We start from the raw sequence: 82,182 nt of genomic DNA, 5'->3' as shown, positions 1-82,182 counted from the left end.
TGGCCCTGCGCCGCTTGCCAGGCATCCATGCCTGGCACCCACCTGCGCAAGGCTTCCACTCGGCCTCCTGACGTCGCATTTGGCGGCGCCTGGGCTGGCGGCGTTTATTCAGTAGGAATGACGGTGACCGTAATCGGGGGGCAAGCCCCCTCCCACAGATAAGCGACACATTTGAAGGCAGCGATGAATCTGTAGGAGTGGCTGTACGGATACCCGACTTGTCCCGCGATGAGGCATTCGTTGGGTTCAGGGCGCTCCGGTCTTCTCTTCCTGCGGCGCCTGGGTAGTGGCCTGCTTGGGCGGCCGCGCATCGCCATCCTGGGCCGTGGACGGGGAAGCGGCCCGGGTCTTGAACAGCGACAAGAGGACCCCGCCCAGCAGCAACCCGAACGTCACGCCCAGCGACAGCAACGCCGGTACCTTGCCGACCATGCCGTGATAGAAGATCTTGCAGCCGATGAAGATCAACACCAGTGCCAGCGCGTACTTGAGGTAGACGAAGCGGTGCATCAGCGCCGCAAGGGCGAAGTACAGCGAACGCAGCCCGAGGATGGCGAAGATGTTCGAGGTGTAGACGATGAACGGGTCCTGGGTGATGGCGAAGATGGCCGGCACGCTGTCCACGGCGAACACCAGGTCCGCCAGCTCGATCAGCACCAGGGCCAGGAACAGCGGCGTGGCATGGCGCAGGGCGGTGCTGTGGCCGGGCGGGGTGAGGCGCACGAAGAAATGTGGGCCGTGGATCTGCTCGGTGACCCGCATGTGCCGGCGTACGAAGCGCAGCACCGGGTTGTTGGCCAGGTCGGGGTGACTGTCTTCCTTCGACAGGGCCATCTTCACCCCGGTGAACAGCAGGAAGGCGCCGAACAGATACAACACCCAGGCGAAGTGCTGCACCAGCGCCGCGCCCACGCCGATCATGATCGCCCGCAGGAACACCACGCCGAGGATGCCCCAGAACAACACCCGATGCTGGTAGCGGCGGGGGATGGCGAAGAAGCCGAAGATCATCGCCATGACGAACACATTGTCCATCGACAGCGACTGTTCCACCAGGAACCCGGTGTAGAACTCCAGCGCCGACTGGGCACCGAGCTCGTACCAGACCCACGCCCCGAACAGTACGCCCACGCTGAAATAGCCTGCATACAGCAGCAGGCTTTCGCGCATTTCGATTTCCCGGTCCTTGCGGTGCAGCACGCCAAGGTCCAGCACCAGCAAGGCGATGACGATGGCGACGAACACCAGCCACAACCAGGCGCTGGTACCGAGGAACGGAGTGGTGAGGAATGTGAGCAGAGCCGTCATGAGCCCCTCCTTGAATGTCGACGTTGCATGGCAACAGTGATCCGACATGGCGGCTCGGCAGCCGTCAGAGGGGCCCGGTATCACATGGGTTTGAGCCTAGACCGGTTTCCCGGCGCTGCCGAATGGCAGGCTGTTACATTTTTTTGCGCCGCTAACCCAGCCTTCAGTACACCCATACTTCGACCCTTTGGTTACGCAAACGTCCCTTTTGTTGATCGTTATCGGCCACCGGCAATTCGTCGCCCAGGCCGGCCACTTCCCTCACCTCGATGCCATGACGGGCCAGTGCGCGGCGCACGGCCATGGCCCGCAGGCGCGAGAGCAGGGCGGCACGCCCGGGGGTTGCCTTGGGGTCGCCAAAGCCGACCAGCACGACCTGATGATCGAGCTTGCCGGCCTGGCGCAGGTAGTCGGCGACCCGCTGGACATCGCGCAACGCCTTGTTGTCGAGGTTGGCACTGCCGGCCTGGAAGCGGAAGCTGACGGTCAGACGCTGGGCCTGGCTGGCCAGGGTGCGGTAGCGCGCCGGCATGTCCGCCTGGCTGGGCACCGGCAGGGCCTGGATCTGCTGGGAAACGAAGCCCTGGCGGGCGACGATCGCCTGGCCTGCCGGGCTCTGGGTGAACTCGGCCAGGGCCCGTGCCAGCGGGGTGGGGTGGGCGGGCAGGTAGAAGAACAGGCGCCGCGACAGCGGGTAGTCTTCACTGGCCACCCGGGCACGGGTCGGCAGCAGGGCCGGGGCATCACCCTCGGCGATGGCCAGGACCTTGGCGCCATGCACGGCCGTCAAGGTACTGAAACCAATGGCCTGGCGGTCGGCCTTGACCCGCTCGGCCAGCGCTTCGCTGGATTCGAAGCGCTGCGCCTGGGGCGCCAGGCCATGATGGCCTGGCTCCAGCACCAGGGCCTTGAAGGTTTCGAAGGTGCCGGAGCGATCATCGCGGGCATACAGGCGGATCGTGCCGCCGGCCACGCCCAACTGCTCCCAGCGCTGTACTTGGCCGGAAAACACCTGCGCCAACTGGGTGATGGTCAGCTGCGACAGGGGGTTGCCTGGGTGGACGATCACGGCCACGCCATCCAGGCCGATGACCTGCTCCGAGGCCTTGTCGCGCAGGTCGCCCAACGCCTGCAGGCGCTGGGCCTCGCTGTCGGTGATGGGCCGGGAGGCGGCGGCCAGGTCGGCCTTGGCGTCGCCCAAAGCGATGAAACCGGTGCTGGAGCCGTGGGCGGCGATATCGATGTGCAGGGGCTGGCCTTGGGCATTCAGGGCGCGGATCTGGGTTTCGTTGGCGTGCTCGCCCGGCGCCTGTTCGATGGCCGTGGCGCCCTGGGCCTCGAGCAGGCCCCGGACCAGGGCCGGAACGAGGGCGGCGCCGATGGTGTTGGAGCCCTGGATGCGCAGCTGCACCGGCTCGGCCAGGGCCGGCAGGGGCAGCAGGCAGCACAACAAGACAAGGAGGCGGAGCATCCTGGGAACCTGTGGCGTGGCGTTGGGCCGCAGATTACGACAGGGCGGTGACTGGAAGATGACAGTGAGGTCGCCTGTGCCGGCCCTCTGGGAGCGGGTTGGCGGTGCCCCAGGCTCAGAACGTAGGTGGCGTGATCACCCAGATCACCACGGCATCCTCGTCCCCGGGGTTGCCATAGCGGTGTGGTTCCTGGCTGGAGAAGCTGAAGCTGTCGCCTTCGTTGAGCTGGAAATACCGCTCGCCCACCCACAACTCGAAACGGCCCGACAGCAGATACCCGGCTTCCTCGCCCTCATGGCTGTAGCTCTCCTGGCTGTAGGTGCCCGGTGGAAAGCGCGAATGGAGGATTTCCAGCTGACGGTTGGGCTGGGGCGTGAGCAGCTGGTCGACGATGCCGTCCTCGTAATGCACGCTCAGGCGGCTGTTGCGGCGCACCACGTAGCCTTGGTCTTCAGGGGCGGTGCTGGCCTCGCTGGCGAAGAACCACTGGATGGTCACGCCCAGGCTGCGGGCGATGTTGAACAGCGCCGGGATCGACGGGTAGGAGAGGTTGCGCTCCAGCTGGCTGATGTAGCCGGCGGTCAGTTCGCTCTGCTTGGCCAGCTCCGCCAGGGTCATGCCGCGGCGCTTGCGCAGGCCGCGGATGCGGGTGCCGAGAAAATGCGGGGCCGCGCCACCTGCTTCGGCGGCGGGCGTCGGCGTCATGGGTTGCTCGCTCATTGGGCGTCGGTCCATCGGGAAAGCGGCAGTATGACCAGCCTCAGAGCGCCCAGGCAACCGTCAGGCCGTCATGGATCGCCTCCTCGACGGTGCGTGGCGCCAGGCAGTCGCCGACGCGCCTGACCTCGACCAGCCCGGCCAGCTCCTCGCCCAAGGTGTCCTGGGGTTGATGGCCCAGGCACAGCACCAGGGTGTCGATGCCTTCGAAGATCATCGGCTCGCCGCTGGCGGTGTGCAGCAGGTAGACGGTGTTGTCGTCGCAGCCGTAGAGGCGGGCATAGGGCGTGATCGCAATGCCCAGGCGGTGCAGCTCGCCGGCCATCTGGTCGCGCACGTACAGCGGCAGGTTTTCGCCGCAGTGGGTGCCGTTGACCGCCAACTGCACCTGGTGCCCGTCGCGCACCAGGCGTTCGGCGATGCCGGGGCCGATCCAGTCGCTGCGCCAGTCCACCACCAGCACCGAGCGCCCCAGGGTGGCCTGGTTGCGCAGCACCTGCCAGGCGTCCACCACCTGCATCTGGCCGTCGCGCTCGAACGTGGGCCAGTAGGGCGTAGCGCCAGTGGCGGCGATCACTAGGTCCGGGCGCTCGCGTTCGACCAGGGCGCGGTCGACCCGGGTGTTGCGCACCACGCGCACCCCGGCCAGTTCCATCTCCCGTTGCAGGTTGGTGCTGGCGCCACCGAATTCGCTGCGCCGGGGCAGCAGCTGGGCCAGCAGTACCTGGCCGCCCAACTGCGGGCCGGCCTCGTACAAGGTCACGTCGTGGCCACGCGCGGCCGCCACGGCGGCGGCCTTCATGCCGGCCGGGCCACCGCCGGCAACCATCACCCGCTTGGGTGCGGTGGTGCGTTGCAGCGTGCCGTATTGCAGCTCCCGGCCGGTTTCCGGGCGCTGGATGCAGGAGATCGGCAGGCCGCGGTGGAAGTGGCCGATACAGGCCTGGTTGCAGGCGATGCAGGCGCGCACGTCCTCGACCTGGCCGCGCTCGGTCTTGGTCGGCATCTGCGGGTCGCAGATCAAGGCGCGGGTCATGCCGCAGACATCGGCCTGGCCACGGGCAAGGATCAGTTCGGCCTCCTGAGGCTGGTTGATGCGGCCGGTGACGAACAGCGGGATGTCCAGGCTCGCCTTGAAGGTGCCGGCTTCGCGGGCCAGGTAGGCCGGCTCGATGGCCATGGGCGGGACGATATGCACCGCGCCGCCGAGCGACGCGGAGGTGCCTGCGACGATATGCAGGTAGTCGATCTCGCCTTGCAGGGCCTGGGCGGCCAGCAACGACTCGTCCTCGGTCAGGCCCTCGGGGTCACGCTCGTCGGCACTGATGCGCAGGCCGACGATGAAGTCCTCGCCGGTCGCCGCGCGTACCGCCGCCAGCACCTCGCGCACGAAGCGCAGGCGCTGCTCCAGGCCGCCGTTGTAGCCGTCGGTGCGGCGATTGACCCGCGGGTTGAGGAACTGGGCCGGCAAGTAGCCGTGGCTGGCCACCACCTCCACGCCATCCAGGCCGGCCTGGTACAGGCGACGGGCGGCCGCGGCGTAGCCCTGGACGATTTCGTCGATCATCGCCTGGTCCAGCGCCCGGGGCATCACCCGGAAGCGTTCGTTGGGCACTGCCGAAGCCGAATAGGCCACCGCCAGCAGGCCGTCGGCCGTTTCCATGATCTCGCGGCCGGGGTGGAACAGCTGCGACAGCACCACCGTGCCGTGCGCGTGGCAGGCCTCGGCCAGGCGCCGGTAGCCCTCGATGCAGGCGTCGTCGGTGGCCATCAACACGTGGGAGGTATAGCGCGCGCTGTCGTGTACGCCGGCCACCTGCAACACGATCAGGCCGGCACCGCCCTCGGCGCGGGCACGGTGGTAGGCGATCAGCTTGTCGTTGACCAGGTTGTCGGTGGGCAGGCAGGTGTCATGCCCGGTGGACATGATGCGGTTCTTCAGGCGTTTGCCACGGATCTGCAACGGCTCGAACAGGTGGGCGAAGGCGGTCGACATGCGCGCAGCTCCGGTGAGTTGTTGTTTTACACCATGAAAGTGTAGCTACAGTAAAAAATCAACTTGTTTTTTTACTTGTCCGCGACTAGCGTTCCCTTCGACCTCTCAAGCAGGGGCGCCTCACAACAACAAGAAAGCGGGCCTTGGCTGTACCGGCCAGGCACCGGCAGGAGGAACCAGCGATGAATGCATTTCCCCGCAGGACCGGCTTTTGCGCACTGCTGTTGGCCTTGGGCCTGGGCAGTGTGCAAGCGGCGCCGCAGATGGTCGTGGTCGGCTATGGTGGTGCAGGCCAGAAAGCCCAGGATGTGGCAATCTTCCAGCCTTTCAGTGCCCAGGACGGCAGCAAGCTGATCCAGAGCGAATACAACGGCGAGATGGCCCGTATTCAGGTGATGGCCGATACCGGGAATGTCGATTGGGATGTGGTGCAGATCGAAGGCCCGGACCTGTTGCGTGGGTGCGACGAGGGCATCTACGAGCGCCTGGACTGGCAGCAGCTGGGCGGTACTTCCGAGCTGATACCTGATGCGGCCCAGGATTGCGGTTCGGCGGCACTGGTGTGGAGCGTGGCGATTGCCTACGACCGGAGCAAGCTGGCCCAGGCCCCGACTTCCTGGGCGGATTTCTGGGACGTGAAGAAATACCCCGGCAAGCGCGGCCTGCGCAAGCGCGCGGTATACAACCTGGAGTTCGCCTTGCTGGCCGACGGCGTCAAGGTCGAGGATGTGTACAAGGTCCTGGCCACCCCGGCAGGCGTCGAGCGCGCTTTCGCCAAGCTGACCGAGCTCAAGCCGTACATCCAGTGGTGGGATGCCGGCGCCCAGCCGCCCCAGTGGCTGGCCGCAGGCGATGTGGTGATGACGTCCACCTATAGTGGCCGCATCGCCGTGGCCGCGCAGCAGGGCAGCCCGCTGGCGGTGGTTTGGCCGGGCAGCCTGTATGGCATGGACTACTGGGCGATCATCAAGGGGTCCAGGCATGCCGATCAGGCGCGGCGGCTGATCGCCTACGCCAACCAGCCCGATACCCAGGTGCGTTACGTCGAGCAGATCCCTTATGGCCCGACCAATACCCAGGCCGCAGCCAAGCTCGCCCCTGGGCTGGCCAGCTGGGTGCCGACCTCGCCCGAGAACCTCAAGGGCGCGCTGGCCATGGATGTGGCGTTCTGGGTCGATCATGGCGAAGAGCTGGAGCAGCGGTTCAACGCCTGGGCCAGCAAGTGATGGGTTGATATCCGGGGCCGCGCAGCGGCCTCATCATTCACAAATCAGGACAATGCCAATGACCCCTACCGAACGGACCCTGCGCCAGGAACTGGCGGCCTGCTACCGCCTGATCGCGCATTTTCGGATGACCGACCTGATCTTCACCCATATCTCCGTACGCCTGCCTGGGCCGGAGCATCACTTCCTGATCAACCCCTACGGCTTGCTGTTCGACGAGATCACTGCCTCGAAGCTGGTGAAGATCGACCTGCAGGGCAACCCGGTCGAGCCCTCGCCCTATCCGGTCAACCCGGCCGGTTTCGTCATTCATGGTGCGATCCACGGCGCCCGCGAAGACGCCCAATGCGTGCTGCACACCCATACCCGCGCCGGCTGTGCGGTCGCTGCGCTCGAGTGTGGGTTGCTGCCGCTCAACCAGATAGCCATGGAGTTCTATGGCCGGGTCGGCTACCACGCCTACGAAGGTATCGCGCTGGACCTGGACGAGCAGCAGCGGCTGGTGGCGGATCTGGGACAACACACGGTGATGATCCTGCGCAACCACGGTTTGTTGACGGTCGGCAGCACCGTGGCCGAGGCGTTCTTGCGCATGTATTACCTGGAGAAGGCTTGCGAGATTCAACTGGCAGCGCTGCAGGCCGGGCAAGTGATCGTGCCGCCGCATGCGGTGTGCGCGCACACCGAGCGGCAGTTCAACGAGCCGGCGCGGCCGTTGAAGGCAGGGGAGTTGGCGGACCCGGATGGCAACACCTTGGCATGGCAGGCGCTGTTGCGGTTGCTGGAGCGGGTGGCGCCAGATTATCGCGATTGAGCCAGGCGCCTGGGGGCCGGCGCTGGCCCAATCGCGGGGCGAGTCGGTGCAGGTGGCCGCCGGGCTTCAGGATACTGACATCTTCGCCGTCAGGTTCTGCTGCATGTAGTCCAGGAAGCGGCGCTGGAACAGCATCGTGTGTTCATGGGCCGCCTTTTCCGCTGCATCGGCATCTCGGGCGGCGATGGCTGCGATCATTTCTTCATGGTCACGCCCCAGGCGGTGGTTGCTGGCAGAGCTGACGATATGGTCGAAGTGCAGGTGCAGCAGACGCTGTCCCTCACCGAGCAGGCGTTCGTAGTAGTTGATGAAATAGGGGTTGCGCCCGGCATGGGCAATGGCCATGTGGAATGCCTTGTTCAGCTCGGACATGTGCTGGTAGTCGCCGTCGGTCACGGCCTTCAGATACGCCGCATCGGCCTTGCGGATCGCCTCGAGGTCTTCATCGCGGTGCTGGGTGGCGGCCAGGCGGGTGACGGCGCGCTGGATCAGGTCCAGGGCCGAGATGTAGTTGGGAAATTCCTCGATCTCGAAGGGCGTCACCAAGGTGGTGCGGTTCGGCAGGATGGTCACCAGGCCTTCGGTGATCAGGCGTGCCAGGGCGTCGCGCACCGGTGAACGGGACAGGCCGAACTGGGCGGCCAGGGACACTTCATCCAATTGCACTCCCGGCTTGAGCTTGAGGGTGAGGATCTGCTTGCGCAGCTCCTCGTAGATGTAGCGACCGCTGTGGCGGCGCGCGCCGCCTTCGGGTTCGTTGTCTTTGGCCATCATTAGGTCTCGGTTGGGCTGGGCGGTATCATACAGGCCGGCCGTGGTGCTTATCATCAAGTGGCCAATACCCTGGGGCTGCAAGGCTGCCGCAGATATCGCGCATGCAGTGCGCCTGAAACCACGACGTCAGGCCTGGCCTGGGCCCCAGGTATCGCTGAGCATGAAGCCTGCCGCCAGTGGGTCGTCGGGGTCCACCCCCAGTTGCTGCAGACCGTACAGCCAGGCGCGGCCGGTAATGCGCGGCAGCACCGCCGGGCGGCCAGCGACCTCGGTGCGGCCCAGCAGGTCGACCTGGAACTGACCGCCGATGGTCGAACGTGACACTAGATGCTCGCCGTCCTGCACCAGGCCCCGGGCGGCGAGGGTGGCGAGGTTGGCCGAGCTGCCGGTGCCACAGGGCGAGCGGTCGACCCGGCCAGGCGGCAGGGTGGTGCAGGTCTGGTAGGTGTGCGCATCCACCCGGTTGCGGAACATCACGTAGGCCACTTCGTTGACCGAGGGCAACAGCGGGTGCTGTATGTCGAGCTGGCGGTTGATGATGTCCTTGAGCGCCACCCCAGCATCGGCCAGGGCGCGGGCGTTTTCCGAGGCGATGGCCAGGCCGACCTGCTCCACGTCGACCAGTGCGTAGTACACCCCGCCAAAGGCTACATCGACCTTCAGGGTGCCGTACGCGTCGGTCTCCACGGCCAGGTCCAAGTGCTCGACGAACGCCGGTACCATGTCCAGCGACACGCCCAGGCAGCGTCCGTCGGCGCATTGCGCGCGGGCGGTGACCAGGCCCGCCGGGGTGTCCAGCACCACGGTGGTTTCCGGTTCGTGCATCGGCAGCATGCCCAGCTCGAGCAGGGCGGTGACCACGCAAATGCAGTTGCTGCCGGACATTGGGTGGGCCTTGTCCGCCTGCAGCACGATGAAGCCGGCATCGGCCTCGGGGCGGGTCGGTGGCAACAACAGGTTGACCGACATCTGCAGGCAGCCGCGGGGCTCCAGGGTCACCAGGCGGCGCAGGCTGTCGTCGACCTCGTTGATATGGTTCATCTTGTCCAGCATGGTCGCGCCGGGAACGCCCAGCACGCCGCCAGTGATGACCTTGCCGATCTCGCCCTCGCAATGCACTTCGGCCAGTTGCAGGGTTTGTTTCCAACGCATGGCGTTACCTCACTTGATGTACCAGCCCCAGGGCTGTTGGCTGTCGTAGCGGGTGATCTGCTTGGTTTCCAGGTAGTTGGCCAGGCCCCATTCGCCCAGTTCGCGGCCGATTCCGCTCTGCTTGTAACCGCCCCAGGGGGCTTCGGTAAAGGTCGGTTGCGAGCAGTTGACCCAGACGATGCCGGCGCGCAACTGCCGGGCTACCCGCTCGCAGCGCTCGATGTCTTGGGACATGACTGCCGCGCCCAGGCCGAAGCGCGACTGGTTGGCCGATTGCACCGCCTGCGCTTCGCTGTCGAACGGCCGCACACAAACCACGGGTCCGAAGACTTCCTCGTTCCAGATCCAGCTGTCCTCGGGCACGTCGGCGAACACCGTGGGCTGCAGGTAGTGGCCTTTGTCCAGGTGCGCCGGACGCTCGCCGCCGTACACCAGGCGGGCACCTTCCTCGTGGCCGCGAGCGATGGCCTGGAGCACCTTGTCGTATTGGCCGCGGTTGACCAGTGGGCCCAGCAGTACGCCATCCTGCAGGCCATTACCGATAGTGATCCGGCGCGCCTGTTCGGCCAGGCGCGCGAGCAAGGGTTCATACAAGGGGCGTTCGACCAGAACTCGGGAGGTGGCTGAGCAGACTTGACCCTGGTTCCAGAAGATGCCGAACAGGATCCACTCCACGGCCGCTTCCAGGTCGCTGTCGGCGAAGATCACGAACGGCGACTTGCCGCCAAGCTCCAGGCTGATGTTCTTGATGTCGCGGGCTGCGGCCTGCATGATCCGGCTGCCGGTGGGCACGCTGCCGGTGAAGGCCAGCTTGTCCACGCCCGGGTGCTCGGCCAGCGGGGCACCGGCATCCGCGCCCAGACCGGTGACCACGTTGAACACCCCAGCCGGCACCCCGGCTTTGTCGGCGATGCGCGCCAGTTCCAGAGCGGTCAGCGGCGTCAGTTCGGAGGGCTTGAGCACCAGGGTGCAGCCGGCAGCCAGGGCCGGCGCGACCTTCCAGGCGGCCATCAGCATCGGGAAGTTCCAGGGGATGATGGCCCCGGCCACGCCGATCGGTTCCTTGCGCGCCAGGGCGCTGAAACGCTCGTCAGGCAAGGCGATGGGCTGCTCGCGTTGTTCGTCGAGCTGTTCGGCAAGGCCTGCGTAGTAGTCGAAGCATCCAGCGGTGTCGCCAATGTCCCACAGCGCTTCGGGCAAGGGCTTGCCGTTGTCGCGCACCTCCAGTTCGGCCAGGGCCTGCTGGCGTTCGCGGATCAGTGCAGCGATGCGGCGCAACACGGCTGCGCGTTCGCGACCCGGCAAGCGTGGCCAGGGGCCTTCGTCGAAGGCGTTGCGGGCAGCCTTGACGGCTGCGTCCACGTCGTCGGCGGTGGCGGCGGCCACCTGGGCGAGCAGGCTTTCGTCGCTGGGGTCGAAGGTGTCAAAGCAGCCGCCCTTGCTGGGCGTGACCCATTGGCCGTTGATATAGAGCTGGTCGTAGCGGTTCATGCATGTCCTCCGATGAAGGCGAAGCGGCGAGCGCTGAAGGGGGTGAGGCCTTGGGCGGGTGTGCGACCGGCGGCAAGGTCCGCGACCAGGCGGCCGGTGGTGGCGCCAAGGGTGAGACCAAGCTGGCCGTGACCGAAGGCCATGAGCACATTGCTCAAGCGCGGCGAGCGGTCGATCACCGGCTTGGTGTCTGGCAGGAAGGGCCGGTAGCCGACACCGAAGGTCATGCCCTCGGTGCGCAGTTGCGGCAGTACCCGGCGGGCTTTTTCCAGGATGATCTCGGCCCGTCGGAAATTGGGTTCGGCATTAGGGCCGGCGAACTCGATGGTACCCCCGATCTGCAGGCCTCGGGTCATCGGGGCGAAGCAGAAGCCGCCGTCGGCGTAGATCACCGAATGGCGGATCTCCACGCCCGGTCGGGGCAGCACGGCCTGGTAGCCGGCGATGCCGGCCAGGGGAATGCTCACGCCCAGAGCATCGAAGAACGGCCGGGTGCCGGTGCCGGCGGCGACTACCACCTGGCTGGCCGGTAGGCGCCGACCGTCGCCGAGGGTTACGCCACAGGCGCGATTGGCCTGTTCGTCGATCTTCGCCACCCGCTCGCGCAGACGGATGCCGCCCTGGGCGACGAAGCTCTCGGTCAGCGCGGCGATGAAACCTTCGGTGTCGTTCACTGCGCGCCAATCGGGGAACAGCAGGCCATGCTGGAACTTGCCCGCCAAGGCCGGCTCCAGGTCGCCGATGGCAGCACCGTCCAGCTCCTCGGAGCGAAAGCCCAACTGCTGGCGCAGCGCCAGGTGCGGGCGCTCGTGGGCGAGGGCGGCGGGGGATTCGAAGACTTCGAGGATCGGGCGCTGGCCGAGCAGGGACTTGTCCGGGCAGGCATCCAGCAAAGGGGCGTAGTCCTCGTATACATGCTGGGTCAGGCGGGCCATGTCCTGGGCGATCTGGGTAATCTTCGCCGGGCGGGCGCACGCCAGGAAACGCAGGAACCACGGCAGGATCCCAGGCAGGGCGCTGGGGCGCAGGGCCAGGGGACCTTTCTGGTCGAGCAGCCAACCGGGGATCTTCATCAGGATGCCCGGCTTGGACAGCGGGATGACTTCGCTCACCGCCATCTGCCCGCAGCTCCACTTGGCAGTACTGTCCCCGGGGGCGGCCGGGTCGATGAGCGTCACCCGGTGGCCGTCGCGTTGCAGGTAGAGCGCGCAGCACACGCCGACGATGCCGCCGCCGATGACCACGGTCTGGTGCGTTAGGGGTTGCGGGTTGTTCATAGGTGCGGTTCTTCTCATCAGGGGGGCGAGGGCTGCGCCCTCGTTCGCGGGTAAACCCGCTCCCACAAGGTCTGTGCCGCTCCCTGGGTGGGAGCGGGTTTACCCGCGATGGGCCGCAAGGCGGCCTCGCCGTTCATTTCATTGCTGCGACGCTTCGTAGACCTTGCGAAACGCCGCCTTCTCCTCGTCGGTCAGCGGCAACAGTGGCGCCCGTGCATTGCCGACCTTGAACCCGGACAGCTCGGCACCGTATTTGACCTTCTGCACGAACTTGCCGCTTTCCAGGTTGGCCATGGCCGGGAACAGGCTGCGCATCACCTGCTGGGCACCCTTGAGGTCGCCGCGGGTGAACGCGCGGTGGAAGGCCACCACCTTCTCCGGGAAAATGTTCGCCGGCCCGCAGATCCAGCTGCTGGCGCCCCACAGGTAGAAGTCCAGGGCCTGGTCGTCGGACCCGCAGGACAGCTGGATCCCCTTGTACTTCTCACCGATCTCGATGGCACGCAACAGGTTACCGCTGCTTTCCTTGATGCCGATCACCCGTGGGTGCTCGTTGAGCGCGGCGATCACGTCCATGCCCACTTCGACATTGGTGCGGATCGGGTAGTTGTAGAGCACCACGTTGATCTCGGGGAAGGTGTCGAGGATGGTCTGGTAATGGGCCAGCAGCTCTTCCTGGGACGGCAGCGCGTAATAGGGCGGGGCGATCAGCAGGTTGCGGTAGCCGGCATCGACGGTCTGCTTTACCTGCTCGAGCACCTCTCGGGTGCAGGAGCCGTTGGCGCCGGCGATCAGGGTGCCGCGATCGCCCACCACCTCCTTGACGGTGGCCAGGATCTGCCGGCGTTCGTCGTTGGTCAGCGCGTAGTATTCGCCGGTCGAGCCCAGGGGCACGAAGCCGCTGACGCCGGCGGCAAGCTGGTGTTCGAGGATCGCGGCGAGGGTGTCGTGGTCGACCTTGCCGGCGGCGTCGAAGGGGGTGACCAGGGCGGGCAGGATGCCGTTCAGTTGCATGGTGGTGTCTCCAAGGGGGTGGGGTGGAAGTCAGTAGGCGTAGCGGCGCAGCAGGCGCGACTCGACCACACCGACCAGGCGGGTCAGCGGGAAGGCCACGAGGAAGTAGATGAGCGCCACCGCCGAGAGGAACTCGACCGGGCGGGCAGTGCTGTTGGAAATGTTCTGGCCGACGAACATCAGGTCGGCGACCCCGACCGAGGAGATCAGCGCGCTTTCCTTGAACAGGCTGACCACGTTCGATAGCAATGGCGGTACGGCGCGCAGCAGGGCCTGGGGGAATACCACGTAGAGCACCTTGGCCCGTGGCGAGAGCCCCAGGGCCGTGCAGGCATCGTGCTGCTCGCTGGCGATGGCCTTGAGCGCGCCGCGGAAGGTCTCGCTGGTGATCGCCGCCATGTACAAGGTCAGGGCGACCAGCACCGAAACGTATGGCGGGATGTCCAGGCCGAACACCACCGGGAAGCAGAAGAACACCCAGAACAATTGGATCAACAGTGGCGTGCCGCGGAAGAACTCCACATAGAGCGCCAGGGGCAGGCGCACCAGCGGCGTGCGCACCTGACGCAGCAGGCTGAGTATGAAGCCTGCCAGGCTGCCGAGCACAGCGCAGGTGGCGGTGAAGGCCAGGGTCAGCGCCAGGCCCTTGAGCAGGACCGGCCAGTAGCCAAGAACGATCGGGAAATCCAGTGGCATGGTGGGCTCCTCAGCGCTGGGTGGCCAGGTCCTGGCGACGCTCGAACCACTGCACCAACTGGGAGACGGGCAGGGACAAGGCGAAGTACACCAGGGCGATCAGGGTGTAGGTTTCCAGCGGTCGGTAGGTTTCGGTGGCCAGGCTCTTGCCCACGTACATCAGGTCGGCGACCGCGACGATGGCCACCAGTGCGCTCTGCTGCAGGGTACCGATGCCGTTGGTGATCAGCACCGGCAGGGCACTGCGCAACGACTGGGGCAACACCACGTACAGGGTGCGTTGCCAGGCCCGTAACCCCAGGGCGACGCTGGCGTCCAGATGTTCGCGCGGCACCGCTTGCACCCCGGCCCGGTAGGCCTCGGCGTTGAACGCGGTGAGGTTCAGTCCCAGGGCCAGGAAGCCCATGGCGATCGGGTCGACGAAGACGTTGAACAGCATCGGCACGCAATAGAAGAACCAGACGATCTGCAGCAGCGCCGGGGTGCAGCGGAAGAACTCGATGAACAGTTGCGCCGGCCAGCGAACGAAGAACCAGCGGCTCAGGGTCATCAGGCACAACACGAAGCCACAGGTCAGGCCGATCAGGTTGGCCACCAGGGCCAACTCCAACGTCACCTTCAGCCCCTCGAACAGTGCCGGCAGGCTGCCGCTCAAGAAATGGAAATCGAATTGGTAGTTCATCGCCTCGCCCTCAATCCAGGTGCAGGACCTTTTCCAGGAATTCGCGGGTACGTGGCTCGCGCGGGCGGGTGAACAGCTGCTCGGGATGTCCCTGTTCGACCACCTTGCCGTTGGCGCAGAACACCACGCGGGTGGCGATGTGGCGGGCGAAGTGCATGTCGTGGGTGACGATGATCATCGCCATCTTCTGCTCGGCCAACTGCATCATCACGTTCTGCACCTCGATGACCATCTCCGGGTCCAGCGCCGAGGTGACCTCGTCGAACAGCATCAGGCGGGGTTCGAGCATCAAGGCGCGGGCGATCGCCACCCGTTGCTTCTGCCCGCCCGAGAGCTGGCTGGGGTAGACGTGCAGCTTGTTCTCCAGGCCCAGCCGTGCCAGGTAGGCGCGGGCCTTGTCGGTGGCCTCGGCCTTGCCCATGCCATGGACCTTGACCGGGGCGAGGATCAGGTTGCCCAGCACCGACAGGTGCGGAAACAGGGTGTAGTGCTGGAAGACCATGCCGATCTGCTTGTGCAGGGCTTCGTCCAAAGGCTTGCCCTGCTTGCGCGTACCGTCGATGTACGGCTTGCCCTGGAAATGGATGCTGCCGCCCTGGACGCCCTCCAGGCCCATGAGCACCCGCAGCAGCGAACTCTTGCCGCTACCCGACGGGCCGATGATCACCAGGCGATCATCGGCGCGCATGTCCAGGTTCATCCGGTCCATCACCACCAGTTGCTCGCCGTAGGCCTTGTACAGCCCGCGCAGCTGGATGAAGTCGCCGCCCTGGGCCGAATCCGGGGTAAGCGAAGCCTGTGGCTGGGCAGCCACCAATTGGGGAGTGTTCATCGGGGTTGTCTCCTCGAAGGCGCATGCGCCTTCGATAGGGGGTTACTGGACGCTCTTGCCTGCGGCGTTGACCTGAGTGGAGGCTTTGTCCACCAGCTTGTCGATTTCACCCGTGTCGCGGCGCTGGGTCAGGTAGATGTTGAGCACGGCCAGGTCGGCGGCGGAGATCTCCCGTGGCACGGCGAAGGACACACCCTGCTTGGCCAGGGCGGGCTTGGGGTAGACCTCCTTGACCCAGTCATTGGCCAGGGCGAACAGGTGGTTGGTGTCGCTGGCATCGGCCAGTACGTCGGCGCGGCGCGACATCAGGGCCATGCGGGTTTCGTCGGACCCCGGCAGGCGCATCAGGGTGGCGCTCTTGAAGACGGCGGAGGCGGCCTTGTCGGCGGCGGTGCCGGAGATGACCGCGACGGTCACGCCGGCCTTGTCATAGTCGGCAAGGCTGCTGCCGGCGGCGCTGAACTTGGGGTTTTCCTTGTTGATCAGCAACGACACCTGGTAGTCGGTAGCCGGCACCGAGAAGCCCACGGCCAGGGCGCGCTCGGGGGTCTGGTTGAGCGCCATGGCCATGTCCCACTTGCCGCTCTGCAGGCCGGCGACTTGGTTGTCCCAGCTGGTGTCGACGAATTGCACCTTGACCTTGAGCACCTTCTCGCCGAAGTCACGGCACAAGTCGACGAAATAGCCGCTGTACTGGCCGGAGGCCGCATCCCGCATCACATAGGGCGCGGCGACGGCTGCACCGCAACGCAGCACGCCGGCTTTCTGGACGTTTTGCCACAGGGAGGCCTCGGCGGCCTGGGCGGTCTGGGCCAGGGCGGCGCAAAGCACGGTAATGCTGGCCAGGGTGGTACGGATGGTAAGGGGGATGCTGTGACTCATTTTTTTGACCTCTCCGTTGAACTTGTTGTTGTAGGCAGAAGGGCAAACCGAATCGCTGTATGTCTGACTGGATGTTGTGTTGTGTGCAGCGATGTATTCAGATTAGATCCGGGCGCGAAAACTTGTCAACGGGGTATTGGCAAAAGAAAGTTTGAAGGCAGTAACCCAACCCTTTGGCTGCGCTATCGCGCAGAGAACAAGGGGCTCGATGGGGTTCGGGCTTGTCCCGCAGTCAAGGGCGGTGATACCGGGCTGGGACCAATGGTGGCAGGCACCCGGTGCGTTTTCGGGATGGGATAGCGAGCGCAGGTAGCGAACGGCGTCCGCTACCTGGAGGGCGGGGAATCAGCGGGCGTCGGGGACGATGATATGAGCCGGCGCCTGTGCGGCGCGGCCGCGGGCGACCCAGTAGTACAGCAGGCTAGGCACCACCAGGCCGATCAACCAGGACACGTCGACGCCGCCCAGGTGGGCGACCATGGGGCCGGTGTACAGCTTGGTATCGATGAACGGCATCTGCACCAGCACGCCAACGGTGTAGACGATGATCCCTGGCCAGTTCCAGCGCCCATAGCGGCCTTCGGGGTCGGCCAGGGCCGGGATGTCGTAGCGCTCCTTGGTGATGAAGTAGTAGTCCACCAGGTTCACCGCGCTCCAAGGCACGAAGAAGGTCAGCAAGAACAGGATGAACGACTTGAACGCACTGAGGAACGAATGCTGGCCGAGCAGGGCGACGAGCGTGGCGGCGCCGACGATGCCGAGCACGAACACCAGGCGTTGCAGGCGGCTGATCTGCAGGTGGCCACGGAACCCGCTGATGATGGTGGCGATGCACATGAAGCTGCCGTAGGAGTTCAGCGTCGAGATGGTCACCTTGCCGAAGGCGATGCTGAAGTACAGCAGGGCGGCCGTGGTTCCAGCGCCCCCCAGGCCGACGATGTACGCCACCTCATGCCCGGAGAACTGCCCACCGGCAATGGCTGCGGCGAACACGCCGAGGATCATCGAGGCCTGGGCGCCGATCACCGACCCCAGCCCGGCGGCAAGGAAGGTTTTGATCGGTGAGGTGCTGCTGGGCAGGTAGCGCGAGTAGTCGGCCACGTAGGGGCCGAAGGCGATCTGCCAGGAGGCGGCCAGCGACACCGCGAGCAGGAACGAGGCCCAGGTGAAGTGGCGGTTGTCGAGCAACTGGCCGATGTCGGCCAGCATCAGGATGCGGCTGAACAGGTACACGAAGGCGATGATGCCGAGCACGCTGGCCACGCGGCCGATCCAGTGGATCACCCGGTAGCCGGCGAGAGTGGCGAGCACGATCACCCCGGCGAAGATCAGGATGCCGCTGCTGTCGCTCACGCTCAGCAACTGGCCGATGGCCTGGCCGGACAGCACCGTGCCGGTGGCGGTGAAACCCAGGTACATCAGGCACACCAGGGCCATGGGAATGGCCGCGCCGTAGACCCCGAACTGCACCCGGCTGGAGATCATCTGCGGCAGGCCCAGGCGCGGCCCTTGGGCGGCGTGCAGGGCCATGACGGCACCGCCGATCAGTTGGCCGAGCAACAGGCCGAGCAGCGACCAGAACACATCGCCGCCGAGTACCACGGCCAGGGCGCCGGTGACGATCGCGGTGATCTGCAGGTTGGCTCCCAGCCACAAGGTGAATTGGCTGTACACGCGTCCATGGCGTTCAGCTTCGGGGATGTAGTCGATCGAGCGCCGTTCGATCACGGGTTTGCTGGACATGGGGCACTCCGCTTGTTTGTTCTTGTGGGGCGGCGGCCAACTCGAAGGGGCGGGTGGCCTGTGTGCGATATGAGCATGTATAGACAAGTAGGGTCAAGTGAAGCCTGACACGGCTCGTCTGGCTGCTGTTCGTTGTCCCAGACACTTCGCCGGTACGACTGTTGCGCAAGGCTGGCACCCAACTGTGCTGGTCCGTGGGAAAACAAAGGCCTTATGCTGTTACGAAATATGTCTAGAAAAGCCTGAAGAAGGAAACTGCAATGCCAGTCAAGGACCTGCTGATCGCCCTGGTGGTGATCATCGCCTGGGGCGTGAATTTCGTGGTGATCAAGGTTGGCCTCGATGGCCTGCCGCCCATGCTGCTCGGGGCCTTGCGGTTTGCCTTGGTGGCGTTTCCGGCGGTGCTGCTGGTCAGGCGCCCGAAGCTGCCCTGGCGCTGGTTGATCGCCTATGGCGTGACCATTTCCCTGGGCCAGTTCGCCTTCCTGTTCCAGGCCATGTACAGCGGCATGCCTCCGGGGCTGGCGTCGTTGGTGCTGCAGTCCCAGGCATTCTTCACCCTTGGGTTCGCCGCGCTGTTTCTTGGCGAGCGCCTGCGCCTGGCCAGCCTGCTGGGCCTGTTGGTGGCCGCGGGCGGGTTGGTTCTGATCGGCAGCGAGGACAGCAGCCATGTACCGTTGCTGGCTCTGTTGCTGACCCTGTGCGCGGGCGCCATGTGGGGCATGGGCAACATCATCACGCGCCGGTTCGGCTCGGTGGATCTGGTGGCCCTGGTGATCTGGGGCGGTTTGATACCGCCGCTGCCGTTTCTGGCGCTGTCCTGGTGGCTGGAGGGGCCTGAGCGTATCGGCCATGCCCTGGCCAATATCGGCTGGAGCTCGGTACTGGCGCTGGCCTACCTGGCGTTCGTCGCCACCATGCTTGGCTACAGCCTATGGAGCACCTTGCTGTCGCGGCATCCGGCAGGCAAGGTGGCGCCGTTTTCGCTGTTGGTGCCGGTGGTCGGCCTGAGCTCGTCGGCCTGGCTGCTCGATGAACGCTTGAGTGCGGTGCAGGGGTGGGGCGCGGTGCTGGTCATGCTGGGGTTGCTGATCAATGTGTTCGGGCCTCGGGTAGGGCAGCGGTTGCGGGCGGTGAGCGTTCAGTAGAGGGTTTATGCGAGATCGCGCTGGCGGCGCGATCTCGCTATCGCCGAACATGGCAGATCGTCCTATAAATGAGACGAACCATGCCATTTTTGCCGTCTACCGCAACATTGGTTCCATAGGTAGTGTTACACCCAGCCATCTGAGAGAGGAGACTTCTCATGAAAAAGATTCTGGGTATCCACCGCAGCCCCCACGGCCATTGGGTCGGGGATGGCTTCCCGGTTCGTAGCCTGTTCACCTATGACAACCTGGCGCGCCATATCAGCCCGTTCTTGCTGCTCGATTATGCTGGCCCCCATGACTTCACGCCGACCACTGCGCGGCGCGGAGTCGGCCAGCACCCGCACCGGGGCTTCGAGACGGTGACCATCGTCTACCAGGGCGAACTGGAGCACCGCGATTCCACTGGCGCCGGTGGCCTGATCGGCCCGGGCGATGTGCAGTGGATGACGGCCGCCAACGGCATCCTCCACGAGGAATTCCATTCGCCGGCCTTCGCCCGCAGCGGCGGCACACTGGAGATGGTGCAACTGTGGGTCAACCTGCCGGCCCGCGACAAGCGTGCGCCTGCGGGGTACCAGACCCTGTTGTCCACGGACATTCCGGTGGTGTCGCTGGAAGGCGAGGCCGGTAGCCTGCGGGTGATCGCTGGTGCCTACCAGGGCCATCAAGGCCCGGCGCGGACCTTCACCGCCATGGACGTCTGGGACCTGCGCCTGAAAGCGGGTGCCCACCTGCAACTGCCGATCGCCGCAGGGCGCAACGCAGCGTTGGTGGTGCTGCGCGGTAACGTGCGTGTCAATGGCGAGCGCGAGGCGGGTCCGGCCAGCCTGGTGCTGCTGGAGCGCGATGGCGAGCATGTGCAGGTCGAGGCGCTGGACGAAGTGAGCCTGCTGTTGCTCAGCGGCGAGCCGATCGACGAGCCCATCGTTGGTTATGGCCCGTTCGTGATGAACAGCCAGGCGGAAATCGCCGAGTCGTTCGCCGACTTCCAGGCAGGGCGGTTCGGGCAGATGGTGGGTGAGCAGTAAAGGGGCCGCTTTGCGGCCCATCGCGGGGCTCACCCCGCGATGCTTTTTGCCCACTATCCAGACTGGCGCCAATGCACTTCAGTGATCCCGTAGCGCTCCGCCACGGGCTTGCTGACTTTCTTGATCTTCTCGCGCCCGTATCGCCCGATACGGGCCACCCCCGCATCGCAACTGGCCCAGTGCCAGGCCTCGGCGTTGTCCATTCGCTCGGCCCGGATCACGAAGGACTTGTGCTGGCCGTGCAGTTCGTAGTCGATTACGAAGAGTTTTGCGTCGATCATCGGGTATCCACATCCCTTGCGCAGCATCGAGGGCTGGCCAGGTGCAAGACATTCCATGGCCTATCCGTGGGAATCGTGACGGCGCACAAAAGTTTGAAAAAAGTTCGTTTCCAACGACGAACGGTGGGCGCTGACCGTCCGTCGCACAGTGCCTGCAGCCGATCGAACAGCCGGAGCCCTGCGGCACTCTTCCTCTAAGGTGCTAGAGGAATTTGCGCGGCTGCATTGTTCAGGCGAATGGACCACCGCTTGAACATGCGCAATATCAATTGGCACTTCGCCAACATAGGGCGTACTCACACACAACAGGCCATCCAGTACAGAGAGGGTCGAACCATGTCGTTGATAGGTGTTTCGCTGCTAGAGATGCGTCAGCTGATCGAACAGGCCTGCCTGCCGGACCGCTGCGAGGTGACCTGCCCGGACGGTGTCAGCCTGAACATCCGTCTGGGCCAAGGGGAGAGCCTGGATGATTGCCTCACGGTCAACGGTATTCCCCTTGACAGCCTCAACAGCTGCCGGGACCTGCACGAGCTGGTGACCCAGTTGCGCAAGGCGCAACGCCAGGGCCACACCGCCGCGCTCAAGGCCATCGCCTGACGGCCTCGCGACCCGGTCAGCCGAGGCTGGCCGGGCGCACGTATTCCGGCATCAGGCCGTTGAACCAGAACAGGATCATCGCCACCAGGATGGTCACCAGCAGCAACAGCCCCACCCCCCAGACGCAGGTCGCGAACAGCATCGCCTGTTCCTTGCGTAGGCGCAGGAAGGTCTGCAACCCTCCGTACAACAGCACCGTGGCATAGGCCGAGGCCGCCAGCAGGGCAGCTACCGCCAGCCAACGCATGGGTACCAGGCCCACCACACCAGCAACGAACCAGGGCGTGGCGCAGTAGGCGGCGAAGCCGATGCATTGGTTCAGGGTCGGCTGGGTGTCGAAGCCACGGGACATCCAGCGGATCATCACGCCCATCAGCATCACGCCGACCACGGTGGTGGCATACAGCAGGCCTGCCAGCTGCGCGGCGCTGCCCATGCTCAGGCGTACCCGTTCCTCGGCGGCCAGGCTCCAGCCGAAGGTGGTGGTGCCGACGAGCAGGCACAGCGCGGGGATCAGGGCCAGGGCCAGCAGGCGCGGCAGGTACTGTTGCGGGTGGGCTTCCTCGGCGCGGCGTATGTCCAGCCAGGCGGCACCGGGGTGGGTGAAGAGCTTGAGCAACGGACTGTTCATGGCGTTCTCCTCGAGGGCAGGCGTGTCCTCTTTTTATGGAGAAGCACAAAGGGCCCAGGGTTCAGGCGAACTGCGGGCCGTTGATCGCTTATTGCAGCTCCAGCACCAGGTTCATGCCGCCATCCCCGCACTTGGCATGGTCGCGCACGACGCCATGATAGCTGCGGCCATCCCACTCGAAGGCCACGCTGTGGGCGCGGTCGAGCTTGTCCGGCAGCGGTGGGTCGATGTGCAGGCGCAGGGCCGGGGACCCCTGCAGGTTGAGGGCAGCGAGCTGGACATGGCACTCCACGCGTTGGGCCACGGGGCCGAACAGGGTGTCACGGACGAAGTCCAGTTCCAGGCAGGCGCAGGGGGCACGGTAATAGGGCTTCATGGCAGGTATGGCCGCAGCGGAAAAGTCATGGCTGGCTCCTCGAACAAGGAATCGCGGGGTGTCGATCTTTCGAAGCCTATCGGACGATGGCGTTCAAATTTATTTCATCCCTTGGCCGGTGCGGGCGCATTCGCGGGTAAACCCGCTCCCACAAGGTGTGCGGCGATCCCTGTGGGAGCGGGTTTACCGGCGAATGCGTCGTCATGGCTGGCGCTCGGCCACCGCCCTGAGGGTTCTCAACGTCACCAGCGGTGCATCCACCACGAACCGGTTGGCCAGCCAGCCCGGCACATCCCCGGCGGGGTCGGCCTGCAGCTGATAGATCACTTCGGTTTCCTTCTCGGCCAGCGGATGCATCGTCCATTCGCCACGCAGCCGCCGTACACGGATCAACCCTGGCACGGTCGGCAGCTTGCCGGGTTCGGCGCTCAGGTGGCGCACCAGGGTGCCATCGTCCAGACGCTCGGTACGCACCCGCAGCACCATGTCCCGAGGCTGTGCCGGCCAGGGCAGGTCGGTGACCAGGTACACCCAAGTACTGTCGCCTTCGACGTCCAGCAAGCGCATATCGGCGCAGGCATACAGCCATTTGCAGGCCACCCGCAGGTTCTCCTGCAGGTCGGTGAGCGTGCGCACGCTCGCCTTGATCCGGGTGACACCGCGAAATGCTTGGTAGGTCGAACCCTCGACACGGCTCAGGTACACATCGATGCCGTCTTGCCGTTGCGCCAAGTGCCAGGCGTCGGCCAGCGACACCGGGGCCGGCAGCAGGAGCAGCAAGGCGAGCAGCAGGCGGGGTAGGGGCATGGGCAGTGGCCGGAGCGAAACGGAGCGGGTTCCTGAAGTATGGCCAGAAACACGAAGCCCGCCATGAAGGCGGGCTCGTGGACATCAGCCTGGGCTCAACGCTGTGGGTTGAGGGTCAGGTGCGCGTGGCGGTTGACGTCCTTGTACAGCAGGTAGCTGAACGGGCCTGGGCCGCCGGAGTAGCAGGCTTGCGGGCAGAAGGCGCGCAGCCACATGAAGTCGCCGGCCTCGACCTCGACCCAGTCCTGGTTCAGGCGGTATACCGCTTTGCCTTCCAGAACGTACAGGCCGTGTTCCATGACGTGGGTTTCAGCGAACGGAATCACGCCGCCCGGCTGGAAGGTCACGATGTTGACGTGCATGTCGTGGCGCATGTCGGCCATGTCGACGAAGCGGGTGGTGACCCAGCGGCCTTCGGTGCCCGGCATCTCGATGACGGTGGCATCCTTGCGGTGGGTGACGAAGGATTCTGGAACCGGCAGGCCTTCGACCTTCTGGTAGTGCTTGCGCAGCCAGTGGAAGGTGACGTTGGCCTTGCTGTTGTTGCGCAGGCTCCAGTCGGCACCCGGGGCCAGGAAGGCGTAGCCGCCAGGCACCAGGGTGTGATGCTTGCCTTCGACGGTGATGTCGATCTCGCCTTCGACCACGAACAGCACCGCTTCAGCGTTCGGGTCCAGCTCTGGGCGCTCGCTGCCGCCTTCGGGGGCGACTTCGACGATGTACTGCGAGAAGGTCTCGGCGAAGCCGGTCAGCGGGCGGGCAATGACCCACATGCGCATCTTGTCCCAGAACGGTAGGTGGCTGGTGACGATGTCACGCATCACGCCCTTGGGGATGACGGCATAGGCTTCGGTGAACATGGCACGGTCAGTCAGCAGCTCGGTTTGAGCCGGGTGCCCACCGTGGGGGGCGAAGTAGGAATGATTCGACATGGACAGTCTCGACTTGTTGTTCTTTCCCCGTGCCGTGTGCCGCACCGGCCGGTGCGCCGCAGGGGAGGCCCGGACAGAATATGGGCCTTTGCCTGGCATCCACAAATTAAATGTTGAAATGTCCGGTATTTATTCGCTGAATGCCTGCGTTCAGCGTGGTTTCTCGTCGCAACCAGTGCTTTGCCTTCACGCGTCGGCCGCTTGAGCGACCATCAACAACGATTGCGGCACCGGGCTTTGCGGATGTTGCGGCTCCTGCAGGCTGGCCAGGCGGAACCCGGCCAGGTCCAGGGCATTCAGCCAGCTGGAGAGGGTGCGGAAATACCAGGGCATCGGCGTCCATTGCCCGGCGAATCCGGCGAACGTTTCCTCGCGCCAGCCATCCTGGTAGTCGCCTGCGGCCATGCTCCAGGGGTGCAAGGTCTGGATGACCAGGGCGCCGCCGGGGGCGAGCAGGCCATGCAGGGCACAGAGCAGGGGGATGATGTCCTGGTGCAGCAGGGCGAAGTTGGCACAGACCACGTCATAGCCATGGCCCACGTCTACCTGCGCTTCGGCCAGCTGTGCGTAGCTGGCCAGGTGCACAGGCGCCGAGCCTGCGCCGCGCGCAGCCTCGACCAGCGTCGCATCGCCGTCCACGCCTGTCGCCTGGATGCCGCGCTCGGCCAGGGCACGCAGCAGCCAACCCTCGCCACAGCCCAGGTCCAGGACCCGCTGCGCCTGGCGACCCATCAGCGCCAGAAGGATGGCTTGGTCGGTGACTTGGCGGCGGCTTTCGATGGCGCCGCTGCGCACGGCCTGGATCCAGGCCTGGGCGTTGTGCTGCCAGCTGCCTTGCAGCGTGGTGTCGGGCGTGGGCATCGCACGTGGTCCTGGTGGGGCATGTGCCAAGGATAGGCCAGGTGGAGTAACCCTGGGCAACGGCTTCTGGCATGATGCACTCAGCCTGTCCATTCGAAAGTCAAATCCTGAACATGACTGAAAGCGTGAAATCCAATAGGTCGATCTACGACCTCGACCTGCTTCGGGCCGTGGTGATGGTCGCTGACTGCGGCAGCTTCACCACCGCGGCCACCCGGTTGCATTCGACCCAGTCGACGGTCAGCCAGAAGGTCCGGCGGCTCGAAGAGATGGTTGGGCATCAGTTGCTCGACCGCAGCAATCGCGAAGTGCACCCCACCGATGCTGGCGAAACGCTGCTGCGCTATGCGCGCCATCTGCTCGCGGTGAGCAATCAGCTGAGCGAGGCGATGTCGGGCGGGGTCACGCTCACCGTGCGTATCGGCCTGCCGGACGACTTCGTCGCCAGCAAGACCGTTCCGGCGCTCGCGGCCTTCAACCGCAAGCACCCGAAGGTCAAGCTGGAGATCACCGGCGGCCTGAGCCGCGACCTGATGAGCAGCTATGACCGCGGCGAGCTTGATCTGGTACTGGTCAAGCAGCGGCGGCACAGCCGCGAGGCCAACGCCTGCCAGCCCGAACGCATCGAGTGGATCGACAGTGCGCAGTACCCCTGTTTCGCCCAGGACCCGATCCCGTTGGTGACCTTTCCGCCGCGGGGGCTCTACCGCGATGACATGATCAGTGCGATCGAGGCCATGGGCCGCAGCTGGCGTATCGGCTTCACCAGTTCCAGCCTTGCTGGTATCCAGGAAGCCGTGACCAATGGACTGGGCGTGAGCCTGCTGCCCTCGCGGGTGGTCACGCCGGGGCATCGGGTATTGGGTGCCGAGGACGGTTTCAAGCCGATCAAGGTTTTCGAGGCGGCGATCTTCCATCGCCCCACGGCCGACCCGATGGTCAAGGAGCTGGCGGATATCCTGATCGGCATCCTGCGCGCCGAGGCCATGGAAGGGCCCTGAGGCCGGCCTGCCCACCGCTGCGGTATGGCAAGAGCGTCGCCCTTGATCGCGGGACGAGCCTGCTCCTATAGGGGAGGAATTGCCTGCCCCGGGTACGTAGTGCCCGGTCGGGGCGCTATACTCGCGGCTCGTTCCACTGTATCCGAGTATTTCCATGGGTCTTTCCACAACCGCCACACCCGAGCCGCGCCGCCTGGGCGCGCCATTGTTCGCCCTGGGCCTGCTGCTGGCAGGTGCCTGGTTCCTCAACCTCAATGCCGGCCTCAACCAGGTGCTGCTGCTGATCGTCGGTGCGGCCCTGGGCCTGACGCTCTATCATGCTGCCTTCGGCTTCACCTCGGCCTGGCGGGTATTCATCACCGAGCGTCGCGGGGCCGGCCTGCGTGCGCAGATGGTCATGCTGGCCCTGGCCGTGCTGCTGTTCTTCCCGGCCTTGTCGGCCGGCAGCCTGTTCGGCACACCGGTCAAGGGGCTGGTGGCGCCGGCGGGTGTCTCGGTGGTGTTCGGGGCATTCATCTTCGGCATCGGCATGCAGCTCGGTGGTGGCTGCGCCTCGGGCACGTTGTTCACCGTCGGCGGTGGCAATGCGCGGATGCTGGTGACCTTGCTGTTCTTCATCATCGGTTCGGTGACTGCCACCCATCACGTCGACTGGTGGTTCGCCTTGCCGTCGTTCCCGGCCACCTCCATCGTCCAGGCCTGGGGCGTGGTGCCGGCGCTGATTGCCAGCCTGGCCCTGTTCGGGCTGATCGCATGGGGCACGCGGGTGCTGGAAACGCGTCGCCATGGTGGGCTGGAGGTGCCAGCGTCGAGCGAGCACCAGGGCCTGCGCAGCTTGCTGCGAGGTCCCTGGCCGCTGGTATGGGGCGCCATCGCACTGGCGTTGCTGAACTACGCCACCCTGGCCTTGGCCGGTCGCCCGTGGGGGATCACCTCGGCGTTCGCCCTGTGGGGCGCCAAGACCCTGGGTGGGCTGGGGGTCGATGTCGGTAGTTGGGCGTTCTGGCAGATGCCGGGCAATGCCAAGGCCCTGGCTGCACCGCTGTGGCAGGACGTGACCACGGTGATGGACCTAGGCATTGTCCTCGGTGCGCTGCTGGCCGCGGGCCTGGCCGGGCGTTTCGCGCCGAGCCTGAACATTCCGCTGCCGTCGCTGGTTGCCGCAGTCATCGGCGGCCTGTTGCTAGGCTACGGCTCGCGCCTGGCCTATGGCTGCAACATCGGCGCCTATTTCAGCGGCATCGCGTCGGGCAGCGTACATGGATGGCTGTGGCTGGTGGCGGCCTATAGCGGCAACCTGGTCGGAGTACGCCTGCGCCCGCTGTTCTTCGCGGGCGAGCGCCGCGCGCCGGCCTTGAGCGGCTGCTGAGACTCACCGCCCCGCCATATGAGTGGCTGGGGCGGGTGTCCAAAATCTAACAAGGTGCTTCAGGTTGTTTATCTAACTACTTGAAATTAAAAGACTATCTTCGAGCAATGGCATGCTGCACGCATTGTTCGTAGTAGGTCTGCTTGATTGCGCTCGGCTTGAGCCGCGAGCGACTGTTGTAGGTCTGTTCGGTAATGCCGAATGCCGTCATGCGCATCCACGGCTTGGGAAACCGCCGTGTCTGCAGTTTCTTGCGCGTGGCATACAACGTCACGCCGGAAAGCTTGGCCTGTTGCGCTTCGGCGGCGATCTGCGAACCCCAGTTACAGACGTGCCGATCGTTCTGGTTCAAGGCCCTGGCCTGGGCGCCGAGGGCGACCGTAGCCATTACGCAGCCAGCGATCGTTGCTAGAAATGCCCGCATGTTGCTGTCCTAAGCTTATGAAGGAGAAGGAAGTTTGCCTTCGCCTTGCACGGCCGGGGGCCAGCAGTTTGCCGTCAGTTTTTGAAAAAAGTGATCGTGAGGCAGGCACATGCCAGCCGCCCGCTTCCACGGGAAGTGTTCTGGGACCAGCAGAGGGTGACCGGGGAAGCGGGAGGCGGCATTGCACCGCCCCACGATCGAAAACCTAACGAAGAGGAATCAGGCAGCCTGGTTGCGCTTGCCCTGGGACTTGCGCACCTGGGTACGGCAGGCTTCGCCGAAGGCTTCGAAGATCCGGATCGAGTCAGGGTTCTTCGCAGCTTGCCATTCAGGATGCCACTGCACGGCGAACAGGAACGGCGAAATGCTCGGGGCATGGATGGCTTCCACCAGGCCGTCTTCGGCGTGGGCGATCGGCTCGATGCCTTTGCCCAGCGTGTGCAGGCCCTGGCCATGCAGCGAGTTGACGCGGATCTCGTCGGTGCCGAGCTTCTCACGCAGCCAGCTGCCTGGCTTGATCTTCACGCTGTGCACGGCCTGGTACTGGACATCGACCGGGTCTTCGGGGTTTTCCCGGTGGTCGTTGAAGCCAGGTTCGGCGTAGACCTTCTGGTAGATGTCGCCGCCCAGGGCGACGTTGATTTCCTGCATGCCACGGCAGATGCCGAAGATCGGCAGGCCACGGGCGATCGCCATCTTCACCAGTGGGATGTCGAACAGGTCGCGATCCTTGTCCTGGGCCTTGCCTGGGGTCTGGTTCTCCTGGCCATAGAGGGCCGGGTCGATGTTGCTGCCCGCGCCGGTCAGGTAGACACCGTCGGCCATGTCCAGGTAGGTCTCGAGGTCTTCGGTACCGCAGCAGGTGGGCACCAGGACCGGGACGCAACCGGCGAACTCGACCAGCGGGGTGATGTATTTGTGGGTCATGACCTGGTAGTCATGGCCTTTGCGCTCTTGGGTGCCCATGGTCATCAGGACGACGGGCTTGCGCAGGGAGGGTTGCTTGTTGCCAATGTTGCTGTTGGACATATGTCACCTTGGGACAGGTTCTACCTGTCGTTGTTGTGCAGGCGCACGGCCTGGGCCTGTGTGCGGCCTGGAGCCCCGAGCACTGCCGGCTCGCCAGGCAGGCGATTCCGGTCGGGGCTTGATTCATAGCTTGCCAGAGCCGTTCGATATGTCAAACGAGTGACGGTGGGTGCAGGCGCCGTTTTTCGGGGGTTGTAGGGGCTGGAGGCCTGAGGTGACAAGGGTTTGGCAGGGATTTGGGTCAATAATATTTAACGACGCAGTTGGGTCTTTGCGTGGGTGCAATAAGCGCCGGCGAGCAATAGAGGCGTTTGCGCAAGGCGGTGGACTACTTCGCAGCCGTGCCAATACGGCCCAGGCTCCGCTTGCTTCGTAGGAGCTGGCGGAGCCTGCGATGGGCCGCAAAGCGGCCCCTTGAGTCGGAATAGCTCCACCGTTTGAAGGCTTGGGGCTGCTTTGCAGCCCATCGCAGGCTGTCGCCAGCTCCTACGAGGTTGTCACCCATCAATCAGTGCAGGATCTGCTTGAGAAACGCCTGCGCCCGCGCGGTCTGGGGGTGGTTGAAGAACACTTCAGGCGGGCTGTCTTCGATGATGTGCCCGCCCTCGAGGAACAGCACGCGCTCGGCCACCTGCCGGGCGAAGCCCATTTCATGGGTCACGCAGAGCATGGTCATGCCAGTGCCGGCCAGTTGCACCAGCACGTCCAGGACCTCGGCGACCATTTCCGGGTCGAGTGCCGAGGTGGGCTCGTCGAACAGCATGATCCGCGGCTTCATGCACAGCGCCCGGGCGATGGCCACGCGCTGCTGCTGGCCGCCGGACAGTTGGCTGGGGTACTTGTGTGCCTGGCTCTCGATGCCCACCTTGCTCAGGTACATGCGCGCCCGCTCTTCGGCGTCCTTGCGTGACAGCCCGCGCACGCTGGTGGGCGCCAGCAGGCAGTTGTCCAGCACGCTCATGTGCGGGAACAGGTTGAAATGCTGGAACACCATGCCGATCTCGCTGCGCACCTGGGCCGCCTGGCGGCTGGTGGCGGCAAGGTCGATGCCGGCCACCTGGATGCTGCCTTGCTCGGCAATCTCCAGGCGGTTGATGCAGCGGATCAAGGTCGACTTGCCGGAGCCCGAGGGGCCGCACAGGACGATGCGTTCGCCTTCGCGCACCTGAAGGTCGATGTCGTGCAGTACATGGAAGGCACCATAGTGCTTGTTCAGGCCTTCGATGCGGATCAGCACCGGGCGCGGGTCGGGTTCGGGGGCGAGGCTGGCAAGGCTCAGGGGGGCGGCGGTCATCTTGTTGTTCTCCCGCGTAGGTTCAGTCGAAGCGTGCGGCGCTGTAGGGCGCCGGATCGGTGAAAGGCTCCTGGCCCGTGACCAGTTCGGCCAACAGGCGGCCGGTCACCGGGCCCAGGGTCAGGCCGTGATGGGCGTGGCCGAAGTTGAACCAGAGGTTCTTGTGGCGCGGCGCCGGGCCGATAACCGGGCGCATGTCCGGCAGGCAGGGGCGCCGGCCCAGCCAGGGGCGATCGTCCAGGCGCTCGCCCAGGGCCGGGAACAGCTTGCGCGCCAGGGCTTCGCAGCGGCCCAGCTGGATCTCGTTGCCTGGTGCGTCGTGGGCGGCGAACTCGATGCCGGTGGTCAGGCGTACGCCCCGGGCCATGGGCGCCAGCACGTAGCCGCCCTGGGTATCGCAGATCGAGTGGGCCAGCTCGGCGCCGTCACGGGTGCTGTAGTGCATGTGGTAGCCGCGCTTGATCGCCAATGGGAAGCGATAGCCCAGCGGCTCGAACAGCTCGGCCGACTGCGGGCCGAGGCAGGCCACGACCTCGTCGGCGGTCACCGGGCCTCGGCGGCTGTCCACCTGCCAGTGCTCGCCCACCTGGCGCAGGCTGCGCGCATCGCCATGCAGGAACCGGCCGCCACGTTGGACGAACAGCGCGGCATAGCCGCGGGTCAGGCCGCCGGGGTTGGTCACGGTCTTGGGGTCCAGCCAGTGGATGCCCCCGACCACATCGCCCTCGAGCTGCTGCTCGCGAGCCTGCAGTTGATCGCGTTCTAGGACCTGGTAGCGCAGGCCATAGCGCGCCAGGGCCTGCAGGTCTGCCTTGGCCTGGGCGAACAGGCCAGGGTCGCGGTACACCTCGATCCAGCCCTTGGCCTGGACCAGTGCGCCGAGGCCGGCGGCGTCGATCAGCGCGTCATGTTCCTCGACGCAGCGTTGCACCAGCGGCAGCATGTCGGCCGCCGCACCGGCCAGGCGTCCGGGCGCCGACTGCTGCCAGTAGCGCAGCAGCCAGGGCGCGGCCTTGGGCAGGTGCAAAAGGCTGTAGCGCACGTCGGGCTGGCGGTTCAGGCCATAGCGCAGCAGCGCGCCCAGGCTGCGCGGGAAGGCGTAGGGGATCACGCTGGAGCGCTCGATCAGCCCGGCGTTGCCATGGCTGGTGCCGCTGCCCGGTTCGTCGCGGTCTATCAGGATCACCTGGCGGCCACGGGCCTGCAGGTGCAGGGCGGTGCTGACGCCGACGATGCCGGCGCCCAGGACGATGGTTTGGCAATGCATGGAGCGTATCCTTCGGTCAGTTCAGGTGGCGGCCCAGGCGGGCTTCCAGGTGTTTCAGGGCGCGTCTTACGATTTCCACGATCACCAGGTAGAGCACGGCGGCCCACAGGTAGATCTGGAAGTCGAAGCTGCGCGAGAAGGCCAGCTTGGTTACTCCCATCAGGTCGTACAGGGTCACCAGCGAGGCGATGGCGCTGGCCTTGATCATCAGGATCAGCTCGTTGCCCAGCGGGCCCACGGCCACCAGCAGCGACTGCGGCAGCACCACCTTGAAGAAGGTGGTCGAGCGCTTGAGGCTCAGGGCCCGGGCCGCTTCGTACTGGCCTGGCGCCACGGCCATGAGGCTGCCGCGGAAGATTTCCGCCTGGTAGGCGGCGGTGTTCAGGGTGAAGGCCAGCAGGGCGCAGTACCAGGCCTCGCGGAAGAACCACCACAGGCCCATGTCCTGCCAGAAGCCCTTGAGCGAGCCGAGGCCGTAGTACAGCAGGAACAGCTGGGCCAGCAGAGGCGAGCCACGGAAGAAGTACACGTAGCCGGCGGACAGGTGCTGCAGCACCCGGCTGCGCGACAGGCGCGCCAGGGCCAGCAGCAGGCCCAGGACGGCGCCGAGGGTAAAGGAGATCGCCACCAGCTTGGCGGTCACCAGCAGGCCGTCGACAAAGCGCGGCCCGTAGCGCTCCAGGAGGTCGGGGTCGAGCACCATGGCCAGCAGTTGTTCGAAACTCATGCCCGGGCTCCTTGTAGGTGACGGTTGCAACGTCGTTCGATGAGAGCGAAGACCCGCCCCGAGAGTGCCGAGAACAGCAGGTAGCCCAGGCAGGCGACGCCATAGAAGAACATCGGTTCTTTGGTCACGCTGACGGCCAGGTTGGTCTGGCGCATCAGGTCGACCAGGGAAATGGTCGAGACCAACGAGGTATCCTTGAGCAGCGACAACCAGTTGTTGGACAAGCCCGGCAGGGCGATGCGGGTCAGTTGCGGCAGCACCACCTTGAAAAAGCCGGTGCGTTGGCTTAGGCCCAAGGCCGAGCAGGCTTCCACCTGGCCCTTGGGCAGCGTCTTGAACGCCGCCAGCCAGATTTCGCTGGAAAAGGCCGCGAACACCAGGCTGAAGGCGATCATCGCTGCCAGGAAGGTGTTGATCAGCACTTCCCCTTCATAGCCCATGGCCGCCAGCAACTTTTGCGCGGCGATCTGGCAGCCGTAGTAGATGATCAGCAGGGTCAGCAGCTCCGGCAGGCCGCGGAACACGGTGGAGAAACTGGTCGCCCAGGCGCGTGCCGCGCGGTTGCGCGAGCGGGCGGCAAGGGCGACCAGCAGGCCCAGGGGCAGGCCGATGGGCAGGCAGGCTAGGGCCAGCGACAGGGTCACCAGGGCACCGGCCAGCAGTGCCTGGCCCCAGCCACCGCTGGCCAAGGACAGCAAGGACAAATGTTCGAGCATGCAAAGTGCTCCTTTGCTTCAGCCTCACGCGATACCTGAGGGCAGCGAGGACCTTGTGGGAGTGGGCTTGCCCCGCGATGGCGTTGGCCCAGACGATGAGGGTGGGCCTGCCGACGCTATCGCGGGACAAGCCCGCTCCCACAGGGCACTGCAGCCCTGTTGAAGCGGGTGAGTCCGCAGGGTCAGTTGTAGATGTCGAAGTCGAAGTACTTGCTGGCGATCTTCTGGTAGGTGCCGTTGGCGACGATTTCGTCCAGGGCCTTGTTCAGACGCTGGCGCAGGGCCTCGTCGTCCTTGCGCACGGCGATGGCGGCATTGGCCTTGGTGCCGTTGACGTCGCCGAGGACCTTGCAGCAGTCCTGGCCGTTCTTGTTGACCCACTCGTGCAACGGGAACTTGTCGGCGATCACCCCGTCCAGGCGGCCGGCGGCGAGGTCGGCGTTGGCCTCGTCCATGGTCGGGTAGAGCTTCACGTCGGCACCGGCCTTGGCATACACGTCTTCGGCATAGATGGCCTGGGTGGAGGAGGACTGGGCGCCGACTGTGTAGCCCTTGAAGTCGCTTTGGGCATCGCTGATCGGGCTGTCCTTGGCCACCGCCACGGTCAGCGGGGTGCGGTAGTAGTGGTTGGTGAAGGCGATCTTCTTGCGCCGCTCCTCGGTGTCGATCATCGAGGCGACCACGGCGTCATACTTGCGTGCCATCAAGGCCGGGATGATGCCTTCCCAGTCCTGGGCCACCAGGGTGCATTCGACCTTCATCTGCGCGCACAGGGCATGGGTGATGTCGATATCGAAGCCGTGCAGCGTGTTGTCGGCGTCGACGTAGTTGAAGGGCGGGTAGGCACCTTCGGTGGCGAACCGCAGGGTTTCGGCGCTGGCCGCGCCCGCCAGGAACAGGGCACACGCACCCACCACAGCCATGGTCTTTCTCATCTTGCACCTCTGGACGTTCACTCTTGCTATTGTTGTTTGCTCGCGGGCCACGAGGTGTAGCCGACGAACTCGTTATGTAGAGCGGCAGTTGCTTCCAAGCGTCTTTCAACATCAGGCCCCAGCTTCCTGCAGACCTCGTTGACCATCAGATGCACCCACGACAGCATCGCCGAGGTGGATTCCCAGAAGAGATTGAATTCGGTGGGGATGCGGAACACCTCGTCGGCGTTGGCGTCGGCCCAGTCGCAGAAGGTGTCGGTCACTAGGGTGACCGGGATGCCGGCCTGGCGCGCCTTCTGGCACAGCTGCAGGGCATGGCGGGAATAACGGCGTGCCTCGAACACCACCAGCGCGCTGTCCTCGGCGCGGCCGAGCAGCACTTCGCCGAAGTGCCCGGCGCTGCCGTCGACCAGCTGCACGCCATCGCGCAGGTATTGCAACAGGTGGCTCATGCACATGGCCACGCCGCGTTCGGTCTGGAAACCGGCGATGAACACCCGCGGCTTGGCCGCCAGGCGCTGGGCGACCTGTTGCCAGGCCTGGCCACGGCTGTATTCATGCACCCGGACCAACGCCGCGATCTCCAGCTCTAGGCTGCCGGAGCTCTCGCTGTCGTCCTGCCCCTGGCGGTATTCTTGCAGGCGATCACCCACCAGCCAGGGGCCATCGCCCAGGTCGCTCTGCAGGTCCTGCTTGAGTGCCTTGAGGTGCGCATAGCCCAGGGCGCGGCAGAAGCGGCCGACGCTGGACTCGCTGACGCCCAGCTTGGCGGCGATGCTCGCAGAGGTCTGGAACGGCAGTTCATGGAGGTTGGCGAGCATGTAGCTGGCGATCTTGCGGCCCGAGGCTGCGGTGCTGTGCAGGCTGTTCTCGAGGCGTTGCTTGATCGGTTGGCTCATGGTCGGCTCCGGGTGAGATGAGGCGTGGATAGAAAATGGATGTTTTCTGTCATCAAGTCAACAATTGACAGATAGCTGTCATTCGCGGGACAGTTTTGCCCTTGCCTACGCTGTAGCCATTCCAATTCCAAGAAAGGAGCTCCAGATGTCCGCACCCTCCGCCAACCCTGTCGTGCGCGTGCCTTTCGCCGAGCTGCAGGCGCTGCTGCAACGGATCTTCCTGCGCCACGGTTGCGCCGAGCCGGTCGCTGCCGTGCTGGCCTTCAACTGTGCCAGCGCGCAGCGCGATGGCGCCCACAGCCATGGGGTGTTTCGTATCCCTGGCTATGTCTCGACCCTGGCCAGCGGCTGGGTCGATGGCCAGGCCATACCCCAGTTGAGCGATGTGGCACCGGGTTACGTGCGGGTCGATGCCCGAGGTGGTTTTGCCCAGCCGGCCCTGGCTGCGGCCCGGCCCCTGCTGGTCGAGAAAGCCCGCAGCGCCGGGGTCGCGGTGTTGGCGATCCACAATTCGCACCATTTCGCGGCGCTCTGGCCGGACGTCGAGCCGTTCGCCGACGAAGGGCTGGTGGCCCTGAGCGTGGTCAACAGCATGACCTGCGTGGTGCCACATGGGGCGCGCAAGCCACTGTTCGGCACCAACCCCATCGCCTTCGCTGCGCCTTGTGCCGGGCATGATCCGATCGTCTTCGACATGGCCACCAGCGCCATGGCCCATGGCGACGTGCAGATCGCCGCGCGGGCCGGCGAGCAGTTGCCGCCGGGCATGGGCGTGGACGCCCAGGGCCAGCCCACCTGCGACCCCAAGGCGATTCTGGAAGGCGGTGCCTTGTTGCCGTTCGGCGGGCACAAGGGCTCGGCGCTGTCGATGATGGTCGAGCTGCTGGCCGCGGCGCTGACCGGCGGGCACTTCTCATGGGAGTTCGACTGGTCCGGGCACCCGGGGGCGAAGACGCCGTGGACCGGGCAGTTGATCATCGTCATCGACCCGAGCAAGGCTGAAGGCGAGCGCTTCGCCCAGCGCAGCCGGGCGCTGGTGGAGCACATGCAGGCGGTGGGGCTGAGCCGTATGCCTGGGGAGCGCCGTTACCGCGAGCGGGAGCTGGCGCAGCGTGAAGGGGTGGCTTTGACCGAGCAGGAATGGCAAGGGCTCAAGTCGTTGGTTGAGTGACTCTGCGGAGGGCTTGGGGCGGGGTGGTGGCTGTGGGATCTAGCGCCGCCCGCGCGGCGCTCGATCCCACAGGCGTCAAACGTGCAAAGCCGAACATGCAAGGCTGCATTGACACCCTTGCACATCAGTGATGTTCCTCCAGCGCCACTGCAGGTATCCTCGCAGGCAGCATTCCCCGAACTGTCCTGATCCAAGGAGCTGTGCGCTGTGTTCAAACATGTCGATGCCTATGCCGGCGACCCGATTCTCTCGCTGATGGAGACCTTCAAGGCCGACCCCCGTGCCGACAAGGTCAACCTGAGTATCGGCCTGTACTACGACGAAGCGGGCGTGGTGCCGCAACTGGCGGCGGTGGGCGAGGTGGAGAAGCGCCTGGCCGACCGGCCCCACGAAGCCTCGCTTTACCTGCCCATGGAAGGTCTGGCCAGCTACCGCCAGGCGATCCAGGCACTGCTGTTCGGGGCCGACCACCCGGCCGTGACCGGTGGTCGCGTGGCCACCGTGCAGACCGTCGGCGGTTCCGGTGCGCTGAAGGTCGGTGCCGATTTCCTCAAGCGCTACTTCCCGCAGTCGCAGGTCTGGGTCAGCAACCCGACCTGGGACAACCACCGCGCCATCTTCGAAGGTGCAGGCTTCAAGGTCCACACCTACCCGTACTTCGATGCGGCCAGCCGTGGCCTGGACTTCGCCGGCATGCTCGGCACGCTGCAGGCGCTGGAGCCGAACAGCATCGTCCTGCTGCACCCATGCTGCCACAACCCCACCGGCGTCGACCTGGACCAGAGCCAATGGCAACAGGTGGTCGAGGTGGTCAAAGCGCGCCAGCTGATTCCGTTCCTGGATATCGCCTACCAGGGTTTCGGCGAAGGCCTGGTGGAAGATGCCTACGCCATTCGCGAAATGGCCCGTGCCGGCGTGCCGTGCCTGGTGAGCAATTCGTTCTCGAAGATCTTCTCGCTGTATGGCGAGCGGGTAGGGGGCTTGTCGGTGGTCTGCGACGACGACGCCACCGCCCAGAGCGTGCTCGGTCAGCTCAAGGCCACCGTGCGCCGCAACTATTCCAGCCCACCCTGCCACGGCGCCCAGCTGGTGGCCGGCGTACTGGGTGATGCCGGCCTCAACGCCCAATGGGTGGCGGAAGTCGAAGTGATGCGCAAGCGTATCCTCGACATGCGCCAGGGCCTGGTGGACCTGCTCGGCGAGCTGCTGCCAGGCCAGGACTTCCAGTTCTTCCTGCGTCAGCGCGGCATGTTCAGCTACACAGGCTTCAGCGTCGCCCAGGTGCGCCGCCTGCGTGACGAGTTCGGTGTGTACCTCATCGACAGCGGCCGGGTATGCATGTCCGGGCTGCGCCCGGCCAACCTGCGTCGCGTGGCCGAGGCCTTCGCGGCCGTGCAACAGGGCTGAAGCCTCGCCAGGGTACCTTCACGGTGCCCGGCAGGTTGTTCGCCTGGAATGAGGGGCCTGCGCGTCAGGCCCCTCGTTCGTTCACTCATGGCAGCAATGCCCCGCTTGGGCGCTCGCCGCATAGCGGTCATGGTGACGCACCCAGTCCATGGTGCCTTCCTCGTTACGCCCCAGCGGCGCGACATCGAGGAAGTTGTACGCCCCCACCAGGATGTCCAGCCCCCGGGCATAGGTGGAATAGGTGTGGTACACCTCGCCGTCGTCGTCCCGATAGAACGCGCTCAGCCCCGGCAGCTCCCGCTCGTTGCCCGTATAGGGCTCGTAGTTGTACTGCGCCGAGCCGTCGGTGGCCATGCGCACGCCGAAGTCCTCGTTGAAACGGCTGCCGTTGGAGGAGAACCAGGGAAAGCGCCAGCCCATGCGTCGGCGAAAATCCTGGAACTGGGCATACGGCGCCTGCGACACCGCCACCAGCGATACATCGTGGTGCGCCAGGTGCAGGTTGGCACCGTCGAAATGATCGGCCAGGAACGAACACCCTGGGCAGCCTTCGCTCCAGCCCTCGGCGAACATGAAGTGATAGACCAGCAACTGGCTGCGCCCGGCGAACAGGTCGGCCAAACCCAATTCACCTCCCGGCCCCTGGAAACGGTAGGCCTGCTCGACCTTCACCCAAGGCAAGGCTCGCCGGGCTGCGGCGAGTTCGTCACGTTGGTGGGTGAAGGCCTTCTCGTGCAGCCACAACTGGCGCCGTGCGGCGAGCCATTGGCTGCGGGTGACCACCTCGTGGTCGATCGGGGAATTGCTCATGGTGGCTGACTCCGTTGGGGGGGGTCAGCTACTGGTCGAGCGGCGAGGGGGCTGATCGACTGCGCCTGGCTGTTGGGCGACGAACGGGCGTCGGTTTTACTGTGCGATATAGACCGACTTGAGGATGAGCACAGCAGTTCGATATAGGCGTGATATTCCTGCTCGGCTGGGTATGCGTGAATTTCCATGAAACGCTAAAGCCGCCCGAGCAAGTCTCGGAACCTTGGGCTGTATTCAAAGTGCTTTCAGTTTTCCTCGATAGGGCGTGGTGGCGTTTTGCGTTGATGTGGGTTGGCAGCCATTAGGGCTCGTGCGCCAGTGCATTACCGAACCCAAAGCCGTGGTCTCTGACGATTGACGTGGTGGAGGTTGGGCCAATCAGTATTGGATCCCCCATGCATCGCGCAAGAGTTTGAGGAGGTCCGCGACACTGGACATTAGATAGACAGGCCAAGGGTAAAGGGGGCTGGTGTGCACGATTTGGTCTGCCGAATACAAGGTGCCTGTGAGCAAAATCGTGACCGTACCGATGAATGCAATGCGGCGCATGATCTCTCCGATTCCAGCGATCGGCGGGTTGCCGTTTTTGTTTTTGATTATCGGAAGTCTAAAGACTCCGGCTGACAGAGACTTAACAAATCGCGCCAGAAAAAGAGCAATTCATGAATGTGTGCGCGAGATATTGACTGACCGAACCGCATGCCGGCACCGACCTGGCTGGTCGGCGAGCCGAACAAAGGCCTGGCTGCGATGTTCACCATGATGAACTACGAACGACTGGGCGTGGGCGTCCAAGGATTGGCATTTTCCAGCTATGTCGCCATGCAGCTGGATAAGTCCAGGTACAGCGAAGACGCCGGCGAGCGCAAGCGCGCAGAACAACTGGTCGCGTTGCTGACGCCGGTTGCCAAGGCATTCCTGACCGATATGGGGTTGGAAGCCACGTTGCACGGCCAACAGGTGTTTGGCGGGCATGGTTATATTCGCGAATGGGGCCAGGAACAATTGGTACGTGACTGCCGTATCACTCAGATCTATGAGGGTACGAATGGCATTCAGGCGCTGGATCTGCTCGGCCGCAAGGTCCTGGGAACGGGAGGCGCCTCTGCGAAAACCTTGATCGACGAGGTGCTGGGTTTCATCCATTCGGCGCCACCAACACTGGCCGAATTTACCGCACCCTTGAAAGCTGCGGTCCTCAATCTTGAGGAGTTGACGGACTGGATCCTGGACCGCGCCAAGGGTGATCCCAACGAAGTGGGTGCCGCCTCGGTCGAGTACCTGCATGTCTTTGGCTACACCGTCTACGCCTATATGTGGGCGCGAATGGCTCATACGGCGCTGCCCAAAGCAGGTCAACACGACTTCTACGCAAGCAAGCTGGGTACTGCGCGTTTCTACTTTGCCCGCCTGCTACCTCGGATCCATTCATTGATAGCCTCGGTGAAAGCCGGAAGTGAATCGCTTTATCTGCTGGACAGTTCGCAGTTCTGAGTCATGCGCATGGCAACAGTGTTGCCAAGCCGTCTTCACTCGGCAGGGCCGTTGTAGTTTTTTCGACCTCGGAGCAAGCGGGGTTGCCTGGTCAGCCCGGTTCTTCGTTGCCATTGGAGCGGGGTAACGCCAAACCAGCGATGAAAGGCGCGGCTGAAGCCACTCGAGTCTGCATATCCCAGAAGCTTAGCTAGCCTGCTCATGCTGATGGCAGGATCCTTCAGGTAGTGCTGGGCTGATTCCTGGCGCACTTCGTCCAGAAGCTGCTGGAATGAAGTCCCTTCGGCGAAGAGTTGACGTTGCAACGACCGTGGATTCAGGACCATCCAGCTGGCGGCCTTGTCCACTGTCGCACGGCCGCTGGGAAGCAGGTGGCGGAGCAGCTGCTTGATGGATCCAGGGAGTGCCGCGCTGGACAAGCGCTCCATTCGGCCTATGTGTGTTTCCAGCAATTGGTGCAATGTTGTGTCCTTGGCGTTCAGCGGCATCGACAGGACATCCCGTGGAAAGACCAGGCCGGTAAACGCCGACGAAAACATCGGAGGTGAGCCAAGGATGCTCCTGTAGTCCTGCTCGCTGCCAAGTGGCGCATGGGTAAAGGCCACATGATCAGGTTGCCATTCGTCACCGATCATCGCACGCAACAGTTTCAGGGCCACGGCGCACATCAGCTCTGCGGCCTGGAACTGCCCGGGACCGTACTGCCGAGGTGTTGAAAACTCGAGGCGAACCTGATCGCGTGCAGGTAGGAGCTCCATGCTGACCGCACCATTGAACACCGCATAATTGTCCTTGAGCTCCAGCAGTGCTTCGCCTACCGATTGGGTGCTGCCAAGCAGATAGAGCATGTCACCGAATACCGCTAGCCCTTGGTGCATCCCGAACCGCAAACCGAACAGCGGCTGCTCGGCATGTTGTGCGCACAAATCCAGCAATCCGCAGTAGCGTTGGTAGGCAAGGATCTGCTGGGGGAATTGTTCTACGTCCACAGGCAAAGCCATCAGCCGGAGCATTGCCGTCGGCCTGAGCCCGTCATTGCTGGCGAATTCGGTAAATTTGCTGAGCGCCAGCGCACGGATGAATGAGCCAGTGGTCGTTCTGCGCTCGCGGGGCGTGGCGGATACCGCTTTCATGGCTGAGACGCCTCGTGGGCTTCCAGTGCAGCCAGTTGCCCTGTCTGTTGTTGCCGCCATTTCTGTGGGCTGATGCCGTTCCAGCGGGTAAAAGCGCGGGAAAAGGCGCCCAGACTGGTGTAGCCAAGCAACGCGGAAAGCTGTGTCAGATTCACGGTGGAGTCACAGAGATAACGCTTGGCCATGGCTTGCCGGGTATTGTCCAGCAAAGCCTGGAAGTGGGTACCTTCGGCTTGCAGGTAACGCTGCAGAGTCCGCGGGCTGAGCGCAAGTTGCCTGGCTATCTGTTCAAGGCTGGCCTGGCCATCGCAAAGGCCGTGCCGCATTAGCCGTTGCACATGGGCGGGGAGTTCGCGCAGGGTGAGGTACGCAAACGCGTCATAGTGGTTTTTCATTAACACCTGCAAGCCAGCATCACGCTCACCGAGCGCGTGGCTCAGCAGGGCGTGATCGAATACCCAGGCATTGACTGCGCTGTCGAAGCGCGGAGTGATGTCCAGCAAGGCTCGGTAAGTGTTCAGACGGGTGCCGGCAGCGTGGCGAAGCAGAAGCTCCTGGGGTTTCCAGGCCCGCCCTAGGAGGCTCTCCATGATCCGGGTGCCGAGCGCCATGGCAAGCTCGACGGTCTGCCGAGTGGCTGTCACGTTTGCGTCTATCACGTCATAGAGCAACCAGGCTTGATTTCCCCGCTGCTCAAGCCTTAGCTCCGCGCCATTGCTGTGGGTCGGGAAATAGCGAATCAATGCCTGCAGCGCATCGCCAACCGTGTGGGCGCTGCTTACCACATAGTGCAGCGTTCCCAGCGCCGAAAGCCCTTGTTGCAAGCCAAGCTGCAGGCCGAACAGCGCATTGCCGGACCTGCGCGACGCCAACTCTAGGAGTGCGGCAAAGCGTTCACCGCTGAGCGGCAGGTCAGTCCGGCCGTCCAACACGCCTGCCTCTTCAAGCAGCGCACGGGCATCCAGACCCTGGCGAGTCGAGAACTCGTCGAAACCGAGCAGGGCGATGTCGAGGACGAAAGAAGTCATGTCGAAGGTTCTGGTCCGGCAGTGTGCATGCAATGCCCGAGGTGGTGATGGGGCATCGTAACAGCTGTCCGCCACCCTGGAACATGGCTTTCCAGGCTGTCATAAAAAGCCTGTTTAGTGGCGCGATATGTGAAGCAATCAAGCATCTTTGCCCGTCAGACTCGGAGAGGACGCACCAACAAAAACAAACTCTGCTGCGGCCAAGCGCCGATTACGGAGACCGTCATGACTCGAATGCTTATCGTCATTGTGTTCGTTGTGCTGGTTGCAGGTGGTGTCTACCTGTCGACTGTGGGCGCTTCTGCGAGCCCCGGCATTACCCCTCACATTCACCCCGTTGCCGGAATCGGCGATGTTTTTCGGCATTAGGGCACAGGCTCATTGAATGTCGCCTTGACCAAAGCCTGCCTGCGTAATTGAGCGCTCATTGCGGCCTTCCACTTTTTACTTTCCTCGATGACGCCTGCCTGCCCCGCTCGGATCCGCCCGGGGCAGGGGAGAATGCATTCTCATCGAATTAAGGTAACAAGTGTTCCGTAATTGCACATTTTGTTCTTGTGCGTGCTTCAGAGATGGGCATCTGAGTTGTCAGGTATCACATATCAATCGTTATAAAAATGTAACTAATTGAAAATAAACATGAAAAAATATTGGCAAACAAATTGCTGTGTCATTGCGTGGTCGCCATCTGACCATGCTTTGAAACAAACCCAGCCGTAAATCGTGCCTCGAACGAGGCATGTCGAACGGTCGCCAAGAGCTCGTGAGGAACCTCGCATGAAAGATGTGATTCAGCGCCTTGATATTGGAACTTCCATTGGCTGCCGAGGGCGGTCATTGGTCCTGGCACTTGCGGCACTGGCCGCCTGCGGCGCAGTGCAGGCTGCGCAGAACGATGCTTCGCAATTGGGAACGAAACTGACGCCCTTGGGTGCTGAAGTTGCTGCGAGCGCCGATGGCGTGATTCCCGCCTGGGCGCCGCCTGGCAAGCAGGACACAGGCTGGAGTTATGGGCAGGTGCGGGGGCAGTCCTGGAGGTTCAAGGATGATCAGCCGCTCTATAGCATTACCGCAGCCAACGTAGCACAGTACGCCAAGCAGCTTTCTCCAGGCCAGTTGGAGCTGTTCAAGAAAATTCCCGATTTCCGGATGGATGTCTATCCGACCCGACGCACCTGCGGTGCACCGGACTTTGTCGTCGACAATACGCGCAAGAATGTCGGTTTCGCCACGCTCGACGCCGACGGGGTTGCGCTGCAGGACGCTCATGTTCCCGGCATTCCGTTTCCCATGCCGACCACAGGCGCCGAGGTCATGTGGAACATGAAGATGCGCTACCGCGGCATAGGCTTCGACATGTCCAAGACGGTGTCCGGCCTTTCTCCGCGTCCCGGTGGCGGGAGCTGGTTGCAGACCTCGACCGACTGGTTCATGTTCACGCCGTGGGGGCAGAAGGGCAGTGCGCTGTTCTCTTCGTTCGACCGACTCGAGGTGGCCACCTACTTCTCCTACAACGAGCCGGCTGCACTGGCTGGCCAGGCCGGGGTAGTCACGACCAAGGCCGGCGAGCAGGCGAGCACCTTCTACTACTTCCCTGGCCAGCGCCGGGTGCGTCGCATGCCGTCGTATTCCTATGACTCGCCGCAGATCGGCCTGGATAACCAGTACACCATCGACGAGTCGAACATCTTCTTCGGTCCGATGGATCGCTTTGACTGGAAGCTGGTCGGCAAGCAGGAGCTGCTGGTGCCCTACAACTCGTTCGGGGCGTATGACGCATCTGCCCGTATCGAGGATGTTGCGCAGCAGAACGCCTTTGCGCCGCAGTACCGCCGCTATGAGCTGCACCGGGTCTGGGTCGTCGAGGCGACCGTACGCCAGGGCATGCGCCACCAGGCGCCCAAGCGTGTGTTCTATATCGACGAGGACAGCTGGAACGGCCTGGTTGCGGTTGACTATGACAAGCAAGGGCAGATCTGGAAAGTCCGCGAGGGCTACCCCATCCCTGTCTACGAGACCGGCACCTGCGATATGGAAGCCCAGGTCCAGTACAACCTGGTAGACGGTCGCTACCTCTACGATATGACCTCCATTGGCGTCGGCAAGAAAGACCATCGCTGGCTCACCGAGGATGCCGGCAACCCCCGTCTGAAGCGTGACTTCTACACCTCGGACAACCTGCGTGCCATCAGCGAACGTTGAACTTCTCCACTTCGAGCGCCGCCATGAAAACAACAATCACAAAAGCATCAGGCCTTGCTATTGCGTGCATGACTCCCCTGGCAATGGGGTTCACTTTCGAGACCGAGACCGTCAGGGGCTCGTTCGATTCGACGATTTCCTACGGCATGGGTATTCGCACCGAGTCCCAGGCCTGCAACCTGATCAACCAGGGTACCAGTGGGCATCATCCGCCCAGCGGTTGCCTGGCACAGACCTCCGGAATTGGCGACCAAGGTGACCTCAACTACGACAAGGGCGACCTGTTCACCCATTATCTGAAAGGCACCCATGAACTGCTGTTAAAAATGCCGGAAGACTTCACCTTCATGGCTCGCGGCAGCTGGATCCGCGATTTCGCGGCCACTGATACCAGCGGCGCATTGTCGTTCTACACCCCTGATGGCGTGGGCAAGGACGGGCTGACCAGTGCCGCCCGCGATGACCTGGAGTTCAAGGCGCGCCTGCTCGACCTGTGGGTAAGCAAGGGCTTTGATGTCGGCGACCAGCGGGTCCGCGCCCGCCTGGGGAACCAGGTGATCAACTGGGGCGAGAGCCTATTCGTGCAAGGCGGTATCAACAACACCAACGCCTACGACATCCAGGCGCTCTCGCGCCCGGGCGTGCAACTGAAGGAAGCGGTGCTCCCGGCACCGATGCTGAGCCTGGCATCGGGTCTCGGTAGTGGGGTCAACATCGAGGCCTATTACCAGTTCGCCTGGAACAAGAGCGAGGTGCCACCGGTGGGCAGCTACTGGTCCTACACCACGGCGCTGGGTAGCGGGATGAAGACCTACGGGTTCGACGACAAGGACGCCCGCGACAGCGGGCAATGGGGCCTTTCGCTGCGTTGGCAGCCGCAGGACAGCGACCTGAACGTCGGCTTGTACGTGCTGCGCTACCACGACAAGCTGCCATCGCTGACGATGCGCCTGCTGGACACGGACACCTTCGCCTTGGCGCAGAAGTGGGAGTATCCGGAAGACCGCATGCTGTACGGCATCAGCGCGAACATGCCGATCGGCGATTGGGCGGTGGGTACCGAGCTATCCTACCGGCCCAAGGACGCAGTGCCGCTCAACCCGGTGCTGGATTTGTGCAGCAACAATGGCGGCAAGTGCTGGAAGGACGAGAAGAAGTTCCAGTGGCACCTCACCGGGCTTTACAGCATGACGCCGTCCAATTCGCCCACCCTGCTCGATTTCACCGGCGCCAGCACCGGCACGTTGCTGACCGAGCTGGTGGTCATCAAGTACCCGGGGCTGCACCGTAGCTATGACGGCGAGATTATTGCCGCCGGCGGCAATACCTGGCAGCTGGACCCTGCGACGGCGCCAAAGGCTCGGGGTGACAAGACCTCATCGGGGATCAACCTGGACTTCAGCCTCACCTACGACGGCACTTTGGTCCCAGGCTGGCAGGTGACGCCAGGGATCTTCTATTCACGCTCCCTCGGTGGACGAACGCCCAACCTCTCGGCGACCTTTACCGAAGATGCCAGCAGCATGAATCTCTACCTCAACTTCGTGCGTAACCCTGCCAGTTGGCAGGTGTCGTTCAACTACGCCAAGTTCATGGGAGGCGACACGCCCTATGACCAGCTGTTCCGTGATCGCGACTACGTAGGTGTCGTCGTTTCGCGCACTCTGTGAGGCCTGCCGTGAACATGTCTATCAAGATCAAAGAAACACCGCCGCGTGGCCTGCTGGCATGCGGCGAAGCCTGGTTGTTCGGGCATCGTGGCTGGGTGCTGGCGACGCTCGCGTCGTTCACCCTGGGTATGGCGTGGTTCGCCGTGCATCTGCGCATGGATGCAGGATTCGAGAAGCAGTTGCCGATTGGTCATGAATACGTGGAGACATTCAAGCAATACCGCGGCGACCTGCTCGGCGCGAACCGCCTGACCATTGTGGTCAGGGCGCGCAACGGCACCATCTGGAGCGAGGCGGGGTTACGCCGGTTGGCCGATGTGACCCAGGCAGTCACGTTCCTGCCCAGTGTTTCTCGCAGCAGTGTCCGCTCGCTCTGGACGCCGAACGCCTTCGTCAACGAAATCACGGAGGAGGGCTTTCGTGCCGACCCGTTGGTGCCGGGAACGGTGACCCCCGAGCGGCTGGATGCCACTATCATCGGGCGCATTGCTGATTCCACCGCTCAGGGCGGCTATATCGGCACCCTGGTTTCCAGGGACCAGACCAGTGCGATGATCACTGCCGAGCTCAACGAATACGATGTCCATGGGCAGCGCCTGGACTATGTGGCCTACAACCGTGTGCTGGAGCAGCAATTGCGACAGCCGTTCGAGGATGCCGACTTCGAGATCCAGCTGATCGGTTTCGCCAAGCAGATTGGCGATATCGCCGATGGCGCAGCAGCGGTGCTGGAGTTCTGCTTGCTGGCCTTGCTACTGACGGCGGCGGCGGTGTACTGGTACTGCCACTCGGTGCGCTTCACGTTGCTCGCGCTGGGTTGCTCGTTGACGTCGCTGGTCTGGCAATTCGGTAGCTTGCGCCTGTTGGGCTATGGCCTCGATCCGCTGGCGGTGCTGGTGCCGTTCCTGGTCTTCGCCATTGGCGTTTCCCACGGTGTACAGCAGATAAACTACATCGTCCGCGAGATCGCTGATGGCAAGCCTGCCGCGCAGGCTGCCCGCTCCAGCTTCCGCGGGCTGCTGATACCCGGCACTTTGGCGTTGGTTACCGCGTTGGTGTCCTTCGTCACCCTGCTGCTGATCCCCATCCCCATGGTCCGCGAACTGGCGATCACCGCCTCGCTTGGCGTCGCCTACAAGATTGTCACCAATCTGGTGATGCTGCCGTTGGTGGCTTCGATGCTGAAGGTCGATGCACGCTATGCCGCTGCCGAGGAAGTGTCGCGCCAACGGCGGTCGCGCTGGCTGGAAGACCTGGCGAGGCTGGCGGACTGGCGCAACGCCCGCTGGGTGCTGGTGGTTGCCGTGGCCGTATTCGTCATGGCCGTCTGGCAAAGCCACGACCGTGTGGTCGGCTCGCTTCAGGCAGGGGCGCCGGAGCTGCGGGAGGATTCACGCTTCAACCGCGATGCCGTGGCCATTGCCAGCAATTATGACATCGGCCTCGATTGGCTGAGCGTGGTCTTCGAGGTACGGCCAGGGCCGGATGGCAGTGCCAATGCTTGCGAGGATACCGCGCTGGGGCAATATCAGGACCGCTTCGTCTGGGCCATGGAAGGGGTACCTGGGGTGCTCTCAGTGGCGTCGTTCTCATCAGCGATGCGCCAGTTCAACGAGGGCTACAACGAAGGCAATCCGAAGATGAGCGCGGTGCCCATCGACCCGATGAACTATTCGTCTCTGGCCGCCGAGGTGGGGCGCTTGCCTGGCCTGATGCGCACCGATTGCAGCATGACCGCGGTGCACCTGTATCTGGCTGACCACAAAGCCACCACCATCTCCCGAGTAATCGATGCGGTGAAGGCGTTTCGCACTGCCTATCCGCAGCAGGGCATTGCAGTGCGCCTGGCGTCAGGCAATGCCGGGGTGATCGCGGCGATCAACGAGGAGGTCGAGAAGAGTGAAACGCCGATGCTGCTCTATGTCTATGCGGCGATCGCCTTGTTGGTGTTCATCGTCTACCGCGACCTCAGGGCAGTGCTGGTGTGCTGTTTGCCGCTGACCCTCGGCACCTTCATCGGTTACTGGTTCATGAAGGAGCTGCAGATCGGCCTGACCATCGCCACCCTGCCGGTGATGGTCCTGGCGGTGGGCATCGGTGTCGACTACGCGTTCTACATCTACAACCGCATCCAACTGCACCAGGCCCATGGCCAGTCCATCGCCACCGCGGTGGCCTGCGCCCTGCGCGAAGTCGGGATCGCGACCATCTTCACTGCGCTCACGCTCGCGGTTGGCGTTGCCACTTGGTCGTTCTCTGAGCTCAAGTTCCAGGCTGACATGGGCAAACTGCTGGCCTTTATGTTCATGGTCAACATGGTCATGGCCATGACGGTGCTGCCAGCGTTCGCCGTCTGGCTGGAACGGGTGTTCCCACGCAAGTGCCCGGTGCGCATGGTCGGCGCGCTGACCCATTGAGGAGAATGACATGCACTACCTGAAACGGGTCATGGGCATCGCCCTGTTAGCGGCCATGCCAATGGCCGCGCCTTGGGCCGCGGGGCTGCAAGCGGTGCCGGTGGCACCTGCCAGCAATGCCGCGCACGCCATGATGCTGGGCGCGGGCCAAGCGGGGGAGCGGGTGGTGGCCGTCGGTGACCATGGCATCGTGTTGCTTTCCGACGACCATGGGCGCAGCTACCGGCAGGCCCACGGCGTACCCTTGTCAAGCACGTTGACCAGTGTCAGCTTCGTCGATGCCAGTAACGGCTGGGCCGTTGGCCACTGGGGCGCGATCCTGGCCAGCGGTGATGGCGGAGAAACCTGGTCGGTGCAGCGCATCGACAGCGATGTCGACCGCCCGCTGTTCGCGGTGCATTTCTTTGATCGCCAACAAGGCGTGGCGGTAGGGTTGTGGTCGCTGATACTCACAACCGACGACGGCGGGGGCACATGGACCGAACGCACCTTGCAACCCCAGCCTGGTGCTAGTCGCGCCGACCTCAACCTGTTGAGCCTGTTCAGCGATGGGCAGGGGGCCGTCTATGCCACCGCCGAGCATGGCAAGTTGCTGCGCTCGGATGACCGGGGCAAGACCTGGCGTTACCTGGACACCGGCTACCAGGGCTCGCTGTGGAGTGGTGCCGTGCTGCCGGATGGGCGTCTGCTGGTAGGCGGGCAACGCGGTACCTTGTTGCGCGGTACGCCGGACGCACGTGCGTGGCAGCGCATACCGCTGAACAGCCGTAGCTCGATTACCACCATACAGGCAGAGGGCAAACACATACTGGCGGCAGGCCTTGATGGCCTACTGGTGGACAGCCAGGACGGCGGCGCTACCTTCGACGAGAGGCGCAGCGGCGATGGCGTTTCGCTGACCGCTGCACTCATGCAGGGTGACGGCCAGCCGTTACTGTTTTCCCGCCATGGCGTGAGCGCGCCGCCTTCAGATCAAAAACCTCGCTGAGCCTGCCCGGTCGCACCGTCCTCAAGGGTGCGGCCGCGCTTATCCAAGCCTGCAGATCCGCTTCCATAGCTGACGATGGATGCATTTAAAAAACAACATAACAGTTGTTGCGTTAAATCTGGCACAGCAGTAGAGTCTGACTAAACAACAATTTTCGGAGGCAAACGATGTCCGAGCCCCGCAGCAATGTTGACAAGTTTCGCCTTCTCGGCGGGTGGGTCGAACAACCGGACGACCTGCAGCCGAAGCTCGAGGAGGACATCAATGCCGATGTGATCATCATCGGCGCGGGTTTCGCCGGGCTGTCCACTGCCCTGGAACTCACCGCGCTCGGCGCCAGCGTGGTAGTCCTCGAGCAGGCATTTGCAGGGTTCGGCGCCAGCGGTCGCAATGCCGGCTACCTTGCCGGCAGTATGGGTGTCGAGTTCGAACTGTTCCACAAGCGCCTCGGCGTGGATCAGGCGAGGAAGGTCGTGTCCTTCTATGATGAAGGCGTGGCTTACGTGGAACGACGGCTGGGTGAGCTGGCTATTGATTGCGATTACCTCCCCAGCGGTGTTATCCGTGCGGTGATCCATCCCTCCCAGGAAAAAAGGCTGCGCCACAGCATGGCGCTGGGCCAGGAGCTGGGTTCGGTCACACGGTTCGTGGATCAAGACGAAATGCGCGCTCGTGGTATCCCGCCTGCGTTCCTTTTCGGTTGTATTCAGCACGGTGGCACGCTCGATCCCGGCAAATATGTGATGGGCTTGCGCCGAGCGGCGCTGCAGGCCGGTGTGCGCTTGTTCGAACAGACCAAGCTGCTGTCTTACAGTGACGGCCCAACCATCACCTGCCGAACCGAGAAAGGCTCGGCGAGCGCGCCAATCATGGTCCTGGCCACCAATGCCTACACCCCGCAACTGGGTTTGCTGCGCGACAAGATCACGCCGCTGCGGGTCTCGGCCATCGAGACGCAGCCGCTGTCCGCTGCACAACTGAAATCCCTGGGTTGGCAGGGGCGCGAAGGCATCGTGACTCCTCATTGGACCATGGAGAGTCACCGCCTGACCGCGCGCAACACCCTCCTGATAACCACCAAACAATTGGGCTACGCCTATGGCTCGAAGACCCCGAACGAACCGGATCGGGCGGCCTACGCCGCTTTGAGGCAAGCCCTGGATGACCGTTTCCCGTCATTGCGCGACGTGACGATCGACAAGTGCTGGAGCGGCTATATCAGCCTGGCTTACGACGCCTTGCCGGTGGTGGGCGAAACCGGGCCGCACAACAATATCTATTACACGGCGGGTTGCTCGGGACATGGCGTTGGCACCCAATCGCTGATCGGCTTCCTGCTGGCGGAACGCATTGGGGGCATCGAGCAACCCTTGCTCACCGCGCTGCGCCACAAGAGCCCCTCGACGCTTCCCGAACCTCTGCAGTGGTGCGCGGTGAAGGCCGCTCTGGCGGGTGTAAACCTGCTCGACAACGCCCTGAACCGCCGGGCGCGAGCGTAGCAACTGTGCCAAGGCGCCGTCCCCTCGCGGCGCCAGGCTGATCTATCTGTCCACCCGGGAGATGCAATGAACAACTATACGAATGAGGCCGTGCGTTTCACCGCGTGGGTTTCGATCATCGGCGGACTTTTCGCCTACCTCAATGTCGGTTTCATGCTCATGGTCACCCAGGGCGACATGGCCGTGACATTGCAGGGAGCGACCATGCTTACCCTGCCGGCTGAAGCCAGGCAGTACTTCAGGTTGTCGATGCTCGCCGACATCCTGGGGTTCTATCTGCCACTGTTGGTTCTGGGGGCGTATTTCTGGCGTGAATTTCGCGATGAGGCCGGGGTGCTCGGGGACATGGCCCTGCTGGCTATCGCTACCTATGTGGTGCTCGGCGTGACAGGTGCAAGTCTGCAACTTTCGGTGCTCAACCCGCTGGCCCAATTGCACTTGACGGGCAGCGAGGCCCTGCGAGCTGGCGCCGAGGCAGCATGGACGACTATTGCAGTGGCTAGCCAGCGCGGGCTGTGGTGGTGCGAAGGCCCCGTGGTCCTATTTTGGGGAATCGTCGTGGGACGGTATCTGAAGAATGCCGGATGGGGGAGCTCGGTCCTGCTGCCGCTGAAGGTGGTGGGCTGGTGCTTCGGCTTGTATTTCATTTCCGGCTTTTTTGCATCCCTGGATCTGTTGACCAATGCCTTGCTGGTGCTCGTGGTACTGATCTTCCCGTTCTGGATGGTGTTGTTCGGGGTGCAGTTGCGACGCCGCGCACTGCGCCTGCCACTGGGCGCCTGAACGATAACGCTCCATCCCTTGCTTGTTGGACCTGAAGCGCCACGCAGTGGCGCAGCACAATCGAATAACAATAGCGTGAGGCTCCTTTTATGGCTGAAAAGCCTACCTCCAATTCATTGGATCTCAAGCGCCGGCAGTTGCTGAAGTTCGCTGGCGCCACCGCGGCCGTTAGTGGCCTCGGCCTGCATGCCGGCCTGGCCAGCGCTGCCGAGCCTCTGGCGGCGGCGCATGGCGACGATGAGGGCATTCTGGATGTCGCCATCATTGGCGCCGGCATGGCTGGACTCACGGCGGCCCGCGACCTGCTGAATGCTGGGTGCCGCTCATTCCAGGTGCTGGAAGCCCGTGAGCGGGTCGGCGGCCGGGTGCTCAATTACGACCTGGGCTCGGGCTACATCTCCGAGGTGGGGGGGCAGTGGATCGGGCCAGGGCAGACGGCGGTCGCCGACCTGGCCCGTGAGCTTCAGGTAGACACGTTCCCCACCTACTACCAAGGGAAGACCGTGGTTCTTGGGGGGGAAGGGCGGCTGGAGATCGACTTGCAAGGCACCTTCGGCACTGATGAACGTATCGGCGCCAAGCTCAGCGAGCTCTCCAGATTGGTACCGTCCGGTAAGCCATGGACTTCCTCCAAGGTCGACGAACTGGACAAGCTCTCGGCAGGCGACTGGCTCGCGCAACAAGATATCAAGCCTGAGGACAGGTCTGGCTGGGATACCAGCTTGATGCTCACCTGTGGTGTGGCCCCGGCCAAGATGAGTCTGCTGCACTTTCTGTCGATGATCAATTCGGCAAGCTGCGACTACATGAAGTTGGACTCGATCAAGGACAGCGCCCAGGGCACGCGCTTCGTGGGCGGTTCGCAGATACTGTGCACCCGCATCGCCGAGCAGTTGGGCGACCGTCTGCGTCTAGCCTGCCCGGTGCGTGCGATCAGCGAGTGGGACCGTGACATCGTCACGCTGCACACTGACCAAGGGTTGATACGCGCCCGCCGGGTCATCGTCGCGATCCATCCGGCCCTGTGCAACCAGGTACGCTTCGAACCCGCGCTGCCGGAAGGGCGAGCGGCGCTGCAGCGCGCCTGGCCGGCACACAGCCCGGCGCGCAAGACAGCGATGGTTTACAAGCGGCCGTTCTGGCGAGAGAAGGGCTTGAACGGCCATACGATGCAGGTCAAGGGACCACTGCTATGGGCCTGGGACAACTCCCCACCCAACGGCGAAATCGGTGTAATCAACGCCTTCGTCGTCAATGCAATGCTGCCCTCCGATCACCAGGCTGCGCAGCAGGCACTGATCGAAATCTACGCCCGTTCCTTGGGCGATGAAGCCTTGCAGCCGGTCGCCTACCACGATCATGACTGGGGGCTGGCAGATCCCTGGAGCCTCACCTGCGTGTCGGCGATTCCGCCTGGTTTCTGGAGCGAGCATGGCGAATCGTTGCGTCCGCCGTGCGGCAACCTCATCTGGTCGGGCACTGAAACTGCCGATATCTGGGCCGGATACATGGATGGCGCCGTGCGCTCAGGTCATCAAAGTGCGCTGCAGGCGCTAGCCTCGCTACGTCGGGCATAGGGGACAGTGATGAAAAAAAAATTGTTGTGGGGTACGGCAGTGTTGCTGGTCGCCCTGCTGGCCTTGTTCGGCCGTGACCTGCTGGGCTTCTACCACCTCGTCACCTATATCGACAGCACTACCCAGGCCTATGAAGCGGACGGGCCCTGGCCCCAGACGACCGATGCCTGCTACGGCTGCCATGGGCAGCGCGGAAGCTCGCAGCACCAGCGTTATCCCAGTCTGGCAGGGCAGCCCGCCGATTACCTGAAGGCGCAGTTGCACGGCTTTGCCAATGGCATCCGCCATTTCCCGAACATGCAGCCACTGGCAATGAGCCTGGGTGACGCTGAAATCGACAAGCTGGCCAACTATTACGCTCGCCAGACGCCCATGGATAACCACACGTTCCAGCCTGATCCTGGTTTGCGCCAGCAAGGCGAAAAACTGGTCAAGGCGGGCGGGTGTGCTGCCTGCCATGGCGAAAAGCTGATGGGCCAGGGCGCATTCCCGCGTCTGGCTGGCCAAGGTGCCGACTTCCTGCTGGTACAGCTGGACGCCTTTGCCCAGGGCAGCCGGGTCGATCCAACCGGTTCGATGAAGGCGGTTACCCAGACCCTCTCAGCGCAAGACCGCAAGGCGCTGGCGCATTACCTTGCCGCCTTGTCGGCCACCTCGAAGTAAAGCCTTCATACCTACAAGAAAGAGACCTGAGCTATGGAAACCAAAGATGTTCTTGCGTTGCTCACTTGCGTCCTCCTGGTGCTTTCCGGAAGCACCTACGGCATCAAGTTCCTGCGCAGAGGCAACTTCCTGCTGGGCCTGGAATGGTTGATCGTCGCATTTTCCGGCACCAACTTCCTGATCTACCTGCTGACCCAGTCGCAAATCGCCTACGGTATTTCGTATTTCTGCGATGCGTTTTCCCGCGGCTTCGGCATCCCGATAGTCACGGTGCTTGGCCTGATGGCCGTCACCCATGGCTTCCGGCCTTCGGCGGGCAAGGACGCTTTGATATTCGCTATCACTTTTGTCTGCACGTTCGTGATGATCAAGGCTGATTTCATGATCAAGCCGCTTCCCTACTTCTACGTCATCATGTGGGCTGGCTATACGGTCTATCTGGCGTACTTCATCAGCCGCCTGACGATGGTCGGCGAGTACTTGCATGCATTCGGGGTCACGCTAGCGGCGATGCTGGGGCTGCTGGTGGCCTGCATCTATGATTTCTACCCCATACCCGGGGATGACACGAAGGCCGTGTTCATGTCGATAGCGCTCGCCAGTTGGTCGTTCATGATGATCCAGTTGTACTACGCGTACTTCGCTCTTGAACGGACAAAACACCAGGCGGTTCCAGTGCGCTGACGCGCTCTGCTTTCCATGTTGAGGCCGTTTGCGCGACCGCAGTTGCAGTCGTTGCGATCCAGAGAGAACCACCAGGAGTACTTACACAATGTCGATCGAGCAAGTCGCCCCGGCAGTAGAGCGGATGCGTGAGATTTTTGCGCTTCAGCGCCAGGCATTCGCCGAGGAACGCTATCCATCCTATGAAACCCGACGGGCTAACCTACTGGCGCTCAAGGCGCTGGTGCTGGAGAACGCCGAACGGATCGCAGCCGCCATATCCAACGATTTCGGCCACCGGTCGGAACACGAAACCAAGATGCTCGATATCTTCGGCCTGGTCAGCGAAATCAACCACGCCGTACGTTGCCTGAAGCGTTGGATGAAACCGCGTAAGCGCGGTGTCGGGATCTGGTTCAAGCCTGCGCGCGCTGCAGTGCTGGCCCAGCCGCTCGGGGTTATCGGTATCGCCGCGCCGTGGAACTACCCGCTTTACTTGACGTTGGGCCCGCTATGCGGCGCCCTGGCTGCCGGTAACCGGGCCATGATCAAGGTGGCCAGCGACTCCAGCCACTATGGACGGTTGCTCGCCGAGTTGCTGGGCAAGCGTTTCAATCAGGACCTGGTGGCGGTGATACAGCCAGGTGCCGGTGTCAACGACGGTTTCTCCCGACTACCCTTCGATCACCTGATCTTCACCGGCTCGCCTGCGGTCGGCCGGCAGATCATGCGCAATTGCAGCGAGAATCTTACGCCTGTGACCCTGGAGCTCGGCGGCAAGTCGCCCACTGTCGTCGCCCCGGGTTACCCATTGAAGCAGGCTGCCGAGAGCGTTCTTTGGGGCAAATGCCTGAATGCCGGACAGACATGCGTCGCGCCTGACTACCTGTTCTTGCCTGCCGGCTCCGAGGAGCAATTCCTGGAGCATGCCAGGGCGGCGGTGTCCCGAAATTACCCACAGCCGTTGGCTGACAACCCTGACTACACCTGCATGATCAATGCGCGCCAGCTGGCGCGGGTTGAGGCGTTACTAGCGGACGCTCGGGACAAGGGCGCGCGCGTGGTCGCGCTGGCGGATGTCGATGGCGCGCGCCGGGCGGGCAAGCTGACACCGCACTTGGTGTTCGATGTGCGCGACGACATGCTGATCATGCAGGAGGAGATCTTCGGGCCCGTGTTGCCGGTACTGGCTTATCGCAAGCTCGAGGACGCGATCAGCTACATAAACGCCCATGAACGGCCCTTGGCGCTCTACCTGTTCGACGAAGACGCCGGCCGTGTCGAGACGGTGCTGCGCCAGACATTGTCCGGAGGCGTTTCGGTCAACAGCGTGATGCTCCATGTGCTGCAGGAAAACCTGCCGTTCGGCGGTGTGGGCAATTCAGGGCTCGGCCACTATCACGCCGAGGAAGGGTTCCAGGCGTTCAGCAAGATGCGGCCGGTTTTCTACCAGGCGAAATTCAATGGCAGCTTCTTGCTCAAACCTCCTTATGGCCGCCTCACCCAGGGCCTTCTGCGCCTGATGCTGCGTTGAGCATGGTTTGCTGAGCAGGGCTGACGAGGCTATATCGAGTTGACGCTACGATCGTCATGCCCTTTTTAGCGCCCTTCGGGGCGCTTTTTTTTTATGAGAGCAGGTGAGATGACCGGCAGGAGAGGGTAAGAGGAGGGGAAGACTTGGAAACCGGAAAACCGCCCCTACCTGGCACAATACAGGGCGGTTTCTCGCAGGAGCGTGTCAGGCGTGGGCAATCCACTCCGCGGCGCGTTCGGCGATCATGATCGCGGCCGCGTTTGTATTGCCTCCGACCAATGTCGGCATGATCGAGGCATCGACGACGCGCAGCCCATCGATACCATGTACACGTAGCTGGCCATCTACCACGGCCATCTCGTCCTGCCCCATCTTGCAGGTGCCGATCGGGTGGTAGATGGTGTCGGTGCGTTTGCGCAGCAACTCGATCAACTGTTCGTCGTTGTGCAGGCCGGCGCTGTATATATCCCTGAGTCCGAAGCTGGCCATGGGCGTCTGGGCAACGATGTCACGGGTGATGCGATAGCCTTTGAGCAAGGTTGTGACATCGTCGTCGTGGGCGAGGAAGTTGGGATCGATACGCGGCGCCTTGCGCGGGTCTGGCGAGGCCAGGCCGACACTGCCGATGCTCTTGGGGCGCAGTACGCATACATGGCAACTGAACCCATGGCCCCAGTGAAGCTTGCGGTTATGGTCATCCACTGTTCCGATCACCGAGTGCAGCTGGATGTCTGGGCGCTCCAGGCCTGGATCGGTCTTGAGAAACGCGCCGGCTTCGGCGCAGTTGCTCGCGACCGGGCCATTGCGATGGCGCGCATAGTGGAACATGGCCTTGCCCATCTTCACGCTGCCACTCAGGGAGAAGCCCAGCAGCGAGGTGTCGTTGCTCTTGTAGCACAGCACCACGTCGGCGTGGTCCCGCAGGTTCTGGCCAACGCCCGGGAGCTCATGGCGCAGGGCGATGCCTTGGGGCTCGAGCTCGGCTGACGAACCGATGCCTGAGAGCATCAGCAAGTGTGGGCTGCCAAAGGCGCCTGCTGACACTATGACTTCCTTGCGCGCCCTCAGGTGCACGCGCGAGCCTTTGATCAACGCCTGTACCCCGGTCGCCTGTTTGCCCCGCAGAACGATACTTTCAACATGGGTATGGGTAAGTACGGTAAGGTTGCTGCGATGACGGACCGGCTTGAGGAAAGCCGTCGCGGTGCTCCAGCGACGGCCGTCGCGAATGGTCACATCGTAGTAGCCGGCACCTTCCTGAGTAGCGCCATTGAAGTCCGGGTTATAGCGGTGCCCGGCACGCAGCGCGGATTCCACGAAGGCTTCGCTGGCCGCGTGGCGATTGGCCGGGCTGACGTAGAGCTCGCCGTCGCCGCCGTGATACTCGCTGCTGCCGCCGTGGTGCATTTCGCTCTTGCGAAAGTACGGCAGAACATCGTCGAAGCCCCAGCCTTCGTTGCCCAGCGCCTGCCAGTCGTTGAAATCATCATGATGGCCGCGAATATAGATCATGCCGTTGATCGAGCTGCTGCCGCCGAGCACCTTGCCCCGTGGCTGGTAGCCGACCCGCCCGCCCAGACCCGGCTGAGGGATGGTCTTGAATGCCCAGTTGACATGGCGCGTCGGTAAGATGGCAGCCAGGCCCAGCGGAGTATGGATAAGCGGTGATCGATCTTCCGGACCCGCTTCGAGCAGGCATACGGTGACGCTGGGATCGGCACTGAGGCGATTGGCAAGGACACAGCCGGCAGAGCCGGCACCCACGATCAGATAATCGAATTCCATGTTGTTGTTCTCGAGGGAATTATCGGGAGTCTGGGAGGAGCAGGTTTGAGCTAGCCATCCCAATTCGTATGGACATTGACGAAGTCCAGGATATGGCGCTGTGCCTGTCGGGCCTGGGGAAGCGCCGCGATCATCTGGAACACGTGCGGTAGCTGTTGCCAGATTTCCAGGCGAACCGGCACGCCGGCCGCCGCCGCGCTGGCCGCAGCGCGGACTGAGTCGTCCAGCAACATTTCGCTGCTGCCCACTTGCAGCAGCAACGGTGGCAAGCCGGCGAAGGAGCCGAACAAGGGCGACACTTCAGGCGACGTGTGCTTTTCGGCGGATGCATAGAAGCCGCGGATAGCGATCGCGAAAGGCAGGGTAAAGATCGGGTCGCAACGGGCATTGCCTAGCACGCTTGCACCACTGAGTGTGAAATCGAGGAACGGTGACAGCAGCACGGCGCAGCTTGGCAGTTGCGCTCCCTCATCCCTGAGCCGTTGCAACAGCGCAAGTGCAAGGTTACCGCCGGCGGAGTCGCCAGCGATCACGATGTGTTCGGCCCGGGTCCCTTGTTCGAGCAGCCAGCGGTAGGCAGCATGGGCTTGGTCAAGCGCCGTGGGGAAGGGGTATTCGGGCGCGAGGCTGTAGTCCACCATCAGCGCCCTGGCTTTGAGCGGTCTGCACCAGTTCGCTACCATCGCGGCATAAATTTGCGGCGTGTAGGCCACGAAGGCGCCACCGTGGATGTACAGCAACACGCGCTCTTGCCTGCAACTGGCCGGCGACAGCCAGTGTGCAGGGGTGCCGTTGCACGAGACTCTCGTGCGAAGCACGTCCGTTGGTAGCGCTTGGCCCTGGCGATCCAGATGCGTGAACTGCTTGCGCAGGCGCTGAATATCGATACCCATGCCGTGGCGGGACTTCACCGACAGGCGCAGCAGCAGGTTGAGCAGCATGCGCTTCCAGCGTCCTTCGCTCGGGTCGATGACACGGGCATCGGCCCGACCTCTGGCCGGGGCGTTCATAACGCCACCTCGCACGGTGGCGAGCCCGGCCATCGGTAGTCACGCAGATCATGGCGCAACTGGAGCTTGCTGACCTTGCCGGTAGCCGTGTGCGGCAGAACTTCGACGAACACGACGTCGTCAGGGGTACAGAAGCGTGCGACCTTGCCGGCATAGAGTGCGAGAATCGCCTCACGGGTCGGTGCTTCTCCGGGTTTGACGGTCACTACCAACAGCGGGCGTTCGTCCCATTTCGGATGGGCAATCCCCAGCGCGGCCGCTTCAGCGACGGCCGGGTGGCTCATGGCGATATTCTCCAGCTCGATGGAACTGATCCATTCGCCCCCCGACTTGATGACATCCTTGGCCCGGTCGGTGATCTGCATGAAGCCATCCTGGTCAAGACTGGAGACGTCGCCGGTCGGGAACCAGCCGTTCACCAGCGGGGATTCATCGCTGCGGTAGTAGCGATCGATCACCCAGTGACCACGCACGAGCAGCGCCCCCGAGGTCTTGCCGTCACGCGCCACCTCGTTGCCGCTATCGTCCACGGTTTTCAGGTCAATGCCGAATGGTGGCCGGCCTTGCTTGATGCTGATGGCGAAACGCGCCTCTTCGTTCAGGCCCAGGTGCGACGCTTTCTGGGTATTCACGGTGCCCATCGGTGACATTTCAGTCATGCCCCAGGCGTGCTGGATCCGTATACCGAACTCCTGTTCGAAGCTGCGCATCAGTGCAGGCGGACAGGCGGCACCACCGACCACAAGGCGCTGCAGGTTGGGCAGGCGCTTGCCAGTCTGCTGCATGTATTGCTGAAGGCTCAGCCACACGGTAGGAACGCCGGCCGAGAAAGTGACACCTTCCTGTTCGAACAGCCTGAAGACACTTTCACCGTCCAGGCCTGCACCGGGCAGCACCAGCTTGGCGCCTACCAGGGCCGCCGAGTACGGCAACCCCCAGGCATTGACATGGAACATCGGCACGATCGGTGCGACGATCTCGCGGGCCGACAGCGAGAGCGAGTCGGGCAGGGAACTGGACAGCGCGTGCAGTAGCGTGGCGCGGTGGGAGTAGAGCACCCCCTTGGGGTTGCCGGTGGTTCCGGAGGTGTAGCACAGCGCCGCTGCCGCATGCTCGTCGATGGTCGGCCAGTCGAACGTCGCGGGTTCGCCAGCCAGCAGCGTCTCGTAGCACAGCAAGCGGTTCTCGTCCGCGGTTGGCATCTGTGCCGCGTCCGACAAGGCGACCCAATGCTTCACGCTTGGGCACTGCGCCGCGATTTCGGCGACCAGCGGGGCGAAGCTTTCGTCGAAGCAGACCACCTTGTCCTCGGCGTGCCTGATGATCCACGCGACCTGCTCTGGGAAGAGCCGTGGGTTGATGGTGTGGGTGACGCCCCCCATGCCCGAGATCGCATAGTAGAGCTCGAAATGACGGTAGCCATTCCAGGCCAGGGTACCCACCCGGTCGCCAGGTTTGACGCCCAGGCGGGTCAGGGCGGCGGCCGCTTGCCTGGCACGCTGATGAGCGTCGGCATAGGTGTAGCGGTGCAAGGCGCCGCCAGGGAGGCAGGAAACGATTTCAGTATCGCCGTGATACCGCTGCGCATGCTCCAGCAGTGAAGGGATGGTCAGCGGGAGCGTCATCATTTGACCTAGCATGATATTCAGCCTTTTATCTTTCTTGTTTTTCACGCACCGGCGGCGAGGCCGTGGACGTGGTGGTTCAACCGGTGACCTTGGAGGGCCGCGGGGTGAGTGCTTGCTGCTGGGCGCGCTGGAACTCCAGGTGGTGGTCTTCGATCGGGTCCTTGAGCAACATTTTCTTGTCGCGCCCGTAGTGCATGAAGACGAACCAGGGATGTGAACGACCCTGCCGAGGCAGGAAGTGCTGGTCACGCTGGATATAGCCGGACTTCATCGAGTTCAGGATCCCGTCGCTCAATGCGTTGTTGGCGTTGTCGTAAGGGGTCACGACATCCAGGTTGCGCTGCTCCATGTAGCGGAACAGGCGGCACAGGTAAGTGGCGGCCAGGCCAACCTTCAGCGTCCACGACACGTTGGTGTAGCCGAAGATCCAGGCCATGTTCGGCAGGTTTTCCAGCAGCACACCTTTGTAGGTCATCTGCTCGCCGATCGGGTACGGCGTGCCGTCGACCGAGACGGTCATGCCCCCCAGTAACTGCAAGCGCAGCCCGGTGGCAGTGATGATGATGTCGGCTGGCAGTTCCTTGCCTGACTTCAGGCGAATGCCGTGCTCGGTGAAACGCTCGATATGGTCCGTCTCCACCGACGCCTGGCCGTTGCGAATGGCCTTGAACAGGTCGCCGTCGGGTACTGCGCACAGGCGCTCATCCCAAGGCATGTAAGTCGGGGTGAAGTGGCGCATGTCGGCATTCGGGCCTACCTGCCGGCGCACATGCCCCAGGATGACCCTGCGCATCAGGCGTGGCCATTGCCGGCAGGCGATGTAAACGGCGCGGTATAGCATGATGTTGCGTTTGCGTGCCAGGCCGAGCGCCCAGCTTGCGGGCATGATGCGGGAGAGCACGGCCGTGAGCTTATCGGTCGAAGGCAACGAGTAGATGTACGAAGGGGAGCGTTGCAGCATGGTGATATGGCGGGTCTTGTCGGCCATCGCCGGAATCAGCGTGGCAGCGGTGGCGCCGCTGCCAATGACCACGACATTCTTGTCGCGATAGTCCAGGTCCTCAGGCCAATGCTGGGGATGGATCCGCACACCTTTGAAGTCGTTCTCCCCCGGGAAGGCGGGCAGGAAACCTTCGTCGTGGTTGTAGTAGCCGGTACAGCAGAGAAGAAATCGGCAGGTGTAGTGGCGGATATCCCCGCTGGCTTCCTGCCGTGCCGTCAACTGCCACAGACGCTGCTGGCTGCACCAGTTCGCGCTGAGGGTCTTGAGGCCGTAGTGGATCTTATCGGCGAGGCCGTACTGCTTTGCCGTATCCTGGATGTAGCGCCGGATCGAGGCGCCATCGGCTAGCACCTTGGGGCTGTCCCACAGACGGAACTTGTAGCCGTAACTCAGCATGTCCGAGTCGGAGCGGATGCCTGGATAACGGAACAAGTCCCAGGTTCCGCCCATGCACTCACGCCGTTCCAGAATGGCGAGATTGCGGTTGGGAAACTCGTCCATCAGGTGGCAAGCCGTGCCGATACCGGACAGGCCGGCACCGATGATCAAGGTATCGAAGTGAAGGTTGCTCATGGAATCTCCGCGCCTACGGGGTGTGACCAACGGGTTGTTTGAACGATGGGCATCAGCGAGCACGCGATCACGCGGCGGTCGTTAGGCAGCCGTGAGACGGCGGTGCTGAGGTCCGGAGGAGCGTGGCCGGCAGCGGAGGGTGCAATGGAGTCGTGCATGCGATGAGCTCCGGTGATTGTTGTTGTTTTACAGCAATGTAATCTGCTATCGACTTTAACGCAACGACCGTTATGTTTAAATGTGAAGCCTTTTGACAGCCGGGCAAAGCCCGCTTGATCCAACCACGGGAAATGGGGCGGAGGCTGTGCATTCGCCCTTCGACGGATCAGCGCTCGGCGGGGGTGAGATCGGCGAGGTAGTGCGCCAGCGCTTGCACTTCGGCTGGAGAAAGCAGGCTCGCGGTTGCGTTCATGGCGCCACTTGGGTCCGTTCGCGTGCCCTGCTTGAACGCCAGGAGTTGGCTTCGCAGGTAGGCTTTTCCCTGGCCCGCGAGGCGTGGGCCAGCGGCTCCCCCCATGAAATCGCTGCCGTGACAGGCGCTACAGCCCCGTGCTGCGGCACTCGCCTGGCCTGTGGCCGACAACTGCTCATTCGCCGTTGGGTTGTCGGTGCTGTGCAGCGTTTGCCGGGAAAAATACTGCGCCAGTGACACGATCTGCTCTTCGGTCAATGATGCGGCCAGCGGCTCCATTTGCGCACTGTGCCGTTTGCCCTCGGCAAATGCCTGAAGTTGTGCCTGCAAATAATTGGCCTGTTGCCCGGCGAGGGATGGGTACTGCTCGTTCTGCGACTGCCCGGAGGAACCATGGCAGGCGCTGCAGGTATCCTGGGGCTGCGGCCAGGTTCCGACGTTGGCGTCGTAGCGGGTGTAGTGTCTGTCCAAAGCATTCATGAATCGATAGCCCGCCAGCAGTTGCGGGCCCGTAATGACTGCAACTAGCACAAGCCCGGCAACGCCGACCGCAACACCTATCGACAAGGCGCGTTTCATCATGCGTTCCTCCGATTGGCAACCAGCGCTTGCAGTGCTTCCAGGGCGGCCCGGTGGCCGGAGCGCACTGCCCCGTCCATGCTGCTGGCCCAGATGTCAGCGGTCTCGGTGCCCGACCAAATCAGTCGACCAACGGCAGGTTTCAGGTAGCGGCCCCAGCGGGTGAGAAAGCCGGGAGGGATGGCGCCGACGCAGGTCAAGGTCCAGGTATCGATCTTGGCCCAGTCGTGATCGTGATACTGCCTGAACTGCAATGCTTCATCACCCAAGGCTCGGGCATAAATGTCGGCAAGCGTCTGGCTTGCCCGTTCGGCATCATGTGTCAGTTGGGCGCTGCGTACGAACGCCGAAAGGATGCCGACGCTGCCATCGGCGGGCGAGTTGTCGCATGAGAAGATCAAGGGCCCATCGGCTTGGCTGATCTGCCCATTGAGGCCTTTGTCTCGCCAGAATGGCCGATCATAGACATGTACCGTCTTGCGCATCGGTGCATGGGCGGGCCAAAGCCGCTGCAGTTGCGCGCGCCCCTCGGGCAAAGGCGGCTCGAAGATGATCTGGTGGCATAGGGCGGGATGAAGCGCAACGATCACCTGTCGGGCGCGGACCACCCCCCGGTCTGTGTAGATCTCGACGATATCGCTGTCCCAGTTGACAATCTTGCGTACCGGGCTGGACAGCCTTATGCGATCGCCCAACGATTCAGCCATTCGCGTGCTCAACACTTGGGAACCGCCCATGAAGCGGGTCTCCTGGGCACCGCCATTGAAGCCTTCCAGCTTTTCCATGCTGCAGTCGGCGGAATTGATCAGCGAAAGGTAGTGGAGCAGGGCCAGGCTGGCTGGCGGCGTACCGGTGGTCAGGCCTATGGAGGTGTCGAAGTTGAACCGGCTGGCATTGTCGATGCCTTGATTCGTGAGCCATTGGGCTACCGATAGCTTGTCGATTTCAGGCGCATCCGTTGCATTCCAGGGTTCCTTGCTCGGGACCTGTCGCGAGAGTTGATTGAGCTTTGCAGTGACAGGGTTACCGTGGGCGGCGCTGAGGTCTTCTTCGTAGCGGGCATCGCCTGTCAGATAAACATTGCGGCCCTGGTAGTAGCTCGGGAAAGTCTCCACTTCCAGCTCGCGCGCCAGGTCGAAGATGGCCGTCTGCCCGGGGCCTGCCCATTGCCCTCCGGCCTCCGCGATCAGGCCGTCGCCGAGCGGATGGTTGACGGTTCGGCCGCCAACTCGATCCCGAGCCTCCAGTACGGCGAATGAGGTGCAGCCAGCGCGATCCAGATCTCTGGCCGCAGTGAGGCCGGCAAGCCCGGCGCCGATCACGACCACATCCAGCACATCTTGCGAGGAGGGCTCTATTGTCTGGGCCAGCACTCGCCCGGCGAGTCCCGTACCTCCTACCAGCGCCACGCCAGCGAGCGCCTGCACAAGCACGCGCCGGCGGCATGCCGGCGAAGCCATATCTTCACTGTTCATTTTTGCCTCGGTACGCTATTGTTTTATTTAGATAACCGTAGTTATGTAAAATAGCGTAAGGCGATCCTCGTGCAAAGGGGCAACAGGCGTCCAATCATCGCTTCAGGCCAAAAAATACGACGCCGCACGCTACTCGCTCTATATTTAATATCTGGTGTTATCTAAAATCTGCTGCAAACAACCCAAGGAGCTACCCATGAACATGCTGAAAGTGATAGCTGTTGCATCGATCATCTGCGCGCCAGGTGTGTACGCCGGGGATAAGATCGATGCCGACCATTGCACGGCCAAGATCAACCAGCTCGACTCGATCGAGCGTTCCGAGGGGGCTGGACTTCACGGTGGGGTGGCCACGGACATTCGCAAACTGATTGCGCAGGCCAAGGAGGCTCGGGAAAAAGGTGATGGGAAAGGCTGCCTGACTGCGGCCAACAAGGCTCTGAGCCTGTACAAGACCGCTTCCAAGTAGAAGGTCCTAACGCCCAGGCCCGGTCTAGGGTTGCACGGGCCGGACGACTTCTCGTCCGGCCCCATGGAATAAGCTAAAGATCAGGTTCGATTACTTGTTCTTGCGCGCGCCACTGCCCTTCGCAGGTGGCGAAATCAATTTGATAAGTGCATCGAGCAGGGCATTCCCCCGTTCAGCGCTAAAGCGCTCGGGCTCGATCGGCATCATCATCAGCCAGCCGTCACAGATGGTGCTGATTTGGTCGGCCAGCACATCGGGCGGTATGTCGTCGCGAACTTTGCCCTGGCGCTGTTCTGCTTCAATCACTCTGGTAAACACTTGGCGGAACCTGGCATACCGCTGTTTGATGACATGCGCGAACGCCGGCTCATGTCGGGCATGAGTCAGCAGTTGCAACCAGGAAAGCCAGAGCGTCGACTCGCCGTCGTTGACCCACTCCATCCACTGCCGGAGCAACGAGGGAATACTCATCTCCGACGGGTTCGCTGCCAGCATTGTGTCGACCTGGTCGAACAAGCTCTGGGCGACCTCAGTGATCATCTCTTCCTTGTTGGCGAAGTAATAGGTTACTGCGCCTGTGGTGCAACCTGCGTGTTTTGCGACATTGCGCATCGACGCCCCGGCGTAGCCATCACGCGCGATCACGGTAATGGCTGCCTCCAGCAGCTCTGCGCGCTTGGCGTCGCGGTCGCCCACCGGCCGTCCCCTGCGCGCCGCATTGCGAGGGGTATTTGTACCGGCAGAAGTGGCGGCGGTTGTGGAAGGGGATTTGGAATCAGGCATGGGCTCTCAGGATTTCAGGATGAAAACGTTTCTGGACCAGGTGGCTGGCTTCTACGGTTGCCTCAGCATAGAGAAATCGAGCGTGGATTACACCCGTCATAAGACAGCAATGATTCTCCACGTCGATTCAAAGGCGGCGGACAATCACCGCCAGGTCAGACGTTACCGCTTCCTGCCACAGCCACGGCACGAATTTCCACTACCAGCCCAGGCAGGGCTAGCTCGGTGATGCCGACGGCGGTCCAAGAAGGATAACGTGAAGGAAAATATTCATCCTTGATACTGGCGAATAGGGGCATGTCAGCCTGTAGTCGGGTGTGGAAGGTGGTCAGTTCGACCACATCCTCCAGGCCTGCACCCGCCGCTTGCAGCACCTTGGCTAGCGACTGGAATGCCAGGTGCGTCTGGGCTGCCACATCACTTTCAGGTTTCATGCTGCTGTCGATGCCGACCTGCCCCGATACCCAGATGAGATCGCCTACGCGGGTGGCTTGGGAGTAATGAAACTGATCGTAGAGCACCTGGGTTGGTGGCGGATTGATTGATTGCCGCTTCAAGGGGTGGATGGTCATGGAGCCTCCTGTTCAGACAATCTGGCGGAAGGTGGGATGGCGAAAGGCTGCGCCGGCCGAAAGATGCTTGAGCTCCTCGGTGAACAGCACACCTTGTGGCGGGTATCCCGCTTTGCTGTTCTGCGGAAGCGGCTTGAAGGTGGCGTCGTCACCGAAGAAGCGGAAAACGAAGGTGTGGCGGCTAGGGAAGTCGCTGTCGACCGGAGCACCACCGTGCAAGGATGCCGGGTGCAGCAGGATCACGTCGCCTGGTTCGGTGGCCCACGACAGAACATCGTAAGCACCTGGGTTCAGTTTTCGTTCGGCTTCGATATCGGGCAGGCGGGGAAGGGTGCCGTTGTCATGCAACGGTTGTGTCGGATCGTCAGGATCGGTGAATGTGGTGCCATCGTAGCGCGGCCCGCGATGCGAACCGCGAATGATTTCCAACGCATTACGTTGCGGGATTGATTCGAAGCTGATCCATGCATTGCCCCAATGCTCGCCTGCCCAGGGCAGGTAGGAGGTGTCCTGATGCCAGAGCGTACGGGAACCTTGCCCACCGGCTTTGAGAAAGACCTCTTCAGCGAAATACCAGACGTTCCGCGAGCCCCAGATCCGGGCGAACAGGTTGCCCAGCGGCAGGGATTCCACGAGCGTTTCGAGCCGCTGTTTGGCCAAGGGGTTGGCATTGTCCACATGCGACTGCTGTGTCGTGCCTGCGAACATACGGGTGGCGTGGGGGCCATGGTTTTCCACGGCCCAGTCATACGCTTCACGACAGCGAGCCAATTGCTCCTCGTTCAGGAGTCCTTTGACCAATACTGCACCATCGGCATGAAAAGCACGGCTTATCGAGTCTAGCATGGCGTCCTCCCGGAACGTCTTTTTTGTGGATATTCGGGAGACTAGCAACCAGTCAAATATATGACAACGTCAGTTACGAAAAATATTCACGGAGGAGGATGGCCAGCTCAAGGCTTGGCCACCCAGTCGATCACTGTTGAGTAATCATCCGCTGTACAGTCCATGCACAGGCCTCGCGGAGGCATGGCGTTGAAACCTTCCGTGACGTGCTTGACCAGGACGTCTCTGCCTTGGGCAAGTCCTGGCTTCCAGGCTTGGGCGTCACCTTTTTGGGGAAGTAATGCTTGAGGGGCTGTGAGTTTTTATTCGCAGGCAAGGCAGCCATACCTGCCTGCGAATCCGCAGCAGAATTACTCTGCCAAGGGAAGTTTTCGCGCTATATCAAGCTCAACCATGGCATCCAGTTGTGTTTCGATTTGTAGAAAACGCAGGGCGCGCTTAGGTGAGACTTTCTCAGCGAGACGGCGGGTATATCGCTCGCGTAGTTTTATATGGTCGTCCTGAAGGCTGTAAAAACGATGCAGCAGGTCGGTGGCTAGTTCGTCGGTCACATAACCTTTGTTGTAGGCTTGGCCGTAATCAATCATAGCTTCCAATGTCCTTTTGTTGAGGCTGTCAGCCTCTGTTCGGTAAGTGTTGTAAATGGGCCAGAATTTTTCATTTTCCTGACCTTCCAGTCCCATATTCGTCTCTAGGATTTTTTTGCGCTTATAGTCTACGTCGGCAAAGTTATTCTGAATCTGGGCCTGATTTTGTCTCATGATCTCCTTGCCAGAGGGAATGTCCTGTTGAGAGGCCAGCACGGGGAGGCTGATGGTGGCGAGTAGGGTAATCGTAAGTTTTTTAAGCATAGGGTATCTCCATGTTAATTAACTATCAGAGCTGATTTCTGCGCATGGGTGGGGGCGAGAGGATTGGAAGTTGATTAATCCTTATCGATATTATTCAAAGGCGAATTTTTTCTTTAGTGTCACGACCTGCGGGCTGTAAAACAGCCGCGTCAAACCACTTTTCCATAATGTGTTCGTTCTCGAACCATTGGCAAAGTACAAATGTCGACGCTGCAAAGCCAAGGATTGCCCGTTGTTCTTTTAGATTGCCTACGGTCATCAGTGGCCCGCCACTTTTCAATCTGACCACGTCTCCTTTCAATATGTTTCTCATGTTGTGCGTCCGGTCCGAGGCTCAAAGGCGTCTGCAGGGTGGTAAGCGGCGCCTCGCAGAAAAAATGTAGCAATCAGTTTGTAGCAGTCTCCAGGTATTCGACCCCGGTTTCGCGAGTCGATGGCGCCATAAAGAATGGATACAAATACTTCTGTTAGCAGGGCGGCTGTTAAATCGATGCGGAAGATGCCTAATTGCTGACTGCGTAGAAAAAACGCGTCCAGCTCATCTTGATAGAAACTCCAGTCAGCCTCTGGGTCGCGGCTGATTCTCAAGTGGGGATGATATCGAGAGGCTAAAAAAACAATTAACTCTCCCTGAGCCAAGTGGTCGTGTATGAGCTGCTGCAAAGCGGACAAGGGATGAGTCGTTTGCGGGGTCGCTCGTTGCAGTATTCCCCGGAGTGAATCCTTGGTGTGCTGCTCAAGCAGGCGATCCAAATTTTCCCGGGTTCCGCAAAGCCTGTGCAAAGTGGCTCGGCTGATACCTATGCGCTCGGCCAGTTCCTGCATGGACGCCCGCGGATGACTGCCCACTGCAGAACAAAGGCTGCTGAGCAGCTTGGCCGGAATGGGGGCGGGGCAGTGCTCGCGTCCCAAGATTGTAGAATCCATTGTGAGACCCAAAAATATCTTGTGAGGCAAATTTGACTCATCAGGATCGAAAAGGTAGCATTCGGCTTGTTTTCAATCAAGGCTCGGGTGAATGATGAGCAACATACGTGCAATAGGGATGATCGGTGCGCTGTCTGCCGCCATCGTCTTGGCTGGATGCGATGCAACGCAGGAACAGCAGAATGCTGAGCAAGCGGCATCGCCCGTAGAGATCGTCACGGTGGCTAGTGAGCGGTTGGCTTTGAGCTCGACTCTGCCGGGCCGGGTCGAGCCGATGCGTGTGGCCGAGGTGCGTGCTCGGGTGGCCGGCATCGTCCTGCACAAACGTTTCGAAGAGGGTGCCGACGTCAAGGCCGGCGATGTGCTGTTCCAGATCGACCCGGCGCCGTTCAAGGCCGCACTGGCCCGCGCCGAGGCCGCACTGGCCCGGGCTCAGGCCGTGCAGCAGGAGGCCCAGGCCCGGGTCAAGCGCTACGAACCGCTAGTGAAGATCGAAGCGGTTAGCCAACAGGATTTCGACAGCGCTATCGCCGAGTTGCGCAGTGCCCAGGCGGCCGTGCGCTCGGCCCAGGCCGACGTGCAGACTGCGCGCCTGAATCTGGGCTATGCCACGGTCACCGCGCCAATCTCCGGCCGCATCGGCCGCGCCCTGGCCACCGAAGGCGCCTTGGTCGGGCAGGGCGACGCCACCTTGATGGCGCGCATCCAGCAGCTCGATCCGATCTACGTCGACTTCACCCAGTCCGCCGCCGAAGCCCTGCGTCTGCGTCAGGCCCTCAAGGACGGCGCGCTCGGCGGTGGCGACGACAAGGCGCTGACCGCCCAGGTGGAAGGCACCGACTACCAGCGCCAGGGCGCGCTGATGTTCACCGACGTGGCGGTCGACCGTGGCACTGGCCAGGTCACCTTGCGCGGTCGCTTCGACAATGCCGATGGCATCCTGCTGCCGGGGATGTACGTGCGCGTGCGCACCCCGCAGGGCACCGACCAGCAGGCCATCTTGGTGCCGCAGCGCGCGGTGCAGCGCGGCAGTGACGGCGAGGCGCGGGTGCTGGTGGTCGGCACCGGCAACCTGGCCGAGGCGCGCAGTGTGCGCACCGGCGGGATGCACGGCTCGCGCTGGCAGATCACCGAGGGCCTGCGCGCCGGAGACCAGGTCATTGTCGGCAGCCCTGCCGGGCTGGCTCCCGGCATGCCGGTCACGCCTGCCCAGGCGCAGCAGGCCGCGGCGCACTAAGACGAGGTTAGCGAGATGTCCAAGTTTTTCATCAATCGGCCGAATTTCGCCTGGGTCGTGGCGCTATTCATAGCCCTGGCTGGCCTGCTGGTGATCCCGGCATTGCCGGTGGCCCAGTATCCCAGCGTGGCACCGCCCCAGATCTCGATCAACGCCGTCTACCCGGGCGCCTCCGCCAAGGTGATGGTGGAGTCGGTGACCAGCATCATCGAGGAGTCGCTCAACGGCGCCAAGGGCCTGCTGTACTACGAATCCACGAATAACTCCAACGGCGTCGCCGAGGTACTGGTGACCTTCGAACCGGGCACCGACCCGGACATGGCCCAGGTCGACGTGCAGAACCGCCTGAAGAAGGCCGAGGCGCGCATGCCCCAGGCCGTGCTGACCCAGGGCTTGAAGGTCGAGCAGGCGAGCTCCGGCTTCCTGCTGATCTACGCCCTGACCAGCAAGGCCGGTGACAGCGGCGACACCACGGCCCTGGCCGACTATGCCGCGCGCAATATCAACAACGAACTGCTGCGCGTGCCCGGCGTGGGCAAGCTGCAATTCTTCGCATCCGAAGCGGCGATGCGGGTCTGGGTCGATCCGCAGAAGCTGGTGGGTTACGGCCTGTCCATCGACGACATCAACAACGCTATCCGCGGCCAGAACGTCCAGGTACCAGCCGGCAGCTTCGGCAGCACGCCGGGCGCCAGCGAACAGGAACTGACCGCGACTCTGGCCGTGCAGGGCACCCTGGAAACTCCCGAGGCGTTCGCCGCTATCATCCTGCGCGCGAATCCGGACGGCTCCAGCGTGCGCCTGGGCGATGTCGCGCGCATGGCCATCGGCAGCGAGAACTACAACCTGTCGGCGCGTCTGAACGGTCACCCGGCCGTGGCCGGCGCGGTGCAACTGGCGCCTGGCGCCAACGCCATCCAGACCGCGACCCTGGTCAAGGAACGCCTGGCGGAGCTGGCGCAGTTCTTCCCCGAGGGCGTCGAGTACTCGGTGCCCTACGACACTTCGCGTTTCGTCGACGTGGCCATCGAGAAGGTGATCCACACCCTGATCGAAGCCATGGTGCTGGTGTTCCTGGTGATGTTCCTGTTCCTGCAGAACCTGCGCTACACCCTGATCCCGTCGATCGTGGTGCCGGTGTGCCTGCTTGGCACGCTGATGATCATGAAGCTGCTGGGCTTTTCGGTGAACATGATGACCATGTTCGGTATGGTGCTGGCCATCGGCATCCTGGTGGACGACGCCATCGTCGTGGTGGAAAACGTCGAGCGCCTGATGGCCGAGGAAGGGCTGTCGCCGGTGGATGCGACCGTCAAGGCGATGGGGCAGGTGTCTGGAGCGATCATCGGTATCACCCTGGTACTGGCGGCAGTGTTCCTGCCGCTGGCGTTCATGTCCGGCTCGGTGGGGGTGATCTACCAGCAGTTCTCCGTGTCGCTGGCTGTATCGATCCTGTTCTCCGGTTTCCTGGCCCTGACCTTCACCCCGGCGCTGTGCGCCACGCTGCTCAAGCCGGTGCCCCATGGGCACCACGAGAAAGGCGGTTTCTTTGGCGCTTTCAACCGCGCCTTTGCCCGCGTCACCGAGCGCTACTCGGTGATGAACAGCGCCCTGGTGGCCCGTGCCGGGCGTTGGATGCTGGCCTATGCCGGCATTCTGGTGGTGCTTGGTTATTCATACCTGCGTCTACCGGAGGCCTTCGTACCGGCCGAGGACCTGGGCTACAGCATCGTCGACGTGCAACTGCCGCCGGGTGCCAGCCGGGTGCGTACCGACCATACCGCCGAGGCGCTGGAGAAGTTCCTGATGTCTCGCGAGGCGACGGCCAGCTCGTTCATCGTCAGTGGCTTCAGCTTCTCGGGCCAGGGTGACAACGCCGCGCTGGCGTTTCCCACCTTCAAGGACTGGTCCGTGCGCGGTCAGGATCAATCGGCCGAAGCGGAAACCGCGGCGATCAACGCGCAGTTCGCCGCCAACGGCGACGGTGCCATTACCGCGGTCATGCCGCCGCCGATCGACGGTCTGGGCAATTCCGGCGGTTTCGCCCTGCGGCTGATGGACCGAGGCGGGCTGGGGCGCGAGGCGCTGCTGGCGGCACGTGACCAGCTGCTGGCCCGTGCCAACGGCAATCCGGTGATCCTCTACGCGATGATGGAAGGCCTGGCCGAGGCGCCGCAACTGCGGGTGCAGATCGATCGTGAGAAGGCTCGCGCCCTGGGCGTTAACTTCGAGTCGATCAACAACACCCTGGCCACCGCTTTCGGTTCGGCGGTGATCAACGACTTCACCAACGCCGGTCGTCAGCAGCGCGTGGTGGTGCAGGCCGAGCAGGGCGAGCGCATGACCCCGGAAAGCGTGCTGCGCCTCTATGCGCCGAACGCCCAGGGCGAGCAGGTGCCGTTCAGTGCCTTCGTCACCACCCGATGGGAAGAGGGCCCGGTGCAACTGGTGCGCTACAACGGTTACCCGTCGATTCGCATCGCTGGCGACGCGTCGCCAGGCCACAGTACTGGCCAGGCCATGGCCGAGATGGAACGCCTGGTCAGTGAGCTGCCACCGGGGATCGGCTACGCCTGGACCGGCCTGTCGTACCAGGAGAAGGTTTCCAGCGGCCAGGCCGCCGGCCTGTTCGCCCTGGCCATCCTGGTGGTGTTCCTGTTGCTGGTAGCGCTGTACGAGAGCTGGGCGATCCCGCTGACGGTGATGCTGATCGTGCCGATCGGTGCCCTGGGCGCGGTGTGGGCGGTGCTGCTCACCGGTCTGCCCAACGATGTGTACTTCAAGGTCGGCCTGATCACCATCATTGGCCTGGCGGCGAAGAACGCCATCCTGATCGTCGAGTTCGCCAAGGAATTGTGGGAGAAGGGCTACAGCTTGAGCGACGCCGCCATCGAGGCCGCGCGCCTGCGTTTCCGTCCGATCGTGATGACTTCCATGGCCTTCATCCTCGGCGTGGTACCGCTGGCCATCGCCACCGGCGCCGGCGCAGCCAGCCAGCGCGCTATTGGTACCGGGGTGATCGGCGGCATGCTCAGTGCCACCTTGCTGGGCGTGGTGTTCGTGCCGATCTGTTTCGTCTGGGTGCTGAAGCTGCTCAAGCGCAAGCCGGCCCCCGTGCAACACGCTGTCGAGGTGACGAAGTGATGCTCATGCGTAATCTGGCAATACCCTTCGCCCTGGCCGTGACCCTGGTCGGTTGCTCGCTGGCACCGACCTACCAGCGCCCCGAGGCGCCGGTGCCGGCCGCGTGGGGCGATGCTGCCGGCCATCATGGCAAGGCGGTGGAACAACTGGACTGGCAGGCCTTTATCGTCGACCCGGCGCTGCGCCAACTGGTCTCTACCGCGCTGGACAACAACCGCTCGCTGCGCCAGACGCTGCTGGATATCGAGCAGGCCCGCGCCCAATACCGCATCCAGCGCGCCGACCGGGTGCCGGGCTTGAATGCCGGTGTCTCGGGCAACCGCCAACACCTGCCGGCTGACTTGTCGAGCAATGGCCGCGAGGGTGTCACCAGCACCTACCAGGTAGGCCTGTCGCTGCCGGAATACGAGGTCGACCTGTTCGGCCGGGTCAAGAGCCTGAGTGACGCGGCTCTGGAGCAGTACCTGGCCACTGAGGAAGTTGGCCGTGCCGCGCGGATCGCCTTGATCGCCGAAGTCAGTCAAGCCTACCTGACCCTGGATGGCGCCGAGCGGCGCCTGGCGTTGACCCGCCAGACCCTGGCCAGTCGCGAGGATTCTTTGGCGCTGGTCGGCCAGCGGCGCGGCGCCGGCACGGTTACCGCACTGGATCACCAGGAAGCGCTGGGGCTGGTCGAGCAGTCCCGCGCGGAGCTGGAGTCCACCGTGCGTCAGCAGCGCCAGGCCTACAACGCATTGGTCTTGCTGCTGGGCAGTGCCGAGGCGGCCGAGGCGATTCCGGGACAGCGCCCGGCCGAGCCGATGGTGTTGCAGGACATCGCCCCGGGCGCGCCGTCGGCGCTGCTCGAGCGGCGGCCGGACATTCTTGCCGCCGAGCACCGGCTGCGGGCGCGCAACGCCGATATTGGCGCGGCGCGGGCGGCGTTCTTCCCACGCATCAGCCTGACCGGCAGCTTCGGTACCTCCAGCGCGCAGATGTCCGGGCTGTTCGACGGCGGGTCGCGCAGTTGGAGCTTCATGCCGCAATTGTCGCTGCCGTTGTTCGATGCCGGGCGTAACAAGGCCGGCCTGAGCCTGGCCGAGGCGCGCAAGGATTCGGCGGTAGCCGCTTACGAGAGCACCATCCAGACCGCCTTCCGCGAAGTGGCCGATGCCCTGGCCGCCACCGACACCCTGCGCCGCGAAGAAGCGGCGCGTCGGGCCCTGGCCGATACCAGCCGGGCGACCGAGGCGTTGGCCAAGGCGCGTTATGAGGGCGGGGTGGATAACCACCTGCGCTATCTGGATGCACAGCGCAGCAGCTATGTGAATGAGGCGGCCTTCATCGAGGCCAGCACCCAGCGCCAACTGGCCTTGGTCGATCTGTTCCGCGCCCTGGGCGGCGGGTGGCCGGACAAGAGCTGAAACTCCCTCCTTTGGTTGGGTACTCCAGCCGTTCAGCCCCTCGGACCAGTGCCTTGGGGCTTTTTTTTGGCCGGTTACGAAGCCTGCGTGATCACTCCGTGAAGGAAGAGCTGTTCGAGTGCCTGGATTGATGTTGCGCTGGCTGCGCGTCCGCGCCGCTCAGCATCGACGATGCCATAAATCATGCTTATGAACATCTCGGTAAAGACGGCCGCGCTGATATCTATCCGGAAAGCGCCGTTTTGTTGGCCTCGGAGAAAGAATGCGTCCAGCGCTTCAGCATATTCACGCCAGTGACGGTTTTCCTCGGCGTCGCTGAAGGTGTCGGGGCGATACTGGAAGATGAGGAATACAAGCATTTCTCTGTGTTTGAGATGCTCTACAATGAGTTCGTGCAGTGCCGCCAACGGTTCGCCATGTTCTAGCTGCGCCGCTGAGACAGTTTGTTTTAGAATGAGTTCGCCGTGGGCGTTAAGCATTTTTACCAGGTTTTCGCGTGTTCCACAGAAGCGGTGCAGTGTTGCTTTGCTCACGCCTGCTGTTTCGGCCAACTCTTTCAGCGTGGCACGAGGGTGGATAACGAAAGAGCTGGCCAACGCCTTGAGCAAACGCTCATCGGTTACGGAAGGGGGCATGCTGGAAATCTCGTCTTGATACACTGAGGAGATTTTGCAGGATTTATCCTGTTATTAACACCCTTCGGCTGATGCATTGTCTCGTTCGAAGTCCCAGAGGGGCGTGCGACAGTGTCTCTCCATGAGGCTGCAATGACCAATCCACGAAACGGGCTATGGTAAGCGCTAGGGGTCGTATGAAATGCGCCTGTGCGACGATCATCCGTTGGGCTCCGTACGAAGAGCCTTGATGCTCGTTCATGCTGCGTTGAAAACAGCTTTGCCTGACCTCAGTCCCATACTTTTCGTACAGAGCCTAGATGCCGTCTTGTTGTCACACCTCGAGCTCCGCCCTGTATGGGATTGAGCAGGCCTTGATAAAGGAGGGGTAATTACATTAAGAAAAGATAAGCCAGTTAAAAGAAGTCTTGCAGCGAGCAGCGGTGTAATCGTGTGCCCCAGGACGGTGAGCGCTGGTTGGGCCTCAATATGCTTGGTGATGGTGAAGTAAAGTTCTCCGAGTGCTTTTTCGTCGAGCCCTTCATAGTTGAAGATGTCGTCAAGGACCGTGCTCTAAATAGCACAGACCTCTCTGTACACCACATGAAACTTGAAGTTTCCTTGCGCTCTCATAAACCTCAGTTAAGTATTTATTTTGCTGGATTGCAATGCTGCCCATGGCCACCCATTGACTCATGACGAACGCCAACTTGCATTTTAGGCGCGCCGGTTAACTATAGAGATGTGGACGCGTAGTAACGCTGACTTGCATGGATTTCTGGCGGCACTGTGGCTAGCCACGGCCTTGGTTGCCGATGAGTGACCAGCGCTGAATAGCATACGTAGCGGCTGCAGAAGATCTGCAAGACTGGAAATCAGGTATAGGGTCAAGGGGTACATGGGGTTGGTCTGCACGATTCGCCGCGTGATACAGGCCTTCAGCCCGTTGCGCAGTCCAGGCGCATGCGGCGTTACGTCCTCGCCTTCGCAAACGCCCAAAGGGCATTGCCAAGCAACAATTTCTAGATTTACTATAACGATAGTTATTTTAATGTAGGCACTTGGCTCTGCCCAAGCGCGGACCTGGGATGCGGGCAACCGTATCCCTGTCTTCTTACCCATGGCACCTATGAGGAAACCCGATGCATACAAGAATTACAGCGCTGACAGGTACACGCTATCCCATCGTTCAGGGTGGAATGCAGTGGGTGGGGCGCGCGGAACTGGCGAGCGCGGTATCCAATGCAGGGGGGCTGGGTATCCTCACTGCCCTGACACAACCGACTCCCGAAGCGTTAGCTCAGGAGATTGCCCGTTGCCAGACCCTTACGGCCTTGCCGTTCGGTGTCAACCTGACCATCCTGCCCACCACGTCGCCTCCCCCTTACGACGATTACGCGACCGCCATCATCGAAAGTGGTGTCAAGGTTGTCGAGACAGCGGGGCGCAGCCCTGCAGAGTTGGTGGAGCGCTTCAAGGCCGCTGGCATCAAGATCATCCACAAATGCACGTCTGTCCGTCATGCTCTGTCGGCAGAGCGTGCGGGGGTCGACGCGGTGAGTATCGATGGTTTCGAGGCCGCCGGTCATCCTGGCGAGGATGATGTCCCGGGGCTGATCCTGATTCCAGCCGCGGCAGCAGCATTGCGCATACCGATCCTTGCTTCGGGCGGTATCGCCAATGGCGCAGGCATGGCCGCCGCCCTGATGCTCGGCGCCGAGGGCATCAACATGGGCACACGCTTCATGCTTACCCAGGAAGCGCCGATTCACCCGGCCATCAAGACTGCGATCGCCGCGGGCAGCGAGCGGGACACTCGGCTGATCTTCCGAGCCTTTCGTAATACCGGCCGAGTTTTCAGTAATGCGGTTTCTCAAGAGGTGGTCGAGATCGAGCGCAATCCAGGGGCGCAGTTCGAGGATATCCGGCCATTGGTGGCCGGCGCACGGGGCAGGGCGGCCCTGGAGAGCGGCGAGGTGGATGGCGGTATTCTCTGGGCAGGCCAGGCCATCGGACTTATCGATGACATACCGACCTGCGCGGCGCTGATCGAGCGGATCATGACCGAGTGCCGTCAGGCGGTCACGCGCGGAGCGAACTTGGTCGGAACGCAATCATGACCTACAGCACCATTCGCTACGAAGTCGATACCGACGGTATCTTGCTGCTGACCCTCGCCCGGCCGGACAAGCTCAACGCGTTCACCGTCGAGATGTGCGATGAACTAGTCGATGCGTATGGGCGGGCGAGCCTAGACGATGCCGTCAAGGCGATTGTCGTGACAGGGGAGGGGCGTGCTTTCTGCGCGGGCATGGACCTGTCGGTGCCAGGTAATGTCTTTGGCCTTGATGAGCAGCTTGCGCCGACCCTCCAAGACATGCGCGAACGAAGCCATTTGCCGGAGATTCATCGAGGCGTCAGGGACACCGGCGGCCGCGTCGTCCTGGCGATGCTCGACTGCCTCAAACCGATTATCGGTGCGATCAATGGGGCGGCCGTGGGGGTCGGCTCTACCATGTTGCTACCCATGGACTTTCGCCTGGCGTCTGGCGAGGCCCGCTTCGGCTTCGTGTTCGGCAAGATCGGGGTCACACCGGAAGGTTGTTCGACCTGGTTTCTACCGCGCATCGTCGGCCTCGAAACGGCCTTGGAATGGATGTACAAGGCTGAAATATTCGATGCCGAGGAGGCATTGGATAAAGGGCTGGTACGGGCGTTGCTGCCGGCGCAGAGCCTGGTAGCCGAGGCACGGGCATTTGCGCTTTCCCTAGTACGCGACCGGTCACCGGTGTCGGTTGCATTGATTCGGCAGATGCTGTTCAGAAACGCTAACCAGACGCATCCGCTTGCCGCCCATGAGATTGAGTCGTTGGCAATGTTCTATACCAGCCAGGCCGATGGCAAAGAAGGCGTCTGCGCATTTCTTGAAAAGCGCAAGCCGCAATTTTGCGGTAAGGCTTCCAACCTGCCGTCGTTCTATCCGTGGTGACGCAACGCCGTTTCATGTGGCACGCCTGGCCATTATGGCCAGGTAAACCGCAACGCCTTGGTATTGCGTCAGAGTGTGCTGCCCACTCGGCATCCGTTCTGGGTATCGGTAGAGAGTGTTGTAGATGCTCTAGCAGCAGACTCAAGGCCTGGTAGGCAGATTGACCTTTCCAAGGCTCCATCAGCCTATTCACCTGCGCTTCCTTTCCGTTTTTTTCGCAAAGCATCTTGGTACTGGCTCGCAAGATTTTCACGCTCAGCGGACATTGGTTGCGACATGCAAACAGAACTTGAGCGAGCATCAATCGGCACTCTGCAGGTCTTGCAAACGAACCCGAGTTCCAACAGATGTTCATGCCCTCTGTGGTAGAGAGTCAACGGTGGTTCACCGCCTTTCCAAGGGCCGGTCCATTTGTCTCCCCACTGCTTGAGGGCAACCAAAACTGGCCAGAGATCTCGGCCTTTGTCCGTTGCTCGGTATTCGTAGCGGACGGGAGAGTCTTGATAGGCCGCGCGCTCAATAATTCCACTTGCCATCAAATCGTTAAGCCGCAAGGTCAACGAACGTGGCGACATTCCAGTCTGGGCCTGCAGGCCATCGAAGCGCCTATTTGAAAGGAATATCTCTCTCAGGATGACAAAGGACCAAGCATCCGTGAGTTCTGCGCTGGATCTGGCAATCGAGCAGTACCTGTCAGCCAGCGTACTTCGTTTCATGAATACCCCCCTATAAAGGTTCTTCTCGATTTTGACTATATAAAATATAGTCAAAATTATCGATCGAGAGATGCCGTCGTTAGAGGCGAAGTCTAGGGCGGCCAGGTGCTGTAACGGAAGGCCACATCAACCCCAGGCGTCCCTCATAGAAACCGGTTCCTCTCGGCGCGGAAAGTGGGACCAGCCTAGTTGGCCCTCCATGGCCAAGCTGAACGCAAACTGCATATGCAGCCAAAGATACGGAGCCAGAAAAATGAACAATCCCGCGAGCACGTCATCGTCACGGATCTTGGTGGAGGCGGAAGACTTCGAAGACTATGGGGGCTGGGTTCTCGACTCCCAGTTCGAGACCGTCATGGGCTCGCCTTATCTGCTGGCACACGGCCTCGGTCGACCGGTGAGCGATGCGACAACATCAATCAGCATCCCGCGAGATGGCGAATATCAAGTTTGGGTGCGAGCAAAAGACTGGGTGCCCTCCCACCATCCAGGGCGGTTCACAGTGTCGATAGATGGTGTAGTCCTCGATACTGAGTTCGGTGCGAATGGACTGGATTGGTCCTGGCAGCCCGCAGGCAAGGTGCTTCTCAAAAAAGGGACTGCCAGGCTGGCTCTTCACGACCTCACCGGCTTCGATGGCCGCTGTGATGCGATCTATTTCTCCACTGATGAGGTGGCACCGCCTAACGATGTCAGCGCCAGCAGCCAAGCGTGGCGTAAAGAATTGCGCGGTTTACCGTATGAGCCTATAGATGCTGGTCATTACGATGTGGTCGTAGTTGGAGGTGGCATTTCCGGATGCGCCGCCGCCCTGACAGCTGCCAGGTTAGGCCAGCATGTTGCGTTGATCCACGATCGACCTGTTCTTGGTGGCAACGCCAGCAAGGAAATCGGCCTGATGCCTCGAGGCTCACAAGGGGTGCTGCTCAAGGAATTATCCCAGCGCTCAGCAGATGGTGATCTCGCCGCACTTTCGCTGCTGGAGGCCGAGCCGACCGTCGCCGTTTTCCTTGGACATAGGGTCGTCAAAGTTGAGAAGCAAGGAGAGAGAATAACCGCTGTCCAGGCCGTTCAGGATCGCGGTGGCCATGAAAGGCGCTTTACCGGATCGATCTTTATCGATACCAGTGGCACCGCAATTCTTGGCGTACTCGGTGGCGCGCAGACGCTTTTCGGCAGAGAGGCGCGCTCAGAGTACAACGAGCCGTATGCGCCTGAGGTCGGCGACAGCATGCATCATGGTAATACGCTGTTCTTTCGCACCAGGATGGCAGACTCTCCTGTTCCGTTCCCTGTTGTGCCCTGGGCAACTGAGGTTTCAAAGGATTACGCGAATCTCAGCGGCCAACTCATGGAAGCCGGTCTTGAGAACGGCCCAGGCCCGCAGGCAGGCTCAAACCCGAGCACGCCAGAGTTCCGCTTCGGCAGCAAGGCTGACATATTTCCAGCGACACATTTTTGGGAGTACGGACAGTGGCTCGACCCTTACAAAAATGGGGAGTTGATCCGCGACTATTTGATGCGGGCGCTGTACGGTACGTTCTCGAACGTCAAGAACCTCGAACCCGAGATCTACGCGAATCTGGAGTTCGAATGGATGGCGTACGTTGCGGCACAGGGCGAATTTCGTCGTTACCGCGGTGACTACGTATTGTCAGAAAATGACATTCGAGATCATTCAAGTTTTCCCGATGCTTTGGTTCCCAATGATGGGGCCTTCTGCATTCACTGCGCCTGGGAGCCAGGAGAGGGCAAGTACGACTTTCGCCTGAAGGACTGGATTTGGGATATGCGGGATAAGCAGGCTTACAGCATTCCCTTCCGTTGCCTCTACTCCGCCAATATTGAAAATCTGCTGGTAGCAGGCAAACACATTAGCGTCACTCACGTCGCTGGCTCATCGACGAAAACCATGGGCAACGGCTCACAGCACGGGATAGCGGTCGGAGCAGCGGCGTCTCTGTGCAATAAACACAACTCATCACCTCGCGGACTGTATGAGAACCATTTGGACGAGCTAAAAGCGCTGGTCCAAAAACTTACTGCTTGCGATCACGAGCACCCTCCCAAATGACAGTGGAGTTCCACGACTGGATATGCAGTTGGGGCGACAACCGCCGGCCTGGAAATAGCCCATCACTGTAGTGATACTGCGGTGCTCGGTCATCGCCATCACCTTTCCCAGTGGCACTTCCTGGCGCCCGGTCTCCGTGACAAAGACCGAGCGCAGGCGAGGGCGGCCACGTTGGCTCGATGGAATGCTGACCTCCTCCAGCAATGGCTGGGCATAGCTGATGTCACTGGCTTGACCGCCAGAGGTGCTGGGCGGCTTGGTGACCGCCTACTATCGTGGCACGTTACATTTGCCGGCGTTCCTTACACCCATACAAGAGCGCCTTGCCAGCGAAACGCTGGCCGGCGCTCATACCGTGGCGGCCGCGCTGACGGGCGATCAGGCAAGCGAGCTGATGAGCATCGCCGCGGACGCATTTGAAAGGGGTATTGGTTTGATGTCATGGGTGACCTTCGCCCTGGCAGTGATAGCCATTGCCCGTTGGACGCTGAGAGTGACTCAACCAGCTCCTCGCTCAGGGTTGGACTAGAGTCCGCCAGCGATGATGCACTGCGGCGGCAAAAGAGCCTTCGAACACAGTCAACGCTACTCAGCGTTTTGGGTCCGCCAGCGACGAAGGGGACTGTTCAGCATTCCGCGAAAAGAGTACAAATGTACTCCATGGACAACATGACCCCCAAACGCCGCGCCATCCTCGCGTTCATCCGCGAGCGCATCGCCGATCACGGCCAGCCCCCGAGCCTGGCCGACATCGCCCAGCGCTTCGGCTTCGCCTCGCGTAGCGTGGCACGCAAGCACATCGTCGCCCTGAGCCAGGCCGGCCATATCGACGTGATCCCCAACCAGGCCCGTGGCATCCGCCTGGCCGAACCGCTGCGCCGCCCCGAGATCCTCGAGATCCCGGTGCTGGGGCAGGTGGCGGCCGGTGCGCCGATCGGCCCCGACCTGGGTATCCACGAGCAACTGCTGCTCGACCCCAGCCTGTTCCGCCGAACCCCTGACTACCTGCTCAAGGTGCGCGGCGACTCGATGATCGACGACGGCATCTTCGATGGCGACCTGGTTGGCATCCGTCAGCAGGGTGAGGCCCGCGACGGGCAGATCGTGGTCGCCCGGCTGGATGGCGAGGTGACCATCAAGCGTCTGCAACGGATACCGGGTGGCTACCGCCTGCTGCCGCGCAACCCCGCCTATGCACCGATCGACGTGGCGCCGGACCGGGATTTCGTCATCGAAGGCGTGTTCTGTGGCCTGTTGAGGCGCGACTGATGGGCGCGGTAGTCGACCTCGACGGCCTGCTCGACCAGCGCCGGGTATGGCGTGGGCGCCAGGCCCAGGTGCGGCCGCAGGGCCTGCAGCCCACCGGCCATGCCTCCCTTGACGAGCGGCTGCCCGACGGAGGCTGGCCGGCGGCTGCGCTCAGCGAGTTGTTGCTGGCCAGCCCGGGCTGTGGCGAGCTGCAGCTGCTCTGGCCGAGCCTGGCACGCCTTACCGGCGAAGGGGGGCGGGTGGTGCTGGTGGCGCCGCCGTTCATTCCCTATGCACCGGCCTGGCAGGCGGCCGGGGTCGACCTGCGCTTGCTGGTCCAGGTCCAGGCAAGGCCTGTCGATGCCTTGTGGGCAGCCGAGCAGTGCCTGCGCTCCGGCAGT

Annotated in this window: 74 protein-coding genes and 3 pseudogenes (1 of these 77 running past the window's edge); 30 read left to right on the top strand and 47 right to left on the bottom strand. The window is 62.8% G+C overall.

Annotation, left to right across the window (positions count from 1 at the left end; all coding sequences use genetic code 11):
* Positions 1 to 246: 246 nt before the first annotated feature.
* The 4 genes from AC1MHZ_RS20665 to AC1MHZ_RS20650 form a co-directional block, all read right to left on the bottom strand.
* Positions 247 to 1,308 carry a TerC family protein gene (locus AC1MHZ_RS20665; RefSeq protein ID WP_465002141.1) on the bottom strand — a complete coding sequence of 354 codons (1,062 nt, stop codon included), beginning with the start codon at positions 1,306 to 1,308 and terminating at the stop codon, positions 247 to 249.
* A 163-nt stretch (positions 1,309 to 1,471) separates the two neighbouring features.
* Positions 1,472 to 2,779 carry a substrate-binding domain-containing protein gene (locus AC1MHZ_RS20660; RefSeq protein WP_482966858.1) on the bottom strand — a complete coding sequence of 436 codons (1,308 nt, stop codon included), beginning with the start codon at positions 2,777 to 2,779 and terminating at the stop codon, positions 1,472 to 1,474.
* Positions 2,780 to 2,894: 115 nt separating this feature from the next.
* Complete coding sequence (locus AC1MHZ_RS20655) at positions 2,895 to 3,485, bottom strand: cupin domain-containing protein (protein ID WP_143515221.1); 591 nt, start codon at positions 3,483 to 3,485, stop codon at positions 2,895 to 2,897.
* A gap of 55 nt (positions 3,486 to 3,540) precedes the next feature.
* Positions 3,541 to 5,493 carry an oxidoreductase gene (locus AC1MHZ_RS20650; RefSeq protein ID WP_465002143.1) on the bottom strand — a complete coding sequence of 651 codons (1,953 nt, stop codon included), beginning with the start codon at positions 5,491 to 5,493 and terminating at the stop codon, positions 3,541 to 3,543.
* A gap of 182 nt (positions 5,494 to 5,675) precedes the next feature.
* On the opposite strand from AC1MHZ_RS20650, the gene AC1MHZ_RS20645 reads away from it, so the two are divergent.
* Positions 5,676 to 6,719: an ABC transporter substrate-binding protein gene (locus AC1MHZ_RS20645; RefSeq protein WP_482966857.1), complete on the top strand. Its 1,044-nt coding sequence runs from the start codon at positions 5,676 to 5,678 to the stop codon at positions 6,717 to 6,719.
* Positions 6,673 to 7,533, top strand: coding sequence for a class II aldolase/adducin family protein (locus AC1MHZ_RS20640; RefSeq protein ID WP_482966856.1), 861 nt, complete (start codon positions 6,673 to 6,675; stop codon positions 7,531 to 7,533). Before AC1MHZ_RS20645 ends, AC1MHZ_RS20640 begins: the two co-directional genes overlap by 47 nt.
* Positions 7,534 to 7,599: 66 nt before the next feature.
* Here AC1MHZ_RS20640 and AC1MHZ_RS20635 read toward each other — a convergent pair whose 3' ends face one another.
* From AC1MHZ_RS20635 to AC1MHZ_RS20590, 10 genes are all read right to left on the bottom strand, one after another.
* A complete protein-coding gene (locus tag AC1MHZ_RS20635) occupies positions 7,600 to 8,307 on the bottom strand; it encodes a GntR family transcriptional regulator (RefSeq protein WP_482966855.1) in 708 nt (235 codons plus the stop codon).
* Between the two features lie 126 nt (positions 8,308 to 8,433).
* Positions 8,434 to 9,459, bottom strand: coding sequence for a proline racemase family protein (locus AC1MHZ_RS20630; protein ID WP_482966854.1), 1,026 nt, complete (start codon positions 9,457 to 9,459; stop codon positions 8,434 to 8,436).
* A 9-nt stretch (positions 9,460 to 9,468) separates the two neighbouring features.
* Positions 9,469 to 10,950, bottom strand: a complete 1,482-nt coding sequence (locus tag AC1MHZ_RS20625) for an aldehyde dehydrogenase family protein (protein WP_482966853.1) — start codon at positions 10,948 to 10,950, stop codon at positions 9,469 to 9,471.
* Entirely contained in the window at positions 10,947 to 12,227 is a 1,281-nt protein-coding gene (locus AC1MHZ_RS20620) for an NAD(P)/FAD-dependent oxidoreductase (RefSeq protein ID WP_482966852.1), read from the bottom strand. Before AC1MHZ_RS20620 ends, AC1MHZ_RS20625 begins: the two co-directional genes overlap by 4 nt.
* Before the next feature lie 138 nt (positions 12,228 to 12,365).
* A complete protein-coding gene (locus AC1MHZ_RS20615) occupies positions 12,366 to 13,241 on the bottom strand; it encodes a dihydrodipicolinate synthase family protein (RefSeq protein WP_482966851.1) in 876 nt (291 codons plus the stop codon).
* Positions 13,242 to 13,271: 30 nt separating this feature from the next.
* Positions 13,272 to 13,937 (bottom strand): amino acid ABC transporter permease, encoded by a 666-nt coding sequence (locus AC1MHZ_RS20610; protein WP_482966850.1) that lies wholly within the window; start codon positions 13,935 to 13,937, stop codon positions 13,272 to 13,274.
* Between the two features lie 10 nt (positions 13,938 to 13,947).
* Complete coding sequence (locus AC1MHZ_RS20605; protein WP_482966849.1) at positions 13,948 to 14,619, bottom strand: amino acid ABC transporter permease; 672 nt, start codon at positions 14,617 to 14,619, stop codon at positions 13,948 to 13,950.
* A 10-nt stretch (positions 14,620 to 14,629) separates the two neighbouring features.
* Positions 14,630 to 15,451: an amino acid ABC transporter ATP-binding protein gene (locus AC1MHZ_RS20600; RefSeq protein ID WP_482966848.1), complete on the bottom strand. Its 822-nt coding sequence runs from the start codon at positions 15,449 to 15,451 to the stop codon at positions 14,630 to 14,632.
* Positions 15,452 to 15,493: 42 nt separating this feature from the next.
* A complete protein-coding gene (locus tag AC1MHZ_RS20595; protein ID WP_482966847.1) occupies positions 15,494 to 16,333 on the bottom strand; it encodes a transporter substrate-binding domain-containing protein in 840 nt (279 codons plus the stop codon).
* A gap of 345 nt (positions 16,334 to 16,678) precedes the next feature.
* The gene (locus AC1MHZ_RS20590; RefSeq protein WP_482966846.1) at positions 16,679 to 18,076 is read right to left on the bottom strand and encodes a purine-cytosine permease family protein; all 1,398 of its coding nucleotides are present in this window, start codon (positions 18,074 to 18,076) and stop codon (positions 16,679 to 16,681) included.
* 260 nt (positions 18,077 to 18,336) lie between these two features.
* Here AC1MHZ_RS20590 and AC1MHZ_RS20585 point away from each other — a divergent pair, with 260 nt between their 5' ends.
* Positions 18,337 to 19,224, top strand: coding sequence for an EamA family transporter (locus tag AC1MHZ_RS20585; protein ID WP_084857525.1), 888 nt, complete (start codon positions 18,337 to 18,339; stop codon positions 19,222 to 19,224).
* Positions 19,225 to 19,382: 158 nt separating this feature from the next.
* Positions 19,383 to 20,255, top strand: a complete 873-nt coding sequence (locus tag AC1MHZ_RS20580) for a pirin family protein (RefSeq protein ID WP_084857526.1) — start codon at positions 19,383 to 19,385, stop codon at positions 20,253 to 20,255.
* 53 nt (positions 20,256 to 20,308) lie between these two features.
* Here AC1MHZ_RS20580 and AC1MHZ_RS20575 read toward each other — a convergent pair whose 3' ends face one another.
* Positions 20,309 to 20,536 (bottom strand): DUF6555 family protein, encoded by a 228-nt coding sequence (locus tag AC1MHZ_RS20575; protein WP_084857528.1) that lies wholly within the window; start codon positions 20,534 to 20,536, stop codon positions 20,309 to 20,311.
* Positions 20,537 to 20,872: 336 nt separating this feature from the next.
* Here AC1MHZ_RS20575 and AC1MHZ_RS20570 point away from each other — a divergent pair, with 336 nt between their 5' ends.
* On the top strand, positions 20,873 to 21,136 hold the full coding sequence (locus AC1MHZ_RS20570; RefSeq protein WP_084857665.1) for a DUF1652 domain-containing protein: 264 nt from the start codon (positions 20,873 to 20,875) through the stop codon (positions 21,134 to 21,136).
* A gap of 16 nt (positions 21,137 to 21,152) precedes the next feature.
* Here the strand turns inward: AC1MHZ_RS20570 and AC1MHZ_RS20565 are convergent, their stop codons facing one another.
* The 5 genes from AC1MHZ_RS20565 to AC1MHZ_RS20545 all read right to left on the bottom strand — a co-directional run bounded on the left by AC1MHZ_RS20565 (position 21,153) and on the right by AC1MHZ_RS20545 (position 24,743).
* A complete protein-coding gene (locus tag AC1MHZ_RS20565; RefSeq protein WP_084857530.1) occupies positions 21,153 to 21,767 on the bottom strand; it encodes a Yip1 family protein in 615 nt (204 codons plus the stop codon).
* An 88-nt stretch (positions 21,768 to 21,855) separates the two neighbouring features.
* Positions 21,856 to 22,143: a hypothetical protein gene (locus AC1MHZ_RS20560; RefSeq protein WP_084857532.1), complete on the bottom strand. Its 288-nt coding sequence runs from the start codon at positions 22,141 to 22,143 to the stop codon at positions 21,856 to 21,858.
* A 201-nt stretch (positions 22,144 to 22,344) separates the two neighbouring features.
* Complete coding sequence (locus AC1MHZ_RS20555; protein ID WP_084857533.1) at positions 22,345 to 22,950, bottom strand: START domain-containing protein; 606 nt, start codon at positions 22,948 to 22,950, stop codon at positions 22,345 to 22,347.
* A 95-nt stretch (positions 22,951 to 23,045) separates the two neighbouring features.
* Positions 23,046 to 23,882 (bottom strand): bifunctional allantoicase/(S)-ureidoglycine aminohydrolase, encoded by an 837-nt coding sequence (locus AC1MHZ_RS20550; protein WP_084857535.1) that lies wholly within the window; start codon positions 23,880 to 23,882, stop codon positions 23,046 to 23,048.
* Positions 23,883 to 24,068: 186 nt separating this feature from the next.
* Positions 24,069 to 24,743: a class I SAM-dependent methyltransferase gene (locus AC1MHZ_RS20545; protein ID WP_084857536.1), complete on the bottom strand. Its 675-nt coding sequence runs from the start codon at positions 24,741 to 24,743 to the stop codon at positions 24,069 to 24,071.
* A 113-nt stretch (positions 24,744 to 24,856) separates the two neighbouring features.
* Between AC1MHZ_RS20545 and AC1MHZ_RS20540 the strand changes: the two genes are divergently transcribed.
* Together AC1MHZ_RS20540 and AC1MHZ_RS20535 are read left to right on the top strand one after the other, a co-directional pair.
* Entirely contained in the window at positions 24,857 to 25,744 is an 888-nt protein-coding gene (locus AC1MHZ_RS20540; RefSeq protein WP_482966845.1) for a LysR family transcriptional regulator, read from the top strand.
* Positions 25,745 to 25,898: 154 nt separating this feature from the next.
* Positions 25,899 to 27,113 carry a YeeE/YedE family protein gene (locus tag AC1MHZ_RS20535; protein WP_482966844.1) on the top strand — a complete coding sequence of 405 codons (1,215 nt, stop codon included), beginning with the start codon at positions 25,899 to 25,901 and terminating at the stop codon, positions 27,111 to 27,113.
* Between the two features lie 94 nt (positions 27,114 to 27,207).
* Here AC1MHZ_RS20535 and AC1MHZ_RS20530 read toward each other — a convergent pair whose 3' ends face one another.
* The 8 genes from AC1MHZ_RS20530 to AC1MHZ_RS20495 form a co-directional block, all read right to left on the bottom strand.
* Complete coding sequence (locus tag AC1MHZ_RS20530; protein WP_084857540.1) at positions 27,208 to 27,537, bottom strand: hypothetical protein; 330 nt, start codon at positions 27,535 to 27,537, stop codon at positions 27,208 to 27,210.
* Positions 27,538 to 27,756: 219 nt separating this feature from the next.
* Positions 27,757 to 28,566, bottom strand: coding sequence for a gamma-glutamyl-gamma-aminobutyrate hydrolase family protein (locus AC1MHZ_RS20525; protein ID WP_084857541.1), 810 nt, complete (start codon positions 28,564 to 28,566; stop codon positions 27,757 to 27,759).
* 508 nt (positions 28,567 to 29,074) lie between these two features.
* Positions 29,075 to 29,860 (bottom strand): amino acid ABC transporter ATP-binding protein, encoded by a 786-nt coding sequence (locus tag AC1MHZ_RS20520; protein ID WP_084857543.1) that lies wholly within the window; start codon positions 29,858 to 29,860, stop codon positions 29,075 to 29,077.
* 22 nt (positions 29,861 to 29,882) lie between these two features.
* Entirely contained in the window at positions 29,883 to 31,127 is a 1,245-nt protein-coding gene (locus AC1MHZ_RS20515) for an NAD(P)/FAD-dependent oxidoreductase (protein ID WP_084857545.1), read from the bottom strand.
* 16 nt (positions 31,128 to 31,143) lie between these two features.
* Positions 31,144 to 31,854: an ABC transporter permease gene (locus AC1MHZ_RS20510; RefSeq protein ID WP_084857546.1), complete on the bottom strand. Its 711-nt coding sequence runs from the start codon at positions 31,852 to 31,854 to the stop codon at positions 31,144 to 31,146.
* Positions 31,851 to 32,570, bottom strand: coding sequence for an ABC transporter permease (locus AC1MHZ_RS20505; RefSeq protein ID WP_084857548.1), 720 nt, complete (start codon positions 32,568 to 32,570; stop codon positions 31,851 to 31,853). Before AC1MHZ_RS20505 ends, AC1MHZ_RS20510 begins: the two co-directional genes overlap by 4 nt.
* Positions 32,571 to 32,752: 182 nt before the next feature.
* On the bottom strand, positions 32,753 to 33,505 hold the full coding sequence (locus AC1MHZ_RS20500; protein ID WP_084857549.1) for a transporter substrate-binding domain-containing protein: 753 nt from the start codon (positions 33,503 to 33,505) through the stop codon (positions 32,753 to 32,755).
* Positions 33,506 to 33,531: 26 nt separating this feature from the next.
* Positions 33,532 to 34,404 carry a MurR/RpiR family transcriptional regulator gene (locus AC1MHZ_RS20495; protein WP_368829403.1) on the bottom strand — a complete coding sequence of 291 codons (873 nt, stop codon included), beginning with the start codon at positions 34,402 to 34,404 and terminating at the stop codon, positions 33,532 to 33,534.
* A 145-nt stretch (positions 34,405 to 34,549) separates the two neighbouring features.
* Between AC1MHZ_RS20495 and AC1MHZ_RS20490 the strand changes: the two genes are divergently transcribed.
* Together AC1MHZ_RS20490 and AC1MHZ_RS20485 are read left to right on the top strand one after the other, a co-directional pair.
* Positions 34,550 to 35,575, top strand: coding sequence for an Ldh family oxidoreductase (locus AC1MHZ_RS20490; protein WP_482966843.1), 1,026 nt, complete (start codon positions 34,550 to 34,552; stop codon positions 35,573 to 35,575).
* A gap of 207 nt (positions 35,576 to 35,782) precedes the next feature.
* The gene (locus AC1MHZ_RS20485; protein ID WP_482966842.1) at positions 35,783 to 36,982 is read left to right on the top strand and encodes an amino acid aminotransferase; all 1,200 of its coding nucleotides are present in this window, start codon (positions 35,783 to 35,785) and stop codon (positions 36,980 to 36,982) included.
* A gap of 81 nt (positions 36,983 to 37,063) precedes the next feature.
* Here the strand turns inward: AC1MHZ_RS20485 and AC1MHZ_RS20480 are convergent, their stop codons facing one another.
* Positions 37,064 to 37,792 carry a DUF899 domain-containing protein gene (locus AC1MHZ_RS20480; RefSeq protein WP_084857557.1) on the bottom strand — a complete coding sequence of 243 codons (729 nt, stop codon included), beginning with the start codon at positions 37,790 to 37,792 and terminating at the stop codon, positions 37,064 to 37,066.
* Between the two features lie 705 nt (positions 37,793 to 38,497).
* On the opposite strand from AC1MHZ_RS20480, the pseudogene AC1MHZ_RS20475 reads away from it, so the two are divergent.
* Positions 38,498 to 39,286: pseudogene (locus AC1MHZ_RS20475) on the top strand (acyl-CoA dehydrogenase C-terminal domain-containing protein); the annotation flags it as partial.
* A 35-nt stretch (positions 39,287 to 39,321) separates the two neighbouring features.
* Here AC1MHZ_RS20475 and AC1MHZ_RS20470 read toward each other — a convergent pair.
* Both AC1MHZ_RS20470 and qhpR read right to left on the bottom strand, forming a co-directional pair.
* Complete coding sequence (locus tag AC1MHZ_RS20470; protein WP_084857559.1) at positions 39,322 to 40,419, bottom strand: AraC family transcriptional regulator; 1,098 nt, start codon at positions 40,417 to 40,419, stop codon at positions 39,322 to 39,324.
* Positions 40,416 to 41,447 carry an AraC-like transcriptional regulator QhpR gene (gene qhpR, locus AC1MHZ_RS20465; protein WP_324816000.1) on the bottom strand — a complete coding sequence of 344 codons (1,032 nt, stop codon included), beginning with the start codon at positions 41,445 to 41,447 and terminating at the stop codon, positions 40,416 to 40,418. The genes AC1MHZ_RS20470 and qhpR overlap by 4 nt, the downstream gene beginning before the upstream one ends.
* 777 nt (positions 41,448 to 42,224) lie before the next feature.
* Here qhpR and AC1MHZ_RS20460 point away from each other — a divergent pair.
* The 10 genes from AC1MHZ_RS20460 (at position 42,225) to AC1MHZ_RS20415 (ending at position 55,443) form a co-directional block, all read left to right on the top strand.
* A complete protein-coding gene (locus tag AC1MHZ_RS20460) occupies positions 42,225 to 43,649 on the top strand; it encodes a DUF1329 domain-containing protein (RefSeq protein ID WP_482966841.1) in 1,425 nt (474 codons plus the stop codon).
* Between the two features lie 23 nt (positions 43,650 to 43,672).
* A complete protein-coding gene (locus AC1MHZ_RS20455) occupies positions 43,673 to 45,319 on the top strand; it encodes a DUF1302 domain-containing protein (protein ID WP_324815994.1) in 1,647 nt (548 codons plus the stop codon).
* Between the two features lie 14 nt (positions 45,320 to 45,333).
* A complete protein-coding gene (locus AC1MHZ_RS20450; RefSeq protein WP_324815991.1) occupies positions 45,334 to 47,736 on the top strand; it encodes an efflux RND transporter permease subunit in 2,403 nt (800 codons plus the stop codon).
* 10 nt (positions 47,737 to 47,746) lie between these two features.
* Complete coding sequence (locus tag AC1MHZ_RS20445) at positions 47,747 to 48,724, top strand: WD40/YVTN/BNR-like repeat-containing protein (protein ID WP_084857568.1); 978 nt, start codon at positions 47,747 to 47,749, stop codon at positions 48,722 to 48,724.
* Positions 48,725 to 48,891: 167 nt separating this feature from the next.
* The gene (locus AC1MHZ_RS20440) at positions 48,892 to 50,223 is read left to right on the top strand and encodes an NAD(P)/FAD-dependent oxidoreductase (protein ID WP_084857570.1); all 1,332 of its coding nucleotides are present in this window, start codon (positions 48,892 to 48,894) and stop codon (positions 50,221 to 50,223) included.
* 66 nt (positions 50,224 to 50,289) lie between these two features.
* Positions 50,290 to 51,006 carry a hypothetical protein gene (locus tag AC1MHZ_RS20435; protein WP_482966840.1) on the top strand — a complete coding sequence of 239 codons (717 nt, stop codon included), beginning with the start codon at positions 50,290 to 50,292 and terminating at the stop codon, positions 51,004 to 51,006.
* 89 nt (positions 51,007 to 51,095) lie between these two features.
* Positions 51,096 to 52,583, top strand: coding sequence for a flavin monoamine oxidase family protein (locus AC1MHZ_RS20430; protein ID WP_368829407.1), 1,488 nt, complete (start codon positions 51,096 to 51,098; stop codon positions 52,581 to 52,583).
* Positions 52,584 to 52,592: 9 nt separating this feature from the next.
* Positions 52,593 to 53,246 carry a c-type cytochrome gene (locus AC1MHZ_RS20425; RefSeq protein WP_482966839.1) on the top strand — a complete coding sequence of 218 codons (654 nt, stop codon included), beginning with the start codon at positions 52,593 to 52,595 and terminating at the stop codon, positions 53,244 to 53,246.
* 33 nt (positions 53,247 to 53,279) lie between these two features.
* Positions 53,280 to 53,930: a hypothetical protein gene (locus AC1MHZ_RS20420; protein WP_482966838.1), complete on the top strand. Its 651-nt coding sequence runs from the start codon at positions 53,280 to 53,282 to the stop codon at positions 53,928 to 53,930.
* An 88-nt stretch (positions 53,931 to 54,018) separates the two neighbouring features.
* Positions 54,019 to 55,443, top strand: coding sequence for a coniferyl aldehyde dehydrogenase (locus tag AC1MHZ_RS20415; protein WP_465002154.1), 1,425 nt, complete (start codon positions 54,019 to 54,021; stop codon positions 55,441 to 55,443).
* A gap of 204 nt (positions 55,444 to 55,647) precedes the next feature.
* On the opposite strand, the gene AC1MHZ_RS20410 is transcribed toward AC1MHZ_RS20415, so the two are convergent.
* The 6 genes from AC1MHZ_RS20410 to AC1MHZ_RS20385 form a co-directional block, all read right to left on the bottom strand.
* Positions 55,648 to 57,228, bottom strand: a complete 1,581-nt coding sequence (locus AC1MHZ_RS20410; RefSeq protein WP_482966837.1) for a GMC family oxidoreductase — start codon at positions 57,226 to 57,228, stop codon at positions 55,648 to 55,650.
* A gap of 50 nt (positions 57,229 to 57,278) precedes the next feature.
* A complete protein-coding gene (locus AC1MHZ_RS20405) occupies positions 57,279 to 58,169 on the bottom strand; it encodes an alpha/beta hydrolase (RefSeq protein ID WP_253249346.1) in 891 nt (296 codons plus the stop codon).
* A 65-nt stretch (positions 58,170 to 58,234) separates the two neighbouring features.
* Complete coding sequence (locus AC1MHZ_RS20400; RefSeq protein ID WP_216356239.1) at positions 58,235 to 59,878, bottom strand: 3-(methylthio)propionyl-CoA ligase; 1,644 nt, start codon at positions 59,876 to 59,878, stop codon at positions 58,235 to 58,237.
* A gap of 64 nt (positions 59,879 to 59,942) precedes the next feature.
* Positions 59,943 to 61,442, bottom strand: a complete 1,500-nt coding sequence (locus AC1MHZ_RS20395) for a flavin-containing monooxygenase (RefSeq protein ID WP_084857585.1) — start codon at positions 61,440 to 61,442, stop codon at positions 59,943 to 59,945.
* Positions 61,443 to 61,767: 325 nt separating this feature from the next.
* A complete protein-coding gene (locus AC1MHZ_RS20390; protein ID WP_253249347.1) occupies positions 61,768 to 62,436 on the bottom strand; it encodes a c-type cytochrome in 669 nt (222 codons plus the stop codon).
* Positions 62,433 to 63,908 carry a flavin monoamine oxidase family protein gene (locus AC1MHZ_RS20385; protein WP_084857588.1) on the bottom strand — a complete coding sequence of 492 codons (1,476 nt, stop codon included), beginning with the start codon at positions 63,906 to 63,908 and terminating at the stop codon, positions 62,433 to 62,435. Before AC1MHZ_RS20385 ends, AC1MHZ_RS20390 begins: the two co-directional genes overlap by 4 nt.
* 196 nt (positions 63,909 to 64,104) lie before the next feature.
* Here AC1MHZ_RS20385 and AC1MHZ_RS20380 point away from each other — a divergent pair, with 196 nt between their 5' ends.
* A complete protein-coding gene (locus tag AC1MHZ_RS20380; protein WP_084857590.1) occupies positions 64,105 to 64,377 on the top strand; it encodes a hypothetical protein in 273 nt (90 codons plus the stop codon).
* A 90-nt stretch (positions 64,378 to 64,467) separates the two neighbouring features.
* Here the strand turns inward: AC1MHZ_RS20380 and AC1MHZ_RS20375 are convergent, their stop codons facing one another.
* The 7 genes and pseudogenes from AC1MHZ_RS20375 to AC1MHZ_RS20345 form a co-directional block, all read right to left on the bottom strand.
* On the bottom strand, positions 64,468 to 65,160 hold the full coding sequence (locus AC1MHZ_RS20375) for a TetR/AcrR family transcriptional regulator (RefSeq protein WP_324815102.1): 693 nt from the start codon (positions 65,158 to 65,160) through the stop codon (positions 64,468 to 64,470).
* Positions 65,161 to 65,315: 155 nt separating this feature from the next.
* Positions 65,316 to 65,732 carry a RidA family protein gene (locus tag AC1MHZ_RS20370; protein WP_084857594.1) on the bottom strand — a complete coding sequence of 139 codons (417 nt, stop codon included), beginning with the start codon at positions 65,730 to 65,732 and terminating at the stop codon, positions 65,316 to 65,318.
* 12 nt (positions 65,733 to 65,744) lie between these two features.
* Positions 65,745 to 66,578, bottom strand: coding sequence for a phytanoyl-CoA dioxygenase family protein (locus AC1MHZ_RS20365; protein ID WP_324815097.1), 834 nt, complete (start codon positions 66,576 to 66,578; stop codon positions 65,745 to 65,747).
* A gap of 107 nt (positions 66,579 to 66,685) precedes the next feature.
* Positions 66,686 to 66,859: pseudogene (locus AC1MHZ_RS20360) on the bottom strand (c-type cytochrome); the annotation flags it as partial.
* Positions 66,860 to 66,928: 69 nt separating this feature from the next.
* Positions 66,929 to 67,429 carry a transcriptional regulator gene (locus AC1MHZ_RS20355; protein WP_084857598.1) on the bottom strand — a complete coding sequence of 167 codons (501 nt, stop codon included), beginning with the start codon at positions 67,427 to 67,429 and terminating at the stop codon, positions 66,929 to 66,931.
* 94 nt (positions 67,430 to 67,523) lie between these two features.
* Positions 67,524 to 67,742, bottom strand: coding sequence for a YodC family protein (locus AC1MHZ_RS20350; protein WP_324815094.1), 219 nt, complete (start codon positions 67,740 to 67,742; stop codon positions 67,524 to 67,526).
* The gene (locus tag AC1MHZ_RS20345; RefSeq protein ID WP_465002156.1) at positions 67,739 to 68,341 is read right to left on the bottom strand and encodes a TetR/AcrR family transcriptional regulator; all 603 of its coding nucleotides are present in this window, start codon (positions 68,339 to 68,341) and stop codon (positions 67,739 to 67,741) included. The genes AC1MHZ_RS20350 and AC1MHZ_RS20345 overlap by 4 nt, the downstream gene beginning before the upstream one ends.
* Positions 68,342 to 68,450: 109 nt before the next feature.
* Between AC1MHZ_RS20345 and AC1MHZ_RS20340 the strand changes: the two genes are divergently transcribed.
* From AC1MHZ_RS20340 to AC1MHZ_RS20330, 3 genes are read left to right on the top strand one after another with little or no spacing between them, the layout of a single operon-like run.
* Complete coding sequence (locus AC1MHZ_RS20340; protein WP_084857671.1) at positions 68,451 to 69,593, top strand: MexC family multidrug efflux RND transporter periplasmic adaptor subunit; 1,143 nt, start codon at positions 68,451 to 68,453, stop codon at positions 69,591 to 69,593.
* Positions 69,594 to 69,608: 15 nt separating this feature from the next.
* Positions 69,609 to 72,737 (top strand): efflux RND transporter permease subunit, encoded by a 3,129-nt coding sequence (locus AC1MHZ_RS20335; RefSeq protein WP_324815088.1) that lies wholly within the window; start codon positions 69,609 to 69,611, stop codon positions 72,735 to 72,737.
* Positions 72,737 to 74,140 carry an efflux transporter outer membrane subunit gene (locus AC1MHZ_RS20330; RefSeq protein ID WP_465002157.1) on the top strand — a complete coding sequence of 468 codons (1,404 nt, stop codon included), beginning with the start codon at positions 72,737 to 72,739 and terminating at the stop codon, positions 74,138 to 74,140. Before AC1MHZ_RS20335 ends, AC1MHZ_RS20330 begins: the two co-directional genes overlap by 1 nt.
* A 74-nt stretch (positions 74,141 to 74,214) precedes the next feature.
* Here the strand turns inward: AC1MHZ_RS20330 and AC1MHZ_RS20325 are convergent, their stop codons facing one another.
* Positions 74,215 to 74,775, bottom strand: coding sequence for a TetR/AcrR family transcriptional regulator (locus AC1MHZ_RS20325; RefSeq protein WP_084857675.1), 561 nt, complete (start codon positions 74,773 to 74,775; stop codon positions 74,215 to 74,217).
* Between the two features lie 1,121 nt (positions 74,776 to 75,896).
* On the opposite strand from AC1MHZ_RS20325, the gene AC1MHZ_RS20320 reads away from it, so the two are divergent.
* Together AC1MHZ_RS20320 and AC1MHZ_RS20315 are read left to right on the top strand one after the other, a co-directional pair.
* Positions 75,897 to 76,874 (top strand): NAD(P)H-dependent flavin oxidoreductase, encoded by a 978-nt coding sequence (locus tag AC1MHZ_RS20320; RefSeq protein ID WP_084857604.1) that lies wholly within the window; start codon positions 75,897 to 75,899, stop codon positions 76,872 to 76,874.
* On the top strand, positions 76,871 to 77,743 hold the full coding sequence (locus AC1MHZ_RS20315) for a crotonase/enoyl-CoA hydratase family protein (RefSeq protein WP_084857606.1): 873 nt from the start codon (positions 76,871 to 76,873) through the stop codon (positions 77,741 to 77,743). Before AC1MHZ_RS20320 ends, AC1MHZ_RS20315 begins: the two co-directional genes overlap by 4 nt.
* A gap of 185 nt (positions 77,744 to 77,928) precedes the next feature.
* Here AC1MHZ_RS20315 and AC1MHZ_RS20310 read toward each other — a convergent pair whose 3' ends face one another.
* Positions 77,929 to 78,459, bottom strand: a complete 531-nt coding sequence (locus AC1MHZ_RS20310) for a winged helix-turn-helix transcriptional regulator (protein WP_143515220.1) — start codon at positions 78,457 to 78,459, stop codon at positions 77,929 to 77,931.
* Positions 78,460 to 78,712: 253 nt separating this feature from the next.
* Between AC1MHZ_RS20310 and AC1MHZ_RS20305 the strand changes: the two genes are divergently transcribed.
* Positions 78,713 to 80,533: an FAD-dependent oxidoreductase gene (locus tag AC1MHZ_RS20305; RefSeq protein ID WP_324817570.1), complete on the top strand. Its 1,821-nt coding sequence runs from the start codon at positions 78,713 to 78,715 to the stop codon at positions 80,531 to 80,533.
* Here the strand turns inward: AC1MHZ_RS20305 and AC1MHZ_RS20300 are convergent.
* Positions 80,477 to 80,689: pseudogene (locus tag AC1MHZ_RS20300) on the bottom strand (integrase); the annotation flags it as partial. The gene AC1MHZ_RS20305 and the pseudogene AC1MHZ_RS20300 sit on opposite strands and share 57 nt — an antisense overlap.
* A 100-nt stretch (positions 80,690 to 80,789) precedes the next feature.
* Between AC1MHZ_RS20300 and AC1MHZ_RS20295 the strand changes: the two are divergent.
* The 3 genes from AC1MHZ_RS20295 to imuA all read left to right on the top strand — a co-directional run.
* Positions 80,790 to 81,062, top strand: a complete 273-nt coding sequence (locus AC1MHZ_RS20295) for a hypothetical protein (protein WP_324817567.1) — start codon at positions 80,790 to 80,792, stop codon at positions 81,060 to 81,062.
* A 122-nt stretch (positions 81,063 to 81,184) separates the two neighbouring features.
* Entirely contained in the window at positions 81,185 to 81,802 is a 618-nt protein-coding gene (gene lexA / locus AC1MHZ_RS20290; RefSeq protein ID WP_324817564.1) for a transcriptional repressor LexA, read from the top strand.
* A protein-coding gene (gene imuA, locus AC1MHZ_RS20285; protein ID WP_084857612.1) for a translesion DNA synthesis-associated protein ImuA crosses the window boundary here: on the top strand, positions 81,802 to 82,182 show its 5' portion. Its footprint extends 240 nt past the window's final position; the window shows 381 of its 621 coding nt (coding positions 1-381); it begins with the start codon at positions 81,802 to 81,804; its stop codon lies beyond the right edge, outside the window. Before lexA ends, imuA begins: the two co-directional genes overlap by 1 nt.

It is taken from the genome of Pseudomonas sp. FA-1, assembly GCF_056856075.1.
The sequence above is the reverse complement of the archived record's forward strand: the minus strand, read 5'-3'. Positions and strand labels throughout refer to the sequence as shown.

Coding starts and splice junctions, on each gene's coding strand:
- AC1MHZ_RS20665 (WP_465002141.1), bottom strand. CDS start 1,308: ATGACGGCTCTGCTCACATTCCTCACCACTCCGTTCCTCGGTACCAGC.
- AC1MHZ_RS20660 (WP_482966858.1), bottom strand. CDS start 2,779: ATGCTCCGCCTCCTTGTCTTGTTGTGCTGCCTGCTGCCCCTGCCGGCC.
- AC1MHZ_RS20655 (WP_143515221.1), bottom strand. CDS start 3,485: ATGACGCCGACGCCCGCCGCCGAAGCAGGTGGCGCGGCCCCGCATTTT.
- AC1MHZ_RS20650 (WP_465002143.1), bottom strand. CDS start 5,493: ATGTCGACCGCCTTCGCCCACCTGTTCGAGCCGTTGCAGATCCGTGGC.
- AC1MHZ_RS20645 (WP_482966857.1), top strand. CDS start 5,676: ATGAATGCATTTCCCCGCAGGACCGGCTTTTGCGCACTGCTGTTGGCC.
- AC1MHZ_RS20640 (WP_482966856.1), top strand. CDS start 6,673: ATGGCGAAGAGCTGGAGCAGCGGTTCAACGCCTGGGCCAGCAAGTGAT.
- AC1MHZ_RS20635 (WP_482966855.1), bottom strand. CDS start 8,307: ATGATGGCCAAAGACAACGAACCCGAAGGCGGCGCGCGCCGCCACAGC.
- AC1MHZ_RS20630 (WP_482966854.1), bottom strand. CDS start 9,459: ATGCGTTGGAAACAAACCCTGCAACTGGCCGAAGTGCATTGCGAGGGC.
- AC1MHZ_RS20625 (WP_482966853.1), bottom strand. CDS start 10,950: ATGAACCGCTACGACCAGCTCTATATCAACGGCCAATGGGTCACGCCC.
- AC1MHZ_RS20620 (WP_482966852.1), bottom strand. CDS start 12,227: ATGAACAACCCGCAACCCCTAACGCACCAGACCGTGGTCATCGGCGGC.
- AC1MHZ_RS20615 (WP_482966851.1), bottom strand. CDS start 13,241: ATGCAACTGAACGGCATCCTGCCCGCCCTGGTCACCCCCTTCGACGCC.
- AC1MHZ_RS20610 (WP_482966850.1), bottom strand. CDS start 13,937: ATGCCACTGGATTTCCCGATCGTTCTTGGCTACTGGCCGGTCCTGCTC.
- AC1MHZ_RS20605 (WP_482966849.1), bottom strand. CDS start 14,619: ATGAACTACCAATTCGATTTCCATTTCTTGAGCGGCAGCCTGCCGGCA.
- AC1MHZ_RS20600 (WP_482966848.1), bottom strand. CDS start 15,451: ATGAACACTCCCCAATTGGTGGCTGCCCAGCCACAGGCTTCGCTTACC.
- AC1MHZ_RS20595 (WP_482966847.1), bottom strand. CDS start 16,333: ATGAGTCACAGCATCCCCCTTACCATCCGTACCACCCTGGCCAGCATT.
- AC1MHZ_RS20590 (WP_482966846.1), bottom strand. CDS start 18,076: ATGTCCAGCAAACCCGTGATCGAACGGCGCTCGATCGACTACATCCCC.
- AC1MHZ_RS20585 (WP_084857525.1), top strand. CDS start 18,337: ATGCCAGTCAAGGACCTGCTGATCGCCCTGGTGGTGATCATCGCCTGG.
- AC1MHZ_RS20580 (WP_084857526.1), top strand. CDS start 19,383: ATGAAAAAGATTCTGGGTATCCACCGCAGCCCCCACGGCCATTGGGTC.
- AC1MHZ_RS20575 (WP_084857528.1), bottom strand. CDS start 20,536: ATGATCGACGCAAAACTCTTCGTAATCGACTACGAACTGCACGGCCAG.
- AC1MHZ_RS20570 (WP_084857665.1), top strand. CDS start 20,873: ATGTCGTTGATAGGTGTTTCGCTGCTAGAGATGCGTCAGCTGATCGAA.
- AC1MHZ_RS20565 (WP_084857530.1), bottom strand. CDS start 21,767: ATGAACAGTCCGTTGCTCAAGCTCTTCACCCACCCCGGTGCCGCCTGG.
- AC1MHZ_RS20560 (WP_084857532.1), bottom strand. CDS start 22,143: ATGAAGCCCTATTACCGTGCCCCCTGCGCCTGCCTGGAACTGGACTTC.
- AC1MHZ_RS20555 (WP_084857533.1), bottom strand. CDS start 22,950: ATGCCCCTACCCCGCCTGCTGCTCGCCTTGCTGCTCCTGCTGCCGGCC.
- AC1MHZ_RS20550 (WP_084857535.1), bottom strand. CDS start 23,882: ATGTCGAATCATTCCTACTTCGCCCCCCACGGTGGGCACCCGGCTCAA.
- AC1MHZ_RS20545 (WP_084857536.1), bottom strand. CDS start 24,743: ATGCCCACGCCCGACACCACGCTGCAAGGCAGCTGGCAGCACAACGCC.
- AC1MHZ_RS20540 (WP_482966845.1), top strand. CDS start 24,857: ATGACTGAAAGCGTGAAATCCAATAGGTCGATCTACGACCTCGACCTG.
- AC1MHZ_RS20535 (WP_482966844.1), top strand. CDS start 25,899: ATGGGTCTTTCCACAACCGCCACACCCGAGCCGCGCCGCCTGGGCGCG.
- AC1MHZ_RS20530 (WP_084857540.1), bottom strand. CDS start 27,537: ATGCGGGCATTTCTAGCAACGATCGCTGGCTGCGTAATGGCTACGGTC.
- AC1MHZ_RS20525 (WP_084857541.1), bottom strand. CDS start 28,566: ATGTCCAACAGCAACATTGGCAACAAGCAACCCTCCCTGCGCAAGCCC.
- AC1MHZ_RS20520 (WP_084857543.1), bottom strand. CDS start 29,860: ATGACCGCCGCCCCCCTGAGCCTTGCCAGCCTCGCCCCCGAACCCGAC.
- AC1MHZ_RS20515 (WP_084857545.1), bottom strand. CDS start 31,127: ATGCATTGCCAAACCATCGTCCTGGGCGCCGGCATCGTCGGCGTCAGC.
- AC1MHZ_RS20510 (WP_084857546.1), bottom strand. CDS start 31,854: ATGAGTTTCGAACAACTGCTGGCCATGGTGCTCGACCCCGACCTCCTG.
- AC1MHZ_RS20505 (WP_084857548.1), bottom strand. CDS start 32,570: ATGCTCGAACATTTGTCCTTGCTGTCCTTGGCCAGCGGTGGCTGGGGC.
- AC1MHZ_RS20500 (WP_084857549.1), bottom strand. CDS start 33,505: ATGAGAAAGACCATGGCTGTGGTGGGTGCGTGTGCCCTGTTCCTGGCG.
- AC1MHZ_RS20495 (WP_368829403.1), bottom strand. CDS start 34,404: ATGAGCCAACCGATCAAGCAACGCCTCGAGAACAGCCTGCACAGCACC.
- AC1MHZ_RS20490 (WP_482966843.1), top strand. CDS start 34,550: ATGTCCGCACCCTCCGCCAACCCTGTCGTGCGCGTGCCTTTCGCCGAG.
- AC1MHZ_RS20480 (WP_084857557.1), bottom strand. CDS start 37,792: ATGAGCAATTCCCCGATCGACCACGAGGTGGTCACCCGCAGCCAATGG.
- AC1MHZ_RS20470 (WP_084857559.1), bottom strand. CDS start 40,419: ATGAAAGCGGTATCCGCCACGCCCCGCGAGCGCAGAACGACCACTGGC.
- qhpR (WP_324816000.1), bottom strand. CDS start 41,447: ATGACTTCTTTCGTCCTCGACATCGCCCTGCTCGGTTTCGACGAGTTC.
- AC1MHZ_RS20460 (WP_482966841.1), top strand. CDS start 42,225: ATGAAAGATGTGATTCAGCGCCTTGATATTGGAACTTCCATTGGCTGC.
- AC1MHZ_RS20455 (WP_324815994.1), top strand. CDS start 43,673: ATGAAAACAACAATCACAAAAGCATCAGGCCTTGCTATTGCGTGCATG.
- AC1MHZ_RS20450 (WP_324815991.1), top strand. CDS start 45,334: ATGTCTATCAAGATCAAAGAAACACCGCCGCGTGGCCTGCTGGCATGC.
- AC1MHZ_RS20445 (WP_084857568.1), top strand. CDS start 47,747: ATGCACTACCTGAAACGGGTCATGGGCATCGCCCTGTTAGCGGCCATG.
- AC1MHZ_RS20440 (WP_084857570.1), top strand. CDS start 48,892: ATGTCCGAGCCCCGCAGCAATGTTGACAAGTTTCGCCTTCTCGGCGGG.
- AC1MHZ_RS20435 (WP_482966840.1), top strand. CDS start 50,290: ATGAACAACTATACGAATGAGGCCGTGCGTTTCACCGCGTGGGTTTCG.
- AC1MHZ_RS20430 (WP_368829407.1), top strand. CDS start 51,096: ATGGCTGAAAAGCCTACCTCCAATTCATTGGATCTCAAGCGCCGGCAG.
- AC1MHZ_RS20425 (WP_482966839.1), top strand. CDS start 52,593: ATGAAAAAAAAATTGTTGTGGGGTACGGCAGTGTTGCTGGTCGCCCTG.
- AC1MHZ_RS20420 (WP_482966838.1), top strand. CDS start 53,280: ATGGAAACCAAAGATGTTCTTGCGTTGCTCACTTGCGTCCTCCTGGTG.
- AC1MHZ_RS20415 (WP_465002154.1), top strand. CDS start 54,019: ATGTCGATCGAGCAAGTCGCCCCGGCAGTAGAGCGGATGCGTGAGATT.
- AC1MHZ_RS20410 (WP_482966837.1), bottom strand. CDS start 57,228: ATGGAATTCGATTATCTGATCGTGGGTGCCGGCTCTGCCGGCTGTGTC.
- AC1MHZ_RS20405 (WP_253249346.1), bottom strand. CDS start 58,169: ATGCTGCTCAACCTGCTGCTGCGCCTGTCGGTGAAGTCCCGCCACGGC.
- AC1MHZ_RS20400 (WP_216356239.1), bottom strand. CDS start 59,878: ATGCTAGGTCAAATGATGACGCTCCCGCTGACCATCCCTTCACTGCTG.
- AC1MHZ_RS20395 (WP_084857585.1), bottom strand. CDS start 61,442: ATGAGCAACCTTCACTTCGATACCTTGATCATCGGTGCCGGCCTGTCC.
- AC1MHZ_RS20390 (WP_253249347.1), bottom strand. CDS start 62,436: ATGATGAAACGCGCCTTGTCGATAGGTGTTGCGGTCGGCGTTGCCGGG.
- AC1MHZ_RS20385 (WP_084857588.1), bottom strand. CDS start 63,908: ATGAACAGTGAAGATATGGCTTCGCCGGCATGCCGCCGGCGCGTGCTT.
- AC1MHZ_RS20380 (WP_084857590.1), top strand. CDS start 64,105: ATGAACATGCTGAAAGTGATAGCTGTTGCATCGATCATCTGCGCGCCA.
- AC1MHZ_RS20375 (WP_324815102.1), bottom strand. CDS start 65,160: ATGCCTGATTCCAAATCCCCTTCCACAACCGCCGCCACTTCTGCCGGT.
- AC1MHZ_RS20370 (WP_084857594.1), bottom strand. CDS start 65,732: ATGACCATCCACCCCTTGAAGCGGCAATCAATCAATCCGCCACCAACC.
- AC1MHZ_RS20365 (WP_324815097.1), bottom strand. CDS start 66,578: ATGCTAGACTCGATAAGCCGTGCTTTTCATGCCGATGGTGCAGTATTG.
- AC1MHZ_RS20355 (WP_084857598.1), bottom strand. CDS start 67,429: ATGCTTAAAAAACTTACGATTACCCTACTCGCCACCATCAGCCTCCCC.
- AC1MHZ_RS20350 (WP_324815094.1), bottom strand. CDS start 67,742: ATGAGAAACATATTGAAAGGAGACGTGGTCAGATTGAAAAGTGGCGGG.
- AC1MHZ_RS20340 (WP_084857671.1), top strand. CDS start 68,451: ATGAGCAACATACGTGCAATAGGGATGATCGGTGCGCTGTCTGCCGCC.
- AC1MHZ_RS20335 (WP_324815088.1), top strand. CDS start 69,609: ATGTCCAAGTTTTTCATCAATCGGCCGAATTTCGCCTGGGTCGTGGCG.
- AC1MHZ_RS20330 (WP_465002157.1), top strand. CDS start 72,737: ATGCTCATGCGTAATCTGGCAATACCCTTCGCCCTGGCCGTGACCCTG.
- AC1MHZ_RS20325 (WP_084857675.1), bottom strand. CDS start 74,775: ATGCCCCCTTCCGTAACCGATGAGCGTTTGCTCAAGGCGTTGGCCAGC.
- AC1MHZ_RS20320 (WP_084857604.1), top strand. CDS start 75,897: ATGCATACAAGAATTACAGCGCTGACAGGTACACGCTATCCCATCGTT.
- AC1MHZ_RS20315 (WP_084857606.1), top strand. CDS start 76,871: ATGACCTACAGCACCATTCGCTACGAAGTCGATACCGACGGTATCTTG.
- AC1MHZ_RS20310 (WP_143515220.1), bottom strand. CDS start 78,459: ATGAAACGAAGTACGCTGGCTGACAGGTACTGCTCGATTGCCAGATCC.
- AC1MHZ_RS20305 (WP_324817570.1), top strand. CDS start 78,713: ATGAACAATCCCGCGAGCACGTCATCGTCACGGATCTTGGTGGAGGCG.
- lexA (WP_324817564.1), top strand. CDS start 81,185: ATGTACTCCATGGACAACATGACCCCCAAACGCCGCGCCATCCTCGCG.